The sequence below is a fragment of the Pseudomonas sp. NFACC13-1 genome (assembly GCF_900104425.1).
Lineage (GTDB): Bacteria > Pseudomonadota > Gammaproteobacteria > Pseudomonadales > Pseudomonadaceae > Aquipseudomonas > Aquipseudomonas fluorescens_AA.
The window spans coordinates 1-111,774 of sequence record NZ_FMXV01000021.1 but is presented as its reverse complement, the minus strand read 5'-3'; the positions used below and the strand labels follow the sequence as shown (position 1 = coordinate 111,774).

The 111,774-nt window shown below is 61.3% G+C and carries 107 protein-coding genes, 8 tRNA genes and 1 pseudogene (1 of these 116 only partly in view); 85 read left to right on the top strand and 31 right to left on the bottom strand.

The window, feature by feature from the left end; genetic code table 11:
• The 11 genes from uvrB to BLQ55_RS22940 form a co-directional block, all read left to right on the top strand.
• Positions 1-1,199 carry the 3' portion of an excinuclease ABC subunit UvrB gene (gene uvrB, locus BLQ55_RS22990; RefSeq protein ID WP_092204166.1) on the top strand. Its footprint begins 817 nt before the window's first position, so only the last 1,199 of its 2,016 coding nucleotides appear in the window; its start codon lies off the left edge, out of view; its stop codon occupies positions 1,197-1,199.
• Positions 1,200-1,429: 230 nt separating this feature from the next.
• Complete coding sequence (gene gltX / locus BLQ55_RS22985) at positions 1,430-2,911, top strand: glutamate--tRNA ligase (protein ID WP_072407052.1); 1,482 nt, start codon at positions 1,430-1,432, stop codon at positions 2,909-2,911.
• Positions 2,912-3,159: 248 nt separating this feature from the next.
• Positions 3,160-3,235, top strand: a tRNA-Ala gene (locus BLQ55_RS22980).
• A gap of 79 nt (positions 3,236-3,314) precedes the next feature.
• Positions 3,315-3,390 (top strand) — tRNA-Glu (locus BLQ55_RS22975).
• A gap of 53 nt (positions 3,391-3,443) precedes the next feature.
• A tRNA-Ala gene (locus tag BLQ55_RS22970) sits at positions 3,444-3,519 on the top strand.
• 75 nt (positions 3,520-3,594) lie between these two features.
• A tRNA-Glu gene (locus BLQ55_RS22965) sits at positions 3,595-3,670 on the top strand.
• Positions 3,671-3,851: 181 nt separating this feature from the next.
• Positions 3,852-4,391, top strand: a complete 540-nt coding sequence (locus BLQ55_RS22960) for a TetR/AcrR family transcriptional regulator (RefSeq protein WP_092257314.1) — start codon at positions 3,852-3,854, stop codon at positions 4,389-4,391.
• A 28-nt stretch (positions 4,392-4,419) separates the two neighbouring features.
• Positions 4,420-5,253, top strand: coding sequence for an alpha/beta fold hydrolase (locus BLQ55_RS22955; RefSeq protein WP_092203823.1), 834 nt, complete (start codon positions 4,420-4,422; stop codon positions 5,251-5,253).
• Between the two features lie 84 nt (positions 5,254-5,337).
• Positions 5,338-5,787 (top strand): acyl-CoA thioesterase, encoded by a 450-nt coding sequence (locus tag BLQ55_RS22950; RefSeq protein WP_092257311.1) that lies wholly within the window; start codon positions 5,338-5,340, stop codon positions 5,785-5,787.
• A 247-nt stretch (positions 5,788-6,034) separates the two neighbouring features.
• The gene (locus BLQ55_RS22945) at positions 6,035-6,994 is read left to right on the top strand and encodes a tRNA dihydrouridine synthase (RefSeq protein WP_092257308.1); all 960 of its coding nucleotides are present in this window, start codon (positions 6,035-6,037) and stop codon (positions 6,992-6,994) included.
• Positions 6,995-7,113: 119 nt separating this feature from the next.
• Positions 7,114-7,566, top strand: a complete 453-nt coding sequence (locus BLQ55_RS22940; RefSeq protein WP_092203819.1) for an Hsp20 family protein — start codon at positions 7,114-7,116, stop codon at positions 7,564-7,566.
• Between the two features lie 205 nt (positions 7,567-7,771).
• On the opposite strand, the gene BLQ55_RS22935 is transcribed toward BLQ55_RS22940, so the two are convergent.
• Positions 7,772-11,050 carry a PAS domain S-box protein gene (locus BLQ55_RS22935; RefSeq protein ID WP_092257305.1) on the bottom strand — a complete coding sequence of 1,093 codons (3,279 nt, stop codon included), beginning with the start codon at positions 11,048-11,050 and terminating at the stop codon, positions 7,772-7,774.
• A 69-nt stretch (positions 11,051-11,119) separates the two neighbouring features.
• Positions 11,120-12,010 (bottom strand): LysR family transcriptional regulator, encoded by an 891-nt coding sequence (locus BLQ55_RS22930; protein WP_092203815.1) that lies wholly within the window; start codon positions 12,008-12,010, stop codon positions 11,120-11,122.
• A 157-nt stretch (positions 12,011-12,167) separates the two neighbouring features.
• Between BLQ55_RS22930 and leuC the strand changes: the two genes are divergently transcribed.
• The 19 genes from leuC to BLQ55_RS22835 all read left to right on the top strand — a co-directional run bounded on the left by leuC (position 12,168) and on the right by BLQ55_RS22835 (position 31,207).
• The gene (gene leuC, locus BLQ55_RS22925) at positions 12,168-13,586 is read left to right on the top strand and encodes a 3-isopropylmalate dehydratase large subunit (RefSeq protein ID WP_003203866.1); all 1,419 of its coding nucleotides are present in this window, start codon (positions 12,168-12,170) and stop codon (positions 13,584-13,586) included.
• An 11-nt stretch (positions 13,587-13,597) separates the two neighbouring features.
• Positions 13,598-14,242, top strand: a complete 645-nt coding sequence (gene leuD / locus BLQ55_RS22920) for a 3-isopropylmalate dehydratase small subunit (RefSeq protein ID WP_060741439.1) — start codon at positions 13,598-13,600, stop codon at positions 14,240-14,242.
• Between the two features lie 140 nt (positions 14,243-14,382).
• Positions 14,383-15,147 carry a class I SAM-dependent methyltransferase gene (locus BLQ55_RS22915; protein WP_092257302.1) on the top strand — a complete coding sequence of 255 codons (765 nt, stop codon included), beginning with the start codon at positions 14,383-14,385 and terminating at the stop codon, positions 15,145-15,147.
• Between the two features lie 66 nt (positions 15,148-15,213).
• Positions 15,214-16,296: a 3-isopropylmalate dehydrogenase gene (gene leuB, locus BLQ55_RS22910; RefSeq protein ID WP_092203811.1), complete on the top strand. Its 1,083-nt coding sequence runs from the start codon at positions 15,214-15,216 to the stop codon at positions 16,294-16,296.
• Between the two features lie 54 nt (positions 16,297-16,350).
• Positions 16,351-17,463, top strand: coding sequence for an aspartate-semialdehyde dehydrogenase (gene asd, locus BLQ55_RS22905; RefSeq protein ID WP_024779161.1), 1,113 nt, complete (start codon positions 16,351-16,353; stop codon positions 17,461-17,463).
• A gap of 252 nt (positions 17,464-17,715) precedes the next feature.
• Complete coding sequence (locus BLQ55_RS22900) at positions 17,716-18,726, top strand: aspartate-semialdehyde dehydrogenase (protein WP_092257299.1); 1,011 nt, start codon at positions 17,716-17,718, stop codon at positions 18,724-18,726.
• 210 nt (positions 18,727-18,936) lie between these two features.
• On the top strand, positions 18,937-21,540 hold the full coding sequence (locus BLQ55_RS22895; RefSeq protein WP_092203807.1) for a FimV/HubP family polar landmark protein: 2,604 nt from the start codon (positions 18,937-18,939) through the stop codon (positions 21,538-21,540).
• 296 nt (positions 21,541-21,836) lie between these two features.
• Positions 21,837-22,661 carry a tRNA pseudouridine(38-40) synthase TruA gene (truA, locus tag BLQ55_RS22890; protein WP_030142027.1) on the top strand — a complete coding sequence of 275 codons (825 nt, stop codon included), beginning with the start codon at positions 21,837-21,839 and terminating at the stop codon, positions 22,659-22,661.
• A 63-nt stretch (positions 22,662-22,724) separates the two neighbouring features.
• Positions 22,725-23,348 (top strand): phosphoribosylanthranilate isomerase, encoded by a 624-nt coding sequence (locus BLQ55_RS22885; RefSeq protein WP_092257297.1) that lies wholly within the window; start codon positions 22,725-22,727, stop codon positions 23,346-23,348.
• 265 nt (positions 23,349-23,613) lie between these two features.
• A complete protein-coding gene (accD, locus tag BLQ55_RS22880; protein ID WP_072407026.1) occupies positions 23,614-24,534 on the top strand; it encodes an acetyl-CoA carboxylase, carboxyltransferase subunit beta in 921 nt (306 codons plus the stop codon).
• On the top strand, positions 24,531-25,838 hold the full coding sequence (folC, locus tag BLQ55_RS22875) for a bifunctional tetrahydrofolate synthase/dihydrofolate synthase (protein ID WP_092257294.1): 1,308 nt from the start codon (positions 24,531-24,533) through the stop codon (positions 25,836-25,838). The genes accD and folC overlap by 4 nt, the downstream gene beginning before the upstream one ends.
• Positions 25,822-26,493, top strand: coding sequence for an SPOR domain-containing protein (locus BLQ55_RS22870; RefSeq protein ID WP_092257290.1), 672 nt, complete (start codon positions 25,822-25,824; stop codon positions 26,491-26,493). Before folC ends, BLQ55_RS22870 begins: the two co-directional genes overlap by 17 nt.
• A gap of 89 nt (positions 26,494-26,582) precedes the next feature.
• Positions 26,583-27,143 carry a CvpA family protein gene (locus BLQ55_RS22865; protein WP_030142022.1) on the top strand — a complete coding sequence of 187 codons (561 nt, stop codon included), beginning with the start codon at positions 26,583-26,585 and terminating at the stop codon, positions 27,141-27,143.
• Positions 27,144-27,184: 41 nt separating this feature from the next.
• On the top strand, positions 27,185-28,690 hold the full coding sequence (purF, locus tag BLQ55_RS22860; RefSeq protein ID WP_053123453.1) for an amidophosphoribosyltransferase: 1,506 nt from the start codon (positions 27,185-27,187) through the stop codon (positions 28,688-28,690).
• Positions 28,691-28,745: 55 nt separating this feature from the next.
• On the top strand, positions 28,746-29,957 hold the full coding sequence (locus tag BLQ55_RS22855) for an O-succinylhomoserine sulfhydrylase (protein ID WP_092257287.1): 1,212 nt from the start codon (positions 28,746-28,748) through the stop codon (positions 29,955-29,957).
• Complete coding sequence (locus tag BLQ55_RS22850) at positions 29,954-30,727, top strand: SDR family oxidoreductase (RefSeq protein WP_063320321.1); 774 nt, start codon at positions 29,954-29,956, stop codon at positions 30,725-30,727. The genes BLQ55_RS22855 and BLQ55_RS22850 overlap by 4 nt, the downstream gene beginning before the upstream one ends.
• A gap of 103 nt (positions 30,728-30,830) precedes the next feature.
• Positions 30,831-30,906, top strand: a tRNA-Val gene (locus tag BLQ55_RS22845).
• A gap of 58 nt (positions 30,907-30,964) precedes the next feature.
• Positions 30,965-31,041: transfer RNA gene (locus tag BLQ55_RS22840), tRNA-Asp, on the top strand.
• An 89-nt stretch (positions 31,042-31,130) separates the two neighbouring features.
• Positions 31,131-31,207: transfer RNA gene (locus BLQ55_RS22835), tRNA-Asp, on the top strand.
• Between the two features lie 207 nt (positions 31,208-31,414).
• On the opposite strand, the gene BLQ55_RS22830 is transcribed toward BLQ55_RS22835, so the two are convergent.
• Positions 31,415-32,698: an NAD(P)/FAD-dependent oxidoreductase gene (locus BLQ55_RS22830; protein ID WP_092257284.1), complete on the bottom strand. Its 1,284-nt coding sequence runs from the start codon at positions 32,696-32,698 to the stop codon at positions 31,415-31,417.
• A 184-nt stretch (positions 32,699-32,882) separates the two neighbouring features.
• Between BLQ55_RS22830 and BLQ55_RS22825 the strand changes: the two genes are divergently transcribed.
• A tRNA-Val gene (locus tag BLQ55_RS22825) sits at positions 32,883-32,959 on the top strand.
• A gap of 82 nt (positions 32,960-33,041) precedes the next feature.
• Positions 33,042-33,686: a hypothetical protein gene (locus tag BLQ55_RS22820; protein ID WP_092203795.1), complete on the top strand. Its 645-nt coding sequence runs from the start codon at positions 33,042-33,044 to the stop codon at positions 33,684-33,686.
• 45 nt (positions 33,687-33,731) lie between these two features.
• Here BLQ55_RS22820 and BLQ55_RS22815 read toward each other — a convergent pair whose 3' ends face one another.
• Positions 33,732-34,043 (bottom strand): type II toxin-antitoxin system RelE family toxin, encoded by a 312-nt coding sequence (locus tag BLQ55_RS22815; protein WP_092203793.1) that lies wholly within the window; start codon positions 34,041-34,043, stop codon positions 33,732-33,734.
• A gap of 378 nt (positions 34,044-34,421) precedes the next feature.
• Here BLQ55_RS22815 and BLQ55_RS31755 point away from each other — a divergent pair, with 378 nt between their 5' ends.
• From BLQ55_RS31755 to BLQ55_RS22785, 3 genes are all read left to right on the top strand, one after another.
• A complete protein-coding gene (locus BLQ55_RS31755; protein ID WP_143011771.1) occupies positions 34,422-35,465 on the top strand; it encodes a PDZ domain-containing protein in 1,044 nt (347 codons plus the stop codon).
• Between the two features lie 914 nt (positions 35,466-36,379).
• Positions 36,380-36,904, top strand: coding sequence for a hypothetical protein (locus BLQ55_RS22790; protein WP_092257275.1), 525 nt, complete (start codon positions 36,380-36,382; stop codon positions 36,902-36,904).
• A 404-nt stretch (positions 36,905-37,308) separates the two neighbouring features.
• On the top strand, positions 37,309-38,091 hold the full coding sequence (locus tag BLQ55_RS22785) for a hypothetical protein (RefSeq protein WP_092257273.1): 783 nt from the start codon (positions 37,309-37,311) through the stop codon (positions 38,089-38,091).
• Between the two features lie 410 nt (positions 38,092-38,501).
• On the opposite strand, the gene BLQ55_RS22775 is transcribed toward BLQ55_RS22785, so the two are convergent.
• On the bottom strand, positions 38,502-38,840 hold the full coding sequence (locus BLQ55_RS22775; protein WP_092257267.1) for a YceK/YidQ family lipoprotein: 339 nt from the start codon (positions 38,838-38,840) through the stop codon (positions 38,502-38,504).
• Between the two features lie 296 nt (positions 38,841-39,136).
• Between BLQ55_RS22775 and BLQ55_RS22770 the strand changes: the two genes are divergently transcribed.
• A complete protein-coding gene (locus BLQ55_RS22770) occupies positions 39,137-39,349 on the top strand; it encodes a hypothetical protein (RefSeq protein ID WP_060741458.1) in 213 nt (70 codons plus the stop codon).
• Between the two features lie 146 nt (positions 39,350-39,495).
• Here BLQ55_RS22770 and BLQ55_RS22765 read toward each other — a convergent pair whose 3' ends face one another.
• Positions 39,496-40,380 (bottom strand): LysR substrate-binding domain-containing protein, encoded by an 885-nt coding sequence (locus tag BLQ55_RS22765; RefSeq protein ID WP_092257264.1) that lies wholly within the window; start codon positions 40,378-40,380, stop codon positions 39,496-39,498.
• Between the two features lie 106 nt (positions 40,381-40,486).
• Here BLQ55_RS22765 and BLQ55_RS22760 point away from each other — a divergent pair, with 106 nt between their 5' ends.
• On the top strand, positions 40,487-40,936 hold the full coding sequence (locus BLQ55_RS22760) for a PACE efflux transporter (RefSeq protein ID WP_092257262.1): 450 nt from the start codon (positions 40,487-40,489) through the stop codon (positions 40,934-40,936).
• A 90-nt stretch (positions 40,937-41,026) separates the two neighbouring features.
• Entirely contained in the window at positions 41,027-41,527 is a 501-nt protein-coding gene (locus BLQ55_RS22755) for a DUF4765 family protein (protein ID WP_092257259.1), read from the top strand.
• A gap of 24 nt (positions 41,528-41,551) precedes the next feature.
• Here BLQ55_RS22755 and BLQ55_RS22750 read toward each other — a convergent pair.
• Positions 41,552-41,812: pseudogene (locus BLQ55_RS22750) on the bottom strand (phosphotransferase); the annotation flags it as partial.
• Between the two features lie 197 nt (positions 41,813-42,009).
• Between BLQ55_RS22750 and BLQ55_RS32245 the strand changes: the two are divergent.
• Entirely contained in the window at positions 42,010-42,162 is a 153-nt protein-coding gene (locus BLQ55_RS32245) for a hypothetical protein (RefSeq protein WP_176814239.1), read from the top strand.
• A 98-nt stretch (positions 42,163-42,260) separates the two neighbouring features.
• On the opposite strand, the gene BLQ55_RS22740 is transcribed toward BLQ55_RS32245, so the two are convergent.
• A complete protein-coding gene (locus tag BLQ55_RS22740; protein WP_072406990.1) occupies positions 42,261-42,689 on the bottom strand; it encodes a DUF2628 domain-containing protein in 429 nt (142 codons plus the stop codon).
• A 217-nt stretch (positions 42,690-42,906) separates the two neighbouring features.
• Positions 42,907-43,335, bottom strand: coding sequence for an HD domain-containing protein (locus BLQ55_RS22735; RefSeq protein WP_092257253.1), 429 nt, complete (start codon positions 43,333-43,335; stop codon positions 42,907-42,909).
• 204 nt (positions 43,336-43,539) lie between these two features.
• On the opposite strand from BLQ55_RS22735, the gene BLQ55_RS22730 reads away from it, so the two are divergent.
• A complete protein-coding gene (locus BLQ55_RS22730) occupies positions 43,540-44,256 on the top strand; it encodes an AzlC family ABC transporter permease (protein WP_092257250.1) in 717 nt (238 codons plus the stop codon).
• The gene (locus BLQ55_RS22725) at positions 44,246-44,554 is read left to right on the top strand and encodes an AzlD family protein (protein WP_092257247.1); all 309 of its coding nucleotides are present in this window, start codon (positions 44,246-44,248) and stop codon (positions 44,552-44,554) included. The genes BLQ55_RS22730 and BLQ55_RS22725 overlap by 11 nt, the downstream gene beginning before the upstream one ends.
• Before the next feature lie 52 nt (positions 44,555-44,606).
• Here the strand turns inward: BLQ55_RS22725 and BLQ55_RS22720 are convergent, their stop codons facing one another.
• The 4 genes from BLQ55_RS22720 to BLQ55_RS22705 form a co-directional block, all read right to left on the bottom strand.
• The gene (locus BLQ55_RS22720) at positions 44,607-44,813 is read right to left on the bottom strand and encodes a hypothetical protein (protein WP_092257244.1); all 207 of its coding nucleotides are present in this window, start codon (positions 44,811-44,813) and stop codon (positions 44,607-44,609) included.
• A gap of 287 nt (positions 44,814-45,100) precedes the next feature.
• Positions 45,101-46,312: an MFS transporter gene (locus BLQ55_RS22715; RefSeq protein ID WP_092257241.1), complete on the bottom strand. Its 1,212-nt coding sequence runs from the start codon at positions 46,310-46,312 to the stop codon at positions 45,101-45,103.
• Positions 46,313-46,351: 39 nt separating this feature from the next.
• Positions 46,352-46,738 (bottom strand): ectoine synthase, encoded by a 387-nt coding sequence (locus BLQ55_RS22710; RefSeq protein WP_092257238.1) that lies wholly within the window; start codon positions 46,736-46,738, stop codon positions 46,352-46,354.
• 19 nt (positions 46,739-46,757) lie between these two features.
• Complete coding sequence (locus BLQ55_RS22705; RefSeq protein WP_143011769.1) at positions 46,758-47,471, bottom strand: acyl-CoA dehydrogenase family protein; 714 nt, start codon at positions 47,469-47,471, stop codon at positions 46,758-46,760.
• A gap of 698 nt (positions 47,472-48,169) precedes the next feature.
• On the opposite strand from BLQ55_RS22705, the gene BLQ55_RS22695 reads away from it, so the two are divergent.
• A complete protein-coding gene (locus BLQ55_RS22695; protein WP_092257231.1) occupies positions 48,170-48,673 on the top strand; it encodes an anti-virulence regulator CigR family protein in 504 nt (167 codons plus the stop codon).
• A gap of 212 nt (positions 48,674-48,885) precedes the next feature.
• Here BLQ55_RS22695 and BLQ55_RS22690 read toward each other — a convergent pair whose 3' ends face one another.
• Positions 48,886-50,730, bottom strand: coding sequence for a sigma-54-dependent Fis family transcriptional regulator (locus BLQ55_RS22690; RefSeq protein ID WP_092257228.1), 1,845 nt, complete (start codon positions 50,728-50,730; stop codon positions 48,886-48,888).
• Between the two features lie 420 nt (positions 50,731-51,150).
• Between BLQ55_RS22690 and BLQ55_RS22685 the strand changes: the two genes are divergently transcribed.
• Genes BLQ55_RS22685 through BLQ55_RS22660 form a run of 6 tightly spaced genes read left to right on the top strand, consistent with a single transcriptional unit; the run spans position 51,151 to position 57,102 of the window.
• A complete protein-coding gene (locus tag BLQ55_RS22685; protein WP_072406974.1) occupies positions 51,151-52,245 on the top strand; it encodes an ABC transporter ATP-binding protein in 1,095 nt (364 codons plus the stop codon).
• Complete coding sequence (locus tag BLQ55_RS22680) at positions 52,245-53,354, top strand: ABC transporter ATP-binding protein (RefSeq protein WP_060741472.1); 1,110 nt, start codon at positions 52,245-52,247, stop codon at positions 53,352-53,354. Before BLQ55_RS22685 ends, BLQ55_RS22680 begins: the two co-directional genes overlap by 1 nt.
• A complete protein-coding gene (locus BLQ55_RS22675) occupies positions 53,351-54,217 on the top strand; it encodes a carbohydrate ABC transporter permease (protein ID WP_030142069.1) in 867 nt (288 codons plus the stop codon). The genes BLQ55_RS22680 and BLQ55_RS22675 overlap by 4 nt, the downstream gene beginning before the upstream one ends.
• 10 nt (positions 54,218-54,227) lie before the next feature.
• A complete protein-coding gene (locus BLQ55_RS22670; protein WP_092203748.1) occupies positions 54,228-55,028 on the top strand; it encodes a carbohydrate ABC transporter permease in 801 nt (266 codons plus the stop codon).
• A 10-nt stretch (positions 55,029-55,038) separates the two neighbouring features.
• On the top strand, positions 55,039-55,311 hold the full coding sequence (locus BLQ55_RS22665) for a DUF2160 domain-containing protein (protein WP_024776455.1): 273 nt from the start codon (positions 55,039-55,041) through the stop codon (positions 55,309-55,311).
• Between the two features lie 48 nt (positions 55,312-55,359).
• The gene (locus BLQ55_RS22660; RefSeq protein WP_092203746.1) at positions 55,360-57,102 is read left to right on the top strand and encodes an ABC transporter substrate-binding protein; all 1,743 of its coding nucleotides are present in this window, start codon (positions 55,360-55,362) and stop codon (positions 57,100-57,102) included.
• Positions 57,103-57,466: 364 nt separating this feature from the next.
• On the opposite strand, the gene BLQ55_RS22655 is transcribed toward BLQ55_RS22660, so the two are convergent.
• The 3 genes from BLQ55_RS22655 to BLQ55_RS22645 are packed head-to-tail and all read right to left on the bottom strand — an operon-like array spanning position 57,467 to position 60,059.
• The gene (locus tag BLQ55_RS22655; protein WP_060741475.1) at positions 57,467-58,648 is read right to left on the bottom strand and encodes an acetyl-CoA C-acetyltransferase; all 1,182 of its coding nucleotides are present in this window, start codon (positions 58,646-58,648) and stop codon (positions 57,467-57,469) included.
• A gap of 11 nt (positions 58,649-58,659) precedes the next feature.
• Positions 58,660-59,325 carry a CoA transferase subunit B gene (locus BLQ55_RS22650; RefSeq protein ID WP_003180355.1) on the bottom strand — a complete coding sequence of 222 codons (666 nt, stop codon included), beginning with the start codon at positions 59,323-59,325 and terminating at the stop codon, positions 58,660-58,662.
• 35 nt (positions 59,326-59,360) lie between these two features.
• The gene (locus BLQ55_RS22645; protein WP_060741476.1) at positions 59,361-60,059 is read right to left on the bottom strand and encodes a CoA transferase subunit A; all 699 of its coding nucleotides are present in this window, start codon (positions 60,057-60,059) and stop codon (positions 59,361-59,363) included.
• Positions 60,060-60,296: 237 nt separating this feature from the next.
• Between BLQ55_RS22645 and BLQ55_RS22640 the strand changes: the two genes are divergently transcribed.
• Positions 60,297-61,202 (top strand): LysR family transcriptional regulator, encoded by a 906-nt coding sequence (locus BLQ55_RS22640; RefSeq protein ID WP_092203744.1) that lies wholly within the window; start codon positions 60,297-60,299, stop codon positions 61,200-61,202.
• A gap of 127 nt (positions 61,203-61,329) precedes the next feature.
• On the opposite strand, the gene BLQ55_RS22635 is transcribed toward BLQ55_RS22640, so the two are convergent.
• The gene (locus BLQ55_RS22635) at positions 61,330-62,169 is read right to left on the bottom strand and encodes an NAD-dependent protein deacetylase (protein WP_092257225.1); all 840 of its coding nucleotides are present in this window, start codon (positions 62,167-62,169) and stop codon (positions 61,330-61,332) included.
• 182 nt (positions 62,170-62,351) lie between these two features.
• Between BLQ55_RS22635 and BLQ55_RS22630 the strand changes: the two genes are divergently transcribed.
• The 9 genes from BLQ55_RS22630 to BLQ55_RS22590 all read left to right on the top strand — a co-directional run bounded on the left by BLQ55_RS22630 (position 62,352) and on the right by BLQ55_RS22590 (position 69,837).
• The gene (locus BLQ55_RS22630; RefSeq protein ID WP_092145531.1) at positions 62,352-62,861 is read left to right on the top strand and encodes a ferritin-like domain-containing protein; all 510 of its coding nucleotides are present in this window, start codon (positions 62,352-62,354) and stop codon (positions 62,859-62,861) included.
• Between the two features lie 73 nt (positions 62,862-62,934).
• The gene (locus BLQ55_RS22625) at positions 62,935-63,207 is read left to right on the top strand and encodes a hypothetical protein (RefSeq protein ID WP_092203740.1); all 273 of its coding nucleotides are present in this window, start codon (positions 62,935-62,937) and stop codon (positions 63,205-63,207) included.
• Positions 63,208-63,241: 34 nt separating this feature from the next.
• Entirely contained in the window at positions 63,242-63,490 is a 249-nt protein-coding gene (locus BLQ55_RS22620) for a metallothionein (RefSeq protein WP_092203738.1), read from the top strand.
• 423 nt (positions 63,491-63,913) lie between these two features.
• Complete coding sequence (locus BLQ55_RS22615; protein ID WP_092203736.1) at positions 63,914-64,291, top strand: con-10 family general stress protein; 378 nt, start codon at positions 63,914-63,916, stop codon at positions 64,289-64,291.
• Positions 64,292-64,556: 265 nt separating this feature from the next.
• Complete coding sequence (locus BLQ55_RS22610; RefSeq protein WP_092203734.1) at positions 64,557-65,438, top strand: manganese catalase family protein; 882 nt, start codon at positions 64,557-64,559, stop codon at positions 65,436-65,438.
• 105 nt (positions 65,439-65,543) lie between these two features.
• Positions 65,544-66,473: a ZIP family metal transporter gene (locus BLQ55_RS22605; RefSeq protein ID WP_092257222.1), complete on the top strand. Its 930-nt coding sequence runs from the start codon at positions 65,544-65,546 to the stop codon at positions 66,471-66,473.
• A 176-nt stretch (positions 66,474-66,649) separates the two neighbouring features.
• Positions 66,650-67,150: a YciE/YciF ferroxidase family protein gene (locus BLQ55_RS22600; protein WP_092203827.1), complete on the top strand. Its 501-nt coding sequence runs from the start codon at positions 66,650-66,652 to the stop codon at positions 67,148-67,150.
• Positions 67,151-67,280: 130 nt separating this feature from the next.
• A complete protein-coding gene (locus BLQ55_RS22595) occupies positions 67,281-68,687 on the top strand; it encodes a saccharopine dehydrogenase C-terminal domain-containing protein (RefSeq protein WP_092257219.1) in 1,407 nt (468 codons plus the stop codon).
• 130 nt (positions 68,688-68,817) lie between these two features.
• Positions 68,818-69,837 (top strand): hypothetical protein, encoded by a 1,020-nt coding sequence (locus BLQ55_RS22590; RefSeq protein WP_092257217.1) that lies wholly within the window; start codon positions 68,818-68,820, stop codon positions 69,835-69,837.
• 9 nt (positions 69,838-69,846) lie between these two features.
• On the opposite strand, the gene BLQ55_RS22585 is transcribed toward BLQ55_RS22590, so the two are convergent.
• Positions 69,847-70,041 carry a hypothetical protein gene (locus BLQ55_RS22585; protein ID WP_053123348.1) on the bottom strand — a complete coding sequence of 65 codons (195 nt, stop codon included), beginning with the start codon at positions 70,039-70,041 and terminating at the stop codon, positions 69,847-69,849.
• Positions 70,042-70,206: 165 nt separating this feature from the next.
• Here BLQ55_RS22585 and glsB point away from each other — a divergent pair, with 165 nt between their 5' ends.
• Positions 70,207-71,115, top strand: coding sequence for a glutaminase B (glsB, locus tag BLQ55_RS22580; protein ID WP_092203728.1), 909 nt, complete (start codon positions 70,207-70,209; stop codon positions 71,113-71,115).
• A gap of 63 nt (positions 71,116-71,178) precedes the next feature.
• Here glsB and BLQ55_RS22575 read toward each other — a convergent pair whose 3' ends face one another.
• Together BLQ55_RS22575 and BLQ55_RS22570 are read right to left on the bottom strand one after the other, a co-directional pair.
• The gene (locus BLQ55_RS22575; RefSeq protein WP_092203726.1) at positions 71,179-71,508 is read right to left on the bottom strand and encodes a hypothetical protein; all 330 of its coding nucleotides are present in this window, start codon (positions 71,506-71,508) and stop codon (positions 71,179-71,181) included.
• A gap of 614 nt (positions 71,509-72,122) precedes the next feature.
• Positions 72,123-74,078 (bottom strand): DNA topoisomerase III, encoded by a 1,956-nt coding sequence (locus BLQ55_RS22570; protein WP_092257214.1) that lies wholly within the window; start codon positions 74,076-74,078, stop codon positions 72,123-72,125.
• 242 nt (positions 74,079-74,320) lie between these two features.
• Between BLQ55_RS22570 and BLQ55_RS22565 the strand changes: the two genes are divergently transcribed.
• The gene (locus tag BLQ55_RS22565) at positions 74,321-74,728 is read left to right on the top strand and encodes a response regulator (protein ID WP_092203722.1); all 408 of its coding nucleotides are present in this window, start codon (positions 74,321-74,323) and stop codon (positions 74,726-74,728) included.
• Between the two features lie 138 nt (positions 74,729-74,866).
• Here the strand turns inward: BLQ55_RS22565 and BLQ55_RS22560 are convergent, their stop codons facing one another.
• Together BLQ55_RS22560 and BLQ55_RS22555 are read right to left on the bottom strand one after the other, a co-directional pair.
• Positions 74,867-76,489 (bottom strand): MFS transporter, encoded by a 1,623-nt coding sequence (locus tag BLQ55_RS22560; RefSeq protein WP_092257211.1) that lies wholly within the window; start codon positions 76,487-76,489, stop codon positions 74,867-74,869.
• A 204-nt stretch (positions 76,490-76,693) separates the two neighbouring features.
• Entirely contained in the window at positions 76,694-78,337 is a 1,644-nt protein-coding gene (locus tag BLQ55_RS22555) for a GMC family oxidoreductase (RefSeq protein ID WP_092257208.1), read from the bottom strand.
• A 130-nt stretch (positions 78,338-78,467) separates the two neighbouring features.
• Between BLQ55_RS22555 and BLQ55_RS22550 the strand changes: the two genes are divergently transcribed.
• The 3 genes from BLQ55_RS22550 (at position 78,468) to BLQ55_RS22540 (ending at position 81,299) form a co-directional block, all read left to right on the top strand.
• Complete coding sequence (locus BLQ55_RS22550; protein WP_092203716.1) at positions 78,468-79,352, top strand: LysR family transcriptional regulator; 885 nt, start codon at positions 78,468-78,470, stop codon at positions 79,350-79,352.
• Positions 79,353-79,513: 161 nt separating this feature from the next.
• Positions 79,514-79,885, top strand: a complete 372-nt coding sequence (locus tag BLQ55_RS22545) for a c-type cytochrome (protein ID WP_092203713.1) — start codon at positions 79,514-79,516, stop codon at positions 79,883-79,885.
• Between the two features lie 115 nt (positions 79,886-80,000).
• Positions 80,001-81,299: a D-arabinono-1,4-lactone oxidase gene (locus tag BLQ55_RS22540; RefSeq protein ID WP_170847624.1), complete on the top strand. Its 1,299-nt coding sequence runs from the start codon at positions 80,001-80,003 to the stop codon at positions 81,297-81,299.
• Between the two features lie 217 nt (positions 81,300-81,516).
• Here the strand turns inward: BLQ55_RS22540 and BLQ55_RS22535 are convergent, their stop codons facing one another.
• Entirely contained in the window at positions 81,517-82,461 is a 945-nt protein-coding gene (locus BLQ55_RS22535; RefSeq protein WP_092203709.1) for a SphA family protein, read from the bottom strand.
• Between the two features lie 207 nt (positions 82,462-82,668).
• Between BLQ55_RS22535 and BLQ55_RS22530 the strand changes: the two genes are divergently transcribed.
• The 15 genes from BLQ55_RS22530 to BLQ55_RS22460 all read left to right on the top strand — a co-directional run bounded on the left by BLQ55_RS22530 (position 82,669) and on the right by BLQ55_RS22460 (position 99,829).
• Positions 82,669-83,706, top strand: coding sequence for an AraC family transcriptional regulator (locus tag BLQ55_RS22530; RefSeq protein WP_092203707.1), 1,038 nt, complete (start codon positions 82,669-82,671; stop codon positions 83,704-83,706).
• 84 nt (positions 83,707-83,790) lie between these two features.
• Entirely contained in the window at positions 83,791-84,549 is a 759-nt protein-coding gene (locus BLQ55_RS22525) for a GntR family transcriptional regulator (RefSeq protein ID WP_092257204.1), read from the top strand.
• Positions 84,542-86,272 (top strand): fumarate reductase/succinate dehydrogenase flavoprotein subunit, encoded by a 1,731-nt coding sequence (locus BLQ55_RS22520; protein WP_060741498.1) that lies wholly within the window; start codon positions 84,542-84,544, stop codon positions 86,270-86,272. Before BLQ55_RS22525 ends, BLQ55_RS22520 begins: the two co-directional genes overlap by 8 nt.
• A 24-nt stretch (positions 86,273-86,296) precedes the next feature.
• Complete coding sequence (locus BLQ55_RS22515) at positions 86,297-86,542, top strand: 4Fe-4S dicluster domain-containing protein (protein ID WP_003180418.1); 246 nt, start codon at positions 86,297-86,299, stop codon at positions 86,540-86,542.
• 235 nt (positions 86,543-86,777) lie between these two features.
• Positions 86,778-88,184, top strand: a complete 1,407-nt coding sequence (locus BLQ55_RS22510; RefSeq protein WP_092257201.1) for an ABC transporter substrate-binding protein — start codon at positions 86,778-86,780, stop codon at positions 88,182-88,184.
• Positions 88,185-88,313: 129 nt separating this feature from the next.
• Positions 88,314-89,096: an ABC transporter permease gene (locus tag BLQ55_RS22505; RefSeq protein ID WP_092257198.1), complete on the top strand. Its 783-nt coding sequence runs from the start codon at positions 88,314-88,316 to the stop codon at positions 89,094-89,096.
• Positions 89,096-89,944 (top strand): ABC transporter ATP-binding protein, encoded by an 849-nt coding sequence (locus BLQ55_RS22500; RefSeq protein WP_092257195.1) that lies wholly within the window; start codon positions 89,096-89,098, stop codon positions 89,942-89,944. The genes BLQ55_RS22505 and BLQ55_RS22500 overlap by 1 nt, the downstream gene beginning before the upstream one ends.
• Complete coding sequence (locus tag BLQ55_RS22495) at positions 89,941-90,903, top strand: HEAT repeat domain-containing protein (RefSeq protein WP_092257193.1); 963 nt, start codon at positions 89,941-89,943, stop codon at positions 90,901-90,903. The genes BLQ55_RS22500 and BLQ55_RS22495 overlap by 4 nt, the downstream gene beginning before the upstream one ends.
• The gene (locus tag BLQ55_RS22490; protein WP_092257191.1) at positions 90,900-91,181 is read left to right on the top strand and encodes a DUF971 domain-containing protein; all 282 of its coding nucleotides are present in this window, start codon (positions 90,900-90,902) and stop codon (positions 91,179-91,181) included. Before BLQ55_RS22495 ends, BLQ55_RS22490 begins: the two co-directional genes overlap by 4 nt.
• A gap of 105 nt (positions 91,182-91,286) precedes the next feature.
• On the top strand, positions 91,287-91,904 hold the full coding sequence (lexA, locus tag BLQ55_RS22485) for a transcriptional repressor LexA (protein WP_092257188.1): 618 nt from the start codon (positions 91,287-91,289) through the stop codon (positions 91,902-91,904).
• Positions 91,904-92,536, top strand: coding sequence for a translesion DNA synthesis-associated protein ImuA (imuA, locus tag BLQ55_RS22480; RefSeq protein ID WP_092257184.1), 633 nt, complete (start codon positions 91,904-91,906; stop codon positions 92,534-92,536). The genes lexA and imuA overlap by 1 nt, the downstream gene beginning before the upstream one ends.
• A 7-nt stretch (positions 92,537-92,543) precedes the next feature.
• Entirely contained in the window at positions 92,544-93,965 is a 1,422-nt protein-coding gene (locus BLQ55_RS22475) for a Y-family DNA polymerase (protein WP_092257181.1), read from the top strand.
• Positions 93,962-97,039 (top strand): error-prone DNA polymerase, encoded by a 3,078-nt coding sequence (locus BLQ55_RS22470; RefSeq protein WP_092257177.1) that lies wholly within the window; start codon positions 93,962-93,964, stop codon positions 97,037-97,039. The genes BLQ55_RS22475 and BLQ55_RS22470 overlap by 4 nt, the downstream gene beginning before the upstream one ends.
• 300 nt (positions 97,040-97,339) lie before the next feature.
• Complete coding sequence (locus BLQ55_RS22465) at positions 97,340-99,451, top strand: hybrid sensor histidine kinase/response regulator (protein ID WP_092257174.1); 2,112 nt, start codon at positions 97,340-97,342, stop codon at positions 99,449-99,451.
• A gap of 96 nt (positions 99,452-99,547) precedes the next feature.
• Positions 99,548-99,829: a hypothetical protein gene (locus tag BLQ55_RS22460; protein WP_256326640.1), complete on the top strand. Its 282-nt coding sequence runs from the start codon at positions 99,548-99,550 to the stop codon at positions 99,827-99,829.
• Between the two features lie 158 nt (positions 99,830-99,987).
• On the opposite strand, the gene BLQ55_RS22455 is transcribed toward BLQ55_RS22460, so the two are convergent.
• From BLQ55_RS22455 to BLQ55_RS22450, 3 genes are all read right to left on the bottom strand, one after another.
• Complete coding sequence (locus BLQ55_RS22455; protein WP_092257168.1) at positions 99,988-100,575, bottom strand: DcrB/PsbP domain-containing protein; 588 nt, start codon at positions 100,573-100,575, stop codon at positions 99,988-99,990.
• Positions 100,576-100,651: 76 nt separating this feature from the next.
• Complete coding sequence (locus tag BLQ55_RS32240) at positions 100,652-100,819, bottom strand: hypothetical protein (protein ID WP_176814238.1); 168 nt, start codon at positions 100,817-100,819, stop codon at positions 100,652-100,654.
• Between the two features lie 114 nt (positions 100,820-100,933).
• Positions 100,934-101,866 (bottom strand): LysR family transcriptional regulator, encoded by a 933-nt coding sequence (locus BLQ55_RS22450; RefSeq protein ID WP_092257164.1) that lies wholly within the window; start codon positions 101,864-101,866, stop codon positions 100,934-100,936.
• A 115-nt stretch (positions 101,867-101,981) separates the two neighbouring features.
• On the opposite strand from BLQ55_RS22450, the gene BLQ55_RS22445 reads away from it, so the two are divergent.
• Both BLQ55_RS22445 and BLQ55_RS22440 read left to right on the top strand, forming a co-directional pair.
• Complete coding sequence (locus tag BLQ55_RS22445) at positions 101,982-102,479, top strand: DMT family transporter (RefSeq protein WP_092257162.1); 498 nt, start codon at positions 101,982-101,984, stop codon at positions 102,477-102,479.
• Positions 102,480-102,481: 2 nt separating this feature from the next.
• The gene (locus BLQ55_RS22440; protein WP_092174976.1) at positions 102,482-102,934 is read left to right on the top strand and encodes a DMT family transporter; all 453 of its coding nucleotides are present in this window, start codon (positions 102,482-102,484) and stop codon (positions 102,932-102,934) included.
• 5 nt (positions 102,935-102,939) lie between these two features.
• Here the strand turns inward: BLQ55_RS22440 and BLQ55_RS22435 are convergent, their stop codons facing one another.
• The 3 genes from BLQ55_RS22435 to BLQ55_RS22425 all read right to left on the bottom strand — a co-directional run bounded on the left by BLQ55_RS22435 (position 102,940) and on the right by BLQ55_RS22425 (position 105,480).
• Positions 102,940-103,224, bottom strand: a complete 285-nt coding sequence (locus tag BLQ55_RS22435; protein ID WP_060738266.1) for a hypothetical protein — start codon at positions 103,222-103,224, stop codon at positions 102,940-102,942.
• Between the two features lie 233 nt (positions 103,225-103,457).
• Positions 103,458-104,483, bottom strand: a complete 1,026-nt coding sequence (locus tag BLQ55_RS22430; protein ID WP_092257159.1) for a purine-nucleoside phosphorylase — start codon at positions 104,481-104,483, stop codon at positions 103,458-103,460.
• Between the two features lie 46 nt (positions 104,484-104,529).
• On the bottom strand, positions 104,530-105,480 hold the full coding sequence (locus tag BLQ55_RS22425; RefSeq protein WP_092203673.1) for a nucleoside-specific channel-forming protein Tsx: 951 nt from the start codon (positions 105,478-105,480) through the stop codon (positions 104,530-104,532).
• Positions 105,481-105,779: 299 nt separating this feature from the next.
• Between BLQ55_RS22425 and selD the strand changes: the two genes are divergently transcribed.
• Positions 105,780-106,814, top strand: coding sequence for a selenide, water dikinase SelD (gene selD / locus BLQ55_RS22420; protein WP_092203671.1), 1,035 nt, complete (start codon positions 105,780-105,782; stop codon positions 106,812-106,814).
• Complete coding sequence (mnmH, locus tag BLQ55_RS22415) at positions 106,814-107,917, top strand: tRNA 2-selenouridine(34) synthase MnmH (protein WP_092257157.1); 1,104 nt, start codon at positions 106,814-106,816, stop codon at positions 107,915-107,917. Before selD ends, mnmH begins: the two co-directional genes overlap by 1 nt.
• A 99-nt stretch (positions 107,918-108,016) precedes the next feature.
• Here the strand turns inward: mnmH and BLQ55_RS22410 are convergent, their stop codons facing one another.
• Complete coding sequence (locus BLQ55_RS22410; RefSeq protein ID WP_092257154.1) at positions 108,017-108,691, bottom strand: histidine phosphatase family protein; 675 nt, start codon at positions 108,689-108,691, stop codon at positions 108,017-108,019.
• A 305-nt stretch (positions 108,692-108,996) separates the two neighbouring features.
• Between BLQ55_RS22410 and BLQ55_RS22405 the strand changes: the two genes are divergently transcribed.
• The 3 genes from BLQ55_RS22405 (at position 108,997) to hemB (ending at position 111,639) form a co-directional block, all read left to right on the top strand.
• Positions 108,997-109,695, top strand: coding sequence for a glutathione S-transferase family protein (locus BLQ55_RS22405; RefSeq protein ID WP_092257151.1), 699 nt, complete (start codon positions 108,997-108,999; stop codon positions 109,693-109,695).
• A complete protein-coding gene (locus tag BLQ55_RS22400) occupies positions 109,692-110,549 on the top strand; it encodes a PhzF family phenazine biosynthesis protein (protein WP_092203663.1) in 858 nt (285 codons plus the stop codon). The genes BLQ55_RS22405 and BLQ55_RS22400 overlap by 4 nt, the downstream gene beginning before the upstream one ends.
• A gap of 115 nt (positions 110,550-110,664) precedes the next feature.
• Positions 110,665-111,639: a porphobilinogen synthase gene (hemB, locus tag BLQ55_RS22395; protein ID WP_092203661.1), complete on the top strand. Its 975-nt coding sequence runs from the start codon at positions 110,665-110,667 to the stop codon at positions 111,637-111,639.
• Positions 111,640-111,774 lie beyond the last annotated feature (135 nt).

Below are 111,774 nucleotides of genomic sequence, written 5' to 3'. Positions count from 1 at the left end.
TGCGTTCGAACAACAAACTGGTGGAAGCCCAGCGTCTGGAGCAACGGACCCGGTTCGACCTGGAGATGATCCTGGAGCTGGGCTACTGCAACGGCATCGAAAACTATTCGCGCTACCTGTCGGGCCGTCCGGCGGGTGCGCCGCCGCCGACCTTGTATGACTATCTGCCGGCCGATGCCTTGCTGGTGATCGACGAATCCCACGTCAGCGTGCCCCAGGTCGGCGCCATGTACAAAGGCGACCGTTCGCGCAAGGAAACCCTGGTGGAATACGGCTTCCGCCTGCCCTCGGCGCTGGATAACCGGCCGATGCGCTTCGACGAATGGGAAAGCGTGAGCCCGCAGACGATTTTTGTCTCGGCCACCCCTGGCAACTACGAGGCCGAGCATGCCGGGCGGGTGGTCGAGCAAGTGGTGCGACCGACCGGGCTGGTGGACCCGCAAGTCGAGGTGCGTCCGGCGTTGACTCAAGTGGACGACCTGCTCTCGGAAATCAGCAAGCGCGTGGCCGTGGAGGAGCGGGTGCTGGTCACCACGCTGACCAAGCGCATGGCCGAAGACCTCACCGATTACCTGGCCGACCATGGCGTGCGGGTGCGTTACCTGCACTCGGACATCGACACGGTGGAGCGGGTCGAGATCATCCGCGACCTGCGCCTGGGCACCTTCGATGTGCTGGTGGGCATCAACTTGCTGCGCGAAGGCCTGGACATGCCGGAAGTGTCGCTGGTGGCGATTCTCGACGCCGACAAGGAAGGTTTCCTGCGCTCCGAACGCTCGTTGATCCAGACCATCGGTCGCGCGGCGCGTAACCTGAATGGCCGGGCGATTCTGTACGCTGACCGCATCACCGGCTCCATGGAGCGGGCCATAGGCGAGACCGAGCGCCGTCGTGACAAGCAGATCGCCTTCAACCTGGCCAATGGCATCACCCCCAAGGGCGTGTTCAAGGACGTCGCCGACATCATGGAAGGCGCCACCGTGCCAGGCTCGCGCAGTAAAAAACGCAAGGGCATGGCCAAGGCGGCCGAAGAGAGCGCCCGCTACGAGGCCGAACTGCGCTCTCCGAGCGAAATCACCAAGCGCATCCGGCAACTGGAAGAGAAAATGTACCAGCTGGCCCGGGACCTGGAGTTCGAAGCGGCGGCGCAATTGCGTGATGAGATTGGCAAGTTGCGGGAGCGGTTGCTAACTGTTTGAGTTTTGCAGTGGCTTTGATGGCCTAATCGCGAGCAGGCTCGCTCCCACAGTTGACCGTGTCGTCCAGGCTGCACGCGGTCTCCTGTGGGAGCGAGCCTGCTCGCGATTGAAGGCGACTCGGTCTAACAGGTGCCACACAAATCCCGCCGTTACTGGAGCCCGCCCGCCATCGCCTGTTACCATTCGCCCCCTGTTTGATCTTCGCTTTTATATTCTTTCCGAGACATGCCATGACCACCGTCCGCACCCGCATCGCGCCTTCGCCCACTGGCGATCCCCATGTCGGCACCGCCTACATCGCTTTGTTCAACTATTGCTTTGCCAAGCAGCATGGCGGCGAGTTCATCCTGCGGATCGAGGACACCGACCAGTTGCGTTCGACCCGCGAGTCCGAGCAGCAGATCTTCGATGCCTTGCGCTGGTTGGGGATCGACTGGAGCGAAGGCCCGGACGTCGGCGGCCCGCACGGTCCGTACCGCCAGAGCGAGCGTGGCGACATCTACAAACAGTATTGCCAGCAGTTGGTGGACATGGGGCATGCGTTCCCGTGTTTCTGCACCGCCGAAGAGCTGGACCAGATGCGCGCCGAGCAAATGGCCCGCGGCGAAACCCCGCGCTATGACGGCCGGGCGCTGCTGCTGTCCAAGGAAGAAGTCGCCCGTCGCCTGGCGGCCGGCGAGCCCCATGTGATCCGCATGAAAGTGCCGAGCGAAGGCGTCTGCGTGGTGCCGGACATGCTGCGTGGCGATGTCGAGATCCCGTGGGATCGCATGGACATGCAAGTGCTGATGAAGACCGACGGTCTGCCGACGTACTTCCTGGCCAACGTGGTCGATGATCACCTGATGGGCATCACCCACGTATTGCGCGGTGAAGAGTGGCTGCCGTCGGCGCCGAAGCTGATCCTGCTCTACGAATACTTCGGCTGGGAACAACCACAGCTGTGCTACATGCCGCTGCTGCGTAACCCGGACAAGAGCAAGCTGTCCAAGCGCAAGAACCCGACCTCGGTGACGTTCTACGAGCGCATGGGCTTCATGCCCGAGGCGATGCTCAACTACCTGGGGCGCATGGGCTGGTCGATGCCGGACGAGCGCGAGAAGTTCTCGCTGCAGGAAATGGTCGAGCATTTCGACCTGTCGCGGGTCTCCCTGGGCGGGCCGATCTTCGACATCGAGAAACTGTCGTGGCTCAACGGCCAGTGGCTGCGGGACCTGCCGGTGGAAGAGTTCGCCGCGCGTGTGCAGAAATGGGCGTTGAACCCTGAGTACATGATGAAAATCGCGCCCCATGTGCAGGGCAGGGTAGAGACCTTCAGCCAGATCGCCCCGCTGGCCGGCTTCTTCTTTGCCGGTGGCGTGACGCCGGACGTGAAGCTGTTCGAGTCCAAGAAGCTCTCCGGCGACCAGGTACGCCAGTTGATGCAACTGATCCTGTGGAAGCTCGAAAGCCTGCGTCAGTGGGAGAAGGACAGCATCACCGCGACCATCCAGGCCGTGGTCGAATCCTTGGAGTTGAAACTGCGCGATGCCATGCCGCTGATGTTCGCCGCCATTACCGGCCAGGCCAGCTCGGTGTCGGTGCTCGATGCGATGGAGATTCTCGGGCCGGACCTGACCCGTTTCCGCCTGCGCCAGGCCATCGATCTGCTCGGTGGCGTGTCGAAGAAGGAGAACAAGGAGTGGGAAAAACTGTTGGGCGCGATCGCCTGATGGCCCTATAGGAGCTGACGAGCGAAGCGAGGCTGCGATCTTTCCCCAGCTAATTGAATCTCAAGCGAAAGATCAAAAGATCGCAGCCTCGCTTCGCTCGTCAGCTCCTACGAAACAGGCGAAGTCCCAGTTTTACTGGGGAGGGTGGTAAGTGATTGTTATCCCGGCAAAAAATTTTCAAATTTGTTGAAAATAAATTTGACAGACCTCCGATACGCCCTTAAGATTCGCCCCGTCCTCAGCGATGAGGGGCTATAGCTCAGCTGGGAGAGCGCTTGCATGGCATGCAAGAGGTCGACGGTTCGATCCCGTCTAGCTCCACCAATTTACACTTCAAGGCCTGGCCACACCGGCTTTGAAGCGATCAACACTCAGCGTTGATCAGTTGTATAGAAGGGTTTGCGTCCCCTTCGTCTAGTGGCCTAGGACACCGCCCTTTCACGGCGGTAACAGGGGTTCGAGTCCCCTAGGGGACGCCAGTTTTACAGAAGTGATGTTGCAAGATGTCGCTCCGCCGCGAGGCGAAAAATCCGGGGCTATAGCTCAGCTGGGAGAGCGCTTGCATGGCATGCAAGAGGTCGACGGTTCGATCCCGTCTAGCTCCACCAATTACAGCTTCAAGGTCTGGCCACACCGGCCTTGAATCGATCAGTTCTCAGCGCTGATCAAGTCAGAAGGTTTGTGTCCCCTTCGTCTAGTGGCCTAGGACACCGCCCTTTCACGGCGGTAACAGGGGTTCGAGTCCCCTAGGGGACGCCACGATTACCCGCTCTGCGGGATTTTATAAGGGTCATTCAATTCTTGAATGGCCCTTTTGTTTGTCTGGCGTTTGGCCAATTTCCTTATCCTTTGAAAAAGTCTTCTGACCAGCGGTGAATATTTCCGCTTGCGGGAAATTATTATATGTATAATATTTCAGTCGTAATATTCGGAGGCGACGATGAGCGATAAAAAGGCACAAACCCGTGAACGCATTCTCAAGGCTGCCAGCGATGCGCTGATCCAGCGTGGGCCGGCAGAGCCGAGCGTGGGCGAGGTGATGGGCGCGGCCGGGCTGACGGTGGGCGGCTTTTACGCCCATTTCGAAAGCAAGGATGCCTTGATGCTGGAGGCTTTCAAGCAATTGCTCAATCGGCGTCGCGGCTTGATCGCCGATATGGACGGTGAGCTGACAGGCGAAGAGCTGCGGGCGTTGGTCGCCGCGTTCTATCTGTCCCGAAAGCACCGCGACTCCACCGAGCAAGCCTGCCCGATTCCGGCGTCGGTGGGCGAACTCGGGCGACTGCCGGATGCGTTTCGTGAGGTGCTCAATGAGCATATCGAATTGATGGTCGCGCAATTGGCGGCCAGCCCGGAGGACGCCGACAAGGCCCTGGCCGACATCGCCTTGATGGTCGGTGGCCTGGCCCTGGCGCGGGCATTGGGCCCGGGAGAGTTATCGGATCGTTTGCTGCGCGCCGCCAAGACGGCGGTGCGTTGAGCTGAGGCGCGAGCCCTGGAGATGAGCGATGGACAGGTTGAGCTGGGTACGTAGTGTCAATGGCACGCTTGGCTGGGTGGCTCCGCGCCTGGTGGCGAAGCAGATGCGTTCGCTGTTCATGCGCCCTCGAAACTTGCCGCCGCGGGATTGGGAACTGCCGTTGCTGGCAACGTCCGAGCGTATCACCTTGCGTTTCGGTCTCTCGGCCTTGCGCTGGGGCAAAGGCCCGGTGGTCTTGTTGATGCACGGTTGGGAAGGGCGGCCGACCCAGTTCGCGGCGCTGATCACGGCTCTGGTGGGCGCTGGTTACATGGTCGTGGCGTTGGACGGTCCGGCCCACGGTCGGTCGCCGGGGCGCGAGGCGAATGTCCTGTTGTTCGCCAGGGCCATGCTCGAAGCCGCCGCCGAGCTGCCGCCGTTGCAGGCGGTGATCGGGCATTCCATGGGGGGTGCCAGCGCCATGCTGGCGGTTCAGTTGGGGTTGCGTACCGAAACGCTGGTCAGCATCGCCGCGCCCGCTCGCATTCTTGGGGTGCTGCGCGGTTTCTCCCGGATGATGGGCCTGCCGCCCAAGGCGCGTTCGGCCTTCATTCGCCAGGTGGAAAGCGACGTGGGCATGCCTGCCTCGAAGATGGACGTGGCGCATTACCAGCTGGACGTGCCGGGGTTGATCGTCCATGCCGAGGACGACACATCGGTCTCGGTCAAGGAGTCGCAATTGATTCATGAGGCCTGGTTCGACAGTCGGCTGCTGCGACTGCCACAGGGCGGGCATCAGCGGGTGCTGGCCGATCCTCGGGTCATTGATGGGGTGTTATCGCTGTTGGCCGGTCGCAGCCTGCAAGCCCGGCAATCGGCCTGAGCGGTGGAAGCAAGGCTTGCCCGCGATGGCGGTCGAGCTCGGATCCGTTACACTGCCCCATCCAAATTCGACCGGGAGAGGGTCATGGGCTGGGATCGGGCAACGCCATTCATCATTGATCTTCAGGTCAATGCCGAAGACATCGACGGGCTGGGCCACGCCAACAACGCGGTATACGTCACCTGGCTCGAGCGCTGTGCCTGGCGCCACTCCCAGCGCCTGGGCCTGGATCTGGTGGAGTATCGACGCCTGGACCGGGCCATGGCGGTGGTGCGGCATGAAATCGATTACCTGGCGGCCGCCTATGAAGGCGACGAACTGCAATTGGCGACCTGGATCGTCGACTGGGACCAGCGCCTGAAAATGACCCGGCATTTCCAGCTGGTCCGTCCCAGCGACAACGCCACGTTGCTGCGGGCCCAGACCACTTTCGTCTGCATCGAACTGTCCACTGGCCGGCCCAAGCGCATGCCGCAGGAATTCATCGAGGGGTATGGCCCCGCCCTGGAACCGTCCGGCACCCTCGTGGACTGACCCACCGTCATTGCGAGCAAGCTCAGCTCCCACAGGGTTTGGTGGTGGACTTCAGTTCCATGAATACCCTGGAACCCATGTGGGAGCGAGCTTGCTCGCGATAGCGGCGCTGCATTCAACATTTGCGCAAGCTGACCCACCGTCATCGCGAGCAAGCTCAGCTCCCACAGGGATTGGTGGTGAATTCCGATGTCATGGGCAAAATCCGGTAAACTGCCACACGTTTTTTCGTTGAGTGTGTGTTTCCATGCAAATTGCCCTGGCGCCCATGGAGGGGTTGGTCGACAACATCCTGCGGGACGTCCTGACCCGTGTTGGCGGTATCGACTGGTGTGTCACCGAGTTCATCCGCGTCAACGATCGTCTGCTCACGCCGGCCTATTTCCATAAGCTCGCCCCTGAGCTGTTGAGCGGTGCCCAGACCGCTGCCGGCGTGCCGTTGCGAGTACAGTTGCTCGGCTCCGATCCGGTGTGCCTGGCGGAAAACGCGGCGTTGGCGTGCGAGTTGGGCTCGGAGGTGATCGACCTCAATTTCGGTTGCCCGGCCAAGACCGTGAACAAGTCCCGGGGCGGGGCTGTGTTGCTCAAGGAACCGGAACTGCTCAACGAAATCGTCGAACACGTGCGCCGCGCGGTGCCGAAACACATTCCCGTCACCGCCAAGATGCGCCTGGGTTTCGATAGCCCGGACGGCGCCCTGGTCTGTGCCACGGCGTTGGCCGAAGGCGGCGCGGCGCACATCGTGGTGCATGCGCGGACCAAGGTCGATGGCTACAAGCCTCCGGCCCATTGGGAGTGGATCCCCCGCGTGCAGGAAGTGGTCAAGGTGCCGGTGTTCGCCAATGGCGATATCTGGAGCGTGGAGGATTGGCGCCGTTGCCGCGAAATCAGCGGTGTCGAAGACATCATGCTCGGTCGCGGTCTCGTTTCCCGCCCTGACCTGGCCCGGCAGATCGCTGCCGCCCGGGCTGGCGAGGACGTGGTCGAGATGTCCTGGGCCGAGTTGCAGCCGATGCTCCATGACTTTTGGCAGCAGGTGGTCGAACAGTTGACGCCGCGCCAGGCCCCGGGCCGGTTGAAGCAGTGGCTGGCGATGCTGACCCGCAATTACCCCGAAGCGGTGGAGTTGTTTACCGCGCTGCGCCGGGAAACCGACCTGGACGCGGTGGGTCATGTATTGGGTGTGCGGCGCACCGAAGCGGCCTGAAAAAAATTCGAAAAAACCTCTTGAAAAGTTTTTGGTGGACCCTAGATAGGGGTTACGCGATGCCGAATTCGGGTCGCGGAGACAAAAAAACTTGCTGAATTTTTCAGGAGATTTGAATCATGAGTACTGCATTTTCGCTGGCCCCTTTGTTCCGTTCCTCGGTGGGCTTCGATCGCTTCAACGATCTGTTCGAAAGCGCCCTGCGCAACGAACCAGGCAGCAGCTATCCACCCTACAACGTGGAAAAACATGGTGATGACGAGTACCGCATCGTGGTCGCCGCCGCCGGGTTCCAGGAAGAAGACCTGGACCTGCAAGTGGAAAAAGGTGTGCTGACCATCAGTGGCGGCAAGCGTGAAGCCAGCAACGACAGCGTCACCTTCCTGCACCAGGGCATTGCCCAGCGTGCGTTCAAGCTGTCCTTCCGGTTGGCCGATCATATCGAGATCAAGTCCGCCGGCCTGCGTAACGGTCTGTTGAGCATCGACCTGTTGCGAGTGGTTCCGGAAGAGGCGAAAGCCAAGCGCATCCCGATCAACGGTGCGCAGCAGCAACCCGCGCTGCAAAACTGATGCATCGCAACTGAAGAAGGGCGCCTGATGGCGCCCTTTTTCATTTTGAAACACTGAGAGTGACTGTGGCGCTGGACTGCGTCCGTAGGCGCTGTCGAGTGTAACGAGGCTGCGATCTTTCCCTAGACACTTGAATCTCAAGTGAAAGATCAAAAGATCGCAGGCTTCGCCAGCTCCTGCAGGGCCCAGCGGGAGCCAACTCGCTTCACGGCAACAACCGCTCAAACGCCTCCAGCGGCAACGGCCGGCTGTGCAGGTAACCTTGGTACAAATGGCAATCGAGTCCCTGCAAAAAATGCAATTGCTCCAGGGTCTCCACGCCCTCGGCGATCATCACCAGGTTGAGGCTGCGGGCCATGGCGACGATGGCGCGGATGATTTCGGCGTCGTTGGGGTCGCTGGTGGCGTCGCGTACGAATGACTGGTCGATTTTCAGCGTGTCCACCGGCAGGCGCTTGAGGTAGGTCAGCGACGAATAACCGGTGCCGAAATCGTCCATGGCGAAGCTCACCCCCAGTTTCTTGAGCCGGCGCATCTTGGCGATGGTGTCGTCCAGGTTCTGGATCACGATGCCTTCGGTGATCTCCAGTTTCAGCAGCGAGCAGGGCAGGCCGTGGGTGGCCAGGCTACTTTCGATGCGTTCGACGAAGTCGCTCTGGCGGAATTGTCGCGGGCTGATGTTCACGCACAGGCTGAATTGCTGCGGATCGATCTTGCCCTTGGCGATCAATTGCTTGAAGCCGTCGCAAGCTTCATCGAGGATCCAGGTCCCGACTTCGAGGATCAGGCCACTGTCCTCCAGCACTTTGATGAATTCGTTGGGCGATTGGGCGCCGAGGTCCGGGTGATGCCAGCGCACCAAGGCTTCGGCGCCGATGATGCGGTTGTCCCGGGCATCGACCTGAGGCTGGAAATGCACGCTGAACTCGCCACGGGCCAGGGCCAGGCGCAGGTCGGTTTCCATGCGCAACCGTTCGCTGGCGGCTTTTTGCATGGTGGTGTGGAACATCTGCGAGGTATTGCGTCCCGAGTCCTTGGCGCGATACAGCGCAATGTCGGCGCGCTTGAGCAAATCGGTAGGGGTGGAGCCGTGGTCGGGGATCAACGCGATACCGATGCTCGGCGTGACCTGCAACCGCTGGCCATCGAGAAACATCGGTTCCGAGAGCAGTTCACGCAGGGTGTCGGCCAGGGCCTGTACTTGCTTGCTGACCTCGTTTCGCGAGCCCTCCAGGCCGCTGAGCAGCACCACGAACTCATCGCCACCCAGCCGCGCTACGGTGTCCTCCAGGCGTACGCTGGCTTCCAGGCGCGCGGTGATGATTTTCAGCACGGTGTCGCCCACCGGGTGACCGAGGGAATCGTTGATGTGCTTGAAGTGGTCCAGGTCGAGAAATAGCAGGGCGCCGCGCAAGTTGTGGCGCTTGAGCAGGGCGATCTGCTGGCTCAGGCGGTCCATCAGCAAGGCCCGGTTGGGCAGGTTGGTCAGCGAGTCGTGGTAGGCCAGGTGGCGGATCTGGGCTTCGGCATTGCGCAGCAGGCTCACGTCTCGGGCGGTCAGTAGCAGGCACTCGGTTTCATTGAGGGTGATGGGCTCGACCGAGACCTCCACCGTGAGGAGTTCCCCACGTTTATTACGCCCGAGCATCTCCTGGTGGTGCACGCGGCCCTTGAGTTGCAATTCGGCCAGCAGGGCGGCGCGTTGCTTTTCTTCGGTCCAGATTCCTATCTCGTAGACCGTATGCCCGATCACTTCGTCGGCGCGGTAGCCAGTCAACCGGCAGAAGCCGTCGTTGACCTCAAGGTAGCGACCGCTTTGGTGTTCGGTGATGGTGATGGCGTCGGGGCTGGAATGAAACGCCTTGGCGAATTTCTCTTCACTGGCCTTGAGGGCGGCCTCGGAGCGTTGCTGCTGCGTGATGTCGCGCAAGGTCGTGACGATGCACGGCTGGTTGCCGACGTTGATTTGCCGGCTGGAAATCACACAGGTCAGTGGCTGGCCATTCTTGTGGTGAACGACGATGGCGACATTGTTCAGCGATTGTTCGCGGATCACCCGTTCGATGCGTTGCAGACTGCTGCCCGAACCATCCCAGAGGCCGATTTCGTCGGCGCTGAGGCCAATCACGTCGCTGGTGGTCCAGCCGAAGGTCTGGGTGAAACTGGAGTTGATCTCGAGGAAGCGCCCGCTGTCCTGGTGGGTGACGCAGATCGGATCTGGACTGACCTGGAACAGCGTGGCGAATTTCTCTTCCGAGGCGGCCAGGCTTTGTTCGCGCTCCACCTGGTCGGTGATGTCCAACAAGGTCCCGGCCATGCGCAAGGGGCTGCCGTCGTCGTTGCGGTAGAGGCGGGCGCGGCTTTCCAGGTAGCGCGAGGTGCCATCGGGCAGTTGCACGCGGTAGGTCAATTGATAGTTGCCCGCCGGGCCTTCCCGCAGGCTGCGATAGGCGTTGCGCATGTTGTTGCGTTCTTCTGTGGGAACCCCCTCGAAAAACGCATCGAATGATTCGTGGAACGGCTTGGGTTCCAGGCCGTGGAGCTGCGCGGCCCGGGCCGAGCCGTAGAGCATGCCGCTGGGAATGTGCCAGTCCCAGGTGCCCAGTTGCGCCGAGTCGAGGGCCAGGTCCAGGCGTTCCTGGCTGTCCTTGAGGGCCTGTTCGGCGAGCTTGCGCTCGGTGGTGTCGAGGAACGTGCTCAGCAGGTACGGCTGGCCTTCGAGCTCGACTTTCTGTGCACTCAGAATGCCGTTATGTATCTGGCCGTTGCTGGCCCGGAACTCCACCTCCATGCTGACCAGTTCGCCCTTGGCCTTGGTCGCCTCCACCAGTTCCGCCCGCTGCTTGGGGTCAACCCACAGGCCCAGTTCCAGGGTGGTACGGCCGATCACGTCATGCACCGGCCAACCGAACAGGCTTTCGAAATACTGGTTGGCCTCGCTGATCAGCCCGTCTTCCTGGCGGGTCAGCAAGACCATGTTCGGGCACAGATGAAAGAGCGTGGCGAAGCGTTTTTCCGAGCTGCGCAGCGCCTGTTCCCGCTCGCGCTGATGGGTGATTTCACGAATCACCCCGATCATGCGCGGCCGGCCATGTTTGTCGGGTAGCACGCTGCCACTGATTTCCACCCAGTGCAGGCTGCCGTCGGGCCAGACGATGCGGTGATGCATCGCCTGGTCCAGCGGCGCTCCGGACACTGCCGCGTGAAAGGCGCGCACGGCCCTGGCCCGGTCTTCGGGCAACAGCAGGTCGAGGTAGTCCACGTCCGCCGGCAAGGGTTGGCGCGGATCGAAGCCGAACAACGCCTGGGTGCCGCGGGACCAACTGATCTGGCCGCTGTCGATGTCCCACGACCAGGCGCCCAGCCGCGCACCGTTCAGGGCGGCCAGCAACTGTGGCGCGCTGTCCCAGCTTTGCTCGGACCGCTTCGGGTCGAGCGCCTGAATGCGCGGCAGGGGCGGGAGATGGTCAGCAGGTTTGGGCATTTCTAGCGAACCTTGAGCGGTTTTGGGCATTAAGCACAAGCATTCAAGGCCCTACAGGCGCGGCACAACCTATGCCTCTGTCCCTGGCAAATCGATTTGTGCGTCCAGTAAGGCCATGAAAGCCCGTGCGGCATTCGATAGCGTCCGTTCGGTGTGCAAGATATAGCCTAGCTGGCGACTGAGCTGTATGCCCGGCAAAGGAATGCGCGCAACCTGTTCATCGAGCATGGTGCGCGGCAGAACGCTCCAGGCCAGGCCGATGGAAACCATCATCTTTATGGTTTCCAGATAATTCGTGCTCATGGCGATGTTTGGCGTCAGGCCCTGGGCCTCGAACAACCGTTGCACGATGTGGTGGGTAAAGGTGTTGCCGCCCGGGAACACCGCCGGATGCAAGGCAATGTCCGCCAGGCTCACCGCGCTGTTTTCCAGCAACGCATGCTCCGGGGCGACCACGAAATCCAGGGGGTCGTCCCACACTGGCGTGGCCCTGACCAGCGTGTGGGGCTCGGGGGCGAGGGTGATGACGGCCAGTTCCGCCCGGCCATGGAGGATTTCTTCGTAGGCCACTTCCGAATCCAGGAACTGGATATCCAGCGCCACCTGGGGATAACGCCGGGTGAACTCCCGTAATAAAGGTGGCAAGCGGTGCAGGCCGATGTGATGGCTGGTGGCGAGCGTCAGGCGCCCGGTCACCTCGCCGGTCAGGTTGGTCAGGGCGCGACGGGTGTCGTCCAGCACGTTGAGGATCTGGTAGGCCCTCGGCAACAGGGCCCGGCCGGCCTCGGTCAGGCCCACCTCTCGGCCCAGGCGGTCGAACAGGCGCACCTTGAGTTGTTGTTCGAGGCCGGCAATTCGCTTGCTGATGGCCGGCTGGGTCAGGTGCAGGCGTTCGCCGGCGCCGGAGAAACTGCCCGTCTCGGCGATGGCAATAAAGGCATTGAGGTTGGCGAGGTCCATGGCGGTTCCGGTCGGATTCCAGTTGGTTATGCAAAGCATGAAAAATATGAATTTGAGTTATTTAATGTAACCCCATAGGATCAGCCTCACAAGCCAAGGGGTTATTGATTCGTTCAAGGCCCGGGGCATAGAAACAAGCTGATGAGGAAACCGTCTGATGGCCGGCAAAACGCTCTACGACAAGCTCTGGGATTCGCATTTGGTCAAGCAGCGCGACGATGGCTCGGCGCTGATCTATATCGACCGTCACATCATTCACGAAGTGACGTCGCCGCAAGCCTTCGAAGGCCTGCGCCTGGCCGGGCGCAAGCCGTGGCGCATCGATGCCAACATCGCGACCCCGGACCACAACGTACCGACCACGCCGGAGCGCAAGGGCGGCATCGAAGCCATTGCCGACCAGGTTTCGCGCCTGCAGGTCCAGACCCTCGATGATAACTGTGACGAATACGGCATCGTCGAATTCAAGATGAACGATGTGCGCCAAGGCATCGTCCACGTCATCGGCCCGGAGCAGGGTGCGACCTTGCCTGGCATGACCGTGGTCTGCGGCGACTCGCACACCTCGACCCACGGTGCTTTCGGCGCCCTGGCCCATGGCATCGGCACGTCCGAGGTCGAGCACGTGCTCGCCACCCAGTGCCTGGTCGCCAAGAAAATGAAAAACATGCTGGTGCGCGTCGAAGGCAAGTTGCCGTTCGGCGTGACCGCCAAGGACATCGTCCTGGCCGTGATCGGCAAGATCGGCACCGCTGGCGGTAACGGCCATGCCATCGAGTTCGCCGGCAGCGCGATCCGCGACTTGTCCGTCGAAGGCCGCATGACCATCTGCAACATGTCCATCGAGGCCGGTGCCCGCGTCGGCCTGGTGGCCGCCGATGAAAAAACCGTGGAATACGTCAAGGGCCGTCCGTTCTCGCCCAAAGGCGCGGAATGGGACATGGCGGTCGAGGCCTGGAAAGACCTGGTCTCCGATGCCGATGCCAAGTTCGACACGGTGGTCGAGCTCGACGCGACGCAGATCAAGCCACAAGTCAGCTGGGGCACTTCCCCGGAAATGGTCCTGGCCGTGGACCAGAACGTACCGGATCCGGCCAAGGAAATGGACCTGGTCAAGCGCGACTCCATCGTCCGCGCCTTGAAGTACATGGGCTTGAGCGCCAACCAGGCGATCACCGACATCCAGCTCGATCGCGTGTTCATCGGCTCCTGCACCAACTCGCGGATCGAAGACCTGCGCGCCGCGGCGGTGATCGCCAAGGGCCGCAAGGTGGCCTCGACCATCAAGCAGGCCATCGTGGTGCCGGGCTCGGGCCTGGTGAAGGCCCAGGCCGAAGCGGAAGGGCTGGACAAGATTTTCCTCGAGGCCGGTTTCGAATGGCGTGAGCCGGGCTGCTCGATGTGCCTGGCGATGAACCCTGACCGACTGGAGTCGGGCGAGCATTGCGCCTCCACCTCCAACCGTAACTTCGAAGGCCGTCAGGGCGCCGGTGGCCGTACGCACCTGGTGAGCCCGGCCATGGCCGCCGCGGCAGCCGTCAACGGCCGTTTCGTCGACGTCCGCGAATTGATCTGAAGGAGCGCAGCATGAAAGCTTTTACCCAGCACACCGGTCTTGTCGCGCCTTTGGATCGCGCCAACGTCGACACCGACCAGATCATTCCCAAGCAATTCCTGAAGTCCATCAAGCGCACCGGTTTCGGCCCGAACCTGTTCGACGAATGGCGCTACCTGGATGTCGGCCAGCCGTACCAGGACAACTCCAAGCGGCCGTTGAACAAGGATTTCGTGCTCAACGCCGAGCGTTATCAAGGCGCCAGCGTGTTGCTGGCCCGGGAGAACTTCGGCTGCGGTTCTAGCCGCGAGCACGCGCCATGGGCCCTGGAAGAGTACGGTTTCCGCAGCATCATCGCGCCGAGCTATGCCGATATCTTCTTCAACAACAGCTTCAAGAACGGCTTGCTGCCGATCATCCTCAGCGATGCTGACGTGGATGAGCTGTTCCAGCAGGTCGAGGCCAACCCTGGCTATCAACTGCAGATCGACCTGGCCGCCCAGACGGTGACCCGTCCCGACGGCAAGGTGCTGGGTTTCGAGATCGATGCGTTCCGCAAGCACTGCCTGCTCAACGGCCTGGATGACATCGGCTTGACGCTGCAGGACGGCGAGGCGATTGCCGCGTTCGAGGCCAGGCACCGGGCGAGCCAGCCTTGGTTGTTTCGCGATGCTTGATGGATTGATGTAGGCAGTACCGGCTTCATCGCGAGCAAGCTCGCTCCCACAGGTGTTTTGTGAGCACCCAAATCCCCTGTGGGAGCGAGCTTGCTCGCGATGGGGGCCGCCCAGGCAATCAAATACCACAAGGACATCCCATGACCAACACCGCCCACAGTCAGGTTGTACAAAAGCAATTCGGTGAACAGGCTTCGGCCTATCTGAGCAGTGCCGTGCACGCCCAGGGTGCTGAGTTCGCGCTGCTACAGGCTGCGTTGGCCGGTCGTGGCGATGCCCGTGTGCTGGACCTGGGCTGTGGCGCCGGTCATGTGAGTTTCCACGTGGCGCCGCTGGCCGGTGAAGTGGTGGCCTACGATCTGTCCCAACAGATGCTGGACGTTGTGACCGCAGCAGCGGCCGAGCGTGGCCTGGACAACATCAGCACGGTACGGGGCGCCGCCGAGCGCCTGCCGTTCGCCGACGCTGAGTTCGACTTCGTGTTCAGCCGTTATTCGGCGCATCATTGGAGCGACCTGGGCCTGGCGTTGCGGGAAGTGCGACGGGTGCTCAAGCCGGGCGGGGCGATGGCGTTCATCGACATCCTGTCGCCGGGTACGCCGTTGCTGGACACCTACCTGCAAAGCATCGAAGTGCTGCGTGACACCAGCCATGTGCGCGATTATTCGGCCGACGAGTGGTTGCGCCAGGTCAGCGAAGCGGGGTTGCACACCCGCAGCACCTCGCGCCAGCGCCTGCGCCTGGAGTACCACTCCTGGGTCGAACGCATGCGGACACCCGAGGTGATGCGCGGGGCGATTCTCCAGCTGCAGCGTTCGATGGGCGATGAAGTGCGAGAATATTTTGAGATTGAGGCCGATGGTTCGTTCAGTACAGATGTACTGGTGCTGTGGGCCGAGCGATAGCATTTTTCCCGGCCTGGCCTTGGGTGCGCAACCCAGGCCGGTGTCGACAGAGCAAACGAGGAAAGCATGAGCAAGCAGATTCTGATTCTCCCAGGTGATGGCATCGGCCCGGAAATCATGGCCGAGGCGGTCAAGGTCCTGGAACTGGCGAACGACAAGTACGGCCTGGGCTTCGAACTCAGCCACGACGTGATCGGCGGCGCCGCCATCGACAAGCACGGCGTGCCCCTGGCCGACGAAACCCTGGACCGTGCCCGTGCCGCCGATGCCGTGCTGCTGGGCGCCGTGGGCGGCCCGAAATGGGACAAGATCGAACGCGACATCCGCCCTGAGCGTGGCCTGCTGAAGATTCGCGCGCAACTGGGCCTGTTCGGCAACCTGCGTCCGGCGATTCTTTATCCGCAACTGGCCGATGCGTCGAGCCTGAAGCCGGAAATCGTCTCGGGCCTGGACATCCTCATCGTGCGTGAGCTGACCGGCGGTATCTACTTCGGCGCCCCGCGTGGCACCCGTGAGCTGGATAATGGCGAGCGCCAGGCCTACGACACCCTGCCGTACAGCGAGAGTGAAATCCGCCGTATCGCCCGGGTCGGCTTCGACATGGCCCGCGTGCGTGGCAAGAAGCTGTGCTCGGTGGACAAGGCCAACGTGCTGGCTTCCAGCCAACTGTGGCGTGAAGTGGTCGAGCAGGTGGCCAAGGATTACCCGGACGTCGAGCTGAGCCACATGTACGTCGACAACGCCGCCATGCAACTGGTGCGTGCGCCCAAGCAGTTCGACGTGATCGTCACCGACAACATGTTCGGCGACATCCTGTCCGACGAAGCGTCGATGCTCACCGGCTCCATCGGCATGCTGCCGTCGGCCTCCCTGGACGCCAACAACAAGGGCATGTACGAGCCATGCCACGGTTCGGCGCCGGACATCGCCGGGCAGGGCATTGCCAACCCATTGGCGACCATCCTGTCGGTGTCGATGATGCTGCGCTACAGCTTCAACTTGAACGATGCCGCCGACGCGATCGAAAAAGCCGTCAGCGTGGTCCTGGACCAAGGCTTGCGCACCGGTGATATCTGGTCGCAAGGTTGTACCAAAGTCGGTACGCAGCAAATGGGCGATGCAGTAGTCGCCGCGCTGCGGAATCTGTAATCTTTCGGGCCCACCGCTTCGACGGTGGCCCACTTTTGTATAGGTGTAGTTGCGATGAAACGTGTAGGTCTGATCGGTTGGCGCGGCATGGTCGGTTCCGTGCTCATGCAGCGAATGCTGGAAGAGCAGGATTTCGATCTCATTGAGCCGGTGTTTTTCACCACTTCCAATGTCGGTGGCCAGGGCCCGTCCGTGGGCAAGGACACCGGTGCGCTCAAGGATGCCTACAGCATCGAAGAGCTCAAGACCCTCGACGTGATCCTGACTTGCCAGGGTGGCGACTACACCAGCGAAGTGTTCCCCAAGCTGCGTGAAGCCGGCTGGCAGGGTTACTGGATCGACGCCGCCTCCAGCCTGCGCATGCAGGACGACGCGGTGATCATCCTCGACCCGGTCAACCGCAAGGTCATCGACCAGCAGCTGGACGCGGGCACCAAGAACTACATCGGCGGCAACTGCACCGTCAGCCTGATGCTGATGGGCCTGGGCGGCCTGTTCGAAGCCGGTCTGGTGGAGTGGATGAGCGCCATGACCTACCAGGCCGCGTCCGGTGCCGGCGCGCAGAACATGCGTGAGCTGATCAAGCAGATGGGCGCCACCCACGCCGCCGTCGCCGATGACCTGGCCAACCCGGCCAGTGCCATCCTCGACATCGACCGCAAGGTCGCCGAGGCGATGCGCAGCGATGCCTATCCGACCGAGAACTTTGGCGTACCGCTGGCCGGCAGCCTGATCCCCTGGATCGATAAGGAACTGCCCAACGGCCAGAGCCGGGAAGAGTGGAAGGCCCAGGCCGAAACCAACAAGATCCTCGGTCGCTTCAAGAGCCCGATCCCGGTGGACGGCATCTGCGTGCGCATCGGTGCCATGCGCTGCCACAGCCAGGCGCTGACCATCAAGCTGAACAAAGACGTGCCGATCGCCGACATCGAAGGATTGATCAGCCAGCACAACCCTTGGGTCAAGCTGGTGCCGAACAATCGCGAAACCAGCATGCAGGAGCTGAGCCCGACCAAGGTCACCGGCACCCTGAATGTACCGGTGGGCCGTCTGCGCAAATTGAACATGGGGTCGCAGTTCGTCGGTGCCTTCACCGTCGGCGACCAGCTGCTGTGGGGCGCGGCCGAACCGCTGCGCCGCATGCTGCGGATCCTGCTCGAGCGTTGATCGACTGTTGTTGTGAAAGAACCCGTGCCTTGTGAGAGGCGCGGGTTTTTTATTGGGAGACGGTTGTGTGTCAGGGCTGGCCTCATCGCGAGCAAGCTCGCTCCCACACAGGATTTTCAGTGACCGCAAAACCTGTGGGAGCGAGCTTGCTCGCGATGGGGCCAGTCCAGGTACTGCAACTCCCTAGCCAATTGCCTGCGTACCCACCACCCGGTAAAGTGCCGCTCCCCACGTTTTACCTGAGGTAGACCCATGAGCCAGTCCTTTGATATTGCCGTGATCGGCGCCACCGGTACTGTCGGCGAAACCCTCGTCCAGATTCTCGAAGAGCGGGACTTCCCGGTCGGCAACCTGCACCTGCTGGCCAGCAGCGAATCGGCAGGCAGCTCGGTGATGTTTCGCGGCAAAAACGTGCGGGTGCGTGAGGTCGACGAGTTCGACTTCAGTAAAGTCCAACTGGTGTTCTTCGCCGCCGGCCCGGCGGTGACCCTGAGTTTCGCCCCGCGGGCCACGGCGGCCGGCTGTGCGCTGATCGACTTGTCCGGGGCCTTGCCGCCCGAGCAGGCGCCACAGATCGTGCCGGAAGCCAACGCCCAGGTCCTGGCCGGCTTGGGCAAGCCGTTGCAGGTCAGCAGCCCCAGCGCATCGGCCACGGCCCTGGCGGTCGTGCTGGCGCCACTGCGCGAGTGCCTCGATCTGCAACGCATCAGCCTGACCGCCAGCCTCGCGGTGTCGGCCCAGGGCCGCGTGGCCGTGAGCGAGCTGGCGCGCCAGACCGCCGAGCTGCTCAACGCCCGTCCGCTGGAACCGAAGTTCTTTGACCGGCAGATGGCGTTCAACCTGCTGGCCCAGGTCGGCGCTCCGGACGAGCAGGGCCATACGTCGCTGGAAAAGCGTCTGGTTCGTGAGTTGCGCCAGGTGCTGAATCAACCTTTGTTAAAGATTTCCGTCACTTGCATTCAAGCCCCGGTGTTTTTTGGCGATAGCTTTAGCGTGACCGTGCAGTCTGCGAACACCGTCGACCTGGCCAAGGTCAACGCGGCCCTGGAAGCGGCGCCCGGTATCGAACTGGTGGAGGCGGGCGACTACCCGACTGCGGTGGGTGATGCGGTGGGGCAGGATGTGGTCTACGTTGGTCGTGTACGCGGTGGGATCGACGATCCGACGGAACTGAATATGTGGCTGACGTCAGATAACGTGCGCAAGGGCGCGGCACTCAATGCCGTGCAGGTGGCTGAGTTGTTGATAAAAGACTTGCTGTAAAAGATACTTGGCATCAATTTGTCGAATGATTCTAGCTGGGCGCTATGCTTGGCCGGAATGCTGAAGGCGAACATCCCTCTGGGGGACTTTCCCGGGGCATGAGTGAAATGATCGCGCGCACCGTCGCTTCGGGGCTGCGCGCAATGCCTTACGGCAGCGGCATCAATACCTTCTCGCTGGCCGAGGAATGTTCAAACAAAGGAAGAGGCTATGGTTCAAGTTCGCAAACTGGTGTTAGCAATAGCGGCCGCCTCGGCGCTGTCCTCCGGTATGGCGCAAGCGCTCGGGCTCGGGGAATTGACCCTGAAGTCGACGCCGAACCAGCCCCTGGTCGCCGAGATCGAGTTGCTCGACGTCCAGCAACTGACCGCCGCCGAAGTCGTGCCGAGCCTGGCCTCGCCCGACGACTTCGCCAAGGCCGGGGTCGACCGCCAGGCCTTTCTCAATGACCTGAGCTTCACCCCGGTGATCAACGCCAACGGCAAGAGTGTCCTGCGGGTCACGTCCAGCCGCCCGCTGTCCGAGCCCATGGTCAAGTTCCTGGTGCAGGTGATGTGGCCCAACGGCCGTCTGCTGCGCGACTACAGCGTATTGCTCGATCCCTCCAAATTCTCGCCACAGGCCGCCGACGCGGCCCGGGCGAAACCACCCCAGGTCGTGGCCACGCCAGTCACCGGGGCCACCAAGCCTTCCCAATACACCACCACGCCGCGCGATACCCTGTGGGAAATCGCCGCCAAGGTGCGCAACGGTGGGTCGGTCCAGCAAACCATGCTGGCGATCCAGGCGTTGAACCCTAACGCGTTCATCAACGGCAACATCAACCTGCTCAAGACCGGCCAGGTGTTGCGCCTGCCGGACCCGGTGCAGAGCACGGCGCTGCCACAGCCCCAGGCCATCGCCGAAGTGGCTGCGCAGAACGCCGCCTGGCGCTCGGGGCGTCGTGCCGTGGCGGGTGCTGGCAAGCAGCAACTGGATGCCACCAGGCGTGGCCGTGGCGAAGGCGCGCCGGCACAGGCGGCCGGTCGCGACAACTTGAGCCTGGTGTCGGCCGATTCGGCGAAAGCGGGTGGCAAGGGCAAGGGCGCTGCTGGCGATGCCCAGGCGCTGACCAACAAGCTTGCGGTTACCCAGGAAAGCCTCGATTCGGCTCGCCGGGATAACGAAGAACTGAAAAGCCGCATGGCGGATCTGCAGAGCCAACTGGACAAACTGCAGCGCCTGATCGAGCTGAAGAACAATCAACTGGCCAAGATGCAGGCCGAAGGTGCCGCGGTTCCGCCTGCTGGCGAGGCGCCTGCGGCGATGTCCGCGGAGCTGACTCCAGCGCCGGCGGCACAGGCCCCGGCGACTGCACCTGCTGCCGCACCTGCGCCAGAAGCGACCCCGGAAGCGACGCCACCTGCCACACCGGTCGAGCCGACGCCTGCCGCGTCCAACGAGCAAAAATACAATGACCTGCTGACCAACCCGATCCTGTTGGGGTTGATTGGCGGTGGCGCGCTGCTTTTACTGTTGCTGCTGTTGTTGCTCGCCCGTCGACGCAAGGCCCAGCAGGAAGCGGAAAAACACTTGCGCATGGCCCGAGCCCTCGAGGAGGAGGCTGACTTCTCCCCGGAGTTCGATCTGCCCCCGAGCAGCTTCGAGGGCATTGATGTTCCACCACCTAGCGTAAAGCTTGAGCCAAAACCCGCGCCGGCCCCCGCGCCAGCACCCAAGCCGGCCCCGGTGGTCGCGCCTGTGGTGGTCACGCCGCCTATCGCCGCGCCATTGGTGGCTCCGGCCGCCGATCGCTTCGACGACGTGCTGCCCCAGGCCCAGTCCCATATGGACCGAGGTCGCTTGAACCAGGCCGCTGACCTGCTCGAGCAGGGCATCAAGGCCGAACCCCAGCGAAGCGACCTGCGCCTGAAATTGATGGAAGTCTACGGTCAGCAGGGCGACCGCGACGCCTTTGTCGCCCAGGAGCGCCAACTGGTGGCCAATGGCGACAACTTCGCCCAGGTCGAACAGCTGAAAAGCCGTTTCCCGGCCATGGTGGTCGCTACCGCCGCCGGCCTGGCCGCGGCGGCAGTGGCTGCGGAGCTGGACGCGCAGTACGTCAAGGATCTGCTGGAAGACAAGTCGCCCACCGACGAGGAACTGGACAGCGCCTTCGACCTGAGCCTGGATGACCTGGAAGCTCCGGTCGCGCCAGCGCCGGAGCCTGTCGCCGAGCTGGACGCATTCCCGGAAGACGACGACCTGAGTTTCGAGTCGGTGCTCAAGCAGCAGACTGAAGCCAAGGAAAGCCTGGACGACCTGTCGGAATTCGACCTGGACCTGGGTGCCGACGCGCCGACCCCGGTCGCGGCGCTCGATGATGAAGACTTCCTGCTGGACCTGGGTGACGATCTCAAGGGCCTGGACGTTCCAGCAACCGAAATGCCGGCCCTGGACGATGCGCCGGCCGACGATCTCGAGCTGCCGGCAGATTTTGACCTGTCCCTTGCCGACGAGATGGATGCCCATGACCGGCCAAAGGATGCCTTTGAATCCGAGCTGGACGATGTAAACGCCGAACTGGATCGCCTGTCCGACAGCCTGGCCCAGCCGACCTTCACCGCTGAAGATGCCCTGGTTGGTGCTGAAGACGAGCCCGACTTCGACTTCCTCAGCGGTACCGACGAGGTGGCGACCAAGCTCGATCTGGCCCAGGCCTACATCGACATGGGCGACCACGACGGCGCCCGCGACATCCTCGGCGAAGTCCTCAGCGAAGGCGATGCGACCCAGAAGAGCGAAGCGCAGGAGATGTTGTCGCGTTTGGTGTAAGTCAGTAGTTAGGCAAAACGGCAGCCGGTGAGGCTGCCGTTTTTGTTTGCAGCGGGCGTTATGGTGACTGGGCTGGCTTCATCGCGAGCAAGCTCGGCTCCCACAGGGATCTGCCCCCACAGGGATCTGGGTGCAAGCCCTTGTGGGGGCCGAGCTTGCTCGCGATGGCGCCCCGTCGAACCAACCCAGGACCACCGGTTACACTGGCATCCCGCCCCGCCGGCCTTATAATGCCCGCCTTTGCGTACTCAGCAGGCTGTAATTCCTTGGCAAACATAGACAACCCGGCCGCCGAAATGGCGGCCGACGGCTTTTTCCGGATCGCCTTGGGCGTTGAATACAAAGGCTCGCGCTACCGTGGCTGGCAGCGCCAGGCGTCCGGTGTATTGACGGTGCAGGAAACCCTCGAAAACGCGCTGTCCAAAGTCGCCGACTCGCCCGTGTCGCTGCATTGCGCCGGCCGGACCGATGCCGGCGTGCATGCCTGCGGCCAGGTGGTGCATTTCGACACCCAGGTCGAGCGCTCGATGAAAGCCTGGGTCATGGGCGCCAACATCAACTTGCCCCATGACGTCAGCGTCAGTTGGGCCAAGGTGATGCCGGCGCATTTCCATGCCCGCTTCAAGGCCATCGCCCGGCGTTATCGCTACGTGATCTACAACGATCAGATCCGTCCGGCGCACCTGAACGAAGAAATCACCTGGAACCACCGCCCGCTGGACGTCGAGCGCATGGCCGAGGCCGCGCAATACCTGGTCGGTGTCCACGATTTCAGCGCATTCCGTGCGGGCCAGTGCCAGGCCAAGTCGCCGATCAAGGAGCTGCATCACCTGCGCGTGACCCGGCACGGCAAGATGATCGTGCTCGACATCCGCGCCAGCGCCTTCCTGCATCACATGGTGCGCAACATTGCCGGCGTGCTGATGACCATTGGCGCCGGCGAGCGGCCGGTGGAGTGGGTCAAGGAAGTGCTCGACAGTCGCATCCGCCGTTCCGGTGGTGTCACGGCGCATCCGTTTGGCCTGTACCTGGTACAGGTCGAGTATCGCGATGAATTCGAGCTGCCGGAGCGTTACATCGGGCCACATTTCCTCACCGGCTTCTCGGAACTCGACGGCTGACGCCCTCCGCAGCATTTGTTACCATCCGGGACTTTCACGCAATTGCCTGAGGTTTTAGCCACCATGCCCGTCGTTCGCAGCAAGATTTGCGGGATCACCCGCGTCGAGGACGCGTTGGCGGCGGTCGAGGCCGGGGCCGATGCCATCGGGCTGGTGTTCTACGCCAAGAGCCCGCGGGCGGTGACGGTGCAGCAGGCGCGGGCGATCGTCCAGGCCTTGCCGCCGTTCGTGACGCCCGTAGGGCTGTTCGTCAATGCCAGTCGTTGCGAGCTGGGCGAGATCCTCGATGCGGTGCCGCTGGGCTTGTTGCAGTTCCATGGCGACGAAACCCCGGCCGATTGCGAAGGCTGGCATCGTCCGTACATCAAGGCGTTGCGGGTCAAGGCCGGTGACGACATCGCCGCCGGTTGCGAAGCCTTTGCCGGTGCCAGCGGTATCTTGCTGGACACCTATGTGGAAGGCGTGCCCGGCGGTACCGGCGAAGCGTTCGACTGGTCGCTGGTGCCACAAGGCCTGAGCAAGCCGATCGTCCTGGCCGGCGGGCTGACGGCGGAAAACGTCGCCGCGGCCATTCGCCAGGTTCGCCCCTATGCGGTGGATGTGAGCGGCGGGGTGGAGCAGGGCAAGGGCATCAAGGATCCGGCAAAGATTCGTGCGTTCATGGCTGCTGTTCGCAACAGCCAGTAGTCAATGTGACGGCTGGCAGACTGCCGCCGTCCATACCTGCACTGTACAAAGCAGGCAGGCACCGCCTCCGGGTGGGCCGATAGCGTAGGGGCAACCGCAGTGCAGCGGTTGCCGGGATGGCTGAGGGGATTGGGCTGCACGCAGGTCATGTTTCGCGCTGACCGTGGTGGCCGTTCGACCCTCGCCGCACAATGAATTTAGCTCAAGGGCATACGCGGGGCCGCGAACCAGAGCGTTCGGGCCGCCGGTACTGGAGAAAGAAAGCATGAGCAACTGGTTGGTAGACAAACTGATCCCTTCGATCATGCGTTCCGAGGTGAAGAAAAGCTCGGTGCCTGAAGGTCTTTGGCACAAATGTCCATCCTGCGAGGCGGTGCTGTACCGTCCCGAGCTGGAAAAGACCCTGGACGTTTGCCCCAAGTGCAACCACCACATGCGCATCGGCGCGCGTGCCCGTATCGATATTTTCCTGGACGCGGAAGGCCGTGTGGAGCTGGGTGCCGACCTGGAGCCGGTGGACCGCCTGAAATTCCGCGACGGCAAGAAATACAAGGATCGCCTGACCGCTGCCCAGAAGCAGACCGGTGAAAAAGACGCCCTGGTGTCCATGAGCGGCACCTTGCTGGGCATGCCGGTGGTGGTTTCGGCCTTCGAATTCTCCTTCATGGGCGGTTCCATGGGCGCCATCGTCGGCGAGCGTTTCGTTCGCGCCGCCAACCATGCCCTGGAAAACCGTTGCCCGATGATCTGCTTCGCCGCTTCCGGCGGTGCGCGGATGCAGGAAGCGCTGATCTCCCTGATGCAAATGGCCAAGACCTCCGCGGTGCTGGCGCGTCTGCGTGAAGAAGGCATTCCGTTCATCTCGGTGCTGACCGACCCGGTCTACGGCGGTGTTTCCGCGAGCCTGGCCATGCTGGGCGACGTCATCGTCGGCGAGCCGAAAGCGCTGATCGGCTTTGCCGGCCCGCGTGTGATCGAGCAGACCGTGCGTGAAAAGCTGCCGGAAGGCTTCCAGCGCAGCGAGTTCCTGCTGGAACACGGCGCCATCGACATGATCATCCATCGCCAGGAGCTGCGTCCGCGCCTGGGCAATCTGCTGGCGCAACTGATGGGCCTGCCGACGCCGACATTCGTCGCCGCACCGGTCGAGCCGATCGTGGTTCCGCCAGTGCCTGCCGGGCTATGACCCAACGCACCCTGGGCGACTGGCTTGCCTACCTCGAGCAGTTGCATCCATCGGCCATCGACATGGGGCTGGAGCGCTCGCAAACGGTAGCGTCCCGCATGGGACTGGCCAAGCCGGCGCCCCGGGTCATCACTGTCACTGGCACCAACGGCAAGGGTTCCACCTGCGCCTTCCTGGCCTCGCTGCTGCGGGCCCAGGGGCTGAGCGTCGGTGTCTACAGCTCGCCGCACCTGCTGCGCTACAACGAGCGGGTGCAAGTGAACGGCGTCGAAGCCACTGACGCCCAGCTGTGCGAAGCCTTTGCCGCGGTGGAAGCCGGGCGAGGCGATACAACCCTTACGTATTTCGAGATGGGCACCCTGGCGGCGTTCTGGTTGTTTGCCCGTGCCGGTCTCGATGCGGTTGTGCTGGAAGTCGGCCTGGGCGGACGGCTGGATACGGTCAACCTGGTGGACGCCGACATTGCACTGGTCACCAGCATTGGCGTGGACCATGCCGATTACCTGGGCGATACCCGCGAATCCGTGGCCTTCGAGAAGGCCGGCATCTTCCGCCAGGGCGCGCCTGCGCTCTGTGGCGATCTCAATCCTCCTCAGCCATTGCTGGACAAGGTCCGCGAACTGAGCTGCCCGTTCTTTCTGCGGGGTCGGGATTTCGACCTGGCGATGACCGAGCAGCATTGGCAATGGCGCGGCAGCGACCTGCGCGGCAATCCGGTGGAGTTGCGCGACCTGCCGCAGCTGGACCTGCCGATGGAAAACGCCGCGCTGGCGCTCCAGGCCTACTTGTTGCTGGGCTTGCCCTGGGAAGCCGGGCAAATCGTCCAGGCGCTGCAGGCGACCCATGTGGTCGGTCGCCTCGACCGCCGTCAGTTCGATTGGCAAGGCAAACGCTTGAACCTGTTGCTGGACGTTGGCCATAACCCCCATGCGGCGCAGTACCTGGCCGAGCGCCTGGCGCGGCGGCCCGTGGCAGGGCGGCGCCTGGCGGTGTTCGGGCTGCTGGCCGATAAGGATCTGGATGGCGTTGTCGAGGCGTTGGATGATAGTGTCCAGCACTGGGCGGTAACGCCACTGGATTCGCCGCGCTCGCGTACGGCGGCTGAGCTGCAGGGGGCCTTGCAGCGTCACGGTGCTCCGGTGCAAGCCTATGCCAGTGTGGCCGCCGCCCTGGAAGGGCAGTGCGCCCTGGCGACGGCTGATGATGAAATCCTGCTGTTCGGATCATTTTTTTGTGTTGCCGAGGCCCTTCAATGGTTGGCCCGGCACTCCACGGAGGAAGCTGCAGATGGCATTGCTGGATAAGGCGTACAAGCAGCGCATGGTCGGGGCCCTGGTGTTGGTGGCCCTGGCGGTGATTTTCCTGCCGATGCTGTTTTCCCGCCAGGACGAGCAGCGCCAGGTCACGGTCGACGCCCCAGCCGCGCCCCAGGCGCCTTCGGTGCCGCCTGTGCAGGTCGAGCCGGTGGCCGTGCCTGAGCCCCAGGCGTTGCCTCAGGAACCGGTGCCAAGCGACGAGGAACTGGCTGAGCAACCCGCCGCACCTTCCACGCCGATTGCATCGGCGCCTGCCACGCCGGCTCCCGCCGCACCGAGCAAACCGGCTGTCGCCCCCGTGCCTGTTCCAGCGGCACCGGCGATCAAGCCGGCGCCGAGCCAGCCGATCACCGCCGCTCCGGCCAAGCCGGACACGACCCAGAGTCGTGTGGATGCCAATGGCCTGTCGGTCAGTTGGTCGGTGCAGTTGGCCAGCCTGACCAGTCGCGAAAGTGCCGAGAACTTGCAGAAAACCTTGCGCAGCCAGGGCTATAACGCCTACATCCGTTCCGCCGATGGCAAGAATCGGGTGTTTGTCGGTCCGCTGATCGAGCGCGCCGAAGCCGACCGCCTGCGTGACCTGCTCAGCCGCCAGCAAAACCTCAAGGGGTTCGTCGTGCGCTTCCAGCCAGAGCGTGGTTGACGGCGATTTAGCTGATTTGAATCACGCAGCTTACCGACAGCCCTGGGCTCTGCTAAAATGCGCCGCCTTATCCGTATGTAGGCTGCACCGTGCCATTTACCTGGGTTGACTGGGCGATCGTTGCGATCGTCGCCATCTCCGCATTGATCAGTCTGAGCCGCGGCTTCGTCAAGGAAGCCCTCTCGCTGCTGACCTGGATCATCGCGGGAGTCGTAGCCTGGATGTTTGGTGGTTCGCTGTCCCAGTACCTCGCCGGATACATCGAAACTCCCTCGGCCCGCGTGATCGCGGGCTGTGCCATCTTGTTTATCGCCACCTTGCTGGTTGGCGCAATGATCAATTATCTGATCGGCGAACTGATTCGCGTCACCGGGCTTTCCGGGACGGATCGGTTCCTGGGCATGGCCTTTGGCGCGGCGCGCGGCGCGTTGCTGGTGGTCGTGGCCGTCGGGCTCTTGAGCCTGGGGCCGGTGCAGCAGGATACGTGGTGGCAGGAGTCCCGGCTCGTGCCACAATTTCTATTGGTCGCAGACTGGTCCAAAAACCTGATCCTGGGTTGGAGCAGTCAGTGGCTTGCCAGCGGTATCAGCGTACCCGCTGAAATACCGTTCAAGGAACACCTCTTGCCGACGGCCAAAACGCCGCAGTGAGTGTTGTTCAGTTCAGATCCATTAAGTAGGGGTTGCGTCGCATGTGTGGCATCGTCGGTATCGTCGGTAAGTCGAACGTCAATCAGGCGCTGTATGACGCGCTAACCGTGCTCCAGCACCGCGGCCAGGACGCTGCCGGTATCGTGACCAGCCATGACGGCCGGTTATTCCTGCGCAAGGACAACGGCCTGGTGCGTGACGTGTTCCACCAGCGTCACATGCAGCGCCTGGTCGGTCACATGGGTATCGGCCACGTGCGCTACCCGACCGCGGGCAGCTCGACGTCGGCTGAAGCTCAGCCGTTCTACGTCAACTCGCCTTACGGCATCACCCTGGCGCACAACGGCAACCTGACCAACGTCGAGCAACTGGCCAAGGAGATCTACGAATCTGACTTGCGCCACGTCAACACCAGTTCCGACTCGGAAGTGATGCTCAACGTGTTTGCCCACGAGCTGGCCCAGCGTGGCAAGCTGCAGCCTACCGAAGAAGACGTGTTCGCCGCCGTGACCGACGTGCACAACCGTTGCGTGGGTGGCTATGCGGTGGTGGCGATGATCACCGGCTACGGCATCGTCGGTTTCCGCGATCCCCATGGCATCCGCCCGATCGTGTTCGGCCAGCGTCACACCGACGAAGGCGTCGAGTACATGATCGCTTCCGAAAGCGTGTCCCTGGACGTGCTGGGCTTCACCCTGATTCGCGACCTGGCCCCGGGCGAAGCGGTCTACATCACGGAAGACGGCAAGCTGCACACCCGTCAGTGCGCGACCAACCCGTCCCTGACCCCGTGCATCTTCGAACACGTCTACCTGGCGCGTCCGGACTCGATCATCGACGGTATCTCGGTCTACAAGGCGCGCCTGCGCATGGGCGAGAAACTCGCCGACAAGATCCTGCGCGAGCGTCCGGAACACGACATCGACGTGGTCATCCCGATCCCGGACACCAGCCGCACCGCCGCCCTGGAGCTGGCGAACCACCTGGGCGTCAAGTTCCGCGAAGGCTTCGTGAAGAACCGCTACATCGGCCGGACCTTCATCATGCCGGGCCAGGCCGCACGGAAAAAATCCGTACGCCAGAAGCTCAACGCCATCGAGCTGGAGTTCCGCGGCAAGAACGTGATGCTGGTGGACGATTCCATCGTCCGTGGCACCACCTGCAAGCAGATCATCCAGATGGCCCGTGAAGCCGGTGCCAAGAACGTATATTTCTGCTCCGCGGCCCCGGCTGTGCGCTACCCGAACGTCTACGGCATCGATATGCCGAGTGCCCACGAGCTGATCGCTCATAACCGCACCACCCAGGACGTGGCCGACCTGATCGGCGCCGACTGGCTGATCTACCAGGACCTGCCGGACCTGATCGAAGCGGTGGGCGGCGGCAAGATCAAGATCGAACAGTTCGATTGCGCGGTATTCGATGGCAAGTACGTCACCGGCGATATCGACGATGCGTACTTGAACAAGATCGAGAACGCGCGTAACGATGCGTCCAAGGCCAAGACCCAGGCGGTCAGTGCGATCATCGATCTGTACAACAACTGAGTACGAACCGGCCCCGAGGGGCCGGTTTGCGTTTAACCGATTAAGGAGTGGCAGCATGAGTCAGGATTGGGATGCCGGTCGGCTGGACAGCGACCTTGAAGGCGTAGCGTTCGATACCCTGGCGGTTCGCGCGGGTCAGCACCGTACACCGGAAGCCGAGCATGGCGATCCGATGTTCTTTACCTCCAGTTACGTGTTTCGCACGGCCGCCGACGCTGCCGCGCGGTTTGCTGGCGAGGTGCCGGGTAACGTCTACTCGCGCTACACCAACCCGACCGTGCGGGCGTTCGAGGAGCGTATCGCCGCCCTGGAAGGCGCCGAGCAAGCCGTGGCGACCGCCACCGGCATGGCCGCGATCATGGCCGTGGTGATGAGCCTGTGCAGCGCCGGCGACCACGTGCTGGTGTCGCGCAGCGTCTTCGGTTCGACCATCAGCCTGTTCGAAAAGTACTTCAAGCGTTTCGGCGTGGAAGTCGATTACGTGCCCCTGGCGGATCTGTCCGGTTGGGATGCGGCAATCAAGGCCAATACCAAGCTGCTCTTCGTCGAATCGCCTTCCAACCCTCTGGCCGAGCTGGTGGACATCGCCGCGTTGGCGGAAATCGCTCACGCCAAGGGCGCTATGCTGGTGGTCGATAACTGCTTCTGCACCCCGGCACTGCAGCAACCGCTGAAGCTGGGCGCGGACGTGGTGGTGCATTCGGCGACCAAGTTCATCGACGGCCAGGGCCGTTGCATGGGGGGCGTGGTGGCTGGTCGTGGCGAGCAGATGAAAGAAGTCGTGGGCTTTCTGCGTACCGCCGGGCCGACCCTCAGCCCGTTCAATGCCTGGATCTTCCTCAAGGGCCTGGAAACCCTCGGCCTGCGCATGAAGGCTCATTGCGCCAATGCCCAGGCCCTGGCCGAGTGGCTGGAGCAGCAGGACGGTATCGAGAAAGTGCATTACGCCGGCCTCAAGAGTCATCCGCAGCATGACCTGGCCTTGCGTCAGCAGCGCGGTTTCGGTGCGGTGGTGAGCTTCGAGGTCAAGGGAGGCAAGGAGGGCGCCTGGCGCTTCATTGATGCGACCCGATTGATTTCCATCACGGCCAACCTGGGTGACAGCAAAACCACCATCACCCATCCGAGCACCACGTCCCACGGGCGCCTGTCGCCTCAGGAACGCGAGTCGGCGGGTATTCGTGACAGCCTGATCCGCGTCGCGGTCGGCCTGGAAGACGTCGCGGACCTGCAAGCCGACCTGACCCGCGGGTTGGCGGCCTTGTGATTGAGCTGGCTACGCCGCCGAGCGGCACTCATGGCCGGGTTGCACTGGTTACGGGCGCCGCGCGGGGCATCGGTCTGGGCATTGCTGCCTGGCTGATCTGTGAAGGCTGGCAGGTAGTACTGACTGACCTGGATCGCGAGCGCGGTTCCAAGGTGGCGAAGACCTTGGGCGACAATGCCTGGTTCATCGCCATGGACGTGGCGGACGAGGCGCAGGTCGCCACCGGTATCGCCGAGGTGCTCGGGCAGTTCGGGCGGCTCGACGCGCTGGTGTGCAACGCGGCTATCGCCGACCCGCACAACATCACCCTGGAAAGCCTCGACCTGGCTTACTGGAATCGGGTCCTGGCGGTGAACCTGGGCGGGCCGATGCTGCTGGCCAAGCACTGCGCGCCGTATCTGCGCGCGCACAACGGCGCCATCGTCAACCTGGCCTCGACCCGCGCCGCGCAATCGGAGCCCGACACCGAAGCCTATGCGGCGAGCAAGGGCGGCCTGCTGGCCTTGACCCACGCCCTGGCAATCAGCTTGGGACCGGAGATCCGGGTCAACGCCGTCAGCCCTGGCTGGATCGACGCGCGGGATCCCTCACAACGTCGCGCACAGCCGCTGACCGACGCCGATCACGCCCAGCATCCCGCGGGCCGGGTCGGCACGGTAGAGGATGTGGCGGCGATGGTGGCGTGGCTGTTGTCGCGCAATGCCGGTTTTGTCACGGGGCAGGAGTTCGTGGTGGACGGTGGCATGACCAAGAAAATGATTTATGAGTGAGGGTGGTTGCAGGTGCCGTTTGAAACTGTTTTGAAAAAACTTCAACCCTGCTATTGACTTAGCTTCGGTACCTGCGTAAATTTCGCGGCCTCAACGAAGCAAAGGGTGATTAGCTCAGCTGGGAGAGCGTCTGCCTTACAAGCAGAATGTCGGCGGTTCGATCCCGTCATCACCCACCATGTTTTACGAGAGTTTTGCGAAAGCAAAATGGAAGCTGTCAAAAGCCTCCACCGACGCGCAGCGGTAGTTCAGTCGGTTAGAATACCGGCCTGTCACGCCGGGGGTCGCGGGTTCGAGTCCCGTCCGCTGCGCCATATTTTCCGAAGCAGGTTCGCCTGATTCGAGATTGAAGTCCAAGGGTTTTGATCAGACGAGTTAACTGGACGCAAGTCCATAGCGATACGCAGCGGTAGTTCAGTCGGTTAGAATACCGGCCTGTCACGCCGGGGGTCGCGGGTTCGAGTCCCGTCCGCTGCGCCATATCTGCTTCGAGGCCCACTGAACGCCTTGAAGCTAAGAAGAAAGCTGCAAAGCTACTTCTAGTCGATAGCAAAGACCCTGGTCGAAAGACCGGGGTTTTTTGTTTTTGGCGAAATGATATTGGGCCAAGCCCGTGGCGAGGGAGCTTGCTGTGGCGAGGGGATTTATCCCCGCAGGGCTGCGAAGCAGCCCTTGTTGTTGGCAGTTTCAGAACCCCAATTTATCCCGCAACCCGTAATACCAGGCACCCATCGCCGCAAACGGCGTACGCAACAACTGACCGCCGGGGAAAGGATAGTGCGGCAGGTCCGCAAACGCATCAAAACGCTCAGCCTGACCACGCAGCGCCTCGGCCAGGACCTTGCCCGCCAGGTGCGTGTACGTCACGCCATGGCCGCTGCAGCCCTGGGAATAATAAATGTTATCCCCCAGTCGCCCGACCTGGGGAAGACGCGACAGTGTCAGCAGGAAATTTCCGGTCCAGGCGTAATCGATCTTCACGTCCTTGAGCTGCGGGAATGCCTTGAGCATCTTCGGCCGAATGATCGCCTCGATGTTCGCCGGATCCCTCGCGCCATACACCACTCCGCCCCCGAAGATCAGACGCTTGTCGCCCGTCAGCCGGTAGTAATCGAGCAAGTAGTTGCAGTCTTCGACGCAATAATCCTGAGGCAGCAGACTATGAGCCAACTCATCGCCCAATGGCTCGGTGGCGATTACCTGGGTACCGCAAGGCATGGACTTGGCCGCCAGCTCCGGCACCAGATTGCCCAGGTAGGCATTGCCCGCCACGATAATGAACTTGGCCCTGACCTTGCCTTGTGGCGTATGCACCACCGGGCTGGCGCCACGCTCGATGCGCACCGCCGGCGACTGTTCATAAATCACTCCGCCAAGGGACTCCACCGCCGCCGCTTCGCCCAATGCCAGGTTGAGCGGATGAATATGCCCACCGCTCATGTCCAGCATACCGCCCACATACGCCTCGCAAGCCACCACCTCGCGAATACGCCGCTGATCCAGCAGCTCCAGCTGGGTATGACCGAAACGCTCCCATAAACGCTTCTGCGACTCCAGGTGGCCCATCTGTTTAGCGGTGAGGGCGGCGAACACGCCGCCGTCCTTCAAATCACATTGAATCTGATACTTCGCCACCCGCTCACGAATGATCCGTCCGCCCTCGAACGCCATATTGCCCAGCAACTGCGCCTGCTGAGGACCGACACTGCGCTCGATCACATCGATGTCGCGGCTATAACTGTTGACGATCTGCCCGCCGTTACGACCCGAAGCCCCAAAGCCCACTTTCGCCGCCTCAAGCACCGTGACCTTGAAACCGTTCTCCAGCAAAAACAGCGCAGAAGACAGCCCGGTGTAGCCAGCGCCGATCACGCAAACATCCGTCTCGACGTCATCCTGCAGGGCAGGGCGCGGAGGAGCCGGGTTGGCCGACGCGGCGTAATAAGACTCTGGGTACGGTGTGTTCGCCATTCTGGAACCTCTGTTTTATATTTTTTACGAATGCAGCGATCCTACCCGAGATAAAAATCGGCCGCCAGCCACCCCCGAATCTTCGTGACATCGACGAAATTAAATATTTTGCATATTCATAGGGTTAGGTGAAAAAAAAGGTGTTGACACCCCTTTGGAATTCCGTAGAATGCCGCCTCACAGCAGGCACGTAGCTCAGTTGGTTAGAGCACCACCTTGACATGGTGGGGGTCGTTGGTTCGAGTCCAATCGCGCCTACCAAACAAAATCCGCTCTGCTGGGCGGTCTAGAAGGGGTTCACCGAGAGGTGAGCCCCTTTTTGCTTTCACATAAGGACATGGTCATGCGGGTTGTCACTTCCGTAACTTTTCTTTCTATAGCACTTGCTGGTTGTGCTGGAATACCTTCAGTTCCATACGAAGAGCCGACTCAATCAGAGGGAATGGCGCGTGTTCGTGTTATCACGAACTCCGATGTGTATGGAGATAGCATCGTCGGCAGTTGTGCTCCCGCCACCCGGCATAAGATGGCTGAAGCCGGACGTTTCGGGCAGGACGGTACGGCGAGCATCAACTATCCGCAGTATCCCCAGAAGTCGGCGAGCATTGGCATACCGAAAAGAGTTTGGCCCAGTCTTATCCAGTACATCCCTGCAATTCGGATGGGGGAAGGGGCTTACAAAGAAGTCGTGACCGAGTATCGCGTCAGGGCGGATTTGCCATTCCAAATTGCAACCCGGGGCGCGACCATTGCGGGCAATGGCAGCTCTTACCGGTCCTGTGATGGTCATGCGCTCGTTTACAAGCTGGAACCAGGAAAAGACTACGAAGCTGTGGTAGGGGTGGATAGCAGGCCAAGCAAAGATGGCGAGCAAGCGCTTATTTGCATGTTAGCGGTTCTCGAAGTTACCACTTTGCCTGGTACTTCGATTGTGATTCCCCAAAAGTTGACGCCTGCTGCGCCTCCGCAGGTGGCCTGTAAAAACTAAGAAAACCGGGGGGCGGCCATGATTGTGAGAGGCAAGTAAGTTATTTCAAATCGTGGCCTGTCCTTGTGGATCCCGATTCTTGGCCGAATCGTAGACGCTGCTTCGTTCCCGCTTGCCGACGGCCAACACCAGGATGACAATCCGTTCATCCTCAACACGATACACAAGTCGATAGCCGGCACCGCGCAATTTGATCTTGTAGCAATCCTTCATGCTGTGAATTGCATCGCCTGGCACTCGTGGCCCGGCTTGCTGTTCCTGGAGCTTTCGCAAGAACTGGAGGCGGATGGTGCCGTCGAGCTTTCGCAGTTCTTTCAGCGCCTTCGGGTCCCACTCGACTTCGTACTCAACGGCCATTGGCGATATCTGCCTCGGCCTCGCCAATGAGATCGTCGAGAGATACTCGAACAGGTGTTTCGTTGGCGTCGAGTCGTGACTTGACCAAATCAGGTAATATGCGTCCTGGAGCGGGTGAGGGAGGCCGCGTAAAAAAGAGTCCATATGGAATGGCTCTGTTTTCATGGCAACGTGTTCAGCTTTTCAAGCGCGACACCGCAGAGAAAGCCCGGCCACCGCGCCGGGTTTTTTATTGCTTAAAATATACTGCAGCCAGGGCAGCCCTCGGGAGGCCTGGATTTCGACAAGCAACCAATCTCGGACCTAAGCCGCTACCGGTATTGCTAATGGGGTGCTGTTCGACAATGATGTCGTATCAGCATCATTAATGGGCGAGATATGAACAAGGCCGTCAGGTTCGCTGCGTTATCGTTAGTTGTAGTCAATCTTTCTGGATGCGTCGTTGAGATGGTCACGGGTAGTATCGCGGAAGCTTCTTTCGCGAGCGAAACGCCAGAAAGCGTGGGTCTGGCGCCAGCTAACTTTCGCGGCCAATCCTGTCCTGAGCTTGCCCTCCAACGAGAACATGCGGAGTCCTCAATTTCGTATACAGGTGAGCACGCTGATTATGTGCAAAAACATGGCCGTTGGCGGCTGGCGTCGGTAGAACAGGTTGAGCGAGAGCAGGGCTGTCTAGCGGGTACCACTTTCGACCAGGCAGCAACTGTTGACTATGTCGCTAAGCACCCTGAAGCTGCAAAAGAGCTTGAGTCACGACTACCACCGAGCGCCCGCTCTCGCTCGAGCGATGGAACTGGAACGCAGCCATCAGCCAACTCACATCAGCCAGGTGTAACGGCTCCTCAGCCAAAAGCCTCGACTGTTAGCCCGCCTCCTAGCATTGGGTCTGGCTTTGGGTCGACGTCCCTTGTTTCTGGTCTCCCACAGACATCGTTTGCCCAGTTATTAGCTCAAGAAACACCCGAGAAATATAAAGGGAAGTCTTGTGAATACCTCCGTCTGGCATATGTTCGTAGCGAGGAGTTATTGGCAGCAGATTCGCCGGAAAGGCGGGCTTTGGGAGCGGGCAAGAAAACTGCCATAAGTCAGATTTTGAACGGCAGAGATTGTCCACCCCTTAGCACTGCTGGCCATGGGCGAATTGGTGCCGCGATCAGTAGCATTGATCCTGTTAAAGCAGCGCGCCTCGGCATGCCACTTAAAGGTACCTCCGTAGAAAAGATTATGCCGAATGGGAACGCTGAAAAAGCCGGTCTGAGATTTGCGGATGTGATAGTGAGCATTGATGCAATATCCGTAGACGATGACATCGATTTTTTAGTTGCCATGGGTAAGATGCCGATTGGTTCCAATATGTTGCTTAAGGTCTGGCGTAAGGACGGTTTTATCGATATTCCTGTGTTAATCGGCCCTCCAACCTGATGGGGATGAGTCACACGGCATTGCTCAATCGAGTCAATCGGAACGACGACTCCCATCGGCTGAACTTCGAGCCGTTTCTGCAAATCCTAGTGCACATCCCCCTTTATCTCTCCGATCAGTTCCCCTTCCTCAATCCATCTTATGAGCTGCGGTACGCTGGGTTTTCCGTCGACATAGCGCAGCCAACGAGAGGGATTTAGAGAGATGGGGGTAGCGAAAAACCTATACATAAATTATATTTTTGTACAGGTTTTGACGGAATGTTGGAAAATGACACCCCTCGAAAAGCTCATCTCCTGGCACGAAAAATGGGCCCTTCAGAATCAGATCGTGAAATGCAAAAGCTGCGGCATGGAACAGTCCGAGCTGGACAGACATCTCATGTTTAGTCATGAGTCGGACTGTCCAAATGCGAGGTTCGGCACTGAACCATGGCGGGCTTTAGATGAGGTGAGAGATGCCTATTGGATCCCTCCGAAAGCTGCGTCAGACGATCAGGACGTCACTGCGTCGTCATCAGAACAGCCAGGGCCATCCTTATGAATGCCTCGTTCTGACCGAGCGTTGCCAAGGCGTCCCTGACGTTCGTTGCGACCACACAAAAGCTGTTTGACTCCCGGTGAGCCAACAAGCCATCATCTATTCATCCTGTCATTCTTGCGTACGTAGGAGTGCACAAAAAGCCCGGCCATAGCGCCGGGTTTTTTTTGGATTTATCGAGTACAAGGACATGGTCATGCGGGTTGTCGCTTTCGTAACTTTTTTGCTGCAGCACTTACCGGTTGCTCTGGAAGACCTTCGGTTCCATACGAAGAGCCTGGCGACTAAACAGTCAGCAGACTCCCGTTCTCCAAATCGATCTTCAGGCTGGTGAGTGAATGGCTGCGTGCCCAGACTGCGATAGAAAATTACGGATGACATCACTCGGCTCCAACGAGGTTTTCATCATCCGGCCGAAGATCGGCATCGGTCGATTGCTCTTTGTCCCACTGCTTCGCCAGACACCCTGGGGCATCACCGCAGTCTTTTGTATCAGCTTATCGACCGGGCTGTCGTTACCTGGGAGGCAATGGCCGGGCATCATCCTCGCAAGCCTTGTTGTGATGTGTTGGGTATATCAACTGGGCAGGGATATCAGCGAGCGTGCTTCACTGATTGTGCGATCGTCTGGTGTGGCTTTCCTCGGATGGTATCGGCTAACGAAAAGTACACCGCTGCGAATAGTGCTCAAGCCCGACGGCCACGCGGCTGTTTTTCGCTCGTCCTACAGTAATTATGTCGAGTATGAAAACGGGCGCTTGTTAATCGCTCGCCGTGTCGTCGGGAAAAAAGTCAATCAACAGAAACAGCTCGCCTGTGAGCTCGCCGCGTTTCTGGGCGTAATTGCATACGTCGATGATGGCTCTGGACGACTGAAGAGGTTAGTCGGCCAACGGTGAGGTTCCCAGCGCAACCAATCAAACGAAGCCCTGCTCAAGGCACGTACCTACGTATTGCGGGTCAAGTCTTATAAGTTAGCGCTCTGTGAGTGATAACCTGCGAGCTCTTCTATAAGGATACAGTTATGAAAAGCTCCCTTCCGTTTTCCAATGAACCGGAGCGCAGCTGAAGGGTGGTGTACCCGGTGCAATGTGCTTTTCAAGTGCTAAACGCGAAGCACCAGAAGAGAATTATCTTTAGAGCTTGCAGCAGCGCTGATGCTAACGGAATGAATGCAGGCGCCTATTGATACGCATAAGATTTGCGACAGATTCAAAAGCGCAAGGCCTCTATCCCGTTCTCTGATAGCGTGGCGGGAAAGGGTCATGGATGGGGGCCGCGAATGGGCAAACTAGGAGCGCTAATGCCGTACAACTACACGAACGGCCGCTACCTGGTCTTCAAAGGCAATGGCAGCGATGGGGCGCCCTTGGGCCGGATTCATCAGGACGGAAAAGTTCGAAATCTCCTGGGTGAGCCGCTGTACTACGTAGACATGGACGAACATGCGTTCTGTTCGGTCGATTTTATCTTTCAGGGCAATATACAAAAATGTCGCGGCACGTTTTACGTGCTCAGCGACAAAACGCTTTTCACATTTTCCGAGATGAAGGTTAAGCCACAGGGAAACGAGACCGAGGAGCAGGCGCTTCACAGAGAGTTCAAAAGGAGGGCGCTAAGTTTGGCGGGGCAGATCGTCCAGGCAAAAAATGAGATGGTGCAGGCACGCTTGGATATGGCCTGGTCCAATTTAAACCCTTTGCGCCGTTTCCGTGCTTTCTTCACTGGCCGAGCCCGAAGGGAGCGAGCATCACCAGGGGGGCATTACAGGGGGGTGGAAAGTGAGCATGAGTTCAAGTCGAAGTCTTTCCTCTCATCATCATCGTCGCTCGCGACAATGGTCTTGCGGGCTGCGGATGCAAGGAAAACAGGGGCCGACCACGATCATGAGACGGTCCGATTACACGTGAACTCAAATTGCGGTCTATCCCCAGCGTTCTGGTTTCCGCCGATTGAGGTAGGTTGTATCGCGGCACTTGCTGCAAGTCCTCGTCGTGGCTCACGCTGGGAAAGCATTCAATCAATCTACACTCCGCGTTTTTTGCCCGGACACTCATTGGGCGCCTTTACGGAAGATGGCATCTAGCCTGTTGCTAAATTTATTGAGACTTATATGAAAAAGGTAGTTTTGGCACTCTCGCTGGTCACACTGGTTGCCTGCATGCCTTATCAATCCGTGACCTCGCCAGATCCAAATTGGATGCGTCTGGGTGGAGATAGGCCTGAAGGTTATCCAAGGACGTTTGTTGAGAACCTGAGCGGCAATTGCGCTCTGGTTACCGAGTCATGGTCCGATGGAAGAATCAACGGTCGTCTTCTGTGGACCAAGAAACAGTCTCGAAAGGCCATTACTTGTCCATAAGTGCATGTATGAGGGCTGATTTCGTGAAGGGGAAGGGAGACAGATTTTTTCTGCGTTGGACCTTTTATGAAAAGCGGAGCCAGTTAAGCCCGGGACGATTAAGTGCTTACAAGTGCGATATCTGTCAAGGACAGCTATTCAACAGTCGCCTTTTGGATAGCCCCGTGCTTGTTTTGTAAGTAAATCGTGTAGGGCAAAACAAGCGTGTCAGCGAGCCCAGACAGTCCCATATCCAGCGCAATTAGCGGTGCGGAGGGCTGTCCGTCGAAGCCGGTGCTTTGACGAGGTTCAGCATCAAGCGTGCAGTAATCAAAAATAGCACCGCTATAGATTCTTGGCACCGAGTCGCAGTGCGAGTTCCAACGAGCCAGCTTGTTGCTTGCAATGATGTCGTCGCGGAAGGTGGTATTGATGGTTCCACAGCCTGAAACTGACGTGGCTACGAGAAACGCCCAAGCGGTTCTGAAATTCATTAGATTGGCTCCTTGCCGAAAATCAAAGATTAGCCGAAATCGTGACATTGCGCTTTAAGACGGCGCTTACTGGCATGTCCCCGGTTTCACACAGTGGTTACATTCGGTGCAAGCGGTCTCGATGATCATCAATCGATTTCTGCCCAATGATTAGAGGTTCCCGCAGGCAGTGAGTATCGCCTTGCAATGAATTTACCGGTGGTCTGACGCTTTTGAATTACTGCCGCCCGGAGGACTCCATTCATCGAGGAGTGTTTATTCCTCAATGGCGGTGAGCACCGCCCGAGGTAAATGGAATGACGTCGTTCGAAGAATTCAGGGCCACATCCCATGAGCTTCTCAAAGAGCTGGATGCCGCAACGATAAAAATGATGATGCTGGTTTCTGCGAAAGAGGTATCCGGTCCTTTTTGGGAGGATGCTGCCCAGCGGCATCATGACGCTGTTGATGCTTGGCATTCCTTTCTCAATATCCCTACGGATTTCGCGGCGGATCCACCTCTTTCTTAGATGAACTCGAAATTGTGGTCCGTCATCCACTTTCCGGAGAACCGCTCAGGTGTCATGCAGCGCCGAGCGTCCTGTCATCCGAGACGCAGATACCTGAACCAGACAGGGCGCATATTGGTTGATTCAGTGTTGTTCAAGCACCTGATTCAACCAATACTCCACCCCAGCAACCACTGACTAAAAGCCCGCACCTCCACTTGCCGCTCCCGCCCCGGCACGCACACCAAGGTATACCGTGCACCCGCCAAGCGAACCTCCGGGCGATAATCGACCAGCTCCCCACGCGCAACAGCCTCAGCAACCAGCACATTGCTGGCGAGCACCAGCCCGTGCCCGGCGATCGCCGCTTGCAGGGCATGCTGTTCTTCGTCATAGCGCCGAAAACGCGCGCGCTCCAGCCAGCCGAGGGTACCGGCCTTGGCACACCATGCAGGCCAGTCGACTGCGACGTTCGCGCTGCTCAGCCATGGCACGTCGATCAGCTCAACAGGCGAGCCCGCCGCGGGTGGTTGCCAACCGAGGCGGCAATAAACGCCAAAGTACTCATCCAATAAAGGCTGTTCGAACAGCTGTGGGTCCGGCTTGAACAGGGCGCGGATCGCCAGGTCGATGCTGGCGTCTCGTCGCAGGTCCACCACATCGTTGCTGCTGTGCAGCCTGACGTCGATCTCCGGGTGCAACCGATGAAAGTCTCCGAGCCGAGGTATCAGCCACAGGCTGGCGAACGCCGGCGTTGTGCTCACCACCAGGGACTGCGCGGCACACGTTGGCGACAGTATCTGCAGGCCCTGCTGGATATCGAGCAGGGCGCGGTGCATGTAAGGGTGAAGGCGCTCGCCGTCGGCGCTCAGGCGCACGTTTTGGCTGGAGCGATCGAACAGGCGCACGCCAAGGAAGGCTTCAAGGCTTTTGACTTGGTGGGAGATCGCCGCCGGGCTGACGTTCAGTTCCTGAGCCGCCGCCTTGAAGCTGCCCAGCCGTGCGGCGGACTCGAAGCCGCGCAAGGCGGTGAGGGGCAGTTTGGCGAACATGGGCGGGCAGGTTACTCAGGTTGAGCGTGGCTCAATTTAGCTCAATTGTGCGCGGGTGCTCAACTTGCCAGGCTGTGGTCTTCCAACCCGGCTCAGGAGCCCACCGATGCAAGGCACGCCCCGTAAAATCCTCCAGGCCATCCTCTACGAAGCCGGCGGTGTGCTGTTCGTGGCCCCGGCGCTCGCGCTGACCTACGAACAAGGCATGGGGTATTCAACCCTGCTGTCGCTGGTGATTTCTGCCGTCGCGCTGGCCTGGAACATGCTTTTCAACGGCCTGTTCGAGTGGTGGGAGCGCCGCCAACCCAGCCGTCATCGCAACTGGAAGCGACGACTGATTCATTCCCTGGGATTTGAAGGCGGCTTGACGTTGATCCTCACTCCAGTGATTGGCGCATGGTTGGGCATCAGCCTGTGGCTGGCGCTGGTGACCAACCTGGGGTTGTTCGTGTTTTTCTTTTTTTATGCGCTGGTTTTTCAATGGGTGTTCGATCGAGTGTTCGATGTTCCGCTTTCGGCGCAGACCGATCAGGGTTCTGTATCCAACGCCCGTTGAGTCAGTTGCACATGGGGAAGTCCGATGTCTTCCTATACTCATCGTTCAGGCCCCGGCATTCATCGGCGCCATCATGGACGAGGAAATAACATGGCTTCCACCAGCAGCACACTCGCTCCGCAAGATGAAAGCGGGATAGCCGGTGCTTTAGAGGGAATCGTCACGAAGACTGATGTCGTCGTCGAGGCGCTAAGAAGCGGCAATCACAAAGATGTAGTGCTGGTTCGGGGAGGGAGCGCTACAGGTTGTGCAGCGGCAGTCAATGCCTCTAGTGCCGGAGGGGAACCGGCGAATGTGAATTGTGGGGCACCAACCCTACAACAAATGATCAGTCAGGTGGGTGGCTCTCAGCCAGGTATACCGCAGGAAAAGCTACCGGAATTCACCTCCGTTCCTGCCAACGCCACAAAATGGGCGAGACGTGGAGGATGGCTCGTGGTGAAGATCAATACCCGATATCTCATCGCCGGAGACGCCGGGGAGAAAGGTTGGATTTGCCTGAAAAACGCACCGTTGGTCTCCGCGCAATTCCTTCCACACCCCAAGCCCTTAACGGCGGAGGAAGGAAAGGGCTTTCTCAATGCGGATTAACGCAGTATCGGCTTCGAGCACTGCCTATCGCCGCAGAAACGGCGCTACCCATTGTTCTCCCAACGCCTCGGCAATGTCCCGAGTTGCCAGCGCCTGGTCCTGATATCGATCCGCGACGCCCAGCTGACCGCAATCGATGAAACCCGTAAAACGACCGTTATCGGCAATGATATTGGGCTGGTACGCGTTGCCGTGGGTCTCGACGAGGTCTTGTTCGGCTGGTCGGCGGTTCAGCAGTTTTTCAAAGAGTAGGCCGGGGCGAGTTCCTGGAGGGTTTGGATCGACCGCTATGAAACCACGCATTGGCTCGCCGGGGCAGGGTGTCATTGGTCGGCGACTCGTTTAGACCGGGGGGGGGGCATGCCAGGCTAAGGGTTGCCACACAGAGTGTTGACGACTACCCTGAAAATGTTTGGATTGTTACGAGAGACTTCAATCGTGGCGATTTTTTGGTCAACCCACTTAAGGATGAGGTGAATACAATGTTTTCTCATGAAGGTACTGCAATAGAGGTGTTGCTCTTCATTTTTGGCTTTGCCGGATTTGCCCTGGCGCTGTGGTTTGTTCATGCCTATTCTGAGCGGAAGGGTAAAAATGGTGTAAAAAAACAACATTCCGGTCATCAGGGCAGTTGAGCATCGGTTGATGCTGCTCCCCAGGAATTTAACCCTCAGACACAGCAAGCCCGCACACTCATGACGAGGCGCGGGCTCTCGATGACCCAAGCCTGCAATCAGAGACGCATGCCTTTGAACGGGTTCCAGCCTTGCTCGCCTTTCACTTCTTTGAGGTAGTACGCGTAGTTGGCCATGAGTGCGTACATCATCGACATGGCGATGCTCAAGCCTGTACTCAAGGGACGGGGAAACTCCATGCCGATGAGTGCGAAAATCACGCTCAATGCGATATTGATCGCCAGGAAAATACCCAGCAGGGCCAGGTTTTTCTTCCAGAGGCCCAGGACAAACAAATAGATAGGGCCGAAGAAAAACGCAATCACGTTGGCGTTGATGAGGATTTTCTTCTTGACGCCAGGCAGCGTCTTGACGGCTTCCTTGTAGCGCGGGTCGTTTGGCGCACCGTAGGTGTCAAAGAAGTCGAAGCGTTCCTGCCACTTGGCGCTGTATTTGCCAGTGCTTTGTACCTGTTCAGTCGTGCTCATTTTCAAGGCTCCTGTTTTCCATAAATAGTTGTTTTTCTTCCAAGAAATCCTGTGCTCTGGTCTAGAGCATTGGTTACTTTGGTTTTCGAAGATTCGGGATAGTCGTCGGGGTGTTTATTTTGCCGCTTTATGACCGTTGATGTGGAACATTCCGCATTGGCAGCTTGAGCGGTCGCTTGGTCTGTGACGCGCTTCACTCTATTTGTTTCAATGGCACTTACTGCTGCAAGGCCGTCAGGTAGTCAGTCGCCTTGCGGTACTTTTCAATTCGATCCAGGTCTTTCTGGCTTGGCTCGCTTATGCGGGATAAATCGCTGTTTTCCGCAAGGTCAGCCAGTTTCACTCGGCGCGCGATCGGGTCGCGTGCAGCCCGCTCGATAAAGGCCTGGTAAGTCTCGCCTTCGCGTTTGGTGAGCGCGTCGATGGCGCCCAGGATTGCTTCGCTGAAGCCTTCATCGCGCAGGTCGGCGAGGGTTGTCGCGGTGTCTTCGACCACGTCGTGCAGCACCGCCACGATGCGCTCTTCGTCATGGGCCAGGCGCAGCATGACCCTCAGGGGGTGCAAAATGTAAGGAGCGCCGCCCTTATCCACTTGCCCTTGATGGGCCAGCGCGGCAATCGATATCGCTTTTTCAAGGGTGCTCATGGTATTCACCTATAACGTAGTGGCAGTTTGAATAACGCCCATTTTGAATCGGGAAATGGGGCAAGGTACGCGCCCATCGCGGGCTTTACGACGGATAGGATTCGCCGAGTTGACGGATATAGGTCCGCTGAGAAGTTTTCGCCATGAAGATTCAGCTTCATACTCCCGGCTTTTTCACAGTGAATAACCAGAAGAGGCGATGTTTTGTCGAGCGAACAACCCCATTTGCATGAGTTAAAGCTGAAGCACATTTACGACGGTTTCAAGCAACTGATCCCCCTCGCTCTTTTTGTCGTCGTGTTCGGCGTTGCTTTCGGCCTGGCGGCTGCGCAAACGGGCTTGAGTGATACGTCAGCCGTGCTCATGAGCACTCTGGTTTTTGCCGGCGCTTCTCAATTTGCCGCGTTGGATTTGTGGGGGCAGCAAGTGCCGGTGGTTCCGCTGATGATCACCGTCTTCGCCATCAACGCCCGGCACCTGTTGATGGGCGCGACGCTTTATCCATGGTTGCGGGAGTTACCCGTTGCCAAACGCTACGGCGTGATGCTGGTTGTCTCGGACGCCAACTGGGCCATGGCGATGCAAGCGTTCAGTCAGGGCAAGCCGGGGCTGGGGATTTTATTTGGCGGTGGCATTGCACTGTGGATCACTTGGATCCTGGGGAGTTGGCTGGGGCTTCATTTTGGCAGCGCTATCGAGAACCCGGTCAGTTTCGGGCTCGATATGGTGATGGGCTGTTTCTTGTTAGCGATGGTCGTGGGCGGGAAAAAGAATCTGCGCATGCTCATCATCTGGACCGTGGCGGCCTGCTCATCGCTGTTGGCCTATTGGTATTTACCGGCTAACAGTCATGTCGTGGTGGGGGCTTTGGCGGGAGGCATTCTGGGAGCGCTGTGGATGGAGAAAAACAATGAACGTTGAAACGGCGGGGTATGGCACCTTGCTGGTCATATTGATAATGGCCGTCGTGACATTGGCGACTCGGTGGGGTGGTGTCTTCGTGATGTCGTTCGTGCCGATCAACTATCGGGTGCAGCAGTTCATCACGGCCATGTCCGGCTCGGTGCTGGTGGCGGTGCTGGCGCCACTGGCGGTTAAAGGCGACAACGGTGCGCGGCTGGCCCTGCTGACCACAGCGGTCATCATGCTGATACTGAAAAAGCCCTTGCCGGCGATTGCCGCCGGCATCCTGGCCGCTGCTTTAGCCAGGCAATTGTGACGCAGGGAGTCGCCCGCCCGCCGGCGGGCGATGAATCCAATCGATGCTCAGGTCAGTAGTTCAGTGCAGCGGCCTCCCCGAACGAGTGCTCTTGCACACCCGCCAGGAGGTGCAGGGGGATGTCTGGTTTCGTCTCGTTGGACGCAATCTCGAAACTCCCCACCACCTGCCCGTGAAGCGCACTCAGCCGCATCGACTCTTCTTCCTTTGCCTTTGCCATTCTCGCGTGGTTCGCTGCGATTTCGTTGAGAGTTGACACGGTACATCTCCGTTTGCTGACCAAGCATTGATTGATTTGCCGCCGCGTCAGAATTACGTCGTTCTTGGCTGCTGGAGTAAGCCGGTGCAAACCCTAAGCCAGACTTTGTCGTCGGTTGGCCGTAACGTTCGACAAGCGACGAATGGCGGGCAAGGCACCCAGGCAGACGCGTACGACGCTGCGACGTTGCAACCATGCCTCAACAATAAGTCACTGATAATACAAACCGACCCATTCGAAACGATTGTATGTGCCGGGCCGTTCCACGTCTTCGATGGCAACCTCGATCACTCCGGATCGACGCCATAGGCTGCCGGCGCAGGTGTCGCTTTTTTAAATGCCACGATCACTGCGATGCCGATCAGGCTGGTGGCGAATGCCAGCAGCAGGATCACCTGTTGCGTGCCAATAGGCGCGGCCAGCACTGCGACCAACAGGCCTGCCAGTGGTTGGGACAAGTTGTTGAGCAGCGTAATGACGCCAACGGTCTTGCCGAAATCCTGGGGCGGAATGACTTGTTGGCGGATGCTGCGCATGTACACGTTGAACATCTTGTCGAAGCCGACGACCAGCAGGAAACCGACCACATAGCCCCAAGCATGGGGGCTGAACGCGGTGATGAACGCACCGGCGGCGATCAACGTGTATGACAGGGCACCCAGCAATTTCAAGGGCAGCGTGACCCGCGCCAGGAAGAACAGGATGACGATGGTGGTCATGGCACCGGCCGCCTGCACCCCGGCGTAATAGTTCTTGCCGGCGTTGTATTGGCCGATGACCATGGCCGCCGAGGTGGCGAGTGTGACGCCAATGATCAGGTTGACACCCACCGCCAGGCTGATGACCTTCTTCAGTTCCGCCAGGTTGCGGATATGGCCGAAAGCGATGCGCAATGGGTTGAGCCAGAGGTCGTGATGTTGCTCGAACGTTTCCAGGGTGACCGAACTGGTGCGCTGCCAGTAGAGCATCGCCAGGTCCGCCAGCAGGAACAGCCCGGCAATCGCCAGCACCACCCAGTGCCACGCCCACACCTCAAGCATCAGCGCGGCGAGCAACGGGCCCAGGACCAGGCCGGTCTGGTCGGCGATTTGCGAGTACGACAGGGTCTTGGTGTAGGTGTAGTGCTTGAATATGTAAGGCATCACCACTTCGCGGGCCATGATGCCCTGGGTGGTCAGTACGCCACACAACGCCGAGAGGGCGACGATCCAGTAGATGCCGCCAAAGATCGCGTACAGGACCACCGCCGCGACACACGCCGTGGCGCGATAGACCTGGCTGATGTGCAGGATGCGGATGGGCGAGAACTTGTCGCACAGGGCGCCGCAAATCGGGAACGACAAGTAGCGCGGCAGGGACTCGACGAAGAAGGCCAGGCCCGCCCAGGAAACGCTATTGGTGGTCTGGAACACAATCAGCGGGACGATGAACAACAGTATCTGGTCGGCCAGCCGGGAGAGGAACATTGAGGTGAAAAAAGCCAGGTAATCCTTGCGCATGGTGTTCTCGTGTCAAGGAGCGGGGGAGCCGGTTGAAGCTCAATAGGCAGAGCCGGACGCGTCATTCAGGTTGTGGCGCTTGTCGCCCTTGAGGGGCGGATTGAAGACGCTGACCAAGATCAGGTCCTGGTCTTTCCCGCCGCGCAGGTAATGACGGTCATGCTGGTCGAGTACGTAGATATCGCCGGGGCGAATCGGGTACACGTTGCCCTCCATGTCTTCGACTTCACCTTCACCGGCAATGCAGTAGCAGGCTTCGAGGTGGTTGCGATAGTGCAGCAATGACTCTGTGCCGGCGCGCACCACGGTATGGCACACGGTGTAGCCCATGCCGTCTTTTTCGGTCAGCAACCGATGGCTGGTGCCGGCTCCCCACTCGACGAAGTGGGCGGTTTTTTCGATGTCGGATTTGTTGCGAACAAACATACCTGTCTCCTGGGTGATATTACGGCGTGATCAGTGTCGGGCAGGCCGGCGCATCGACGACAAAGTCGGCGTAGCCCAGCATGGCGCTGTCCCAATGGACATCCCGGTGCGCCACCATGGCCTGCAGGTCGCGCCAATGACGATGAAGCGAGTTGTCGCGGGTCATGGACGAGGCGCCTGCATGTTCCACCAGGCGCTGGATGGCTTGAAGGCAAAGCCGCGCCACGTAGCTGCGATCGCGCTTGAGCCGCAGGAGTTCGTCCATGGACAGCGGCCGTCGCGCCAGGCCGGACTCATGCAGCATGGACACCAGCGTGGTGTACAAGGCCGTTGCGGCCGACAATTGCGCGGCGCTGTGGGCCAGCCGTTCCCTGGTCGGGGCCGAGGCCGGGGTTTTCTGCTGCCTCAGCGATTCGAGATGACAGGCATAAGCGCCTTCGGCACAGCCCAGCACGGGCCCGAGAAGGGACGTGGTGATAAAAGGCACGATCGGCACGCTGTACAGGTAGTCGCCGGCTAATTCGCTCATGCGATGGGCGAAGATCTCCTCAAGGTGGAACACCTGTTCGGCGGGCACCAGGACGTCCCGCAACAACACATCGTGCGAGCCCGTGGCCGCCATGCCGCAGGTGTCCCACGTGTCCAGTATCTCCACATCGCGGGTCGACACCACCACCAGCATCCGCTCCGGACCGGGTGTGCCGTCGTGATCGGTCACGGGGGCGTTGAGCAACAGCCAGGTGGCGTGCCCGATCCCACACGGTCGCCACGCTTGACGCCGTACTTGATCAGCAAAGCGGCGATCGATGTGGCGCGCTTTTCCAGGGTGTCATACCGAGTGTGGACACCGTCGATTACCAGTGCTGATTTACCAGGCGTAAGACGGGCATTGTTTTCGAAGAAATGATGAAAAAGAGGCATCAGCGATCCCTTTGCATTAACTGCCTGTCGTTTCAATTGAATCGAAGATTCACCAGGACGGTGATATTTATCGGCGAGAAGAAATACACGCCAGTGCAGGGTCGAGAAGAGTATTCAGAGGCGATAGGCAGTGGGGCGCCGAGAGGCGGCATAAGCGTGATCTCCTTGTTGTTTTTATTGCCATCCATGATGAAGCTGTAGCTTGAAGTCGGCCTGATAGTTCCATTCAGAAGTTTGACTGTCAAGCTTGCCGGGCCGAGCTGGCGCAAGGTTTTTGTCACGGTGCCGTGACAATATTAGATGTCCGCAGAAAGTGTGGGAAGTTGCCTAAATATCAGTCTTCAGTCTAAGTAAGAATGTTCTTGAAACCCAGTAGGCCCGCGCACTGATAAAAACTGAATGTTGCCTCGTTTGTATGGGTCTTGTATCCACGGTTGCGGCTGCACGAACAATGAGCGTGCCGATCGTCTACATTGACAGGGGGATATCCCCTTTCTTGAGAGCATTACCATGTTCACATCACGCTCGTTGATTGCAGCTTTAACCTGCCTGGCCTTGGTGGCGGGTTCCGAGGTTGTCGTGGCGGACCCGGGTAACGGCAAGGGCAACGCCCAATTCGATCAAGGCCAGGGCCACGGACAAGGAGGCAAAGGCGGGCAGGGCAACAAGGGCGGGCAGGGAAATCCCGGCAACAAAGGCAATCAGAGTGGCAAGGGCGACCCCGGTGGCGATTGGCATAACGGTCCCAGCATCGACCGGGGCGGTGTGCTCAGCCTGATCGGCGGTCATCGCGATTATTGGAGCCCCGGCCCGCCCTTGCCGCCGGGCATCCAGAAAAACCTGGCCCGCGGCAAACCGTTGCCCCCCGGCATCGCCAAGAAGCTTGATGGCCGGCTGCTGGGGCGGTTGCCGCACTATGACGGTTATGAATGGCAGCAGGTCGGCACGGACCTGATCCTGGTGGCGATCGCCAGCGGCATCATCTACGAAGTGCTCAATGGCGCGTTCGACTGACCCGGTGTTCCAACTGACTGGCACCTCTTTGCAGCGGTGCCAGTCAGTGAAGCGAACCTCCTGTGGGAGCGAGCTTGCTCGCGATGGCGTCGTGTCAGTCGCTTCATCATTGGCTGAACGGACGCTATCGCGAGCAAGCTCGCTCCCACAGTTGTCGCGGGTGTTCACGCAATCGACATTCACCACAAAGCCCTTGTGGGACAGGGTTTGTATCAGCTCTCAAGTTGTCGCAGGCGTTTGTACAGGGTATTGCGGCTGACGCCCAACCGTCGCGCCAGGTGTGAAATGTTTCCGCCCACGGCCTGCAATTGGCGGTTCAAATCTTCGGCGTCGTTGAGGTCCACCCTCAGCGTCTCCGGTGTTTCCACCGGCTCCATTTCCAGGTCGACAAAAAAGTCGTCGGGCAGGTGCTCCGGGCGGATCGGCTGTTCCTCGGCCATCGCCAGGGCCACTTGCAGCACGCTGCTGACCTGTCGCAGGTTGCCCGGCCAGGGATGGCGTTCGAACAAGTCCAGGACCTCACGGCTCAGGCCGGCCCATTGGGTCGGTTCGCGGTGGTGTTCCCAGAGGCGTTTGAACAGCGCCTGCTTGTCGCTGCGTTCGCGCAGGGGCGGCAGTTCCAGGGTCAGGCCGCCGATGCGGTAGTACAAGTCTTCGCGGAACCGCCCCAGTTGCACCTGTTCGCGCAGCGAGCGGTTGGTGGCGGAGATGATACGGATGTCTACCGGGAACAGCTCGGCGCTGCCCACCGGTTGCACGCAACGCTCCTGCAAGACCCGCAACAGTCGGGCCTGGGTCGGCAGGGGCATGTCGCCGATTTCGTCGAGGAACAGCGTACCGCGGTCGGCCTTGCGGATCAGGCCGATGCTGCCTTTCTGGTTGGCGCCGGTGAAGGCGCCTTTTTCGTAACCGAACAATTCAGATTCCACCAGCTCGGCGGGGATCGCCGCGCAGTTCACGGCAATGAACGGCTGCTTGCAGCGCGAGCTGGCCTGGTGCAGGGCTTTGACGAACACTTCCTTGCCGACGCCGGTCTCGCCATGGATCAGCAGCGGAATATCCTTCTCCAGCAAGCGCTCGGCCTGGCGCACGGCTTTTTCCACACGGCTGTCACCGAAGTGCAGGGTATTGAGGCTGATGGCGTTGCTGGCGGGGGCTGGCGCAGGCGTCGCCTCGGTGAAGACCCGTGCCCTGATCGACACCTGGCTCGGGCGCCTGAGCAAGCACTGGAATCGATTGCTGCCAGACGCTTGCAGGGCGAACGGCAGGCCGTCGGGTTGGTTCAGCAGTTCCAGCAGCGAAACCTTGAACAGGCTTTCAATGCTCACCCGGGACAGGCTCAGGCCCAGCAGGTTGTCGGCCCGGCGGTTGGCGGACAGCACCTGGCCGCTCTCATCGAAGATCAGCAGCCCGGCCCATTGGCTGTCGAGGTTGTTCAAGCCGGTGTTGAAGGTCAGCTGGAAGTGTTCACCGCGAAACAGATTGAGGATCAGCCGGTTCTCCACGGTCTGGCTCATCATCTTGACCATGCCCAGGGTATGGGACGGCGGCAGGTAGCTGTCGCTGGAGACGTCCAGCACGGCGATGACCTTGCGCTCGGCGTCGAAGATCGGCGCGGCGGAGCCGGTCATGAAGCGGTTGGCCTTGAGGAAGTGTTCATCGTGCTCGATATGCACTGCCTGTTCGCAGGCCAGCGCGGTGCCGATGGCGTTGGTGCCGGTGCAGCGCTCCATCCAGCTCGCCCCGGCACTGAAGCCATGGGCCAGTTTCGGCTCGATGAAGCGCTGGGTGCCCCAGGAGGTCAACACTTGGCCCTGGTTGTCGGCCAGCATGATCAGGCAATTGGAGTTGCTCAGGATGTTCTCGTAATACGGCAAGACTTCCTGATGGGTGGTCTGCACCAGCGAATGCTGGCTCTCCAGTAGTTGGGCGATGCCTTGGGCGGGCAACTGATCGAAGGCCGGCACACTCTGGTGATTCAGGCCAAAGGCGCGGCAACGGGACCAGGAGGCCTGGATGATGGCCTCGTGGGACAAGGCAGGAGCAGGTGCGGCCATGGGGCACTCTCGCAGGTGCTGTTTTTATTGTTGTGGCAAGTCTCGCACAGACTCCTTGTGCTGGGGCAAGCCTGAATAGCACGTAATACACAGACCTTGTGGGAGCGAGCTTGCTCGCGATAGCGGTGTGTCAGTCACATCAATGCTGCTGATCCACCGCTATCGCGAGCAAGCTCGCTCCCACAAAGGGCATGGCCAGGCTAACCGAAAACGTTCATTCAGTGTTGTTCAAAATTGTTCATTGTCAACCCGTGAATTGTTCAGTTGTTCAGTCGTGGCTGTTCACTTGTGTTCATCTGCGAACGTGTTTTTCTCAGGTTTTTTAAAAAAAATAAGCCAGGTCAATGGCTTGTGATTTCTGGCACGGCTTTCGCTTTGCAACTCGGGTCGCTTGACTCCAAATAATAAAAAGGCCGAGCCATGTCATTAAAGCTTGAGCACATCTGTCGCACCGTCGAAGGCCAGACCTGGATCGACGATGCCAATCTGAGTTTCGAACCCGGATCCTTCAACGTCCTGTTGGGCCGCACGCTGTCCGGCAAGACCAGTCTCATGCGCCTGATGGCCGGTCTGGACAAGCCCGACAGCGGTCGGATCCTGATGAACGGCGTCGACGTCACTAACCGCCCGGTGCGGCTGCGCAACGTGTCGATGGTTTACCAGCAGTTCATCAACTACCCGACCATGACTGTTTTCGAAAACATCGCCTCGCCGTTGCGCCAGGCCGGTGTGTCCGACGAAGTCATCCAGAGCAAGGTGCTGGAAACCGCCAGGATGCTGCGGATCGAGAAATTCCTCAAACGTCATCCATTGGAGTTGTCCGGCGGCCAGCAGCAGCGCACGGCCATGGCCCGGGCACTGGTCAAGGACGCCGAACTGATCCTGTTCGACGAGCCCCTGGTGAACCTGGACTACAAGCTGCGTGAAGAGCTGCGCCAGGAAATGCGCGAGCTGTTCCAGGCTCGCCACACCATCGCTGTCTACGCCACCACCGAGCCTAACGAAGCGCTGGCCCTGGGTGGCACCACCACGATCCTGCATGAGGGCCGGGTGATTCAGAGTGGCAAGTCGTCTTCTGTCTATCACCAGCCACAAACCGTGCTGGCCGCCGAGTTGTTTTCCGAACCGCCGATCAACCTCATGCCGGGTCGTATCGCCGGCAATGAAGTCAGCTTCGCCAATTTTGTGCACTTCCCGCTGAACGTCGACCTGCGCCCGGTGGGCGAGGGCGAGTTCCGTTTCGGCGTGCGCCCCAGCCATATTTCCCTGGTGCCGAGCAACGACGACGACCTCGAATTGGCGGTGACCGTCGAAGTGGCCGAGATCAGCGGCTCGGAGACGTTCCTGCACGTGCGCAACGAACATTTCCTGCTGGTGCTGCACTTGCCAGGGGTACATGAGTACGACGTGGATGCGCCGATTCGCATCTACATTCCGACCCATAAACTGTTTGTTTTCGACGCCCAGGGCAAGCTGGTCCAAGCCCCAGGGCAGCGTATCGCGAGGGTTGCCTGATGGCTGAAATTCGTTTGCAGAACCTCGCCCACAGCTACACCAGCACCCCGGCGGGCCCCGAGGATTACGCGATCCGCGAGATGAACCACATCTGGGAGCAGGGCGGCGCCTATGCGCTGCTCGGACCTTCGGGCTGCGGCAAGTCCACCTTGCTCAACATCATTTCCGGCTTGCTCAGCCCTTCCGAAGGGCAGGTGATGTTCGACAGCAAAGTCGTCAACGACCTGACCCCGGAACACCGCAACATCGCCCAGGTGTTCCAGTTCCCGGTGGTGTACGACACCATGACGGTGTTCGACAACCTGGCATTCCCGCTGCGTAACCAGGGCATGGCAGAAGCGCGGATCCACACCAAGGTGCAGGAAATCGCCGAGGTCCTGGACCTGCAGAACCTGCTGGACAAAAAGGCCCGCAACCTCACCGCCGATGAGAAGCAGAAAGTCTCCATGGGCCGCGGGCTGGTGCGCGACGATGTGTCGGCGATCCTGTTCGACGAACCGCTGACGGTGATCGACCCGCACCTGAAATGGAAACTGCGGCGCAAGCTCAAGCAGATCCATGAGCAGTTCAACATCACCATGGTCTACGTCACCCACGACCAGTTGGAAGCCTCGACGTTCGCCGACAAGATCGCGGTGATGTACGGCGGCCAGATCGTGCAGTTCGGTACGCCCCGGGACTTGTTCGAGCGTCCGAGCCACACCTTTGTCGGCTACTTCATCGGCAGCCCGGGGATGAACCTGATCGAGGTCACCGCGCAGCCCGGCGGTGTCGGTTTCGCCTCGACCCACTTGCCGCTGTCGGAAACCTTGCAACGTCGTGTCGCCGAAGCCGAAGGCAAAAGCCTGAAGGTCGGTATCCGACCCGAGTTCGTGCATGTCTGGGATGGCCCTTACGACGACGCGATGCAGGCTGATGTGGTGCACGTCGAAGACCTGGGCACCTACAAGATCCTGACCCTCAACCTCGATGGCGCACCGCTGAAGGTCCGCCTGGCCGAAGACAAGCCGGTGCCGGAAGGCACGGCGTACATCAGTTTTCCGGCCCAATGGCTGATGGTTTATGCCGATGAATACCTGCTGGAACCGTTGAGCGAGGTGCAGCCATGAACAAGGTGCAGAACAACAAGGCCTGGTGGCTGGTATTACCGGTGTTCCTGCTGGTGGCCTTCAGCGCCGTGATTCCGATGATGACCGTGGTCAACTATTCGGTGCAGGACATCTTCGACCAATCCAGCCGCTACTTCGTCGGCGCCGACTGGTACAAGCAGGTGCTGCTCGATCCGCGGCTACACGACTCGCTGCTGCGCCAGTTCATCTACTCGGCGTGCGTGCTGCTGATTGAAATTCCCCTCGGCATCGCCATCGCCCTGACCATGCCGACCAAGGGCAAATGGTCGTCCCTGGTGCTGATCATCCTGGCGATTCCGCTGCTGATCCCGTGGAACGTGGTGGGCACCATCTGGCAGATTTTCGGCCGCGCCGACATCGGTTTGCTGGGCTCGACCCTCAACGGCCTGGGCATCAACTACAACTACGCGGCCAACACCATGGACGCCTGGGTCACCGTGCTGGTGATGGATGTCTGGCACTGGACTTCGTTGGTGGCGCTGCTGTGCTATTCGGGGCTGCGAGCGATTCCCGACGTGTACTACCAGGCCGCGCGGATCGACCGGGCGTCGAACTGGGCAGTGTTCCGTCACATCCAGTTGCCGAAGATGAAGAGCGTGCTGCTGATCGCCGTGATGCTGCGTTTCATGGACAGCTTCATGATCTACACCGAGCCGTTCGTACTCACCGGCGGCGGGCCGGGCAACGCCACCACGTTCCTCAGCCAGACCCTGACGCAAATGGCCATCGGCCAATTCGACCTGGGCCCGGCGGCGGCGTTTTCCCTGGTGTATTTCCTGATCATTCTGTTGGTGTCCTGGCTGTTCTACACCGCCATGACGCACTCCGACGCCAACCGTTGAGGCCCGCACAATGAGCAAGAAAAAGCTGATTCCGCTGTTGATCTACATCCTGTTCCTGCTGGTGCCCATCTACTGGCTGCTGAACATGTCGTTCAAGAGCAACACTGAAATTCTCGGCAGCCTGACGCTGTGGCCGGCGGACTTTACCTTTCACAACTACAAGGTGATTTTCACGGACCCGAGCTGGTACACCGGGTACTTGAACTCGCTGTACTACGTGAGCCTGAACACGGTGATTTCCCTGGGCGTGGCGCTGCCGGCGGCCTATGCGTTTTCCCGCTATCGGTTCCTGGGGGACAAGCACCTGTTCTTCTGGCTGTTGACCAACCGCATGGCCCCGCCGGCGGTGTTCCTGTTGCCGTTCTTCCAGCTGTATTCGTCCATCGGGTTGTTCGACACCCACATCGCCGTGGCCCTGGCTCATTGCCTGTTCAACGTGCCGTTGGCGGTGTGGATCCTGGAAGGGTTCATGTCCGGGGTGCCGAAAGAAATTGACGAGACCGCCTACATTGACGGCTACAGTTTCCCCAAGTTCTTCGTCAAGATCTTCATTCCGTTGATCGGCTCCGGCATCGGTGTCACGGCATTTTTCTGCTTCATGTTCTCCTGGGTCGAACTGTTGCTGGCGCGCACGCTCACCTCGGTGAATGCCAAGCCGATCGCGGCGGTCATGACCCGTACGGTATCGGCGTCCGGTATCGACTGGGGGGTGCTGGCGGCGGCGGGGGTGTTGACTATCCTGCCGGGCATGCTGGTGATCTGGTTCGTTCGCAACCACGTGGCCAAGGGCTTCGCCCTGGGCCGGGTCTGAGGAGTCGATGATGGAATGGATGAACTGGACCGTCCCCACGGCGGTATTTTTCGGGGTTATCGCCTTGTTTCTGGTGGGCATGACCACCTGGGAGTTGCGTTCGCCGAGTATCCCTCGGCGTGGTTTCCTGCCGATTGCCACCACCCGTGGCGATCGGTTGTTTATCGGTCTTCTCGGTAGCGCCTACCTGCACCTGCTGGTGATCGGCGCCACCGACTGGAGCATCTGGATAGCGTTCGCGTTGTCTTGGGTGTGGCTGTTGGCAGTGATGCGGTGGGGCTAGTCGCGAAGGTTCGCCGATCAGGCTCTTAAACCCAAACAGGAGGTCTCTATGTTCAATAAAAACAATAAGCTGCGACATAGCGTTTCATTGGCAGCCATGCTGGCACTCAGCGGGCTGAGCGCTGCGGCCTGGGCCGACGCCTATGAAGACGCCGCTAAAAAATGGATCGGCAGTGAATTCAAACCGTCGACCTTGACGGACGCCCAGCAGCTCGAAGAACTCAAATGGTTCATCAAGGCATCCGAGCCGTTTCGCGGTATGAAGATCAACGTGGTGTCGGAAACCCTCACCACTCACGAATACGAGTCCAAGGTACTGGCCAAGGCCTTCACCGAAATCACCGGGATCCAGTTGACCCACGATCTGCTGCAAGAAGGCGACGTGGTGGAGAAGATGCAGACGGTGATGCAGTCGGACAAGAACATTTATGACGGCTGGGTCAACGATTCGGACCTGATTGGTACGCACTTTCGCTACGGTAAGACCGAATCGATCACCGACCTGATGGCCAACGAAGGCAAGGCTTACACTTCGCCAACCCTGGACATCAAGGACTTCATCGGCATCTCCTTCACCACTGCGCCGGATGGCAAGATCTATCAACTGCCCGACCAGCAGTTCGCCAACCTGTACTGGTTCCGCGCCGACTGGTTCGAGCGTGCGGACCTGAAGGCCAAGTTCAAGGAAAAGTACGGCTACGAGCTGGGTGTCCCGGTGAACTGGTCGGCCTATGAAGACATCGCCAAGTTCTTTTCCGAAGACGTCAAGGAAATCGACGGCAAGCGCGTCTACGGGCACATGGACTACGGCAAGAAAGACCCGTCCCTGGGCTGGCGCTTCACCGATGCCTGGTTCTCCATGGCCGGTGGCGGCGACAAGGGCCTGCCCAACGGCTTGCCGGTGGACGAGTGGGGCATTCGCGTAGAGGACTGCCATCCGGTCGGTTCCAGCGTGACCCGTGGCGGCGACACCAACGGCCCCGCGGCCGTGTTCGCCACCACCAAGTACGTGGACTGGCTGAAGAAATATGCGCCGCCGGAAGCGGCTGGCATGACCTTCTCCGAATCCGGACCGGTGCCGTCCCAAGGCAACATCGCCCAGCAGATCTTCTGGTACACCGCCTTCACTGCCGACATGACCAAACCGGGCCTGCCGGTGGTGAACGCCGATGGCACGCCGAAATGGCGCATGGCACCTTCGCCGCGCGGACCTTACTGGGAACAGGGCATGAAGCTGGGGTACCAGGACGTGGGTTCCTGGACGTTCATGAAGTCCACGCCTGAGAAACAGAAACTCGCGGCCTGGCTCTATGCGCAGTTCGTGACGTCCAAGACCGTGTCGCTGAAGAAAACCATCGTGGGCCTGACGCCGATTCGTGAATCGGACATCAACTCCCAGGCGATGACCGACCTGGCGCCGAAACTCGGTGGCCTGGTGGAGTTCTACCGCAGCCCGGCCCGTGTGCAATGGACCCCGACCGGGACCAACGTGCCGGACTACCCACGCTTGGCGCAATTGTGGTGGAGCCACATCGCCGAAGCTGCCAGCGGCGAGAAAACGCCGCAGCAGGCCCTCGACGGGTTGGCCAAGGACCAGGATGCGATCATGACCCGCCTGGAACGCTCCAAGGCCCAAGCCACCTGCGCACCTAAGATGAACCCTGAGCGCGACGCGCAATACTGGTTCGATCAACCGGGCGCACCGAAGCCGAAACTGGCGAACGAGAAGCCTAAAGGCGAAACCGTGAGCTACACCGAGCTGTTGAAATCATGGGAGGCGGCACGCAAGTAAAGCCCCGGATGTGAAAATGAACGGCACCGAAAGGTGCCGTTTTTTTTGGGGTCTGGGCTCACGCAACAGACCGACCCGCCGCCATCGCGAGCAAGCTCGCTCCCACAGGGTTTGGTGGTGGCCCCAGATATTGCGTACACCCAAAATCCATTGTGGGCGCTGCTCCCACAGGATTTGGCGGTGTCCATGAATGCTGCATACACCACTGTTCCCCTGTGGGAGCCGAGCTTGCTCGCGATGAGGCCGGCAAGCCATCCACATAAACCGGCAGGCAAAAAAACGGCGCAACCGAGGTCGCGCCGGTGGTGCCAGTGGCTGCACGGATAGTCGTGGGTCCGTGCCGCCACCGTTGAACCCGTGTCGGTTATGCCCGTTCCAGCGCCAGGGCCACGCCTTGGCCGCCGCCGATGCACAGGGTCGCGAGGCCTTTCTTGGCGTCGCGCTTGATCATTTCATGCAACAGCGACACCAGGACCCTGCAACCCGACGCGCCGATGGGGTGGCCCAGGGCGATGGCGCCGCCATTGACGTTGACCTTGTCCATGTCCCATTTCAGTTCTCGGGCCACGGCCAGCGACTGGGCGGCGAAGGCTTCGTTGGCTTCTATCAGGTCCAACTGCTCCAGCGACCAGCCGGCCTTGTCCAGGCAGCGACGGGTGGCCGAGACCGGGCCAATGCCCATGATGGCCGGGTCGACGCCGGCATTGGCGTAGGCACTGATTTTCGCCAGCACCGGCAGGCCCAGGGCCTTGGCTTTTTCCGCGCTCATCAGGATCACGGCGGCGGCACCATCGTTGAGCGAGGACGCGTTACCCGCGGTGACGCTGCCGTCCTTCTTGAAGGCAGGCTTGAGCTTGCCCAGGGATTCGGCGGTGGTACCGGCGCGCGGTTGTTCATCGGTGGCGAACGCCACGGGATCGCCTTTGCGCTGGGGAATCAGGATCGGCGTGATCTCATCGGCAAACCGACCGCCCTCGATGGCGGCGACGGCCTTCTGCTGGGAAGCGGCGGCGAAGGCGTCCTGCTCCTCGCGGCTGATGCCGTACTTGTCCACCAGGTTCTCGGCGGTGATGCCCATGTGGTAATCGTTGAAGGCATCCCACAGGCCGTCGGTGATCATGCTGTCGATCATCTTCGCGTGGCCCATGCGCAGGCCGGTGCGGGCGGCCGGCAGGACGTAGGGCGCCAGGCTCATGTTTTCCATGCCGCCGGCGATGATGACCTCGGCGTCGCCACAGCGGATCGCCTGGGCGCCCAGGTGCAACGCCTTGAGGCCCGAACCGCAGACCTTGTTCAGGGTCAGCGCCGGCACTGCATGGGGCAGGCCGGCGAGGATCGACGCCTGGCGCGCCGGGTTTTGCCCGGAGCCTGCGGTCAGTACCTGGCCGAGAATCACTTCATCGACCTGTTCGCCGGACAAACCGGTCTGCTCCAGCAGGCGACGAATCACCGCGGCACCGAGTTCCGGCGCGGGAATGGCAGCCAGCGAACCCTGGAAGCTGCCGATGGCGGTACGGGTAGCGGCGACAATCACGACTTCTTGCATCGAATCTCTCCTCACTGGGCAGCGAATTGCATTTCAGGCACATGGTCCGGCACGATCAACTTGCCGGCGGTCTTGGCGACGATTTCCTCGACGCTGACGCCTGGGGCGCGTTCTTTAAGGATGAAGGCGCCGTCCTGGATTTCCAGGTAGGCCAGGTCGGTCAGCACGCGCTTGATGCAACCGGCGCCGGTCAGCGGCAAGCTGCAGCGCGGCAGCAGTTTCGACTCACCGTCCTTGGACGCATGGGTCATGGTGACGATGATGTTCTCGGCACCGGCCACCAGGTCCATCGCACCACCCATGCCCTTGACCAGCTTGCCGGGGATCATCCACGAGGCAATGTTGCCTTCGACATCCACCTCGAAGGCGCCGAGCACGGTCAGGTCGATGTGGCCGCCACGGATCATGGCAAACGATTCGGCGGAAGAGAAGATCGAGGCGCCGATGCGCGCGGTGACCGTCTGTTTGCCGGCGTTGATCATGTCGGCATCGACTTCGGCTTCGGTGGGAAACGCGCCCATGCCGAGCAGGCCGTTTTCCGACTGCAGCATGACTTCCATGCCTTCGGGAATGTAGTTGGCGACCAGGGTCGGGATACCGATGCCCAGGTTCACGTAGTAGCCGTCCTGCATTTCGCGGGCGACGCGTTGAGCCATTTGTTCGCGGGAAAGTGCCATGTTCTTATTCCTTCATTCGGGCCGGGGGCAGGGGATCACTTACGCACGGTGCGCTGTTCGATGCGTTTTTCGAACGTGCCGCAAATGACCCGGTCGACGTAGATGCCAGGGGTGTGGATCTGGGTCGGGTCCAGCTCGCCGGGTTCGACGATTTCTTCGACTTCCACCACGGTGATCTTGCCCGCCGTGGCGGCCAGCGGGTTGAAGTTCTGGGCGGTGTGGCGATAGATGACGTTGCCGAAATGGTCGGCCTTCCAGCCTTTGACGATGGCGAAGTCGCCGGTGATGGACTCTTCCATCAGGTATTGGCGGCCATGGAATTCACGCACTTCCTTGCCTTCGGCCACCGGCGTGCCGACGCCCGTGGCGGTGAAGAATGCTGGGATGCCGGCGCCGCCGGCGCGCATTTTTTCGGCGAGAGTGCCTTGGGGGGTGAGCACGACTTCGATTTCGCCGCTCAGCAGTTGCTGCTCGAACAGGGCGTTCTCGCCCACGTAGGAGGCGATCACCTTGCGGATCTGCCGGTCTTCCAACAGCACGCCGAGGCCGAAACCGTCGACGCCGCAGTTGTTGGACACCACGGTGAGGTCGCGGATGCCCTTGCGCTTGATCTCGGCGATCAGGTTTTCCGGAATACCGCACAGGCCGAAGCCGCCGGCGATGACGGTCATGCCGTCCTTCAAGCCTTCCAGCGCTTGTTCATAAGAGCTCACGCGTTTGTCGAAACCTGCCATAGACACCTCTTTTATTCTTGATGGGGTCGCAATGAGATGCAGTGTTGCGCCAAGTCATATATTTGTTAAGTTGATTTTTAGATTGGATTGATTGATAAAACTCAACAATTGCCTCCCTCTGTAGGAGCTGTCGAGTGCAACGAGGCTGCGATCTTTCCAAAAACACTTGAATCCCAAGCAAAAGATCAAAAGATCGCAGCCTTCGGCAGCTCCTACCCAACCGGACACGAACATCCCATGACCCTCAAGCAAATCCGTGCCTTCCTCGCGGTGGCCCAGAGCCTGAGCTTCGCCGTGGCCTGCGAGCGGCTGCACCTGTCCCAATCGGCCTTGAGCCTGACCATCAAGGCCCTGGAAGAAGGCCTCGGCGGTCGTTTGTTCAGCCGTAATACCCGTAACGTGGCGTTGACCCCCGAAGGTGAATCCTTGCTGCCACTGGCCCGCCGGCTGGTGGCCGACTGGGACAACGCCGAGGACGAAATGCGCCAGCGCTTCACCTTGCAGCGCGGTCGTGTGACGCTGGCGGCGATGCCTTCGTTCGCCGGCAACCTGCTGCCGCCGATCCTCAAGACCTTCCGCGCCCGCTATCCGAATGTCAACGTCACGGTCAACGATGTGATCAACGAACAAGTGCTGGAAATGGTCCGTGATCGTCATGTCGAACTGGGCGTGGCGTTCGAGCCGATGCAGGGTTCGTCCCTGGCGTTCACGCCCTTGTACCTCGATCGCTTCGTCGCGGTGGTGCCGTTGGATTCAGCCTTTGCCCAGCGCGACGAAATCCACTGGCAAACCCTGCTGGAGCAGCCGTTCATCACGCTGCAACGACCCTCCACCGTACGGGTGATGCTGGAAGAGCATCTGCGGGCCCGGGGCATGAAACTGCCGGTGGAGTTCGAGAGCCACCAGTTGGCGACCGTCGGACGGATGGTCGCCAGTGGGCTGGGGGTCAGTGCCGTGCCGGCGCTGTGTGTCGGGCAGATGCATGAGCTGGGGGCCCGCTGCATCACCTTGAGCGATCCGGTGATCGAGCGAGCCATCGGCGTGCTGACCAAGCCGGGGCATGAATTGTCGGCGGCGGCGCAGGCGTTGTTCGATACGCTCAGGGATCAGGAGTTGGGCACGTTGACCGCAGGCCGACACTGACCCTGTGTGAGCAATGACCCTGTGGGAGCGAGCTTGCTCGCGATAGCGGTGTGTCAGTCAATATCGCTGCTGGCTGATCCGACGCCATCGCGAGCAAGCTCGCTCCCACAGGGGGTGGGTGGTGTGGTTAGAGCAGGTGTTGTGCCAGCAATGGCAGTAGTTGTTCACACGGCTCTTCAAGCTTGAGGTCCAGCAACTCATCGGCCCGGGTCTTGCCGCGGTTGATTGCCAGCAGCGGCTTGCCCTGGTCCTTGATGGCCCGGCACAGGCGAAACGCCGAATACGCCATCAGCGACGAACCCACCACCAGCAGGCCGTCCGCTTGCTCGACGGCTTGCATGGCGCGGGTCGCGGTGAGGGGGGCGACGTTCTCGCCGAAAAACACCACGTCGGGTTTCAACCGCTCGCCGCCGCAATGGGGGCAATGGGGCACTTGGAAGCGCGCCTCGAACGCGGGGTCGAGCAGGGTGTCGCCATCGGGGGCCTGCACCGCATCGACGCCCGCCAGGTAAGGGTTTTCGGCTTCCATCAACCGTTGAATCTGCTGTCGCTCGCTGAGCTGGCCGCAATCCAGGCACCGCACGCGATGCAGGCTGCCGTGCAGTTCGATGACGTCCTGGCTGCCGGCCTGGTCATGCAGGGTGTCGACATTCTGGGTAATCAGGCCGGTGATGCGTTGCTGCGCCTGCAACTCGGCCAAGGCTTCGTGAGCCACGTTCGGCCTGGCCTGCCTGACCCGGGGCCAGCCCAGCATCGCCCTTGCCCAATAGCGCCGTCGTGCCTCGGGCTGGGCGAGGAACTCCTGGTACATCATCGGTTGTCGACCCCGACGGACCCCGTCGCTGTCGCGGTAATCGGGGATGCCCGACGGGGTACTGATGCCGGCGCCGGTGAGCACCAGGAAGCGGCGCCCGGCGGTGTACGCCAGTAACTGATCGATGGGTGCCTGGTGAAGATCTTCGGGCATGGGAGGTGCCTGCGCTGGCCTTGAGCCGTTGAGGTTAGCACTTGGATCGAGCCGACGCCTTTCGTCGCCCTGGGGGTTGGTTTGTTCAAACTTTCCCCAGTGCCGCGCTATCCACTTTTATGTGCGGTACTTCAGAACCGTCGCGCTGCGTTGCAGTAGCGACCACGGCTAAGGAGAAGGAAATGGCAACGCCTAAAGAGAACCTGCTGGACTGGCTCAACGATGCCCATGCCATGGAGCAGCAAGCGGAAAAAATGCTCAAGGCCCAGGCCGAACGCCTGGAACATTATCCGGTGCTCAAGGCCCGCATCGAGGAGCATTTGCAGGAAACCCTCGGACAACAAAAATTGGTCGAACAATGCATCCAGCGGCTGGGCGGCAGTACGTCGACGCTCAAGGACCTGGCCGGCAAGCTCATGGCCTTTGGTCAGGCGGTGGGCGGCATGACGATGAGCGATGAAGTGGTCAAGGGGGCCATGAGTGGCTATGTGTTCGAGAACCTTGAAATCGCCTCGTACACCGTATTGATCGAGGCGGCGAAAGTCGCCGGGGATGTGGAAACGCAACGGGCGTGCGAACAGATCCTGCCCCAGGAAATCGCCATGGCCGAGTGGTTGCGCGATCACTTGCCGGAAATCACCCAGGCGTTTCTGGAGCGTTCGGCCAATCCGCACACCGAAGCCAAGCGCTGAGTACGGCCAGGTATGGAAGAGCGACAGGCTAGCGTGCCGGTCGCTCCTTGAAGCTGCCGAGAAGAGGAAACGTATGAAGCAGACCACGGGTGAAGTACGGGCCATCAATCGACAGAGCGCAATGGTGGGGGTGTATGTGGCGCAGGAGGACGGCCATACCGTGCTCGAGCTGGGTTCGGCCAACGACATCGATATTGGCGACATCCTCGAGTGGAACAGCGGCACGGCCTTGGGCACACAGTCCTATCACAACCTGACCAAAGGCTGGACTGCCGATGTGTATGTGGCCAACCACGGCGTTGCGGCGGCGAACCTGGAGGTTCAGCTGATGGTCGGCTCTGCCTGACGGCGCCTTCGACCCCTTATTCGGGAGAAAGAGCATGAGCGAATTAAAGTGCGGTTGCCCCGATTGTCAGTGTGAGGTAGATCCGCAACGGGTTTTCAATCACGACGGCGAAGCTTACTGCAGCCAAGCCTGTGCCGAACAACACCCTAATGGGGAGCCGTGTCCGGCGCCAGACTGCCATTGCGAACGCAGTGGCAAGGTGGGTGAGCGGGACGTCACCAGTAAGCAGCTGGATGATGCGCTGGAGGAAACGTTTCCGGCCAGTGATCCGATTTCACCTTGATCGATCTCTTATCCGGGTGCCGGCGACAGGGCATCCGGACGCCGCAAGCCGGTCAGTGCGGTGGTGCAGGAAAACACCGGCAGCCCGCGAGTTTTGGCTTCCTGGAACGGCGCGAGGCCAGGGTGACGAGACCGGTGCAATGGGGTGCCGGCGCCGCCCGACCTTTGGCGGACAGCGTGGAAAGACACGCACTGCTTTCAATTGAATGTAATAAGTAATTGCTAAGGTGTTTAAGATAATTTATAGCTCGCCGCTTAATTGATAGCGAGTTGTAATGTTCAGGCGTTGAATGGATTTGAATTGTCTGGTTCTGACCGTTCGTCGCCGCTCGCTGAATTTCTTTCAAACCTTGGCGAAGTCCAATTCTCATAGTAAATACGGGCCAGCGAGGCTCGTTAAACACTAACTAACGAGGTGAATGAAATGGCTAATACAGGAAATAACAATCCTGGCAATTTCGCTAACGATCGTGAGAAGGCATCGGAAGCCGGGAAAAAGGGCGGACAAGCGTCCGGCGGCAATTTTGCCAACGACCCTGGGCGCGCATCCGAGGCTGGGCGTAAGGGCGGACAGGCATCGGGTGGCAACTTTGCCAACGACCCTGGACGCGCTGCAGAGGCTGGCCGCAAAGGCGGGCAGGCATCGGGTGGTAATTTCGCCAACGATCCTGAGCGCGCCTCGGAAGCGGGCCGCAAAGGTGGCCAGGCTTCGGGCGGCAATTTTGCCAATGACCGGGAAAAGGCCTCCGAAGCCGGTAGGAAGGGCGGCGAAAATAGCCGTGGCGGCGGTCGTGACTCGTAATGCCCGCTGACCAGGCAGGCCCCGTGCCCATGGCATGGGGCCCCATGGGCGGCAATAATTGAATGCGAATATAAAGTTTCGCCTGGCTTTACAAACTTTTCCTTTTTATTCGAGATGAGATGTTCGGATTGTCTTTGTCGTTACCGTTCATCTCATTTATCGAATAAAAAATAAATCACGTTCCCTTAACTTTTTCTGATGCCTTGTGGGCCCTGTTATTGCTGGCAGTGTCTCCATGGTTTATGTCTGATCGAGGGCTTTGATCATGTTTTTACATAATAAAAGACTGCAATACACCGTGCGCGTCGCCGAACCCAATCCCGGGCTCGCCAACTTGCTGCTTGAACAGTTCGGTGGGGCCCAGGGTGAGCTGGCGGCGGCGTCGCGCTACTTCACCCAGGCCTTGTCCGAGGACGATCCAGGCCGTAAGGATTTGCTGATGGACATTGCCACCGAGGAACTCAGCCATCTGGAAGTCATCGGTTCGATCATCGTGATGCTGAACAAAGGTGCCAAGGGCAAGATGGCCGAGGGCGTGGAAAAGGAGGGCCAGTTGTACCGGGACATCAACGGTGCCGGCAATGATTCCCACATCACCAGCCTCCTGTATGGCGCCGGCTCGCCATTGACCAACTCCGCCGGTGTGCCCTGGACCGCCGCGTATGTGGACACCATCGGCGAGCCGACAGCGGACATGCGTTCCAATATCGCGGCCGAGGCGCGGGCGAAAATCGTCTATGAGCGCTTGATGAATGTCACTGACGATCCCGGTGTGAAGGAAGCGCTGGGCTTTTTGATGACCCGCGAAATCGCCCACCAGCTGTCGTTCGAAAAAGCCCTGCACTCGATCCAGCCCAATTTCCCCCAAGGCAAATTGCCGGGCATGCCGGAGTTCACCAACGTGTACTTCAATATGTCCCAGGGCGAACCTACCGTGCGCGGCCCATGGAATCAGGGCGACGATTGGGAGTTCGTCGAAAATCCAGCGCCGGCGGTGGATGGCGGCGATGGCCTGGCCAGCGTCCAGCTCAGTGAAAAAGACGAAGCGCTGCTGATGGACATGAAGGCACGGACGATGTCCAACCCGGAAAGCAACCCCGTCACGGGTGCCGACTTGGGTTCAGGGATGCAAGGTGACAAACTGTAAACAACGGCGAGGGGGGAGACTCCCTCGCCTGAACCTTATTCGTCTGAGCGTTCCCGTCATGCAACCCTCAGACTAGCCATGCCCGCAGAGCATTAAGGACATTCGATGGACCAGCCCACTTCCCGGATCCGATCCCCATGGCGTACCTGGCTGGGTCCTGTGCAAAACAACCTGCTGCTCGGGGTGAGTTTCTGGCTCGGGCTGGCCGTGATAACCGCGTTGTTACTCTACAGCGGCTACAACGCCTTGGTCGGTGCTGATCGGCACAATCTGGGCTACGCGGTCCTGGGCGGCACGTCCGGTTTCGCCGCCACGGCCTTGGGCGCATTGATGGCGGTGGTGCTGCGGGATATCTCGTCACGCACCCAGGACATCATGCTGGGTTTCGCCGCCGGGATGATGCTCGCCGCCAGCTCTTTCTCACTGATCCTGCCGGGCATCGAAGCCGCGCAGGTGATTTGTGGCAATCAGTTGCTGGCCGCGTTTGTCGTCGTGGTCGGCCTGGGATTGGGTGTGGCCCTGATGATCGGCCTCGACCGTTTCGTGCCCCACGAACACGAGTTGAGTGGGCGGCGCGGTCCTGAAGTCGAGCGCATTAACCGTGTGTGGCTGTTCGTGCTCGCCATCACCTTGCACAACCTGCCGGAAGGCATGGCCATCGGCGTCAGTTTTGCCGACGGCGACTTCAGGGTCGGCTTGCCCCTGACCACTGCCATCGCCATCCAGGACATCCCCGAAGGCCTGGCTATCGCCATGGCGCTGCGAGTGACGGGCATCAGCACCTTGCGTGCTGCGCTGATTGCGGTGGGCTCCGGGCTGATGGAACCGTTGGGGTCGGTGATTGGCCTGGGTATGTCGTCGGGTGTCGCCGTCGCCTACCCCATCAGCCTCGGTTTGGCGGCGGGCGCGATGATTTTCGTGGTGTCCCACGAAGTGATTCCCGAGACCCACCGCAACGGCCATGAAACGCCGGCGACGCTGGGCCTGATGATGGGGTTTGCGGTGATGATGTTTCTCGACACGGCGCTCGGTTGAACGCCGCTCGACTGTTTCGAAACCCTCCGTCCACGCTTCGAAAAATTTCTTGAACATCTGAAATTTTCTTCGGGTCAGTGTTGATGACAGGTGAAGCGGCGTAGGCCGGCTTCACCTCATCTACCCTTTGAGGCCCGCCCAGTGCGGTGCCTTTTCTTGACCGGAGGATGATTGAAATGGCCAGGAAAACAGTGACCGACCTGTTCATTCACGAACTGTCCGATATCTACAGCGCCGAGAAGCAGATCACCCGCGCATTGCCCCGCATGGCCAGGGCCGCGACCAACCCTTTGCTGGCGCAAGCCTTCAACGATCACCTTGAAGAAACCCAGGGTCAGATCGAGCGTATCGACACCCTCATCGACGTGGCCGGCATCAAGCTCAAGCGCATGAAATGCGTGGCCATGGAAGGTTTGGTGGAAGAGTCCAAGGAATTGCTCGAGGAAATCGAGAAGGGGGCGGTGCTCGATGCCGGGTTGATCGGTGCGGCGCAAAAAGTCGAGCATTACGAGATCGCCAGTTACGGGACTCTGATCGCCATGGCCAAGCACTTGAACCTGGGCGATGAAGTGGTCGGGTTGTTGCTGGCAACGCTCAAGGAAGAAAAAGCCACCGACGAGAAACTTTCCAAGATCGCTGAGCAGGGCGGTAACCAGGCCGCGACGATGGACTCTTGACGAGCTATGGGGGGGCTGGCGCAGGATCGACAATGCCTGCGCCAAGCGCCTGTCGACTCTGACAGTAGCCAAAGCCCCGATGCCGGTATCTCATGGCTCCATTGTTTTCGTTCTGCCCCGGAGGCAGCTCATGGAACATCAGGTCCCGTTCACCGGCCATCTGATCTTCATCGGGTTTGGTTCAATCACCCGGGCCACTTTGCCGTTGCTATTGGGGCAGGATCATGTCCCTGTCCAGCACATCACGGTCATCGCGCCCATTATCGAGAAGCACATCTGGTTCAAGGAGCGAGGGATCAGCTTCGTTCCCAAGGCGCTGACTGAACCAACCTTCGTGCAAGTCCTGGATCGCTTCGTCAGGCGCGGCGACTTCATCGTCAACCTGTCGGTGGAGGTCAGTTCGTTGGCGCTGATGGCCTATGCCTTCAACAAGGGCGCGCTGTACCTCGATACCTGCGTCGAGCCTTGGGTGGGCGGCTACGACGATCCGCAATTGAGCCTGTCGCGTCGCACCAACTACGCCTTGCGCTATCAGGTCCTGGCTTTGCAAAAAAAACTGGGCAGAGGGCCGACGGCGGTGGTGGCCCATGGAGCCAATCCCGGTCTGATCACCCATTTGCTCAAAGCCGGCCTGGTGGAACTGGCGGTGCAGCTGAATCATCCGCTGCCACACAATAGCGAGGGCGTGGACTGGGCCCGGTTGTGCAGGGAGACGGGTATCAAGGTGATTCATTTTGCCGAGCGTGACACCCAGCGCTCCAAGCAAATAAAGCAGGACGATGAGTTCGTGAACACATGGTCAGTGGAAGGATTCATCAGTGAGGGTTGCCAGCCTGCGGAGTTGGGCTGGGGCACCCACGAGCGCAGTTGGCCGTCGTCTGCCAGGCGCCATCGCTTCGGGAGCCGCAACGCCATTTACCTGGAACGGCCGAGCGCCAGTATACGGGTCAAGACCTGGACGCCGTTGGCCGGGCCCTGCCTGGGCCTGATGATCACGCATCACGAAACGGCGTCGACCGCCGACCTGCTGACCGTGAAAGATCAACGCCAATTGATCTACAGGCCGACCCTGTATTACGCCTACCGCCCGTGCAACGATGCCTTGTTATCGATGCACGAGTTGATCGGTCGCGGCTGGCAGAGCCAGCCTCGGCAACGCATCCTCAACGGTGAAATCGACAGCGGCGGCATCGATGCGCTGGGTGTCCTGCTGATGGGGCACGAACTGAATGCCTACTGGTTCGGCTCGGTGTTGAGTATCGATGAGGCGCGCGCGCGATTGCCTTTCAACAACGCCACCAGCTTGCAGGTGGCCGCGGGCGTGTTGGCGGGAATCGTATGGGCGGTGGAGCATCCGGATCGTGGCATCGTCGAGCCGGAGCAGATGGACTACGAGCGCGTACTGGAAGTGGCCAGGCCCTACCTTGGCAGCCTGGTGGGCAAACGTACCGACTGGCAGCCGAGCACTGCTCTCTACGAAACTTCCCGGGACCAAGCGGCGTTTGACTGGCAGTTCGAGCAGTTCATCCGGCTTTGATGGAAGCGCCGATAAACCACCACGCCGTAGTAACTGCAAACGCCAGATAAGCCTGCCTGAGCCCGCAGGTTTCGTTGCTCGCCACCTATACTCAATTCCGTGGATGACATGAATCCGGGGTGGCGCGATCGTGCTGCGTTCGCTGATGTTGGCCGTTGTGCTCGTTCTGGCGGGGTGCGCCACGCCCCAGCGCGGTCAACAGGCCGCGCCGGTGGCGATTTCCCAGGACACTTGGCGACAGGTGGACCAGCAGCTCATCGCAGCCTCGAAAAGCGCCGTCGAACAGGCGGCACTCTACGCCCGTGGGTCGATGGAGCATTGGCGCACGTTGGTCTATGAGCGCACCGAGGTTGAATTCATCCCCTGGTTCAGCAGCTATTGGACCCAGGAGTGGCTGGCGGTGAAGGTCAGTTGGTACGCCGCCAGTGCCGAGGGCGAGACGGATTCCTCGGCCAGGCGCCTGGCGGTTTACCTGCAAGAACAATATCGCGAGAAGGTGCTGGAACCGGTGGCGGTGGAAATCGATCCCGAGGCGATCAGGGCCAACGCCATAGGCTACTACCTGCGCCAGCTCGATCAGCAGGTCCAGGTCATCGCCCTGCGACATCGTATCCCCAGCGAACTGATGAACCGACGGCTGCACGGCATCCCGGCCATCCGCCTCGGCCCGCCAGCGGCGCGTGACGCTTCGTTGTACGAGATGGTCCACACCGAACCGTTGAACACCCTGCCGGCCTATGCGGCCCTGATCGATCACGTCAACAAGGCTGCAACCACAGGGGCCGGACCCTCGGAGGCGGTGATCGCCACGGTGGCGCAACGCACCAGCGAAAAAATCGAGGCCCAGTTCGCCACGCGTGGGGCAACCGGTGCGGCGGCGGCCGTGGCCGGGAAGGCGGCGGGGGCGTTGATCTCGGTGGGCGTGGCGGGCATCCGCGCGATCATCCACGAGGGCGAGCGGCCGGAAATGGAAGCGCAGATCCGCAAAAGCCTGAGCGTTGCGTTCGACGAAGCGTGGTTCAAGTCACTCAAGCATCCCCTCAGCGGGGTGATGGCACCGGTGTACTACCTGGACGAGGAAATAGAAGGCAACCTGGTGGAGGCGGACCTGGCCAATCGAGCGGTGGCATTGCCGGACATCAAGCCGTGACGGGCCGCTTCATTCTGAGCCGAGGGTGACGCGACAACCCTTGCGATGGCGGATCTGCTCGTCCGATGGGCGTTCCTTGATGAACTCGAAGCGCGGCTCGCCTTCGCTGTAGATCACCAGCCATCCCCATTCCAGTTCGCTTTCATCCTGCCCGGGCTGGGGCGGCGAGGCCCACCAGGGCTCTTTTTGCATGATCTGACGCATCGTCTACTCCTGCCGATTGATCCTTTGAACTATAGACCGCTCGATGAAGACGCTTGCATGGGTTGTGTGCCTGAAGCTTGATAATCAGTGTGCTCTGACCCCGTCCACCAGCGTCTAGCGTCTGTATCCCCGCACTCGAACGGGGAATGACTGGACCCCGCGCATATGCAAGCACTGTTGAACGAGATCCTCGATGCGGTTCGCCCCCTGATCGGTCAGGGCAAGGTAGCCGATTACATTCCTGCCCTGGGCACTGTGGTGCCCAACCAGTTGGGTATTGCCGTGTATGGCAATGATGGCGAGTTGTATTGTGCCGGCGACGCCGAAACAGCGTTTTCGGTGCAGAGTATTTCCAAGGTGTTCAGCCTGGTGCAGGCCATCGGGCATTCCGGCGAAGCGATCTGGGAACGCCTGGGCCATGAGCCATCCGGCCAGCCCTTCAATTCCCTGGTACAACTGGAGTTCGAGCGTGGCCGGCCGCGCAATCCGTTCATCAATGCCGGCGCGTTGGTGATTTGCGATATCAACCAGTCGCGTTTCGCCGCGCCGGCGCTGTCGATGCGCGATTTTGTGCGCCGCCTGTCGGGTAACCCACAGGTGATGGTGGACGGCAAGGTCGCCGAGTCGGAATACCAGTACCGCGCCCGCAACGCAGCGATGGCGTACCTGATGCAATCGTTCGGCAACTTCCATAACGACGTGGAAGCGGTGCTGCGCAGTTATTTCAGCCATTGTGCCTTGCGGATGAGCTGCATCGATCTGGCGCGGGCATTCTGCTTCCTGGCCAACGACGGGTTCTGCAAACACAGTGGCGAACAGATCCTCAGCGCCCGGCAGACCCAACAGGTCAATTCCATCATGGCCACCAGCGGCCTGTACGATGAGGCCGGCAACTTCGCTTATCGCGTCGGCCTGCCGGGCAAGAGCGGTGTCGGTGGCGGGATTGTCGCCGTGGTGCCGGGGCGGTTCACCGTATGCGTCTGGTCGCCGGAACTCAACGCCGCCGGCAACTCCCTGGCCGGTATGGCGGCGCTGGAGTTGATGAGCCAGCGGATCGGCTGGTCGGTGTTCTAGTTTCCTGCCGCATAAAAAAAGGCCCGCTCCTGATCCAGGAGCGGGCCTTTTCGTTAGGGGATATCAGCAGAGGCGGTCGATGACCCGGACCTCGGAAGTGTGCTGCATCGACTGCCAGGCCTGGGTCAGCGTTTGCAGCACGCGGCCCATGAAGTCTTTGTCAGCCGCGGCCTTCTTGCCGACGTAGCCCTGGCCACGGCGGTACATCTTCAGCCGGGCACACAGTTCCTGCGTGTTCTTTTCGAACTCGTCTTCTTGGGTGTAGGGCGACAGGCAGTCCATGTGGACCTGGCCAGTCTTGCTGATCCACAGGATATGGCTGTCGAGTGTGTCCTTGTGTGCGGCGAACATGCGAGCCAGTTCATCAATAGATGGTTGATTGTTCAGATTCATGTGTAAGCCCCTTGACCATTTGGTTGATCTGTCTGGTGGTTCGCAAAAACTTCGCTTCTCGGTAAGTGCCTGCCTGCTACCGAAACCAGGCCGTCAGCGTTCGTCCATCGAACTTCGACGGGGTCGTGCATCGGTTGTGTAGTGTTATCGAAGGGCTGCTACGCAAATGCGCTACAACGAAGAGAAACAGCGAAGAATCATCAGGCATTGTCAACTTTCGAGGGTCGACCACGCGCGTCATGAGGATCTTCGCCGACGTTTCTCGTCCTTGTTACCGGACGGTCATGCCAGGTCAGCACCTTCAATCTGCCTTGTGGGCAGTCCCTTATCCAAAAAACAGCTCGGCGGTCAGACGAGCTTGCTCAAACAGTTGCCTGTACTCCCGATCGGGGAGACGTCTGCATCATGCAAGGGCAAATCGGAGGCGTCAACGGTTTTGTAGTGATTATTTTTGTTCACTACATATTGTCGGACAAAATGGTTTGGGCATGAGGATTTCCGGTCAGACCCACAATCCATGTGGGAGCGAGCTTGCTCGCGATGGCGGTGTGTCAGTCAATTATCTGATGGCTAATTCACCGTCATCGCGAGCAAGCTCGCTCCCACAGGGGGAATCAGGGAGGCTGATTTTTGTTGGCTTTGCTCGCCTTGCGCGGTGCGCCGTCGGTCTTGCGCTTGACCGGCTTGCGCTTGTTCTTCCACGGCGTCGCGCCTCGCCCGGCGGGGCTGGCCGGGCCGCTGATGGTCAGGCTCATGCCCTGGCAGCGGGCGACGTGCTTGCTCATCCAGGCGGCTTGCCGGGTCACGAACTCTTCCAGGCTCATTTCTCCGCTTTGCACCATGTCCAGGGCCTGCTCCCAGATGGCGGTGGTGCCCGGGTCGGCGATGGCCCGGGGCACGGCGTCGATGAGGCTGAAGGCCGCCGGTGTGGCGGACAGGGCCTTGCCGTTCTTCACCAGGTAACCGCGGTCGAGTAGTCCCTGGATGATCGAGGCTCGGGTCGCTTCGGTGCCGATGCCGGTGGTGTCCTTGAGCTTCTGCTTGAGCAACGGGTCTTCCACCAGCTTGGCGACGTTCTTCATCGCCTTGATCAGGTCGCCTTCGGTGAAGGGCTTGGGCGGCTGGGTCCATAGGTCCTTGGGGTTTACCTCGTCAACCGCGCAATCGCGACCTTCGGCCAGTGCCGGCAAGGTTTGCGGTGCCGGTGCCTCACGGCCCTTTGCCGGCGCCAGCGCTTCGGGCAGGGCGCGTTTCCAGCCGGGTTCGACGATCTGCTTGCCCACGGCACGCAGCGCCTGGCCGGCACAGTCGAAGTCGGCCTGGGTCCGGTCGTATTCGTGGTTGGGCAGGAACTGCGCCAGGTAGCGCGCGCGAATCAACGTATAGACCGCACGCTGCTTGCCGGCGAGTTTGTCGAGGTTCCTGGCGGCGGCGGTGGGAATGATGCCGTGGTGGGCACTGACCTTGGCGTCGTTCCAGGCCCGGGATTTGCGCTGCGGTTGCAAATGCTCGCGCAGCGGCGCGAGGCTCGGGTCGGCCTGGGCGAGGGCGGCCAGGATGGCCGGTGCTTCGCTGTGCTGGCTCAAGGGCAGGAAACCGCAATCGCTGCGGGGATAGGTGATGAGCTTGTAGGTCTCGTAGAGCGACTGGGCAATGTCCAGGGTTTCCTGGGCACCGAGGCCGAGTTTCTTCGAGCAGACTTCTTGCAGGGTGCCCAGGTCGAAGGGCAATGGCGCCGCTTCGCGCAGGCGCTCGGTACGCACCTTCAGTGTCCGGGCGGTGCTGGCGTTGCGCATGGCCTGGGCCGCGTCTCGGGCCAGGGCCTGGTTCAGGCAGCGTTCCTGGTCGTCGCAGGCATCCGGGTCGGCGCGCCACTGGGCGGTGAACGCCGTGCCTTCATGGCTGAGCTGCACGTCGATGGCCCAATAGGCGACCGGCACGAAGTTGGCGATGCTGCGGTCGCGGTCCACCACCAGTCGCAGCGTCGGCGTCTGCACGCGGCCTACCGGTAACACGCCCTGGTAGCCGGACTGGCGCCCCAGCAAGGTGAACAGGCGACTCATGTTCATGCCGATCAGCCAGTCGGCCCGGGAGCGGCCCAGGGCCGAGTGATACAGGTTGAAGGTTTCGACGCCCGGCTTGAGGGCGGCCAGGGCCTTGCGGATCGACGCTTCGTCCAGGGCTGACAGCCATAGCCGCCGGATCGGTCCGCGATACCGGCAATGCTCCACCAGCTCCCGGGCGATCATTTCGCCTTCGCGGTCGGCGTCGGTGGCGATCACCAGCTCCTTCGCTTCCCCCAACAGGCGCTTGACCGCCTTGTACTGGCTGGCGGTTTTCGGCTTGACGGTCATTTTCCATTGCGCGGGCACGATGGGCAGGTCGGCCAGGACCCAGCGCTTGTAGCGCGCGTCGTAGGCGTCGGGTGGGGCGGTTTCCAGCAGATGACCGATGCACCAGGTGACCGTGACGCCAGGACCCAGCCAGCAACCGTCGCCACGGCGCGTGGCACCGAGCACCGCGGCGATGTCCTTGGCCTGGGACGGCTTTTCACACAGGTACAGCTGCATAGCGCCCTTTTCCTGAGCAGATTTCATGGGCTTGTAGCATGGTCATGGATGCGCGCAAGGGCAAGTTTTATCTGTATGGATATACAGATAAAAGCGTTGCGCTGCGTTGCCAAGGGGTGTCTGGCGTGACATTCGGCGTCCTGTCGGCACGCAGAATGAATTTCTCGCAGGGGGATGGCTCATAACTTCAAGGCGGTTGAAACCCGCAAAGTAGGTTTATGAGGTCAAGGAGAGTCACTTTCATGAATTCGATGCCCAATGGCAACGGCCAGGCGACTACGCGTTTGATTCTCGTGGTGGAAGATGATCCGACTATCCTGGAGTTTCTCTGTGAAATCCTCGAGGAAGAAGGATTTGTCGTGGAGCCTCAGAAAAGCGCTGACGATGCCTTGGAGTTCCTCGAAAAGAGCGCCCACTTCGTCGATCTGTTGCTCACTGACATCACCATGCCCGGCAAGATCGACGGTGCCGACCTGGCCAACCTGACCGGAGACCGCTGGCCGCAGATCCCGCTGCTGATCATGTCCGGCTTCGAAACGCCGGAAAGCGCCGGGATCAAGCACCACGCGTCGTTCATCGCCAAGCCCTGGGCGTTGGGGCAAATGTTGGATCTGGTGGAAAGTACGGTGAAAAGCCATCAGGTGCACTGATGGCTTGGCCTGGAACCAGACCTTGTGGCGAGGGAGCTTGCTCCCGCTCGGTTGCGTAGCAACCGTCAAAACGGGACTGCTTCGCAGTCCAGCGGGGATAAATCCCCTCGCCACAGATGTTGCTGAAACAGCCGTTTCTCAGTTCTTATCCAGGTCCACGTTGCGGGTTTCCCGCAGGCAGATCATGCCCACCACCAGGCTCACCCCGGTGATCACCACCGGGTACCACAGCCCGTAGAAAATATCCCCGGTGTAGACCACCAGGGCAAACGACACGGTGGGCAGGAAGCCGCCGAACCAGCCGTTGCCGATGTGGTAGGGCAGGGACATGGAGGTGTAGCGGATCCGGGTGGGGAACAGTTCGACCATCAACGCCGCCAGCGGTCCGTAGCACATGGCCGAGATGATGATCAGCGCGACGATCAAGGCCACGATCATCGGCCGGTTGATCTGCTGGGCATCGGCCTGCTGCGGGTAGCCGGCCAGGGTCACCGCGCCGCGCAGGGCGGCTTCGTCGTAACCTTCGAGTTTCACGTCACCGACGCTGACCTGCACCGCGCTGCCGGCCGGGGCCGCGACGCTGCTGTAGGGCAGGCCTTGCTTGACCAGGAAGGTCTTGACCTTGTCGCACGGGCTGTCGAAACGCGCCTTGCCCACCGGGTCGAACTGGAAGGTACAGGTGGCGGGGTCGGCGACCACGGTGATCGGCGCCTGGCGGCTGGCCTGGTCGATGGCCGGGTTGGCGTAGTGGGCCAGGGTCTTGAAGATCGGAAAGTACAGGGCCGTCGCCAGCAGCAGGCCGATCATCAGCACCGGTTTGCGCCCGACCTTGTCCGACAGCCAGCCGAAAAAGATGAAGAACGGCGCGCCAATCACCACGCTGACAATCAGCAGGCTGTTGGCCAGGGCTGGGTCCATCTTCAGGAACTGGGTGAGGAAAAACAGCACGTAGAACTGCGCGGCGTAGAAGGTCACCGCTTGCCCGGCATTGATGCTGAACAGGGCGATCAGCACCACCTTCAGGTTTTCCCATTTGCCGAAGGATTCGCGGATCGGCGCCTTGCAGCACTTGCCTTCTTCTTTCATTTTCAGGAAGGCCGGCGACTCGTGCAGGCTCAGGCGAATCCAGGTGGAGATGCCCAGCAGCAGGATCGATAGCAGGAACGGAATGCGCCAGCCCCAGACTTCGAACTGATCGCCGGTGAAGTAGCGGCAGCCCAGCACCACCAGCAGCGAGAGCAACAGCCCCAACGTGGCGGTGGACTGAATCCAACTGGTATGGAAACCGCGCTTGCCCATCGGCGCATGCTCGGCGACGTAGGTGGCGGCGCCGCCGTACTCACCGCCCAGGGCCAGGCCCTGGAGCATGCGCAACACCACCAGGATGATCGGCGCGGCGATGCCGATGCTGGCGTAGTTGGGCAGCAGGCCGACGCAGAACGTCGCCAGGCCCATGAGGATGATGGTGGCCAGGAACGTGTACTTGCGCCCGATCATGTCCCCCAACCGACCGAACACCAGTGCCCCGAACGGCCGCACGATGAAACCGGCGGCGAAGGCCATCAGGGCGAAGATGAACGCGGTGGTGTCGTTGACCCCGGCGAAGAACTGCTTGCTGATCACCGCCGCCAGGGCGCCATAGAGGAAAAAGTCGTACCACTCGAACACCGTCCCCAGGGACGAGGCGAAGATGACTTTCTGGGTTTCCTGGCTGTTGCCGGCGCTGCGCGTGGCTTCCAGGGGCTGAACATGCTCGGACATAGCGGTATCCCTCACAGTGATTGTTTTTGTTGTTCCACTGCGACGCCGGGGTGGCGTCTCCTGATTTGACACACTTTCCTTGAATCGACTCAGTCCCTTGTGGGAGCGAGCTTGCTCGCGATGGCGGCCTGTCTGTCACCCACAAGTTGAATGTGCCGCCGTCATCGCGAGCAAGCTCGCTCCCACAGGTGGTTCTGTTGTTCTTCAGACCGTGGCAGGTGTTTTTTCGACGCCAGTGTTCCTCGTTGTGGGGTTGAGCATCATCTGCGCCGCCTTCTCGGCAATCATCAGCGTCGGCGAGCAGGTGTTGCCCGAGGTGATGCGCGGCATGATCGAGGCATCGGCGATGCGCAGGCCCTTGATGCCGTGGACGCGCAGTTGCGCATCCACCACCGCGTCGCGATCCTGGCCCATGCGGCAAGTGCCCACCGGGTGGAAAATCGTCGTGCCGATCCGGGCGGCGGCCTGGTGCAGTTGCTCTTCGGTTTGCAGGCTGGGGCCCGGCAGGTATTCCACCGGTTTGAACGCGCTCAGGGCCGGGGCCGCGACGATGCGTCGGGTCAGGCGGATGGCGTCGGCGGCGACCCGCAAGTCCTCGGGGTGGCTCAGGTAGTTGGGCTGGATCAGCGGCGCTTCGTGCGGGTCGGCCGAACGAATGTCCACCCGGCCACGGCTTTGCGGGCGCAGGTCGCAGACCGACGCGGTGAACGCCGGGAAGCTGTGCAGCGGTTCGCCGAAGCGTTCCAGGGACAGCGGCTGCACGTGGTATTCGAGGTTGGCCGAGGTCTGTTCCGGGCCCGAGCGGGCGAACGCGCCGAGTTGGCTGGGGGCCATGGACAGCGGGCCGCTGCGGTCGTACAGGTAGCGCAGGCCCATGCCCATCTTGCCCCACAGGGTGCCGGCGATCTGGTTCAGGGTGCGGGCGTTTTCCAACTGGTAGATCAGCCGCAGTTGCAGGTGGTCCTGCAAGTTGCCGCCGACACCGGGCAGTTCATGGGTCACGCCGATGCCCAGGCGTTGCAGCAGGCTGCGCGGGCCGATCCCGGAGCGTTGCAGGATCCCCGGCGACCCCACGGCCCCGGCGCACAGGACGATTTCCTTGCGGGCCTTGAAGGTCATGCCCTTGCCTTGCCAGCGAGCGCTGACGGCGTGGGCGCGGTCGTCACGCAGCAACACGCGGTCGACCTCGACGTCGGTCAACACCGTGAGGTTGGCGCGCTGGCGAACCGGCTTGAGAAACGCCTTGGCCGCGTTCCAGCGCACCCCGGCTTTCTGGTTGACCTGGAAGTAGCCACAGCCTTCATTGTCGCCGCCGTTGAAATCGTCGACGTTGGGGATGCCGCTCTGCTCGGCGGCGCTGCGGAAGGCATCGAGAATCGGCCATGACAGGCGCTGGCGTTCGACCCGCCATTCGCCGCCGCTGCCGTGAAATTCGGACGCGCCGGCAAAGTGGTTTTCGCTCTGGCGGAACAGCGGCAGCACGTCTTCCCAGGCCCAGCCGGGATTGCCCTCGGCAGCCCAGCCATCATAGTCCGCAGCCTGGCCGCGCATGTAGATCATGCCGTTGATGGAAGAACAACCGCCCAGGACCTTGCCGCGCGGGTAGCTCAGGGCCCGCCCTTGCAGGCCCGGTTGTGCTTCGGTCTTGAAGCACCAGTCGGTGCGCGGGTTGCCGATGCAGAACAGGTAGCCGACCGGGATGTGAATCCACGGATAGTTGTCGCGTCCACCGGCTTCGAGCAGCAGCACCCGGTGTTGCGGGTTGGCCGAGAGCCGATTGGCCAGCAAGCACCCGGCAGGGCCGGCGCCCACGATCACGTAATCGTATTCATCGACGACAGGTTGCATTCGCGACCTCATTCTTGTTGTTGTGGGACCCATCCTAGTTGTTAGTTTTCGTCAAAAGAATGTTAGTTTTTGCGCAGTGGCTGTGCGTTTATAAACAGTCGCGCCTTCAGGCGTGCTCAAGGATCGCTTCATGTTCGACTGGAATGACCTGCGCTATTTCCTGGAACTGCAACGCAGCGGGCGTTTGTTGACGGCTGCACGGCGCCTGAACACCACCCACGCCACGGTGGCCCGGCATATCGAGGCCATCGAGAAAAGCCTGGGCACCGCATTGTTCGTCCAGCATGCCCAGGGCTATGAACTGACCCCGGCGGGCGAGACGTTGCTCAAGCACGCCGAGGCCATGGAAAACGTGGCATTGCTGGCCCAGGAGGACATCACCCAGTCCAGTGCGCCCCTGGGCAAGATCCGCCTGGGGGTGACCGAAGGGCTGGGCATCATGTTCCTCGCCAGTCGCATGGACGGGTTGTTCCAGCGCTATCCGGGGCTGGAGGTGGAACTGGTGGCGGTGCCGCGCTTTGTCAGCATCCTCAACCGTGAGGCGGAAATCAGCATCCACCTCGAACGCCCGGCGGCCGACCTGCTGGTGACCCGCAAACTCACCGACTACAGCCTGGCGCTGTACGCCAGCCAGGCCTACCTGGATCGCTCGCCGGCGTTGCGCAGCCGCGAGGACCTGGCTCGCCACGCCTGGATCGGTTATGTCGATGACCTTTTGTTCAGCCAGGAACTGATGTTCCTCAACAGCTTTTGCCGCAACCCCCGGGTGGTGTTCCACAGCACCAGCGTCATCGCCCAGCAACAGGCCGCGCGCTCGGGCCTGGGGATCGCCGTGTTGCCGTGCTACATGGCCAGCGCTGACCCGGCGCTGGTGCCGTTGCTGCCGGACGAAACCATCCGCCGCAGCTATTGGATCAGCACCCGTCGCGAACTGCACAAGTCCGTACGCCTGCGGGTGTTGTGGGATTACGTGGTGCAGTTGTGCGAGCGCGAGCAGGCCCTGCTACTGCCCTGACCCCAAATCCCTCGTCACAGTGGGCTGTGTAAGTGCTGGCCGCCCAAGCCCCCTTTTATGGCCCCCAATGACCTTAAGCCGACGCGGTGGCGTGCCTTAGTGTGGGAACTGCCAGACCCACCACAAGAAAGGCGCAACCGTTGCGCCGCAAGAGGGGCCTTATGTCGGCAATCACGCCTTCCTTCCTGCTTCGAACCGCTGCCGTCGTGTCGTTCGGCGCGTTGCTTGCCGCCTGTGGCGAAGAGGCCAAGCCGCCCGCGCCCACGGTATTCACGGCCATGCCCAGCGATGCGGCACTGGCCCAGGTCTACGACAGCAGCTGCAAGCTCTGCCACGCCAACCCCGGTGCCGGGGCACCGTTGACCGGCGATACGAACGCCTGGGCCCCGCGGGTTGCCCAGGGGGCCGACACCCTGCTGGACCACGCGATCAACGGCTACAACGGCATGCCGCCGATGGGTTTGTGCATGCACTGTTCCGAAGAGCAGTTCCTGGCCCTGATCGCCTTCATGTCCGGTCAACACTTCCAATAATGAATACGGGTATTACGGCATGACGATGGATTACTCACGGCGTCGGTTGCTGCAACAGGCCGGCGTTGTCGCCGCCTTCACGGCACTGGGCAGCCAGGGCGCCCTGGCCGAGCTGATGCGTGCGCCGCGGTTGATCCCGTGGCGCAACTGGTCCGGTGCGCAGAGTTGCCTGCCGGCGGCGCGCCTGGCTCCCAAGGATCTCGATGAACTGGTGCAGGTGGTGCGCCGCGCCGAAGGGCGAATCCGTCCGGTGGGTTCCGGTCATTCCTTCAGCGCCCTGGTGCCCACCGATGGCACCTTGTTGTCGCTGAGTTTTTTCAGTGGCCTGCTGGATCACGACGAGGCCAGCCTGCAAGCCACGTTCGGTGGCGGCACGCCCATGTCACGCATGGGCCCGGCGCTCAAGGCCATCGGCCAGGCACTGCCGAACATGGCCGACGTGGATTACCAGACCCTGGCCGGTGCCATCGCCACTTCGACCCACGGCACCGGCAAGGCCTTTGGCTCGTACGCGTCCCAGGTCGTCGGCCTGCAACTGGTGACGGCCAGCGGCGAGGTCCTCGATTGCGATGCCCAGCATCATGCCGAAGTGTTCAAGGCTGGCCGGGTGTCCCTTGGCGCGCTGGGGCTGGTGACCCGCGTGCGCCTGCAGAACCGCGCCGCCTATCGTTTGCGCGAGCACCAGTGGGTGGCGAAAACCGAGGAGTTGCTCGAGGACGTGGACGCCAACACCCGGGACAACCAGCACTGGGAAATGCAAGTCGTTACCCATTCCGACTATGCGTTGTCGATCACCCTGAACGAGACCACGGATCCGGCCACGCCGCCGATCAGCCCCGAGGAGGAGGGCGGCAATGAGTTCGTTTCCCTGATCGAAAACCTCGACAAGTACGGCAGCGATTTTCCCGCGATCCGGCGAGCGTTGCTCAACAGCCTGCGGCTGGTGGCCGATTTCGATGACCGTGTCGGTGATTCCCACGACATCTACGCCAACGCCCGTACCGTGCGCTTCAACGAGATGGAGTACTCAGTGCCGGCCGAACACGGCCCGGCGTGTCTGCGGGAGATCCTCGCGCTGATCCGCGACAAGGACCTGCGCACCTGGTTTCCCATCGAATACCGCTACGTGAAGGCCGACGACATTGCCTTGAGCATGTTCGAAGGCCGGGACAGTTGCTCGATCTCCGTGCACCAGCATTACCAGATGGACCATCACAATTTCTTCGCCGCCATCGAGCCGATTTTCTGGAAGTACCAGGGCCGTCCGCACTGGGGGAAATTGCACTCCTTGAACGCCAAGGCCCTCCAGGCCCTGTACCCGCGCTGGACTGAATTCACCCAGGTGCGCCAGGCACTGGACCCTGGCGGCAAGTTTCTCAATGGGCATCTTTCATCGATTCTGGGTTTGAGCTGAAGCAAGAACCTGTGGGAGCGAGCTTGCTCGCGATGGCGGTGTAGGAGCTGGCGAAGCCTGCGATCTTTTGAGCTTGATCGTTTACTTATGACTCAATTGGTCGTGGAAAGATCGCAGCCTCGTTGCACTCGACAGCTCCTACACAGCTCCTACATAGCTAGCTCCTACCTAGCTGATCGGGATCAAGCTCCCTCGCCACAAGAGCTGCGAAGGCTTTCTAGAACGCAAACGGAATACTGATCTTGGCCCAGAGCATTTCCCCTTCCGGGCGATTCTCCACGTCGAACTCCTTGGCCCAGCGGATCTCGGCGCTGGCGTACTTGAGGAAGGTCAGGTGCAGCGCCGGGCCAATGGCAAAGACCTGGCCGCGTACGCCATCGTCCACGTCTTGCCCGGCGAATTGCACGGTGCGGCCGTACTGTTTGTCGTCAGTGGTCTGCTTGAGGTAGTAGCCGTTGAGCCCCAGCCTCAGGTTGTCGGTCACGCGGTAGCTGACGGAATAATCGAAGTGGAAAATCTGCCCCGACCGGTAGTCGGTGTCCTTGTTCTTGCGGTTGAAGCTGTAGGTGCTTTTCATCGACACCTCGGTGTCTTCCGTGGGCAACCAGGTGAAGGAAAACAGCGGCTTGTAGGTGTAGAAATTGTTGCTGGTGTTGGCCAGTCGATCGGTGCTGTATTCGCCGGTCGGCACGGTGATTTCCACCGCCGCGGCCAGGGTCAGGTTTTTGCCCATGTCCCAGAGCACGATGGGCGAAATGGTCGTGTCGCCCATGCCCTCGCGGGTGTCATGCAGGCCGAACACCGAAACTTCCTGCTTGATCCAGGGCTGGGCGATGTAGATCCCCGCGCGCCCACCGGCCACCCGCAACGGGCTCAGGTAGTCGATGCGCGGGACCACTGCCGTGGATTCGATTTCGACATCCGGCAGTTCGCCGCCCAATGAACTGATGTTGAATTTCCGAGCCTTGTAATGGTTGTAGTAGAGGTTGAACGCGACCATGTGGTCCGGAAGGCTGTCGACCTCCAGTGGCAACACAAAAAAACCGTCGGTGCCGGGGCCGATGTTGTCCACCCCCGATTCGGTAGCCTGGGCGGGCAGGGCACCGCCGCAGGCCAGGCCGAGGGTCAGTTGCAAGGCGAATGTCGTGCGGGTCGGGTTCATTGGAGGGGCTCATTATTATTGTTGGAAACGCACCGGAGGTCCGAGTCATACAAATAAGCCGTTCGCCGCCGACAGGGCAGGGTATTGGCGGCCATACAGGGGACTTGAGCGGCCAGATTTTCAGGCCCCTCTATCCAGCGGCTCATGCTAACTTTATGAAATAACCGGTTACAAAAAACGCCACCTAACGTGTTCCGGAATCCGCCCATGCAGATGAAAGTCATCGACCCCACCTATGAATTGGCGCTGGTCTCGCCATTCCTGCTGCAAACCCTGGCCGAGGTGGTGGCGGACAAGGGCTTCGATGCCGCCAGCCTGTGTCGCGGCCTGGGGTTCGGCCTCGATGACCTGCAAGATCCGGCCCAACGCATTTCCTACCGCCAGGCCGTGATCATGATTCAGCGTTCGCTCAAGTTGTTGCCCGACCAGGGCCTGGGGTTGTGGGTGGGTGACCGCAACGTGCTTGGCACCCTCGGCCTGCTGGGTCACGTCTTGTCGTTGTGCGAAACCCTGCGCGATGCCTTCGCCTTGGGTGTTCGTTACCAGCACACCACCGGCGGCATCGCGGTGACCCGTGTCGAAGAGGCCACCGACCGAATCATGGTCGAGGCCACTTGTCGCCTGCCTTTCGCCGAGGTCCAGGTGTTTGCCGTGGAAGAGTTCTTCGCCAGCCTGATGGTCTATGGCCGGGCGCTGGCCAGTCCCGATTTCAAGCCCCTGGCCGTGGAGTTCATGCACGCCGCGCCGTCCTATGCCCAGGAATATCAGCGGATACTGGGACCGGATGTGCGCTTCGGTTGCCGGCACAATCGCATGTTGATTGATGTGCGCTGGCTGGATATGCGCCTGCCCAATCATCACCCGCTGGCCCTGCGCCAGGCATTGGCCTTGCTGGAGCAGGAGGCCTGCGAGGTCCACCAGAAGATCGACCTGATCCAGACCGTGGAACGGGCCATTGCCCGGGACCTGAGCCGTGGCAGTCACATCGAGAAAATCGCCAGCGATCTCAACATGAGCAGCCGCACCCTGCGTCGGCGCCTGACCGAACACAGCCTGACCTTCGAGACCTTGCTCGAACAAGTGCGCCGCAGCCGCACCCTGAACCTGCTGGCCAACCCCGAATTGTCCATCGAGCGCATCACCGAAGAAGTCGGCTACAGCGATGTGCGCAGTTTCCGCCGGGCGTTCCGGCGCTGGACCGGCATGAGCCCCAGTGCCTTTCGCAGTGAAGGCGCCCAGCTCTAAGGTTATGTCCAAACGGTATTTCTCAAGTCTTGGCGGGTTTCCCTAAGATCACGTCATAACTCGTTATGACAAGTGATAGGCGCCATGGCCGACAACGTTCTTTCCCTCAGCAGCGTACCGCTGCACACGCAACTGCGAGATGTGTTGCGCGCACGCATTCTCGATGGCGAATACCCCCAGGGCGGGCAGATGCCCTCGGAAAGCGAGCTCGGCGCGTTGTTTCGCGTCAGCCGCATCACCGTGCGCCAGGCCTTGGGCGATCTGCAAAAGGAAGGCCTGATTTTCAAGATCCATGGCAAAGGCACGTTCGTGGCCAAGCCCAAGACCTTCCAGAACGTCAGCACTCTCCAAGGCCTGGCCGAGTCCATGACCGGGCGCGGTTTCGAGGTGATCAACCGCTTGCTCAGTTTCAAGTTCATCGCGGCCGACAAGCTGGTGGCCGAGCGCCTGAAGTTGACGGAAGGGGACACGGTGGCGCAGATCAAACGGGTGCGCTTGATCAACCGCGAGCCGGTTTCCCTGGAGATCACCTACCTGCCCAAGGCCCTGGGCGAACGCCTGGAAAAGGCCGACCTGGTCACCCGCGATATTTTCCTGATCCTGGAAAACGACTGCGCCCTGACCTTGGGCCATGCCGACCTGGCCATCGATGCGGTGCTGGCCGACAGCGACCTGACCCAGGCGCTGGAGGTCGAGCCAGGCTCGCCGATCATGCGCATCGAGCGCCTGACCCATGACGCCAGCGGCCAGCCCCTGGACTTCGAACACCTCTATTACCGTGGCGATGCCTTCCAGTACCGCTTGCGGATCGACCGGCAAAAAGGGACGCAGCGCCATGACTAGAAGCACCCTGGAACAGGAATACGACATTGTCGTCATCGGCGGTGGCACGGCCGGGCCCATGGCGGCGATCAAGGCCAAGGAACGCAACCGTGACTTGCGCGTGCTGCTGGTGGACAAGGCCAACGTCAAGCGCAGCGGGGCCATCAGCATGGGCATGGATGGTTTGAACAACGCGATCATCCCCGGCCATTCCACGCCCGAGCAGTACACCAAGGAAATCACCATCGCCAACGACGGCATCGTCAACCAGGCGGCGGTGTACGCCTATGCCACCCACAGTTTCGAAACGATCGAGCAACTGGACCGCTGGGGCGTGAAGTTCGAGAAGGATGAAACCGGCGACTACGCGGTGAAAAAAGTCCATCACATGGGCGCCTACGTGCTGCCGATGCCGGAAGGGCACGACATCAAGAAGGTGCTTTATCGCCAACTGAAACGGGCGCGAGTGAGCATCACCAATCGGCTGGTCTGCACCCGGTTACTGACCGACGAAGCCGGCGCGGTGAACGGTGTGATGGGCTTCGATTGCCGCACCGCTGACTTTCATGTGATCAAGGCCAAGGCGGTCATCCTCTGCTGTGGCGCGGCGGGGCGCCTGGGGTTGCCGGCTTCCGGCTACCTGATGGGCACGTATGAGAACCCGACCAATGCCGGCGACGGCTATGCCATGGCCTATCACGCCGGTGCCGAACTGGCGAACCTGGAGTGCTTCCAGATCAACCCGTTGATCAAGGATTACAACGGCCCGGCGTGCGCCTATGTCACCGGTCCCCTGGGCGGCTACACCGCCAACAACAAGGGCGAGCGCTTCATCGAGTGCGACTACTGGAGCGGGCAGATGATGTGGGAGTTCCATCAGGAACTCGAAGGTGGCAATGGCCCGGTGTTCCTCAAGCTCGATCACCTGGCCGAGGAAACCATCCAGAACATCGAAGAGATTCTGCACAGCAACGAACGGCCGAGTCGCGGCCAGTTCCATGCCAACCGCGGCACCGACTACCGCACGCAGATGGTGGAAATGCACATCTCCGAGATCGGTTTTTGCAGCGGCCATTCGGCGTCGGGCGTGTGGGTCAACGAGCGGGCCGAGACCTCGGTCAAGGGCCTGTACTCGGCCGGCGACATGGCGGCAGTGCCGCACAACTACATGCTCGGTGCGTTCACCTACGGCTGGTTTGCCGGCAACAACGCTGCGGATTTCGTCGCCGGGAAGGATTTCTCGGCGCTGGATGCCGGGCAGATCGAGCGGGAGAGGGCACGTGTCTACGCACCGCTGGACCGTGAGCACGGCCTGCCGCCGGCCCAGGTGGAATACAAGCTGCGCCGCTTCGTCAACGATTACCTGCAACCGCCGAAAGTCACCAAGAAAATGCAGATCGGCTTGCAACGCTTCAGCGATATCCAGCGCGACCTGGACCAGCTCAAGGCTCACAACCCTCACGAATTGATGCGCGCCATGGAAGTCAGCGTGATCCGCGACTGCGCCGAAATGGCCGCCCGTGCCTCGCTGTTTCGCGCCGAAAGCCGTTGGGGCCTGTACCACTATCGGGTCGATCATCCACAACGCAACGACAGCGACTGGTTCTGCCATTGCCATTTGAAGAAGGGCGATGATGGCGCGATGACTTCATTCAAGAAAGCCGTCGAACCCTACGTCATCGCCCTCGATGCCGACGAACTGCAGGCCTACGACCGGTTGCGGGTCGGTGCCGACGCGGCGTGAACCGTCCACCCAGAGAGAACGCCCATGGCCTATCAACCCCAGGAAATATTTTTCCGCTCCAACGCCCCCGTCACCGTGGACGAGGACAAATGCATCGCCCACAAGGGCTGCACGGTTTGCGTCGATGTCTGCCCCATGGACCTGCTGGCGATCAACCCGGCGACCCAGAAGGCCTACATGGCATTCGACGAATGCTGGTACTGCATGCCCTGTGAAAAGGACTGCCCGACGGGGGCGGTGAAAGTGGAAATTCCGTATCTGTTGCGCTGACTGACAGGACGTCATCGCGAGCAAGCTCGCTCCCACAAGGGATCGAAGCCAGTCGCGGTTGTCGTGTACACCGATAAACCTGTGGGAGCGAGCTTGCTCGCGATGAGGCCCACCCAAACACCACAAAAGCCATCCGGCCACCCCCGGACGCCCCATTTGGAACACCCCTCGTTTCCCACCGCGCCCTGATCGTGGCGGAGACGACATCCAATAAATGATTCGAGGGGACACACCCATGCTATTGCGTGCAGCACTCGCCAGTCTGGTACTGGCTTCATTGACCCTGCCTGCCCAGGCAGAAACCATCCGTATCGCCATCGGCACCCAGGACACCACCATCAACTGCGCCGCCGGCGGGTTGTTGATCCGGGAGCTGGGCCTGCTGGATAAATACCTGCCCCATGACGGCGCCTACAAGGACGCCCGATACGATATCCAGTGGAAGAACTTCACCAGCGGCGCGCCGCTGACCAACGAGATGGTCGCCGGCAAACTCGACTTCGGCGCCATGGCCGATTTCCCCGGCGCGTTCAATGGCGTAGCGTTCGAAACCGCCGGCAAGCACAGCCTGTTCATCAGTGTGCTGTCGGGCAGCACCCAAGGCAGCGGCAACGGCATCGTGGTGCCCAGTGCGTCGGGCGTGCAGTCCCTGGCCGAGCTCAAGGGCAAGACCATTTCCGTGCCGTTCGCCTCCACTGCCCACGGCATGTTATTGCGCGCCGTCGCCGCCCAGGGCTGGGACCCGCTCAAGGATGTGAACATCATCGCCCAGCCGCCGGAAGTCGCCGGCTCGGCGCTGCAAGCCGGCAAGATCGACGCCCACGCCGACTTCGTGCCGTTCGCCGAGCTGTTCCCCAGCCGAGGTTTCGCCCGCAAGATCTACGACGGTGCCCAGGCCAACACACCGACGTTCCACGGCGCGCTGGTGGACCAGGCCTATGCCAAGCAGTACCCGGAAATCGTCGTCGCCTACCTGCGCGCCACCCTCGAGGCCAATCAACTGCTGGCCGCCGAGCCGGAAAAGTACAGCGAGCTGATCGCCAAGGTCACCGGGGTGGATGCCGAGGTCAATTACCTGTTCCACGGGCCGCTGGGCGTGCAGACCCGCGACCTGACCTGGAAACCGGAATACCGCCAGGCCGTCGGCACCGCCATCGACACCCTCAAGCTGCTGAAAAAGGCTGATCGTGGCCTGGACCTCAATACCTTCATCGATGACCAGTACATCCGCGCCGCCTTCAAGGCGTCGAACCTGGACTACACCGCGCAATTGGCTAATTACGCCCAGACCCCGTTGGGCAGCAGCGATGCGTCGACCGGCCAGGCAATCGCCGACGCCCGCCACGTGGCCGAGATCTGGGTACGTGGCGAGCCGAAAGTGCGCCATTACGCCTCGGCCCAATCGGCCTTCGCCGCGCTGGCGAGCCTCAAGCAGGAAGGCAAGGGCATCCGCGCCGTCTATGCCCAGGCCAGCGACAGCGGAATCAAGCTGCTGGCCGAACAGGCGTGGTTCGCCAGTGATGCCAAGGGCCAGCTCAATGCGTTCCTGCTCAGGGGCCAGGCCCAGCAATTTGCCACGGCCCAGGGCGGAAAAGTCTTCGACTTCAGCGAGGCCACCAGCCAGGCCGTTGCCACCCGCTGATTTCAGCCAACGACCTGTGGGAGCGAGCTTGCTCGCGATAGCGTCAGATCGGTTGAATGGATGTGACTGACACGCCGCTATCGCGAGCAAGCTCGCTCCCACAGGGGTACACATCAGAGGATCAATTTCGTGTCCCCATTATCCAAACGCTGGCTCCTGCGAGCCGCTTCACTGCTGCTCTGCCTGCTGTTCTGGCAACTCGCTGCAACCGGCCACTGGAACCTCGGCCTGGTGACCTTCGCCAACGTCCCGACGCCGCTGGCAGTGATCCAGGCGGCGCTGGGCCTGGGAGAGTCGGGCAACCTCGGCCGACACCTGGGCAGCAGTCTGGGCCGGGTCTTTGCCGGTTATGGCGCGGCGCTGTTGCTCGGCGTGGCGCTGGGCCTGGCCATCGGCCGTTCGAGATGGGCCGAAGACCTGCTGCTGCCACCCCTGGAAGTGCTGCGGCCGATCCCGGCGGTGGCCTGGATTCCCCTGGCGATCCTGATGTTTCCCTCGTCGGAACTGTCGATGGTGTTCATCACCTTCGCCGGCGCGCTGTTCCCGATCCTGCTCAACACCGTACACGGCGTCGAAGGCGTGGACCGGCGTTTGATCGCCTCGGCGAAAAGCCTCGGGGCCGGACGCCGGGCGATCCTGTTGGAGGTGATTCTGCCGGGCGCCGCGCCGAGCATCATCACCGGCCTGGCCATCGGCATGGGCACGTCCTGGTTCTGCCTGGTGACGGCGGAAATGATCGCCGGCCAGTACGGCATCGGCTACTACACCTGGGCTTCCTACACCGTGCAGAACTACGCCGACATCGTCGTCGGCATGTTGCTGATCGGTGTGTTGGGCATGGGCAGCAGCCTGCTGATCAAACGCCTGGGCGGGCTGTTCACGCCTTGGCATCGACCACGAGGAAAAGCCTGATGAGCATGATGCACACACCCGAAGGACGGATCGATATCCGTCAGCTGTCCATTGTCCTTGGCCAGGGAGCCCAGGCCTTCGAAGCGGTCCAGGGGCTCGATTGCCAGATCGAGGCGGGTCAGTTCGTCTGTGTCCTCGGGCCGTCCGGCTGCGGCAAGTCCACTTTGCTCGGGGCTTTGGCCGGGCATCTGCAACCGCGCTCCGGCAGCTTGAATGTCGACGGCTCGAGCGTTTCCGGCCCGTCGCCCCAACGCGGCATGGTGTTCCAGCAACACACGCTGTTTCCCTGGCGCAGCGTGCGCGACAACGTCGCTTTCGGCCTGAAGATGCGCGGCCTGGGCAAGGCCGAACGGCACCGGGCCGCCGATGAAATCCTTGCGCTGGTGGGCCTGGAGGGCTTCGCCGGGCATTGGCCGGACCAACTCTCCGGAGGCATGCAGCAACGGGTGGAAATCGCTCGGGTGCTGGTCAACCGTCCACGGCTGCTGCTGATGGACGAACCCTTCGGCGCGCTCGATGCCCTGACCCGGTTGAATATGCAGGAGCTGCTGCTGGACATCTGGACCCGCATTCGCACCACTGTGGTGTTCGTCACCCACGACATCGACGAGGCGCTGTTCCTGGCCGATCGTTTGCTGGTGATGAGCCCGCGTCCGGGGCGGATCATCGAGGACCTGCGCCTGGACTTCCCACGGCCACGCACGACCGAACTGGTCACCCGCCCTGAATTCTCCCGCTTGAAGCGCCACTGCCTCGACCTGCTGCGCCATGAAGACGGCCGGCAGTTGCCGCGCCTCAATCCTCTCGGGCTTCCCCCTGAAACCTCCTTGCCGCGATTTGCCCTATGACCTCTCTACTCGAAAACACCGACAACGACGACATCCTTGCCCTGCAACCACGCCTGACTGATGAGGATCCGGGCGTGCGCCGCATCGCCCTGATCGAACTGGCCGACCTCGAGGAGCCTGAAGGCCTGCTGTGGCTGGTGGACCGTCTGGCTGAAGATCCCAGTGCCGACGTGCGAGCCGAAGCCGCGCGATTGCTTGAAGCCTGGGAGGACGCGCCAGTGGTGGGAGCCTTGTGCGAGGCCCTGACCGATCCATCGCCAAGTGTGCAGGCCGCTGCCGCCCAGAGCCTGAGCCTGCTCAAGAGCGAGGCGGCGGGGAGGGTGATCCTGCCTTGGACGGCCCATGCCGAGGCCGGTGTGCGCGTCGCGGCGTTCAGGGCCTTGCGCGAGCTGCGTCTGCTCGAGGCGGCGCCGGCGGCCATCGTCGCCCTGGCTGACGGCGATGCCAGCGTGCGTCGCGAGGCGGTTGGCGTGCTGGGCTGGCTCAAGCACCTCGACGCCTTGCCGGCCCTGGCCCGGTTGGCCAGTGATGATCCGGATACTGAGGTGCGCCGCGCGGCCACCGGCGCCCTTGGCCTGGCTTCGGATGCGCAGGTCTTGCCGGCGCTGCGCCAGGCCCTCCGGGATCCAGCCTGGGCAGTGCGCGAAGAAGCCGCCACCACCTTGGGCAAGGTCGGTCATACCGATGCCGGTCCGGCCTTGGTCGAGGCCTTGGGCGACGATTATTGGCAAGTGCGCTTGCGGGCGACCCGCAGCCTCGGTCGCTTGCGTTATGCCCCGGCGTTGTCGGCCTTGATCGAAACCCTGGGCCATCGCATCAGCAACTTGCGCAAGGAAGCGGCCTTGGCCTTGGGCGAGTTGAACGAACCAGGCGCAATCCCGGCGTTGCAGGCGGCCCAAGACGATGGCGACCCCGAAGTGCGCAAAGCCGTACGCATTGCCTTGGGTCAACTGCAATGAGCCCGCTCGCGCTGGGCAATTCCCAAGGCAAGGGTCAATTGCGCCTGGACTGGCCTGGCGGCCGCGAGCAACGCCTGGACCACGTCACCCTGCGTCGCCACTGCCCATGCTCGCGGTGCCGGGCGCTGCGCCTGCAAGGGCTGACCGTCCAGGTCGATCCGCGGATCCGGGTGGTGGCAGTCAACCCACAGGGCTACGGGGTGCAACTGGTTTTCAGTGACGGGCATGAGCGGGGGATTTACCCGTGGGCCTACCTGGCGGGGCTTGAGGCTACATGATCACCTCGGCCCCCTGTGGGAGCGAGCTTGCTCGCGATGAAGGCGGTACAGGCAAGCTGTGAACTGACTGGCGGCGCTTGTCAGAAAAATCCCGAAAGAGTACAAATGTACTCCATGACGACTCTCACCCCTCGCCGCACCGCCATCCTGACCTTCATCCGCGAACGCATCGCCGCTCAGGGTCAGCCCCCTAGCCTCGCTGAAATCAGCGAGGCGTTCGGTTTCGCCTCCCGTAGCGTGGCGCGCAAGCATGTGCTGGCGCTGACCGAGGCCGGTTTCATCGAAGTCAATCCGCACCAGGCCCGGGGCATCCGGCTGTTGAACCAGCCGCCACGACCCGAGCTGCTGGACGTCCCGGTGCTGGGGCGAGTGGCGGCTGGCGTGCCGATCGGCGCCGACGCCGAGGTTCACAGCCGCCTGATGCTGGACCCGGCGATTTTCACCAAGGCGCCGGACTACCTGCTGCGGGTCCAGGGCGATTCGATGATCGAGGATGGCATTCTCGACGGTGACCTGGTGGGCGTGCAGCGCACCCCCCAGGCCTCCAACGGCCAGATCGTCGTGGCGCGGCTGGACGGTGAAGTCACCATCAAGCGCTTCGAGCGCATTGGCGAGCGGGTGCGTTTACTGCCGCGTAACCCGGCCTACCAGCCGATCATCGTCGAGGCCGACCAGGACCTGGCGATAGAAGGGGTGTTCTGTGGCTTGGTGAGGCAAGGTTGATGGGCGCTGTCGTTGCGCTGGACACGCTGTTCAACGGCGGCCAGGTCTGGAAGGGCCGGCCTGCGCCGCCGGCCGCCAGTCCGCAGCCCACTGGCCATGCAGCACTGGATGCGGCGTTGCCCAGTGGTGGCTGGCCGGAGGCGGCCTTGACGGAACTGCTCATCGCCGCGCCGGGCGTGGGCGAGTTGCAATTGGTGTGGCCGACCCTGGCGCGGCTGTCGGCAGCGGGGGAGCGGATCGTGTTGGTGGCGCCGCCGTTCGTGCCTTATCCCCAGGCCTGGCAGAACGCTGGCATCGATTTGCGCCAGTTGTCGGTGATCCGCGCCGATGAACGCGATGCCCTGTGGGCCACCGAACAATGCCTGCGTTCGGGCAGTTGTGGCGCGGTGCTGTGTTGGCCCCGCCAGGCGGACGACCGGGCCTTGCGTCGCCTGCAAGTGGCGGCGGAAACCGGCCAGGCCCTGGCGTTCGCCTGGCGCTCGATCCAGGAAGCCATCAACCCGTCGCCGGCGGCCCTGCGCATTGCCATCGATACCCGGCCTGCGCAGTTGCGCGTGCTCAAGTGCCGGGGTGGGCTGGCCCGTTCGGCGCCGATTGCCTTTGCCACGCTCGCCCCACAAACCGGGCATTGAGGTTGCGATGCGCTGGGTCTGTATTCTCTTCCCGCAATTGGCGCTGGACGCCGCGCTGCGTCAGCGCCCCGATCCCGACCAGCCCCTGGCATTGCTGACCGGCCCGGCCCAGCGTCGGGTGCTGCAAGCGGTGAATGCGCAGGCAAGGGCCCTGGGCTTGCGGCCCGGCCAGACCATGACCGCCGCCCAGGCCTTGAGCAAAGGCTTTGCCACCGCGGAATACGACGCGGCGCAGATCGAACAGTGGCAGCAGTTCCTGGCAGCCTGGGCCTACCGTTTCAGCGCCCAGGTCAGCGTGCATTATCCGCGTACGCTGCTGTTCGAGATCGAGTCGAGCCTGGGCCTGTTCGGGCCCTGGCCGGTGTTCGAGGCGCGCTTGCGAGCCGAGCTGACCGAGCTGGGCTTTCGTCATCGCATCGTCGCCGCCCCGAACCCAGTGGCGGCGCGGGTGTTGGCCAATGCCTATGACGCCCTGGTGGTGCCCGATGCCGAGACCTTGCAACAGTACCTGGGGCACATGCCCGTGGAGCGAATCGGTCTGGAGCCCGACGTCGCCACGGCGCTGTCGCGCATGGGCCTGCGTCGCCTGAGCCAGGTCCAGGCCTTGCCCCGGCAGACCCTGGCCCGGCGCTTCGAGGCCCAGGTGCTCAAGCACCTCGACGCGTTGACGGGCCATCGCACCCTGGCGCTGTCGTTCTACCTGCCACCGGACCGTTTCGATGTGCGCATCGAGCTCAACTATGACGTGCAATCCCATCAGGCGCTGTTGTTCCCGTTGCGTCGCCTGACCGGTGACCTGTCGGCCTTCCTCTGCGGACGCGACAGCGGCGTGCAACGCTTCGACTTGCACCTGGAGCACGTCGGGTTGCCGGATACAGTGGTCAAGGTCGGCCTGCTCAGCGCCGAACGGGACCCGGCGATGCTCTTCGAACTGGCCCGCGGTCGCTTGGAACAGGTGCAGGTCGAGGCCCCGGTGCGGGGCTTTCGCTTGTGTGCCGAAGACCTGCCGAGCTTCGTGCCCCAGCGCCTGGAGCTGTTCGACGAACGCCCCCAACAATCATTGCCCTGGGAGCAACTGCGCGAACGCTTGCGGGCCCGGCTGGGGGATGACGCCGTGCAGGGCCTGGGGTTTCGCGACGACCATCGGCCTGAGTGCGCCTGGCAGATGACGCCCCAACCCCGATCCCAGACTTGTCCGGTGCGCGACGGCGTGCAGCGTCCCGGCTGGCTGCTGGAGGAGCCCCAGGCATTGGCGCAAGGCCAGGCGCACATCCTCATGGGCCCCGAGCGCATCGAGACTGGTTGGTGGGACGGTGCGGATGTGCGCCGCGACTATTACCTGATCGAAACCCGCAGCGGACAACGTGGCTGGGCCTATCGACCGGTGGGCGAGGGCGGTCCGCTGTGGCTGCAGGGCTGGTTCGCATGAGCGTTGAGTATGCCGAGCTGCATTGCCTGTCGAACTTCAGCTTCCAGCGCGGCGCCTCCAGTGCCCTGGAGTTGTGCCGTCGCGCCAAGCAGCAGGGCTACCAGGCCCTGGCGATCACCGACGAATGCACCCTGGCCGGGATCGTCCGGGCCTGGCAGGCGGCCAGGGAGCTGGACCTGCCACTGATCGTCGGCAGCGAAATCCAGGTCGAGAACGGTCCGAAACTGGTGTTGCTGGTGGAAAACCTGGACGGTTATCAAACCTTGTGCCGGTTGATCACTCGCGCCCGGCGGCGCAGCGAGAAGGGCCGCTATCGCATCGTGCGGGAGGACTTCGACGAGCCCCTGCCGGGTTTGCTGGTGCTGTGGGTGCCCGATGATAAAGCCTCCGAAGAACAGGGCCGCTGGCTCCAGTCGAGGTTTGCCGGACGCCTGTGGCTGACGGTGCAGTTGCATTGCGGGCAGGACGACCGCCGCCGGTTGGCAGACTCGTTGGCGCTGGCCGAGCGCCTGGCGCTTCCGGCCGTGGCCAGCGGCGATGTACATATGCACGTGCGCGGCCGTCGCGCCTTGCAGGACACCATGACCGCCATCCGTCACCACGTCACGGTGGCCGAGGCCGGCCAGCGCTTGCACCCCAACGGCGAGCGCCACCTGCGCAGCCGCAAGGATCTGGCGGATCTCTATCCCCATGCCTTGCTCGACGAAACGCTTGAGATTGCCCGGCGCTGCACCTTCGACCTCGACCAATTGCGTTATCAATACCCCCGTGAACTGGTGCCCGAGGGCCATGATCCGGCGTCCTGGTTGCGAGTGTTGACCGAGCGTGGCATGCGCGCGCGTTGGGCTGATGGGGTCAGTGATAAGGTCCGGCGACAGATCGACAAGGAATTGGCGTTGATTGCCGAGCTGGGCTACGACAGCTATTTCCTCACCGTGCAGGACATCGTCGGCTTCGCCCGACAGCAGCGCATCCTCTGTCAGGGACGTGGTTCGGCGGCCAATTCGGCGGTGTGTTATGCCCTGGGCATTACCGAAATCGATCCGAGCCAGACCGACCTGCTGTTCGAGCGATTCCTGTCCAAGGAGCGCAACGAGCCACCGGACATCGATGTGGATTTCGAACATGACCGCCGCGAAGAGGTGCTGCAATACGTCTTCCGGCGTTACGGGCGCCATCGCGCGGCGCTGACTGCGGTGGTCAGCAGCTACCACGGTGCAGGGGCGGTGCGGGACGTCGCCAAGGCCCTGGGCCTGCCGCCGGACCAGGTCAATGCATTGGCTGACTGCTGTGGGCGCTGGAGCGATGAAGCACCGCCGCTGGACCGTTTGCGTGAAGGTGGCTTCGACCCGGACAGCCCGGTGTTGCGCCGGGTGCTGAGCCTGACCCAGCAATTGATCGGCTTCCCCCGGCATTTGTCCCAGCACCCGGGCGGCTTCGTGATTTCCGAGCAGCCCCTGGACACCTTGGTGCCGGTGGAAAATGCCGCCATGGCCGAGCGCACCATCATCCAGTGGGACAAGGACGACCTGGACGCGGTCGGGCTGCTCAAGGTGGATGTCCTGGCCTTGGGCATGCTCAGCGCGATTCGTCGATGCTTCGACCTGATCGAACACTACCGGGGTCAACCCCATACCCTGGCGTCGTTGCCCAAGGACGATCCGGCGACCTACGAGATGATCAGTCGCGCGGACACCATCGGCGTGTTCCAGATCGAATCACGGGCGCAGATGGCGATGCTGCCCCGGCTCAAGCCCAAGACGTATTACGACCTGGTGATCGAAGTGGCGATCGTACGACCGGGGCCGATCCAGGGCGGCATGGTGCACCCGTACCTGAAACGGCGAAACGGGGAGGAGGCTGTCACGTACCCCTCGCCAGCGCTGGAGACAGTGCTGGGGCGGACCCTGGGCATTCCGTTGTTCCAGGAGCAGGTCATGCAGATTGCCGTTGTCGCGGCCGACTACACGCCCGGCGAGGCCGACCAGTTGCGTCGCTCCATGGCCGCCTGGAAACGCCATGGCGGGTTGGAGCCCCATCGAGAACGCCTGGCAGCGGGGATGAAGAAAAACGGCTACACCGCTGAGTTCGCCGCGCAAATCTTCGAACAGATCAAAGGCTTCGGCAATTACGGTTTTCCCGAATCCCACGCCGCCAGTTTCGCCTTGCTGACCTACGTCAGCAGTTGGCTCAAATGCCACGAGCCGGCAGCGTTCGCCTGTGCCCTGATCAACAGCTGGCCTATGGGCTTCTACAGCCCGGACCAGATCCTCCAGGATGCCCGCCGGCATCAACTGTCGATCCACCCGGTGGATGTGCGCGCCAGCGATTGGGATTGCAGCCTCGAACCCATGGAAGGCCGGCAACCGGCGATCCGCCTGGGGCTGCGCCTGGTCAAGGGCTTTCGCGAAGAGGATGCCCTGCGTATCGAAGCGGCGCGCCGGCATCGGCCCTTCAGCGATGTGGCCGACCTGGGCGAGCGCGCGCAACTCGATGCCCGGGCCCAGGCGCAACTGGCCGACGCGGGGGCCTTGCAGGGTTTGGCGGGGGATCGCCATCGGGCCCGCTGGGAAGTGGCCGGAGTGCAGAAGCAACTGGGCTTGTTCGCCGGTTTGCCCAGCCAGGAAGAACCGCCCGTGGCGCTGCCCGAACCCACACTGGGGGAAAACCTGTTTGCCGATTACGCCACGCTGGGCACGACACTGGGCCCTCATCCGCTGGCCCTGCTGCGTCCCGAACTGCGCGCCCGACGCTGCCGCAGCTCCCGGGAATTGCAGGACGTGGAGCATGGCCGCAATGTCAGCGTCGCCGGGCTGGTCACCGGTCGTCAACGCCCGGGCACGGCCAGCGGCGTGACCTTCGTCACCCTGGAAGATGAGTTCGGCAACCTCAATGTGGTGGTCTGGCGCGACCTGGCCGAGCGCCAACGCAAGACCCTGGTGGGCTCGCAATTGCTCAGGGTCGACGGCCGCTGGGAAAGCGTCGGCGAGGTCCGCCACTTGATCGCCGGGCGCTTGAGCGACCTGACTGAATTGCTGGCGGGTATCCAAGTGCAGAGCCGCGATTTCCGCTGAATTCGCAGGCTGGAGACACGATTGCTGCGGCATCGGAATTACGTGGCGAGGGGATTTATCCCCGCTGGGTTGCGCAGCACCCCCCTGCGTCCCGTCTGATACACCACGGTGGCTGATGAATCATGGGGGCTGCTTCGCACCCCAGCGGGGATAAATCCCCTCGCCACAGTGTTAATCGTCTCCCCGATCCGAACTGCTCCCTCACATGAAACCAAACGCCAACCCGAGGCTCGAAGCTCTGATCGCAAGGGATTTGTGTCTGTCGATTCCCTGCAGGCATTTTGAGGTTCAGAGTCGACCATGGAGTTTCTATCCCAGAATCACGGCTGCCCTGGATGGGGCGGTGAGATGGCCGGGCGTATCCGGGCGTTCGATTGGAGCCGAACCGAGTTGGGCGCCATCGAGCACTGGTCCGCCAGCTTGCGTAGCGCTGTCCAATTGTTGCTGGCTTCGCCCCTGCCGATAGTGATGTTGTGGGGCCGCCAGGGCTTCATGATTTACAACGATGCCTATGCCGAGTTCGCCGGCGGCCGCCACCCCTACTTGCTGGGGTGCGCGGTGGAGTTGGGCTGGCCGGAGGTGGCCGAATTCAATCGCCATGTACTGGACGTCTGTCTGGCCGGCGGCACCTTGTCCTACCGCAGCAAAGAGCTGGTCCTGCTGCGCGATGGCAAGCCTGAAGACGTGTGGATGGACCTCTACTACAGCCCGGTGCCCGATGATGACCAGTCTCCGGCGGGTGTGCTGGCGATTGTGGTGGAAACCACAGAGCACGTATTGACCGAGCGCGCCCGGCAAGAGGCCGAACGCAGTTACCGCGCGGTCAATGAACGCATTCAGCTGGCGCTTTCGGCCGGGCCCTTGCTGGGATCGTTCGTCTGGGACATCCAGGCCGACACGCTGTCGGGCGATGAGCGTTTTGCCCGCACCTTCAACTACCCCCCCGACTGTCCGCTGGACGCACTGCCCATCGAGATTGCTCGCCAGGGCATCCACCCGGACGACCTCGAAGAGGTCAACCAGCGGGTCGAACTGACCGTGCGCACAGGCACGCCTTACAGCGCTGAGTATCGGGTCCGCCGCCTGGGCGGTGACTACCGGTGGGTGCTGGCCAGCGGTCGATGCGAGTTCGACAGGACAGGCCGGCCCCTGCGGTTTCCGGGAGTACTGATTGATATCGACGAACGCAAGACGGCCGAAGCTTCGCTGCTCAAATTCACCCGCGACCTGGAGCAACGTGTCGCCGACGAGGTGCAGGCGCGGTTGGCAACCGAAGAGCAGTTGCGCCAGTCGCAGAAGCTCGAGGCCATTGGCGGCCTCACCGGTGGCGTGGCCCATGATTTCAACAACTTGCTGCAGGTGATCGCCGGCAATCTGCACTTGCTGGCCCGCCACGAACGGGACAACGCCAATGTGCAACGACGGGTCAGTGCCTCCATCGAAGCCGTGGAGCGGGGGGCCAAGTTGTCATCGCAGCTGTTGGCTTTCGCCCGGCGCCAGCCATTGTCACCGGCGGTCTACAACCCTCGGCGCATCTACGAGGGCATGGGTGAACTGCTGCAGCGGGCCTTGGGCGAAACCATCCTGATTGAAGTGAGCCTGCCCCAGGAACCCTGGTGCATCCATGTCGATCGCAATCAGTTGGAAAATGCCCTGTTGAACCTGGCGATCAATGCGCGTGATGCCATGCGGGGCGAGGGCACTATCCATCTGATCGGCGAGAATATCGTGCTCGATGACGCGTTCTGCGCCGGCAAGGGAATTGCGGCCGGCGACTATGTCCGGCTGTCGGTGATCGATTGCGGCGTCGGCATGCCGCCCGATGTCCTGAAGCAGGTGTTCGAACCGTTTTTCACCACCAAGACCGATGGCCAGGGCACCGGGCTTGGATTGAGCATGGTGTTCGGGTTCGTCAAGCAGAGTGGCGGTCATATCGAGATCGCCAGTGACCTGGGCGAAGGCACGCGGGTGCGGATGTATTTCCCTCGAAGCCTTGCGCCCGAAGCCGGGGAAACCGAGCAACATGATGCGCTTCATTCCGGCCGGCAAGAGACGATCCTGGTGGTGGAGGACAACGCCGAGGTGCGCAGCGCGTCGGTGGAACTGCTGGAGCAGTCCGGCTACAGGACCCTCACGGCCGCCAACGGCGATGAGGCGATGAAGCTGCTGCTGGATGGCACCCCGGTCGACCTGATCTTCACCGACGTGGTCATGCCCGGCCTGATCAAGAGTTCCGACCTGGCCGCCTGGGCCAAGGTGCAGACCCCGCCGGTCCCCGTGCTGTTCACCTCGGGGCACACCCGGGACATCATCTCCCGCAACCATCAATTGAGCCCCGATACCCATTTGTTGAGCAAACCCTACGGTCCGGACGCACTGGCCCGGATGGTGAGGAGCGTGCTGGGCGGTTGATCGCGGCGTCTTAAACAAATGGAACCGAAGCCGTCGCGTCACCTTCGAATGTTCAAGACCGGTCATCCATCCGGCCCTGTCATGAACGAGGTGCCCATGAACGACGATCCCGCAGACACTCAGCAACAAGGCCAGGCGCAGGCGCCATCCCCGCGCAACGATCCGGCCATCGATCCCCAGGTCCCGGGCAAGCCTTCGAGTGCCGAGCCCGTCCGTCCTGCCGGAGCGGACCAGGCTGACAGCGCCGCCACTGAGGTCGATCAGAAGCAGCATCATCAGGACAATGACAACACCTTCAGCCCCGGCTTCAAGCCTGACCCGGACCGGCCGACATCCGGTGACGACACGGATGCTGACATCGACACCGATGGTGGCTAGACACACCACCGCATCATGGTGGTGAATGCAAAACTCATGAACCTCCACAAACCCTGTGGGAGCGAGCTTGCTCGCGAAAGCGGTGTGTCAGCTTGCATCGATGCTGATTGTGCCGCCGCCATCGCGAGCAAGCTCGGCTCCCACATGTTCTGAGGGGGTTATTGACCGCTGGCGATCTGTTTCACCAACGCTTCATGGCCGGTCTTGTCGCTGGCCCGGGAGATGATCTGCACCACCGCCATGCGCGTGCCGGAGGCTCCCAGCAAGGTGGTGTCGAGGGTCGGTCCGCCGCCCTGGGTCGCGCGGGTATCGAGTTGGCGCAGGCCCACGCCGGTACCTTTTTGCTTCAGGCTTTTTTCGCTGAGGAGCTTGGCATCCGGCAGGGACTTGAGGCGCTGGGCGGCGAAGTCGGCCATGGTAGCGTCGAGGAACGCGCCATCGTCATCCTTCACATTCGCACCGTCGATGATGGTGTTTTCCGCTGCGATCACCACGGTCTTGCTGGTGGCATTGCTGTACATCGTCCCCGTCGCCCCGGCGGTGCCCTGGGCGGCTTCACCGGCGGGCAATGGCGTCGCTGTAAAACCCTTGGGCAAGGTGAAGGTGAACTTGCCGCCCAGCATCGACACCTTCTGCGCCGGTGCATCGCTGGCAGGTTTGGCCGAGGCCGCCTGGGCGGATACCATGACCAGGCTGGCGAAGGCCCCCAGCAACAGGACAGCGGCTTGTTTACTCAGCAATGACATTGAAAATCTCCACGGATGGTCGCGCTTGAAGGCCGATCATCCCATGGGCGTCGTCCCGGACTCCAGCAAGAGACCGTCATTTTGGCGATGCCGCCTGCCTCAGCAGGCGGCGGGTCACCCGCAACATGGCCACTGACACCGCGACGCCCAAGGCAAAGGCCGGCCCGCTCATCACCGGCCGTACCGTCGGGAACAGATACGGCATCCCCAGTAGCGCGACCAGGGCGATTAGGAGCAGCAGCACGCGATCATCCTTGTCGGAGGTGGGCCGTCACGTTAGCACCGCCTCGCTCAGGTTGCGCATCGAAGTGCCGGGGTTCAAGGCCGTTGGTCAAGTTCGACTGAAGCCGCGCCGTGTTCAGCGATCCCAGTAGGGCACTTCGCCAAAACACTCGAGGAAGAAATCGATGACCGTGCGGACTTTCACCGACAGGCGTCGACTGCCCGGCCAGAGGATGGCGATCTGTTGCGGTTCGAGGCTGTTGGACGCCTGGTAATCCTGTAGCACCGGGACCAGCGTGCCGTTACGCACGGCTTCGCCGATCAACCACGACGGGAACATCACCAGCCCCAGGCCTTGTTCGGCGGCCTGGGTCAAGGTGTCGGCGTGGTTGCCGGTGATCGGGCCGCTGACGCTATAGGGTGTCCAGGCCTGACCCGGGCGGCGGAAGAACCAGCGCTGCTGGCCGGTCACGCCCTTGTAGGCCAGGCACCGGTGGTGAACCAGGTCCTGGGGCTTGAGTGGTGCGCCGTGGCGGGCCAGGTAGGTCGGGCTGGCGGCGATCTGGAAGCGATGGGGCGCGAGGATGCGCGCCTGCATGCTCGAATCGTGCAGCGCACCGATGCGGAACAGCAGGTCGGCGCCTTCCTGCAGTGGGTCGACGTAGCTGTCGGTCTGCTGGATCTCCAGTTGCAGCTTCGGATAACGCTCGCATAGCTGCCCCAACCACGGTGTCAGGTGGCGCTGGCCAAACACCACCGGCGCATTGATCCGCACCAGTCCGGACGGTTCGCTGTGTTGCTCCTGCAGCGCCTGTTCGGCTTCCTCCAGTTGCACCAGCAGCAGCCGTGCATGATGCCCCAACAGGCGGCCAGCCTCGGTGGGTGAAACGGCGCGGGTGTGGCGATAGAGCAACTGTTGGTTCAGGGCCTGTTCCATCAACTGGATCTGCCGGGAAATCGAGGACGGCGCCAAGCCTTCGCGCCGTGCGACTTCCGAAAAACTGCCGTGATCGAGCACGGCGACGAACAATCGCAATGCCTTGAAGCCCAGTTCATTGAGGCCGTGCATGGTGCGGGCTTTCCTGTGCGTATTGCGCAAAAGTGTTGTCGGGATACTCACATTTATCGCACAGCGGCACCAGCCGATAATGCCGGCCCTCTTTCAAGTGAACAGGTTTTGACTCATGCAAACATCTTCGTTGAGCGAAGCCGTGCCGGTATCGACACCCGCCAGACCCCGGACATTGCTGCGCTGGCTGTTGCTGCCCCTGGTGATCCTGGCCGGCATGGGCTTGTCGGTGGAAGCCGGCCTGCTCGGGCCGCTCGGGGCCCAGGTCGGGCATCTGTGGGCCACGCTGAGCATCTTCGGCGTCGGTTCGGCGATCCTTTTCCTGCTGTTGTTGCTCAGTGGCCGGCAGCGAGGCCCAGCCTTGCATGAGTTGCCACGCTGGCAATTGATCGGCGGTTTCCTCGGTCCGATCTATGTGGTCGTGCTGACACTCGCCACGCCGCACATCGGCATCGCCATGACCATGATCGCGATTCTCTCCGGCCAGGTAGGTAAAAGTGTCCTGATCGATCATTTCGGCTGGTTCGGGACGGCCCGCAAGCGGGTCAATGGCGAACGCTGGCTGGCGTTGGCCTTGATTGTCGTTGCCCTTGTCCTAATTGCCCGAGGTTGAACATGAATCTGTTTGTTTTGTTGTTGCTGGTCGTCGCGGCCGGTGCGGTGTTGAGTGTGCAGGCGGCTATCAACGGGCGCCTGGGCCAGACGGTCGGTGTGTTGCGCAGCAGCTTGCTGACGTTCACGGTGGGCACGGTGACCACCGGGCTGCTGATCGTGTTTTTCGAGCCGGCCCACGGCTTGACGCTGTTGGACATGCCGAAATGGCAACTCAGCGGGGCCTTGTTCGGTGTGGTGTACATGATGGTGATGGTGGGCGCGGTGCCCAGGGTCGGCACGGCCGTGGCCACCGTGGCGGTCATCGTCGGACAACTGGGCATGGGCATGCTGATCGACAATTTCGGCTGGCTGGGCAACCCGGCCATCGAATTATCCGGCAGTCGAGTCCTTGCCATGGCCTGCCTGGCATTGGCGCTGGTGTTCATGTATCGCAGCAATGCCCGTCAGGCCTGAACGGTTCAGTCGGGTTCCACGTTGAGTTGCAGGCTGCCATCGGCCAGGCGTTCAGTGCTGCGGACGATGCCGCTCAGGCGCCGGCCCTCGGCGCTGAACACCACGATCTCGGCCTTGTCCAGGTCGTCCGGCATCGGCGGTTGAACGTGCAGCGCGAACCACACCGGTTTGTCCTCGTCGAGGCGCTGGACGGCGTATTGGCAGTCGATACTTTTGGTCTGGCGGCCGAACAGGGTGTCGAGACCGTAGTCCAGGTGAGTGCTGTCGGCGGCGGAGGGTGTGAGAGGCATCGGCGGTCTCCTGGGGGCGCGGTTGATGTTCAAATGATCCTGCCCGGGAGGGAAAATTCCATTGGCCGAGCCGTTGGGAACAGCCCAACCGGTTCCCTGTGGCGAGGGGATTTATCCCCGTTGGAGCGCGAAGCGGTCCTGAGCCCGCTCATCAGGGCGGGGCAGACTTGGGGCCGCTTCGCGACCCAGCGGGGATAAATCCCCTCGCCACAAAGGATCCTGGCGCTGAAAGATCAGAGTCCTGGCACGCCGTTCTTCCACGCCGACCAGTTCTTCACAATGTCCTGCACCAGCGGATTGCCGGTGCGGAACAGGTTTTCCAGCGCAGGGACGAACGCGCCCTGGTCGGCGTACTTGAGCAGGTTATCCACTTCATTGCCACCGGGCTCGGGGCGGTCGAAGTCGGACCCGGCCCGTAGCACTGCCAGCCGGTTGATGTCCACCCGACCTTCACGGCTGGCCCGCAGCAAGGCCTCGTAAGTCGAGTTGTCTTCCTGTTGGGTCGTGCAGTAGACGCCTTTGTTGTCGGTGAGCAGGCGGGTCCAGACTTCGGCGCGCTCGCTCAGGCGCGTGCCGGAGAACCAGGTGTTGCCGGCCAGGGTGTCGCAGCGGGTCACCACCGGCGGCTGGTTGGCCGGGGCATACGGATACTTCAAGCGCCAGGCGGCCGACTCCTTGCTTTCGGCCAGGGTCACCTGCTGGCTGAGGGCAAAGGCCTTGGCTTGCAGGGCCGGGTTGAGTTCGAAGACTTCTGTCTTGTAGTCCAGCGGCGGCTTTTCGTTCGGCCCCTTGGTGTTGATGCCCAGGTAGCCGGTGGGCCAGTCCTTGGGCACATCCCGCGAATCCAGCTCCCATTGAGTACCGAACTCCACCAGGTAATGGGCCCAGGCGGTTGTGCCGAGCGTGCCGTGGTGCGGGTTGATGCCGGCGATCCCGGCCACCAGGAAATAGCTCTTGCGCAGGTCGACGGTCGGGGAGAGCGCCAGGGCCAGGGTCGAAGCCGCCGCGTTGGTCTGGCCCATGCCGGTGATCAGCAGGCAGACCCGTTCGGCATTGCAGCGGATCGTCGGGTACTCGGCGGACAGACCCGGTATACGGATTTCATCCTTGAGCTGTAAGCGTTCGATCCAGTTCTGCGCTTCGGGGGCGAACATCGTGATCAGCATCACTTTGGGTTGAAGTGGCGGTGCGGCCCCGGCGCTTGCCGCGAAGAGTGCAGTACTTGCCAGGCCGATTGAAGCAAACAGGCGATTGATCATGTGTTCGTGACCTCCATGGATTCGAAAGGGTGCTGCGACGATGTGCTCAGAATTGATAGCCGACCCCGGCGTAATAGCCCCACCCATCGGAGCGGGCGCGGAAGTTGCCATCGCCAAAGTTGAGTTCACTGCCATCCTGCCAGTTGCCGCCGTTGTGGAAGTAGCGGCCCACCAGAGTGAAGCGCACGTGGGTGAACGCGTACAGCAAGACATTGGTGGCGACCGTGGCGTTGGCGGTGCGGGCCGGGTTGTCCTTGTGCAGGTCCGAACCGAAGTCGAAGTTGGTGAAGCCAATGTACGTCAGCGAGGCTCCATTGCTGAACTGGCTGATCGGCACGATGTACTTGAGTTGGGCGCGGTAGCCGTCCCAGGAATATTCATTGCTGGCGCCATAGTTTTCCCATTGATAACGGCCATAGAGGTTGGCCGACAAGTTGACCCTCGAGTGAGTGTCGATGTCGGTGCCCAGGCCGCTGTACAAGGTGTTCGCGCGATTGGCGCTGTTGCTGCCGTGGTCGTAGATCCAGTCGAACGCCACATACCATTCCTTGAACGGCCCGATGGCCAGGCTGCGGCCGGCCAGGTAGTCGATGGAAATCCGCGGCTCGTGTTCCATGAACACGGGTGAACCGTGGTCCCACGCACCTTTGTCGTGACTGTTGCCAATGTTGAAAATCTTCGGGATGTCGACGTAGCCATAGAGTTCGAAGGGCCCCTTGCGTCCGAAGTATTCATATTCCAGATAGATATCGTCGACCGGTTGCGGGCCGAAGCTGATGTCCTTGCTGCCGATGAGCGTCAGGTCCTGGTTGTACCAGTCCGACAGGTAGGCGCCTTTTTTGGACGGGGTGGCTTCTGGACTGAGGGCTTCGCCTTGGGCGGACACCTCGGTGGGTTGGGCGTGGGTCGTGGCGCTGAGTAGTCCGGTAACGGCGGTCAGTAGCAGGGTGGCTGCCCATACGCCGGGCGTGGCGCGACACCGGGAAGTGAAGTGCATGGAAAGTCCTTGTTCGTGCGGGCCGAAGCCCGGGTTCCGTGATTGAAAAAAATCGTCGATCCGCTGGGGCAGGATCGAATGCGCAAACGTTTGCACATCCCATACCAATTTTGTGCAGTGGCTTGAAAAGCTTGAGATTGAGGCTGTTTTCCTGTCCTTTTGGTCAGGCAGGGTGCGCCGAATGCTTCACGCCCGCCTGAAGCAGCACCAAAGTGTTGCACGGGCGGATGCTCGGTACGGCACTGAGTCGGCGGCGTTGCTGTTAGAATCGATCCCCTTGACTGACCGGAGAGATGCCCATGAGCGAGCCGATTCGCCTGACCCAGTACAGCCACGGTGCCGGTTGCGGCTGCAAGATTTCGCCCCAAGTGCTGGAAGTGATCCTGGCCGGCAGTGGTGCGCAGAACCTCGATCCCAAGCTGTGGGTCGGCAATGCTTCTCGCGACGACGCTGCGGTGTATGCCATCGACGAAGAGCGTGGGGTGGTCTCGACCACCGATTTTTTCATGCCGATTGTTGATGATCCCTTCGATTTCGGTCGCATCGCCGCCACCAATGCCATCAGCGACATCTACGCCATGGGCGGTGATCCGCTGATGGCCATCGCGATTCTTGGCTGGCCAGTCAACGTATTGGCCCCGGAAATTGCCCGGGAAGTGATTCGCGGCGGTCGTTCCGTGTGTGACGAGGCCGGTATTCCCCTGGCGGGCGGGCATTCGATCGATGCGCCCGAGCCGATCTTCGGCCTGGCGGTCACGGGCCTGGTGCAAAAGCGCCATATGAAGCGCAACGACACGGCCACCGTCGGCTGCCGGCTGTACCTGACCAAGCCCCTGGGCATCGGCATCCTCACCACGGCGGAAAAGAAAGGCAAGCTGCGCGCCGCCGATGTTGGCCTGGCCCGTGACTGGATGTGCACCCTCAATAAACCCGGCAGCCGCTTCGGCAAACTCGATGGCGTGACGGCGATGACCGACGTCACCGGTTTCGGCCTGCTCGGGCACCTGGTGGAAATGGCCGACGGCAGCCAGTTGACCGCGCGTATCCGCTATGACGCGGTTCCGCGTCTGCCAGGCGTCGAATACTACCTCGACCTGGGCTGTGTGCCGGGCGGTACGCTGCGCAACTACGACAGCTACGCCAGCAAGGTCGGTCGGGTCCAGGAACTGCACAAGCGAGTGCTGTGCGACCCGCAGACCAGCGGCGGCCTGTTGATTGCCGTCACCCCCGAAGGCGAGGACGAGTTCCTGCGGGTGGCCACGGAACTCGGCCTGGCGCTGGAGCCCATTGGCGAGTTGGTCGAGCGACAGCGTTACGCGGTCGAGGTGTCTTGATGAGCCAGGACATCACCGATTACCGCGACATCTTCCTCCATGACCGACCGATGATGGACACGCGCGCCCCAGTCGAATTCATCAAGGGCGCTTTCCCCGGCGTGGTCAATCTGCCGTTGATGACCGACAACGAACGGCAACGTGTCGGGACCTGCTACAAACAACAGGGGCAACAGGCCGCCATCGTCCTGGGGCATCAACTGGTGTCCGGTGAGACCAAGGCCCAGCGCATCCAGGCTTGGGCGGCGTTCGCCAAGGCCCATCCCGACGGTCTGCTGTATTGCTTTCGCGGCGGCTTGCGTTCGCAGATCGTCCAGCAATGGCTCAAGGACGAAGCGGGCATTGATTACCCTCGGGTCGGCGGTGGCTACAAGGCCATGCGCACGTTCTTGCTGGACACCATCGAACAGGCGGTGGCCGAGTGCGACCTGGTGCTGCTGGGCGGCATGACCGGTACCGGCAAGACCGAAGCGCTGGGCCAACTGGGCAACAGCCTGGACCTGGAAGGGTATGCCAACCATCGCGGTTCGAGCTTCGGCAAACGCGCCACCGGCCAGCCTTCCAACATCGATTTTGAAAACCGCCTGGCCGTGGATGTGCTGAAAAAACGCGCCGCCGGCATTGAGCAGTTTGTGCTGGAAGATGAGAGCCGTGCGGTCGGCAGCTGCGCCTTGCCACTGTCCTTGTACCAGCGCATGCAGCAGGTTCCGATGGTCTGGCTGGAAGACAGTCTGGAGCGTCGGGTCGAACGGATCCTGCAGGATTACGTCATTGACCTGTGTGCAGAGTTTGTCGCAGTACATGGCGACGAAGGTTTTTCGCTGTTTTCCGAGCGATTGCTGGCAAGCCTGGATAACATCCACAAACGCCTGGGTGGCGACCGTCACCGACGCTTGAAGGACATCCTGGAAACAGCCCTGGCCGAGCAGGCCCACAGCGGTGCCGTCGACGTGCATCGCGGTTGGATCGAGGGTTTGCTGCGTGAGTATTACGACCCGATGTACGTGTTCCAGCGGGAAAAGAAGGGCTTGCGGATCGAGTTCTCGGGGGAGCAGGCGGCGGTGCTGGAGTACTTGCGCGAGCGGGCGGCCCGGGGAAGATGACCTGTGGGAGCGAGCTTGCTCGCGATGACGGCAACACTGGCGCCCTTGAGGCAAGCTGACCCACCGCCATCGCGAGCAAGCTCGCTCCCACATTGATGATCAGGTCGGACAGGCTTGCTGGCCATTGTCCAAGCCTTGCTTGTAGCTCTGGCTGGTGAGGCTGGCCTTGCCGTTGTGCCAGGTCAGGGTCAGCACATACAGCGAATCGAAGTCCCCGGATGCCCAGTCTTCGGTAATGGTCTGCTTCTTGCCCACCGCCTCACCGGCGACCTTGTTGATCAGCTCCGGCAGGTAGCCATGGGACCAGGCGGTATAGATGGTGGAGTTGTGGTACTTGTCGTGCAGCAACTCGTCAGCCAGGTCGCTGGTGTCGTTGGCTGAAAAATTGATGTTTACCGGCAGCCCGAGCTTGATGGCGCTGGGGCTGATGGTCATCAGCGGGCGAATATAGCTGTAGGAGTTGTCCAGCTCACCCTCTTCGACATTGCGGGTCGGGTTGGCCGCGAACACGTAGTCGGCCTTGCCGAATTTTTCCGGCAGCAGGGTGGCCAGGTCGATGGCGCGATTGAGGCCCTGGCAGTTGAGCTGGCCCAGGCCACCGGCGGGTTTCTCGGCGTGGCGCAGGAACACCAGGGTCTGTACGCCGTCGGCTGGCTGGGCGCGGCTGACGCTGGATTCCAGCGACAGCACCAGGCCACAGACCACAAGCAGCGTCGGCAGCATCAGCCACGAACGGTGTTTGAAGCGTCTGGCGAAATTCAGTGGGTTCATCATCGAATAATAGTCTTCAGCACGCTTGAGTCAGGCTGACAAACCCCGGTACCGCGAAGCGCTTGGCCTCGGGTGTTTTCCCTGTCGTTACGCCTCGTTGGTTCTTCGCGGGCATTGCTCAGAGTCCCTTCGAGCGCTTTGGTTCGATTCCGGTGCACTGTAGCGATCTCCGTCAGGAGATGGGACGAACGTTAACCACAGGATGTTGCTGAATTAAGAAGGGACGACGTGAATTGTGTGACGGGCAGTGGTGTCGTCCCCAACATCTTGGATATCCTCGGGGTTTCCTTCATTTTCGAGCCGACTCCATGCCCGACTTGACGCCATACCTCATCACCCAGAAGTGGCCCGCCCAATACCCGGAGTGGATCCAGCTCTACTCCCTGCCAACCCCCAACGGCGTGAAGGTTTCGATCATGCTGGAAGAGATCGGCCTGCCGTACGAGCCCCACAAAGTGGACTTCGCCAACAACGACCAGCTGTCGCCCGAGTTCCTTTCCCTGAACCCCAACAACAAGATCCCGGCGATTCTCGACCCCCATGGGCCGGGGGACCAGCCGTTGGCGTTGTTCGAGTCGGGGGCGATCCTGATCTATCTGGCGGACAAGAGCGGACAGTTGCTGGCCCAGGAGTCGGCGGCGCGCTACGAGACGATCCAGTGGCTGATGTTCCAGATGGGTGGGATCGGGCCCATGTTCGGGCAGTTGGGGTTCTTTAACAAATTCGCCGGCAAGGACTACGAGGACAAGCGGCCACGGGATCGTTATGTCGAGGAAAGCAGGCGCCTGCTCAAGGTGCTCGATGGCCGTCTGCAAGGGCGGGACTGGATCATGGGCGAGCGCTACACCATTGCCGATATCGCCACGTTTCCCTGGGTGCGCAACTTGATCGGTTTTTATGAAGCCGGTGATTTGGTGGGTATCCAGCACTTCCCCAATGTGACGCGGGTATTGGAGCGCTTCCTGGCGCGACCGGCCGTGGCCCGCGGGTTGAAGATTCCGGAATGAGCAAACCGACGCCCCGCCGATTCGATTACAAGCAACTGGATGTGTTCAGCGATGTGCCGCTCAAGGGCAATCCGCTGGCGGTGGTGCTGGGGGCCGATGGGCTCAGTGACTCGCGCATGGCCGCTTTCGCCAACTGGACCAACCTCAGCGAAACCACGTTCCTGTTGGCGCCGCAGCACCCGGAAGCCGATTACCGGGTGCGTATTTTCACCACGTCCACCGAGTTGCCGTTTGCCGGGCATCCGACCCTGGGCAGTTGTCACGCCTGGCTGGAAGCCGGAGGCGTGCCCAAAGGGCAGGAGATCGTGCAGGAGTGCGGCGTCGGCTTGGTCAGGGTGCGCCGCAGCGATCATGGGTTGGCGTTCCTCGCGCCGCCCTTGCTCAAGTCCGGTCCGCTGGAGGCCGAGTTGCTGGAGCGGGTGTGCAAGGGGCTGGGGCTCGCAGCGCAGGCGATTGTCGAGGCGCAATGGGTCGATAATGGTGCCGGCTGGCTGGCGGTGATGCTCAAGGATCGCCGGCAAGTCCTGACGCTCGAGCCGGATTACCAGCAGTTGCTGGACCTGGCCGTGGGCGTGATCGCACCCTGGGATCGGGCCGTGGATGGCGATGAGGCCCACTTCGAAGTGCGCGGCTTCATCGCCGGTGATGGCATGCCCGAGGATCCGGCCACCGGCAGCCTGAACGCCGGGCTTGCGCAATGGATGTTGGGCAAGGGGCTGGCGCCTGCGTCCTATGTGGTCAGCCAGGGATTGACGATGGGCCGGGCCGGACGGATTCATGTCGAGCAGTTGGGGGAAGAGGTCTGGATTGGTGGCGCGGTGGTGACGTGCATCAACGGCTCGTTGACCGTATGAGGCGATTATTACCCGGCTGGTAATACTCTGTTTTCAGCTGGCGTTTGTGCCCTGGCTGGCCTGGGCATAAGCTTCGCTCCCTGTGATCGAGCCGCATTTTTTGCCCAGGAGTCCCATGTCCAGCCAGTTCCCCGAAGCACGTCCACGCCGCCTGCGTCGCAATGCAAGCCTGCGCAGCCTGTTCCAGGAAACCGAGTTCACCTTGAACGATCTGGTGCTGCCGATTTTCGTCGAAGAAGAAATCGATGATTTCGTACCGATCAAGAGCATGCCCGGCGTGGTGCGCATCCCTGAGTCGAAGCTGGCCGGTGAGATCGAACGCTATGCCCGTGCTGGCATCAAGTCGGTGATGACCTTTGGTGTGTCCCATCACCTGGACAACGATGGCAGCGACACCTGGAGTGAGTGGGGCCTGGTGTCACGCATGGCCAGGATCTGCAAGGACGCGGTGCCGGAAATGATCGTGATGTCCGACACCTGCTTCTGTGAATACACCGACCATGGTCACTGCGGCGTGCTCCACGGCAATGAAGTGGACAACGACCGGACCTTGATCAACCTGGGCAAGCAAGCCGTGGCGGCGGCCCGCGCCGGTGCCGACGTGATCGCGCCGTCGGCGGCCATGGACGGCCAGGTCCAGGCGATTCGCAAGGCTTTGGATGAAGCCGGTTTCAACCAGACGGCGATCATGGCCTATTCCACCAAATTCGCCTCGGCGCTGTATGGTCCGTTCCGCGAGGCCGGCGGCAGCGCCCTGAAAGGTGACCGCAAGAGCTACCAGATGAACCCGATGAACCGCCGCGAAGCCCTGCGCGAATCCCTGCTCGATGAACAGGAAGGTGCCGATGCGCTGATGGTCAAGCCGGCCGGTGCCTACCTCGACATCATCCGCGATATTCGCCAGGCTTCGAACCTGCCTCTGTCGGCTTACCAGGTCAGTGGCGAATACGCGATGATCAAATTCGCCGCCCAGGCCGGCGCCATCGACGAAGCCCGTGTGGTCCGCGAGAGCCTTGGCGCAATCAAGCGGGCGGGGGCAGACCTGATCTTCACCTACTTCGCCATGGACCTGGCGCTGAGCGGGATCTGATCCCTGTGGGAGCGAGCTTGCTCGCGATAGCGGTGGATCGGCTTGCTTCGAGGGTGACTGTGCCGCCGTCATCGCGAGCGAGCTCGCTCCCACATGGGTTTTTGGGTTGGACGGAAGATTCGGGTACACCGCCAT

What these genes read in the sequence shown, in the direction of transcription:
- gltX (WP_072407052.1), top strand. Translation starts at nt 1,430, where the DNA reads ATGACCACCGTCCGCACCCGCATCGCGCCTTCGCCCACTGGCGATCCC.
- BLQ55_RS22960 (WP_092257314.1), top strand. Translation starts at nt 3,852, where the DNA reads ATGAGCGATAAAAAGGCACAAACCCGTGAACGCATTCTCAAGGCTGCC.
- BLQ55_RS22955 (WP_092203823.1), top strand. Translation starts at nt 4,420, where the DNA reads ATGGACAGGTTGAGCTGGGTACGTAGTGTCAATGGCACGCTTGGCTGG.
- BLQ55_RS22950 (WP_092257311.1), top strand. Translation starts at nt 5,338, where the DNA reads ATGGGCTGGGATCGGGCAACGCCATTCATCATTGATCTTCAGGTCAAT.
- BLQ55_RS22945 (WP_092257308.1), top strand. Translation starts at nt 6,035, where the DNA reads ATGCAAATTGCCCTGGCGCCCATGGAGGGGTTGGTCGACAACATCCTG.
- BLQ55_RS22940 (WP_092203819.1), top strand. Translation starts at nt 7,114, where the DNA reads ATGAGTACTGCATTTTCGCTGGCCCCTTTGTTCCGTTCCTCGGTGGGC.
- BLQ55_RS22935 (WP_092257305.1), bottom strand. Translation starts at nt 11,050, where the DNA reads ATGCCCAAACCTGCTGACCATCTCCCGCCCCTGCCGCGCATTCAGGCG.
- BLQ55_RS22930 (WP_092203815.1), bottom strand. Translation starts at nt 12,010, where the DNA reads ATGGACCTCGCCAACCTCAATGCCTTTATTGCCATCGCCGAGACGGGC.
- leuC (WP_003203866.1), top strand. Translation starts at nt 12,168, where the DNA reads ATGGCCGGCAAAACGCTCTACGACAAGCTCTGGGATTCGCATTTGGTC.
- leuD (WP_060741439.1), top strand. Translation starts at nt 13,598, where the DNA reads ATGAAAGCTTTTACCCAGCACACCGGTCTTGTCGCGCCTTTGGATCGC.
- BLQ55_RS22915 (WP_092257302.1), top strand. Translation starts at nt 14,383, where the DNA reads ATGACCAACACCGCCCACAGTCAGGTTGTACAAAAGCAATTCGGTGAA.
- leuB (WP_092203811.1), top strand. Translation starts at nt 15,214, where the DNA reads ATGAGCAAGCAGATTCTGATTCTCCCAGGTGATGGCATCGGCCCGGAA.
- asd (WP_024779161.1), top strand. Translation starts at nt 16,351, where the DNA reads ATGAAACGTGTAGGTCTGATCGGTTGGCGCGGCATGGTCGGTTCCGTG.
- BLQ55_RS22900 (WP_092257299.1), top strand. Translation starts at nt 17,716, where the DNA reads ATGAGCCAGTCCTTTGATATTGCCGTGATCGGCGCCACCGGTACTGTC.
- BLQ55_RS22895 (WP_092203807.1), top strand. Translation starts at nt 18,937, where the DNA reads ATGGTTCAAGTTCGCAAACTGGTGTTAGCAATAGCGGCCGCCTCGGCG.
- truA (WP_030142027.1), top strand. Translation starts at nt 21,837, where the DNA reads ATGGCGGCCGACGGCTTTTTCCGGATCGCCTTGGGCGTTGAATACAAA.
- BLQ55_RS22885 (WP_092257297.1), top strand. Translation starts at nt 22,725, where the DNA reads ATGCCCGTCGTTCGCAGCAAGATTTGCGGGATCACCCGCGTCGAGGAC.
- accD (WP_072407026.1), top strand. Translation starts at nt 23,614, where the DNA reads ATGAGCAACTGGTTGGTAGACAAACTGATCCCTTCGATCATGCGTTCC.
- folC (WP_092257294.1), top strand. Translation starts at nt 24,531, where the DNA reads ATGACCCAACGCACCCTGGGCGACTGGCTTGCCTACCTCGAGCAGTTG.
- BLQ55_RS22870 (WP_092257290.1), top strand. Translation starts at nt 25,822, where the DNA reads ATGGCATTGCTGGATAAGGCGTACAAGCAGCGCATGGTCGGGGCCCTG.
- purF (WP_053123453.1), top strand. Translation starts at nt 27,185, where the DNA reads ATGTGTGGCATCGTCGGTATCGTCGGTAAGTCGAACGTCAATCAGGCG.
- BLQ55_RS22855 (WP_092257287.1), top strand. Translation starts at nt 28,746, where the DNA reads ATGAGTCAGGATTGGGATGCCGGTCGGCTGGACAGCGACCTTGAAGGC.
- BLQ55_RS22830 (WP_092257284.1), bottom strand. Translation starts at nt 32,698, where the DNA reads ATGGCGAACACACCGTACCCAGAGTCTTATTACGCCGCGTCGGCCAAC.
- BLQ55_RS22820 (WP_092203795.1), top strand. Translation starts at nt 33,042, where the DNA reads ATGCGGGTTGTCACTTCCGTAACTTTTCTTTCTATAGCACTTGCTGGT.
- BLQ55_RS22815 (WP_092203793.1), bottom strand. Translation starts at nt 34,043, where the DNA reads ATGGCCGTTGAGTACGAAGTCGAGTGGGACCCGAAGGCGCTGAAAGAA.
- BLQ55_RS31755 (WP_143011771.1), top strand. Translation starts at nt 34,422, where the DNA reads ATGAACAAGGCCGTCAGGTTCGCTGCGTTATCGTTAGTTGTAGTCAAT.
- BLQ55_RS22790 (WP_092257275.1), top strand. Translation starts at nt 36,380, where the DNA reads ATGACATCACTCGGCTCCAACGAGGTTTTCATCATCCGGCCGAAGATC.
- BLQ55_RS22785 (WP_092257273.1), top strand. Translation starts at nt 37,309, where the DNA reads ATGCCGTACAACTACACGAACGGCCGCTACCTGGTCTTCAAAGGCAAT.
- BLQ55_RS22775 (WP_092257267.1), bottom strand. Translation starts at nt 38,840, where the DNA reads ATGAATTTCAGAACCGCTTGGGCGTTTCTCGTAGCCACGTCAGTTTCA.
- BLQ55_RS22770 (WP_060741458.1), top strand. Translation starts at nt 39,137, where the DNA reads ATGACGTCGTTCGAAGAATTCAGGGCCACATCCCATGAGCTTCTCAAA.
- BLQ55_RS22765 (WP_092257264.1), bottom strand. Translation starts at nt 40,380, where the DNA reads ATGTTCGCCAAACTGCCCCTCACCGCCTTGCGCGGCTTCGAGTCCGCC.
- BLQ55_RS22760 (WP_092257262.1), top strand. Translation starts at nt 40,487, where the DNA reads ATGCAAGGCACGCCCCGTAAAATCCTCCAGGCCATCCTCTACGAAGCC.
- BLQ55_RS22755 (WP_092257259.1), top strand. Translation starts at nt 41,027, where the DNA reads ATGGCTTCCACCAGCAGCACACTCGCTCCGCAAGATGAAAGCGGGATA.
- BLQ55_RS32245 (WP_176814239.1), top strand. Translation starts at nt 42,010, where the DNA reads ATGTTTTCTCATGAAGGTACTGCAATAGAGGTGTTGCTCTTCATTTTT.
- BLQ55_RS22740 (WP_072406990.1), bottom strand. Translation starts at nt 42,689, where the DNA reads ATGAGCACGACTGAACAGGTACAAAGCACTGGCAAATACAGCGCCAAG.
- BLQ55_RS22735 (WP_092257253.1), bottom strand. Translation starts at nt 43,335, where the DNA reads ATGAGCACCCTTGAAAAAGCGATATCGATTGCCGCGCTGGCCCATCAA.
- BLQ55_RS22725 (WP_092257247.1), top strand. Translation starts at nt 44,246, where the DNA reads ATGAACGTTGAAACGGCGGGGTATGGCACCTTGCTGGTCATATTGATA.
- BLQ55_RS22715 (WP_092257241.1), bottom strand. Translation starts at nt 46,312, where the DNA reads ATGCGCAAGGATTACCTGGCTTTTTTCACCTCAATGTTCCTCTCCCGG.
- BLQ55_RS22710 (WP_092257238.1), bottom strand. Translation starts at nt 46,738, where the DNA reads ATGTTTGTTCGCAACAAATCCGACATCGAAAAAACCGCCCACTTCGTC.
- BLQ55_RS22695 (WP_092257231.1), top strand. Translation starts at nt 48,170, where the DNA reads ATGTTCACATCACGCTCGTTGATTGCAGCTTTAACCTGCCTGGCCTTG.
- BLQ55_RS22690 (WP_092257228.1), bottom strand. Translation starts at nt 50,730, where the DNA reads ATGGCCGCACCTGCTCCTGCCTTGTCCCACGAGGCCATCATCCAGGCC.
- BLQ55_RS22685 (WP_072406974.1), top strand. Translation starts at nt 51,151, where the DNA reads ATGTCATTAAAGCTTGAGCACATCTGTCGCACCGTCGAAGGCCAGACC.
- BLQ55_RS22680 (WP_060741472.1), top strand. Translation starts at nt 52,245, where the DNA reads ATGGCTGAAATTCGTTTGCAGAACCTCGCCCACAGCTACACCAGCACC.
- BLQ55_RS22675 (WP_030142069.1), top strand. Translation starts at nt 53,351, where the DNA reads ATGAACAAGGTGCAGAACAACAAGGCCTGGTGGCTGGTATTACCGGTG.
- BLQ55_RS22670 (WP_092203748.1), top strand. Translation starts at nt 54,228, where the DNA reads ATGAGCAAGAAAAAGCTGATTCCGCTGTTGATCTACATCCTGTTCCTG.
- BLQ55_RS22665 (WP_024776455.1), top strand. Translation starts at nt 55,039, where the DNA reads ATGGAATGGATGAACTGGACCGTCCCCACGGCGGTATTTTTCGGGGTT.
- BLQ55_RS22660 (WP_092203746.1), top strand. Translation starts at nt 55,360, where the DNA reads ATGTTCAATAAAAACAATAAGCTGCGACATAGCGTTTCATTGGCAGCC.
- BLQ55_RS22655 (WP_060741475.1), bottom strand. Translation starts at nt 58,648, where the DNA reads ATGCAAGAAGTCGTGATTGTCGCCGCTACCCGTACCGCCATCGGCAGC.
- BLQ55_RS22650 (WP_003180355.1), bottom strand. Translation starts at nt 59,325, where the DNA reads ATGGCACTTTCCCGCGAACAAATGGCTCAACGCGTCGCCCGCGAAATG.
- BLQ55_RS22645 (WP_060741476.1), bottom strand. Translation starts at nt 60,059, where the DNA reads ATGGCAGGTTTCGACAAACGCGTGAGCTCTTATGAACAAGCGCTGGAA.
- BLQ55_RS22640 (WP_092203744.1), top strand. Translation starts at nt 60,297, where the DNA reads ATGACCCTCAAGCAAATCCGTGCCTTCCTCGCGGTGGCCCAGAGCCTG.
- BLQ55_RS22635 (WP_092257225.1), bottom strand. Translation starts at nt 62,169, where the DNA reads ATGCCCGAAGATCTTCACCAGGCACCCATCGATCAGTTACTGGCGTAC.
- BLQ55_RS22630 (WP_092145531.1), top strand. Translation starts at nt 62,352, where the DNA reads ATGGCAACGCCTAAAGAGAACCTGCTGGACTGGCTCAACGATGCCCAT.
- BLQ55_RS22625 (WP_092203740.1), top strand. Translation starts at nt 62,935, where the DNA reads ATGAAGCAGACCACGGGTGAAGTACGGGCCATCAATCGACAGAGCGCA.
- BLQ55_RS22620 (WP_092203738.1), top strand. Translation starts at nt 63,242, where the DNA reads ATGAGCGAATTAAAGTGCGGTTGCCCCGATTGTCAGTGTGAGGTAGAT.
- BLQ55_RS22615 (WP_092203736.1), top strand. Translation starts at nt 63,914, where the DNA reads ATGGCTAATACAGGAAATAACAATCCTGGCAATTTCGCTAACGATCGT.
- BLQ55_RS22610 (WP_092203734.1), top strand. Translation starts at nt 64,557, where the DNA reads ATGTTTTTACATAATAAAAGACTGCAATACACCGTGCGCGTCGCCGAA.
- BLQ55_RS22605 (WP_092257222.1), top strand. Translation starts at nt 65,544, where the DNA reads ATGGACCAGCCCACTTCCCGGATCCGATCCCCATGGCGTACCTGGCTG.
- BLQ55_RS22600 (WP_092203827.1), top strand. Translation starts at nt 66,650, where the DNA reads ATGGCCAGGAAAACAGTGACCGACCTGTTCATTCACGAACTGTCCGAT.
- BLQ55_RS22595 (WP_092257219.1), top strand. Translation starts at nt 67,281, where the DNA reads ATGGAACATCAGGTCCCGTTCACCGGCCATCTGATCTTCATCGGGTTT.
- BLQ55_RS22585 (WP_053123348.1), bottom strand. Translation starts at nt 70,041, where the DNA reads ATGCGTCAGATCATGCAAAAAGAGCCCTGGTGGGCCTCGCCGCCCCAG.
- glsB (WP_092203728.1), top strand. Translation starts at nt 70,207, where the DNA reads ATGCAAGCACTGTTGAACGAGATCCTCGATGCGGTTCGCCCCCTGATC.
- BLQ55_RS22575 (WP_092203726.1), bottom strand. Translation starts at nt 71,508, where the DNA reads ATGAATCTGAACAATCAACCATCTATTGATGAACTGGCTCGCATGTTC.
- BLQ55_RS22570 (WP_092257214.1), bottom strand. Translation starts at nt 74,078, where the DNA reads ATGCAGCTGTACCTGTGTGAAAAGCCGTCCCAGGCCAAGGACATCGCC.
- BLQ55_RS22565 (WP_092203722.1), top strand. Translation starts at nt 74,321, where the DNA reads ATGAATTCGATGCCCAATGGCAACGGCCAGGCGACTACGCGTTTGATT.
- BLQ55_RS22560 (WP_092257211.1), bottom strand. Translation starts at nt 76,489, where the DNA reads ATGTCCGAGCATGTTCAGCCCCTGGAAGCCACGCGCAGCGCCGGCAAC.
- BLQ55_RS22555 (WP_092257208.1), bottom strand. Translation starts at nt 78,337, where the DNA reads ATGCAACCTGTCGTCGATGAATACGATTACGTGATCGTGGGCGCCGGC.
- BLQ55_RS22550 (WP_092203716.1), top strand. Translation starts at nt 78,468, where the DNA reads ATGTTCGACTGGAATGACCTGCGCTATTTCCTGGAACTGCAACGCAGC.
- BLQ55_RS22545 (WP_092203713.1), top strand. Translation starts at nt 79,514, where the DNA reads ATGTCGGCAATCACGCCTTCCTTCCTGCTTCGAACCGCTGCCGTCGTG.
- BLQ55_RS22540 (WP_170847624.1), top strand. Translation starts at nt 80,001, where the DNA reads ATGCGTGCGCCGCGGTTGATCCCGTGGCGCAACTGGTCCGGTGCGCAG.
- BLQ55_RS22535 (WP_092203709.1), bottom strand. Translation starts at nt 82,461, where the DNA reads ATGAACCCGACCCGCACGACATTCGCCTTGCAACTGACCCTCGGCCTG.
- BLQ55_RS22530 (WP_092203707.1), top strand. Translation starts at nt 82,669, where the DNA reads ATGCAGATGAAAGTCATCGACCCCACCTATGAATTGGCGCTGGTCTCG.
- BLQ55_RS22525 (WP_092257204.1), top strand. Translation starts at nt 83,791, where the DNA reads ATGGCCGACAACGTTCTTTCCCTCAGCAGCGTACCGCTGCACACGCAA.
- BLQ55_RS22520 (WP_060741498.1), top strand. Translation starts at nt 84,542, where the DNA reads ATGACTAGAAGCACCCTGGAACAGGAATACGACATTGTCGTCATCGGC.
- BLQ55_RS22515 (WP_003180418.1), top strand. Translation starts at nt 86,297, where the DNA reads ATGGCCTATCAACCCCAGGAAATATTTTTCCGCTCCAACGCCCCCGTC.
- BLQ55_RS22510 (WP_092257201.1), top strand. Translation starts at nt 86,778, where the DNA reads ATGCTATTGCGTGCAGCACTCGCCAGTCTGGTACTGGCTTCATTGACC.
- BLQ55_RS22500 (WP_092257195.1), top strand. Translation starts at nt 89,096, where the DNA reads ATGAGCATGATGCACACACCCGAAGGACGGATCGATATCCGTCAGCTG.
- BLQ55_RS22495 (WP_092257193.1), top strand. Translation starts at nt 89,941, where the DNA reads ATGACCTCTCTACTCGAAAACACCGACAACGACGACATCCTTGCCCTG.
- BLQ55_RS22490 (WP_092257191.1), top strand. Translation starts at nt 90,900, where the DNA reads ATGAGCCCGCTCGCGCTGGGCAATTCCCAAGGCAAGGGTCAATTGCGC.
- lexA (WP_092257188.1), top strand. Translation starts at nt 91,287, where the DNA reads ATGTACTCCATGACGACTCTCACCCCTCGCCGCACCGCCATCCTGACC.
- imuA (WP_092257184.1), top strand. Translation starts at nt 91,904, where the DNA reads ATGGGCGCTGTCGTTGCGCTGGACACGCTGTTCAACGGCGGCCAGGTC.
- BLQ55_RS22475 (WP_092257181.1), top strand. Translation starts at nt 92,544, where the DNA reads ATGCGCTGGGTCTGTATTCTCTTCCCGCAATTGGCGCTGGACGCCGCG.
- BLQ55_RS22470 (WP_092257177.1), top strand. Translation starts at nt 93,962, where the DNA reads ATGAGCGTTGAGTATGCCGAGCTGCATTGCCTGTCGAACTTCAGCTTC.
- BLQ55_RS22465 (WP_092257174.1), top strand. Translation starts at nt 97,340, where the DNA reads ATGGAGTTTCTATCCCAGAATCACGGCTGCCCTGGATGGGGCGGTGAG.
- BLQ55_RS22460 (WP_256326640.1), top strand. Translation starts at nt 99,548, where the DNA reads ATGAACGACGATCCCGCAGACACTCAGCAACAAGGCCAGGCGCAGGCG.
- BLQ55_RS22455 (WP_092257168.1), bottom strand. Translation starts at nt 100,575, where the DNA reads ATGTCATTGCTGAGTAAACAAGCCGCTGTCCTGTTGCTGGGGGCCTTC.
- BLQ55_RS22450 (WP_092257164.1), bottom strand. Translation starts at nt 101,866, where the DNA reads ATGCACGGCCTCAATGAACTGGGCTTCAAGGCATTGCGATTGTTCGTC.
- BLQ55_RS22445 (WP_092257162.1), top strand. Translation starts at nt 101,982, where the DNA reads ATGCAAACATCTTCGTTGAGCGAAGCCGTGCCGGTATCGACACCCGCC.
- BLQ55_RS22440 (WP_092174976.1), top strand. Translation starts at nt 102,482, where the DNA reads ATGAATCTGTTTGTTTTGTTGTTGCTGGTCGTCGCGGCCGGTGCGGTG.
- BLQ55_RS22435 (WP_060738266.1), bottom strand. Translation starts at nt 103,224, where the DNA reads ATGCCTCTCACACCCTCCGCCGCCGACAGCACTCACCTGGACTACGGT.
- BLQ55_RS22430 (WP_092257159.1), bottom strand. Translation starts at nt 104,483, where the DNA reads ATGATCAATCGCCTGTTTGCTTCAATCGGCCTGGCAAGTACTGCACTC.
- BLQ55_RS22425 (WP_092203673.1), bottom strand. Translation starts at nt 105,480, where the DNA reads ATGCACTTCACTTCCCGGTGTCGCGCCACGCCCGGCGTATGGGCAGCC.
- selD (WP_092203671.1), top strand. Translation starts at nt 105,780, where the DNA reads ATGAGCGAGCCGATTCGCCTGACCCAGTACAGCCACGGTGCCGGTTGC.
- mnmH (WP_092257157.1), top strand. Translation starts at nt 106,814, where the DNA reads ATGAGCCAGGACATCACCGATTACCGCGACATCTTCCTCCATGACCGA.
- BLQ55_RS22410 (WP_092257154.1), bottom strand. Translation starts at nt 108,691, where the DNA reads ATGATGAACCCACTGAATTTCGCCAGACGCTTCAAACACCGTTCGTGG.
- BLQ55_RS22405 (WP_092257151.1), top strand. Translation starts at nt 108,997, where the DNA reads ATGCCCGACTTGACGCCATACCTCATCACCCAGAAGTGGCCCGCCCAA.
- BLQ55_RS22400 (WP_092203663.1), top strand. Translation starts at nt 109,692, where the DNA reads ATGAGCAAACCGACGCCCCGCCGATTCGATTACAAGCAACTGGATGTG.
- hemB (WP_092203661.1), top strand. Translation starts at nt 110,665, where the DNA reads ATGTCCAGCCAGTTCCCCGAAGCACGTCCACGCCGCCTGCGTCGCAAT.